The sequence below is a fragment of the Lelliottia sp. SL45 genome, from assembly GCF_026672535.1.
GTDB classification, from domain to species: Bacteria; Pseudomonadota; Gammaproteobacteria; order Enterobacterales; family Enterobacteriaceae; genus Enterobacter; species Enterobacter nimipressuralis.
On the sequence record NZ_JAPPRH010000003.1, the window covers coordinates 2506704 to 2622046 of the forward strand.

At 56.8% G+C, this 115343-nt stretch carries 98 protein-coding genes, 7 tRNA genes and 3 pseudogenes; 70 read left to right on the plus strand and 38 right to left on the minus strand.

From position 1 onward, the window contains the following. Positions 1-83: 83 nt before the first annotated feature. From chiQ to nagE, 4 genes are all read right to left on the minus strand, one after another. Positions 84-413, minus strand: coding sequence for a ChiQ/YbfN family lipoprotein (chiQ, locus tag OVA10_RS18320; RefSeq protein ID WP_181827923.1), 330 nt, complete (start codon positions 411-413; stop codon positions 84-86). Between the two features lie 46 nt (positions 414-459). Further along, complete coding sequence (chiP, locus tag OVA10_RS18325; protein WP_268196570.1) at positions 460-1857, minus strand: chitoporin ChiP; 1398 nt, start codon at positions 1855-1857, stop codon at positions 460-462. A gap of 441 nt (positions 1858-2298) precedes the next feature. Beyond that, positions 2299-3966, minus strand: a complete 1668-nt coding sequence (gene glnS / locus OVA10_RS18330) for a glutamine--tRNA ligase (RefSeq protein ID WP_268196571.1) — start codon at positions 3964-3966, stop codon at positions 2299-2301. Between the two features lie 179 nt (positions 3967-4145). Continuing rightward, positions 4146-6164: an N-acetylglucosamine-specific PTS transporter subunit IIBC gene (gene nagE / locus OVA10_RS18335; protein ID WP_102104164.1), complete on the minus strand. Its 2019-nt coding sequence runs from the start codon at positions 6162-6164 to the stop codon at positions 4146-4148. Between the two features lie 331 nt (positions 6165-6495). Here nagE and nagB point away from each other — a divergent pair, with 331 nt between their 5' ends. From nagB to OVA10_RS18395, 12 genes are all read left to right on the plus strand, one after another. After that, entirely contained in the window at positions 6496-7296 is an 801-nt protein-coding gene (gene nagB, locus OVA10_RS18340) for a glucosamine-6-phosphate deaminase (protein WP_100777205.1), read from the plus strand. A 55-nt stretch (positions 7297-7351) separates the two neighbouring features. Further along, entirely contained in the window at positions 7352-8500 is a 1149-nt protein-coding gene (nagA, locus tag OVA10_RS18345; protein ID WP_268196572.1) for an N-acetylglucosamine-6-phosphate deacetylase, read from the plus strand. A gap of 8 nt (positions 8501-8508) precedes the next feature. Beyond that, entirely contained in the window at positions 8509-9729 is a 1221-nt protein-coding gene (nagC, locus tag OVA10_RS18350; protein WP_100777207.1) for a DNA-binding transcriptional regulator NagC, read from the plus strand. Positions 9730-9776: 47 nt separating this feature from the next. Continuing rightward, entirely contained in the window at positions 9777-10529 is a 753-nt protein-coding gene (locus tag OVA10_RS18355; protein ID WP_268196573.1) for an HAD-IIA family hydrolase, read from the plus strand. A 250-nt stretch (positions 10530-10779) separates the two neighbouring features. Continuing rightward, complete coding sequence (asnB, locus tag OVA10_RS18360; protein WP_268196574.1) at positions 10780-12444, plus strand: asparagine synthase B; 1665 nt, start codon at positions 10780-10782, stop codon at positions 12442-12444. 224 nt (positions 12445-12668) lie between these two features. Next, a tRNA-Met gene (locus OVA10_RS18365) sits at positions 12669-12745 on the plus strand. Between the two features lie 9 nt (positions 12746-12754). Continuing rightward, positions 12755-12839 (plus strand) — tRNA-Leu (locus OVA10_RS18370). Positions 12840-12862: 23 nt separating this feature from the next. Further along, a tRNA-Gln gene (locus OVA10_RS18375) sits at positions 12863-12937 on the plus strand. 32 nt (positions 12938-12969) lie between these two features. Beyond that, a tRNA-Gln gene (locus OVA10_RS18380) sits at positions 12970-13044 on the plus strand. Between the two features lie 16 nt (positions 13045-13060). Further along, positions 13061-13137: transfer RNA gene (locus OVA10_RS18385), tRNA-Met, on the plus strand. Between the two features lie 44 nt (positions 13138-13181). Continuing rightward, positions 13182-13256 (plus strand) — tRNA-Gln (locus tag OVA10_RS18390). Positions 13257-13299: 43 nt separating this feature from the next. Continuing rightward, positions 13300-13374 (plus strand) — tRNA-Gln (locus OVA10_RS18395). 93 nt (positions 13375-13467) lie between these two features. Here the strand turns inward: OVA10_RS18395 and ubiF are convergent. Continuing rightward, positions 13468-14643, minus strand: a complete 1176-nt coding sequence (gene ubiF / locus OVA10_RS18400) for a 3-demethoxyubiquinol 3-hydroxylase (RefSeq protein WP_268196575.1) — start codon at positions 14641-14643, stop codon at positions 13468-13470. Positions 14644-14779: 136 nt separating this feature from the next. On the opposite strand from ubiF, the gene miaB reads away from it, so the two are divergent. The 10 genes from miaB to rihA all read left to right on the plus strand — a co-directional run bounded on the left by miaB (position 14780) and on the right by rihA (position 25071). Next, a complete protein-coding gene (miaB, locus tag OVA10_RS18405; RefSeq protein ID WP_100777211.1) occupies positions 14780-16204 on the plus strand; it encodes a tRNA (N6-isopentenyl adenosine(37)-C2)-methylthiotransferase MiaB in 1425 nt (474 codons plus the stop codon). A gap of 172 nt (positions 16205-16376) precedes the next feature. Continuing rightward, positions 16377-17423, plus strand: coding sequence for a PhoH family protein (locus tag OVA10_RS18410; protein ID WP_181827485.1), 1047 nt, complete (start codon positions 16377-16379; stop codon positions 17421-17423). Then, entirely contained in the window at positions 17420-17887 is a 468-nt protein-coding gene (gene ybeY / locus OVA10_RS18415; protein WP_100777213.1) for an rRNA maturation RNase YbeY, read from the plus strand. Before OVA10_RS18410 ends, ybeY begins: the two co-directional genes overlap by 4 nt. A 101-nt stretch (positions 17888-17988) precedes the next feature. Continuing rightward, positions 17989-18867 (plus strand): CNNM family magnesium/cobalt transport protein CorC, encoded by an 879-nt coding sequence (gene corC / locus OVA10_RS18420; protein ID WP_100777214.1) that lies wholly within the window; start codon positions 17989-17991, stop codon positions 18865-18867. Positions 18868-18872: 5 nt separating this feature from the next. Continuing rightward, positions 18873-20411 (plus strand): apolipoprotein N-acyltransferase, encoded by a 1539-nt coding sequence (gene lnt / locus OVA10_RS18425; RefSeq protein WP_100777215.1) that lies wholly within the window; start codon positions 18873-18875, stop codon positions 20409-20411. 401 nt (positions 20412-20812) lie between these two features. Beyond that, the gene (locus OVA10_RS18430) at positions 20813-21718 is read left to right on the plus strand and encodes an amino acid ABC transporter substrate-binding protein (protein WP_142503628.1); all 906 of its coding nucleotides are present in this window, start codon (positions 20813-20815) and stop codon (positions 21716-21718) included. Between the two features lie 157 nt (positions 21719-21875). Continuing rightward, a complete protein-coding gene (locus OVA10_RS18435; protein WP_102104168.1) occupies positions 21876-22616 on the plus strand; it encodes an amino acid ABC transporter permease in 741 nt (246 codons plus the stop codon). After that, positions 22616-23293: a glutamate/aspartate ABC transporter permease GltK gene (gltK, locus tag OVA10_RS18440; RefSeq protein ID WP_100777217.1), complete on the plus strand. Its 678-nt coding sequence runs from the start codon at positions 22616-22618 to the stop codon at positions 23291-23293. The genes OVA10_RS18435 and gltK overlap by 1 nt, the downstream gene beginning before the upstream one ends. Further along, a complete protein-coding gene (locus tag OVA10_RS18445; RefSeq protein WP_107704044.1) occupies positions 23290-24015 on the plus strand; it encodes an amino acid ABC transporter ATP-binding protein in 726 nt (241 codons plus the stop codon). Before gltK ends, OVA10_RS18445 begins: the two co-directional genes overlap by 4 nt. 120 nt (positions 24016-24135) lie before the next feature. Beyond that, positions 24136-25071, plus strand: a complete 936-nt coding sequence (rihA, locus tag OVA10_RS18450) for a pyrimidine-specific ribonucleoside hydrolase RihA (protein ID WP_268196576.1) — start codon at positions 24136-24138, stop codon at positions 25069-25071. Positions 25072-25150: 79 nt separating this feature from the next. Here the strand turns inward: rihA and OVA10_RS18455 are convergent, their stop codons facing one another. Then, a complete protein-coding gene (locus OVA10_RS18455; protein ID WP_100777220.1) occupies positions 25151-25633 on the minus strand; it encodes a zinc ribbon-containing protein in 483 nt (160 codons plus the stop codon). Positions 25634-25806: 173 nt separating this feature from the next. Here OVA10_RS18455 and OVA10_RS18460 point away from each other — a divergent pair, with 173 nt between their 5' ends. After that, positions 25807-25971 carry a YnfU family zinc-binding protein gene (locus OVA10_RS18460; RefSeq protein ID WP_164971751.1) on the plus strand — a complete coding sequence of 55 codons (165 nt, stop codon included), beginning with the start codon at positions 25807-25809 and terminating at the stop codon, positions 25969-25971. A 157-nt stretch (positions 25972-26128) separates the two neighbouring features. After that, a complete protein-coding gene (locus OVA10_RS18465; RefSeq protein ID WP_268196577.1) occupies positions 26129-34705 on the plus strand; it encodes a GH36-type glycosyl hydrolase domain-containing protein in 8577 nt (2858 codons plus the stop codon). An 18-nt stretch (positions 34706-34723) separates the two neighbouring features. On the opposite strand, the gene OVA10_RS18470 is transcribed toward OVA10_RS18465, so the two are convergent. Beyond that, positions 34724-34957, minus strand: coding sequence for a hypothetical protein (locus OVA10_RS18470; protein WP_100777222.1), 234 nt, complete (start codon positions 34955-34957; stop codon positions 34724-34726). A gap of 145 nt (positions 34958-35102) precedes the next feature. Here OVA10_RS18470 and OVA10_RS26185 point away from each other — a divergent pair, with 145 nt between their 5' ends. From OVA10_RS26185 to lipA, 16 genes are all read left to right on the plus strand, one after another. Next, positions 35103-35279 carry a YnfU family zinc-binding protein gene (locus OVA10_RS26185; RefSeq protein WP_215628780.1) on the plus strand — a complete coding sequence of 59 codons (177 nt, stop codon included), beginning with the start codon at positions 35103-35105 and terminating at the stop codon, positions 35277-35279. A gap of 20 nt (positions 35280-35299) precedes the next feature. Next, on the plus strand, positions 35300-35575 hold the full coding sequence (locus OVA10_RS18475; RefSeq protein ID WP_184957396.1) for a hypothetical protein: 276 nt from the start codon (positions 35300-35302) through the stop codon (positions 35573-35575). Between the two features lie 275 nt (positions 35576-35850). Further along, a complete protein-coding gene (gene leuS / locus OVA10_RS18480; protein WP_268196578.1) occupies positions 35851-38433 on the plus strand; it encodes a leucine--tRNA ligase in 2583 nt (860 codons plus the stop codon). A 14-nt stretch (positions 38434-38447) separates the two neighbouring features. Beyond that, positions 38448-39017: an LPS assembly lipoprotein LptE gene (gene lptE, locus OVA10_RS18485; RefSeq protein WP_102104171.1), complete on the plus strand. Its 570-nt coding sequence runs from the start codon at positions 38448-38450 to the stop codon at positions 39015-39017. Continuing rightward, entirely contained in the window at positions 39017-40048 is a 1032-nt protein-coding gene (holA, locus tag OVA10_RS18490; protein WP_129034476.1) for a DNA polymerase III subunit delta, read from the plus strand. Before lptE ends, holA begins: the two co-directional genes overlap by 1 nt. After that, entirely contained in the window at positions 40041-40706 is a 666-nt protein-coding gene (nadD, locus tag OVA10_RS18495) for a nicotinate-nucleotide adenylyltransferase (protein ID WP_268196579.1), read from the plus strand. Before holA ends, nadD begins: the two co-directional genes overlap by 8 nt. Positions 40707-40974: 268 nt before the next feature. Then, positions 40975-41292 carry a ribosome silencing factor gene (gene rsfS, locus OVA10_RS18500; RefSeq protein ID WP_100777226.1) on the plus strand — a complete coding sequence of 106 codons (318 nt, stop codon included), beginning with the start codon at positions 40975-40977 and terminating at the stop codon, positions 41290-41292. A gap of 3 nt (positions 41293-41295) precedes the next feature. Continuing rightward, positions 41296-41763, plus strand: a complete 468-nt coding sequence (rlmH, locus tag OVA10_RS18505) for a 23S rRNA (pseudouridine(1915)-N(3))-methyltransferase RlmH (RefSeq protein ID WP_123429271.1) — start codon at positions 41296-41298, stop codon at positions 41761-41763. A 28-nt stretch (positions 41764-41791) separates the two neighbouring features. After that, a complete protein-coding gene (gene mrdA, locus OVA10_RS18510) occupies positions 41792-43693 on the plus strand; it encodes a peptidoglycan DD-transpeptidase MrdA (RefSeq protein WP_100777227.1) in 1902 nt (633 codons plus the stop codon). 2 nt (positions 43694-43695) lie between these two features. Continuing rightward, the gene (mrdB, locus tag OVA10_RS18515) at positions 43696-44808 is read left to right on the plus strand and encodes a peptidoglycan glycosyltransferase MrdB (RefSeq protein WP_100777228.1); all 1113 of its coding nucleotides are present in this window, start codon (positions 43696-43698) and stop codon (positions 44806-44808) included. 16 nt (positions 44809-44824) lie between these two features. Continuing rightward, positions 44825-45925, plus strand: coding sequence for an endolytic peptidoglycan transglycosylase RlpA (gene rlpA / locus OVA10_RS18520; RefSeq protein ID WP_107704047.1), 1101 nt, complete (start codon positions 44825-44827; stop codon positions 45923-45925). Between the two features lie 139 nt (positions 45926-46064). Further along, positions 46065-47276, plus strand: coding sequence for a D-alanyl-D-alanine carboxypeptidase DacA (gene dacA / locus OVA10_RS18525; protein ID WP_095281215.1), 1212 nt, complete (start codon positions 46065-46067; stop codon positions 47274-47276). A 108-nt stretch (positions 47277-47384) separates the two neighbouring features. Then, entirely contained in the window at positions 47385-47648 is a 264-nt protein-coding gene (gene ybeD, locus OVA10_RS18530; protein ID WP_095281214.1) for a DUF493 family protein YbeD, read from the plus strand. Positions 47649-47745: 97 nt separating this feature from the next. Continuing rightward, positions 47746-48387: a lipoyl(octanoyl) transferase LipB gene (gene lipB, locus OVA10_RS18535; RefSeq protein WP_123429272.1), complete on the plus strand. Its 642-nt coding sequence runs from the start codon at positions 47746-47748 to the stop codon at positions 48385-48387. Positions 48388-48686: 299 nt separating this feature from the next. Then, entirely contained in the window at positions 48687-49640 is a 954-nt protein-coding gene (locus OVA10_RS18540) for a YbeF family transcriptional regulator (protein ID WP_102104175.1), read from the plus strand. Between the two features lie 206 nt (positions 49641-49846). Then, on the plus strand, positions 49847-50812 hold the full coding sequence (lipA, locus tag OVA10_RS18545; protein ID WP_102104176.1) for a lipoyl synthase: 966 nt from the start codon (positions 49847-49849) through the stop codon (positions 50810-50812). Between the two features lie 81 nt (positions 50813-50893). Here the strand turns inward: lipA and tatE are convergent, their stop codons facing one another. Both tatE and OVA10_RS18555 read right to left on the minus strand, forming a co-directional pair. Beyond that, the gene (tatE, locus tag OVA10_RS18550) at positions 50894-51097 is read right to left on the minus strand and encodes a twin-arginine translocase subunit TatE (RefSeq protein ID WP_100777233.1); all 204 of its coding nucleotides are present in this window, start codon (positions 51095-51097) and stop codon (positions 50894-50896) included. Between the two features lie 127 nt (positions 51098-51224). Then, positions 51225-52013 carry a deaminated glutathione amidase gene (locus tag OVA10_RS18555; protein WP_268196580.1) on the minus strand — a complete coding sequence of 263 codons (789 nt, stop codon included), beginning with the start codon at positions 52011-52013 and terminating at the stop codon, positions 51225-51227. Between the two features lie 66 nt (positions 52014-52079). On the opposite strand from OVA10_RS18555, the gene crcB reads away from it, so the two are divergent. Further along, positions 52080-52463, plus strand: coding sequence for a fluoride efflux transporter CrcB (crcB, locus tag OVA10_RS18560; RefSeq protein WP_100777235.1), 384 nt, complete (start codon positions 52080-52082; stop codon positions 52461-52463). 223 nt (positions 52464-52686) lie between these two features. On the opposite strand, the gene cspE is transcribed toward crcB, so the two are convergent. The 7 genes from cspE to OVA10_RS18595 all read right to left on the minus strand — a co-directional run bounded on the left by cspE (position 52687) and on the right by OVA10_RS18595 (position 60165). Further along, positions 52687-52896, minus strand: coding sequence for a transcription antiterminator/RNA stability regulator CspE (gene cspE / locus OVA10_RS18565; RefSeq protein ID WP_000034826.1), 210 nt, complete (start codon positions 52894-52896; stop codon positions 52687-52689). A 190-nt stretch (positions 52897-53086) separates the two neighbouring features. After that, the gene (gene pagP, locus OVA10_RS18570) at positions 53087-53632 is read right to left on the minus strand and encodes a lipid IV(A) palmitoyltransferase PagP (protein WP_268196911.1); all 546 of its coding nucleotides are present in this window, start codon (positions 53630-53632) and stop codon (positions 53087-53089) included. A gap of 193 nt (positions 53633-53825) precedes the next feature. After that, positions 53826-56930 carry an efflux RND transporter permease subunit gene (locus tag OVA10_RS18575; RefSeq protein WP_268196581.1) on the minus strand — a complete coding sequence of 1035 codons (3105 nt, stop codon included), beginning with the start codon at positions 56928-56930 and terminating at the stop codon, positions 53826-53828. Continuing rightward, positions 56927-58132, minus strand: coding sequence for an efflux RND transporter periplasmic adaptor subunit (locus OVA10_RS18580; protein WP_268196582.1), 1206 nt, complete (start codon positions 58130-58132; stop codon positions 56927-56929). The genes OVA10_RS18575 and OVA10_RS18580 overlap by 4 nt, the downstream gene beginning before the upstream one ends. Further along, positions 58129-59385 carry a TolC family protein gene (locus tag OVA10_RS18585; RefSeq protein WP_268196583.1) on the minus strand — a complete coding sequence of 419 codons (1257 nt, stop codon included), beginning with the start codon at positions 59383-59385 and terminating at the stop codon, positions 58129-58131. Before OVA10_RS18585 ends, OVA10_RS18580 begins: the two co-directional genes overlap by 4 nt. Before the next feature lie 11 nt (positions 59386-59396). Next, entirely contained in the window at positions 59397-59708 is a 312-nt protein-coding gene (locus tag OVA10_RS18590) for a copper-binding protein (protein WP_123429279.1), read from the minus strand. A gap of 55 nt (positions 59709-59763) precedes the next feature. Then, entirely contained in the window at positions 59764-60165 is a 402-nt protein-coding gene (locus OVA10_RS18595) for a hypothetical protein (RefSeq protein ID WP_100777240.1), read from the minus strand. Between the two features lie 341 nt (positions 60166-60506). Here OVA10_RS18595 and dcuC point away from each other — a divergent pair, with 341 nt between their 5' ends. The 7 genes from dcuC (at position 60507) to ptsP (ending at position 69264) form a co-directional block, all read left to right on the plus strand. Continuing rightward, positions 60507-61880, plus strand: a complete 1374-nt coding sequence (gene dcuC / locus OVA10_RS18600; protein WP_102104185.1) for an anaerobic C4-dicarboxylate transporter DcuC — start codon at positions 60507-60509, stop codon at positions 61878-61880. 142 nt (positions 61881-62022) lie between these two features. Beyond that, entirely contained in the window at positions 62023-62832 is an 810-nt protein-coding gene (gene rna, locus OVA10_RS18605; protein ID WP_268196584.1) for a ribonuclease I, read from the plus strand. Between the two features lie 173 nt (positions 62833-63005). Next, on the plus strand, positions 63006-63332 hold the full coding sequence (locus OVA10_RS18610; RefSeq protein WP_102104187.1) for a PTS fructose transporter subunit IIB: 327 nt from the start codon (positions 63006-63008) through the stop codon (positions 63330-63332). A 24-nt stretch (positions 63333-63356) separates the two neighbouring features. Beyond that, on the plus strand, positions 63357-64607 hold the full coding sequence (locus OVA10_RS18615) for a PTS fructose transporter subunit IIC (RefSeq protein WP_107704056.1): 1251 nt from the start codon (positions 63357-63359) through the stop codon (positions 64605-64607). 12 nt (positions 64608-64619) lie between these two features. Beyond that, a complete protein-coding gene (gene ypdF, locus OVA10_RS18620) occupies positions 64620-65705 on the plus strand; it encodes an aminopeptidase (RefSeq protein ID WP_268196585.1) in 1086 nt (361 codons plus the stop codon). Then, positions 65705-66745 (plus strand): aminopeptidase, encoded by a 1041-nt coding sequence (gene ypdE, locus OVA10_RS18625; RefSeq protein ID WP_248859819.1) that lies wholly within the window; start codon positions 65705-65707, stop codon positions 66743-66745. Before ypdF ends, ypdE begins: the two co-directional genes overlap by 1 nt. 23 nt (positions 66746-66768) lie before the next feature. After that, a complete protein-coding gene (gene ptsP, locus OVA10_RS18630) occupies positions 66769-69264 on the plus strand; it encodes a phosphoenolpyruvate--protein phosphotransferase (protein ID WP_268196586.1) in 2496 nt (831 codons plus the stop codon). 3 nt (positions 69265-69267) lie between these two features. On the opposite strand, the gene OVA10_RS18635 is transcribed toward ptsP, so the two are convergent. Both OVA10_RS18635 and OVA10_RS18640 read right to left on the minus strand, forming a co-directional pair. Continuing rightward, positions 69268-70122 (minus strand): helix-turn-helix transcriptional regulator, encoded by an 855-nt coding sequence (locus tag OVA10_RS18635; RefSeq protein ID WP_268196587.1) that lies wholly within the window; start codon positions 70120-70122, stop codon positions 69268-69270. Between the two features lies 1 nt (position 70123). After that, positions 70124-70744: a flavin reductase family protein gene (locus OVA10_RS18640; RefSeq protein ID WP_268196588.1), complete on the minus strand. Its 621-nt coding sequence runs from the start codon at positions 70742-70744 to the stop codon at positions 70124-70126. Between the two features lie 243 nt (positions 70745-70987). Between OVA10_RS18640 and rnk the strand changes: the two genes are divergently transcribed. The 3 genes from rnk (at position 70988) to uspG (ending at position 72188) form a co-directional block, all read left to right on the plus strand. Continuing rightward, positions 70988-71398 carry a nucleoside diphosphate kinase regulator gene (gene rnk, locus OVA10_RS18645; protein WP_100777244.1) on the plus strand — a complete coding sequence of 137 codons (411 nt, stop codon included), beginning with the start codon at positions 70988-70990 and terminating at the stop codon, positions 71396-71398. 138 nt (positions 71399-71536) lie between these two features. Continuing rightward, a complete protein-coding gene (yldA, locus tag OVA10_RS26065) occupies positions 71537-71626 on the plus strand; it encodes a small membrane protein YldA (protein ID WP_276528585.1) in 90 nt (29 codons plus the stop codon). A gap of 133 nt (positions 71627-71759) precedes the next feature. After that, positions 71760-72188: a universal stress protein UspG gene (gene uspG / locus OVA10_RS18650; protein WP_100777245.1), complete on the plus strand. Its 429-nt coding sequence runs from the start codon at positions 71760-71762 to the stop codon at positions 72186-72188. 67 nt (positions 72189-72255) lie between these two features. On the opposite strand, the gene ahpF is transcribed toward uspG, so the two are convergent. Together ahpF and ahpC are read right to left on the minus strand one after the other, a co-directional pair. Further along, positions 72256-73821 carry an alkyl hydroperoxide reductase subunit F gene (gene ahpF / locus OVA10_RS18655; RefSeq protein WP_100777246.1) on the minus strand — a complete coding sequence of 522 codons (1566 nt, stop codon included), beginning with the start codon at positions 73819-73821 and terminating at the stop codon, positions 72256-72258. 217 nt (positions 73822-74038) lie between these two features. Continuing rightward, positions 74039-74602 (minus strand): alkyl hydroperoxide reductase subunit C, encoded by a 564-nt coding sequence (gene ahpC / locus OVA10_RS18660; RefSeq protein WP_100777247.1) that lies wholly within the window; start codon positions 74600-74602, stop codon positions 74039-74041. Positions 74603-75303: 701 nt separating this feature from the next. Here ahpC and OVA10_RS18665 point away from each other — a divergent pair. Further along, positions 75304-76527: a phosphoadenosine phosphosulfate reductase gene (locus OVA10_RS18665; protein WP_102104194.1), complete on the plus strand. Its 1224-nt coding sequence runs from the start codon at positions 75304-75306 to the stop codon at positions 76525-76527. Continuing rightward, entirely contained in the window at positions 76512-77138 is a 627-nt protein-coding gene (locus OVA10_RS18670) for an IbrB-like domain-containing protein (protein WP_268196589.1), read from the plus strand. The genes OVA10_RS18665 and OVA10_RS18670 overlap by 16 nt, the downstream gene beginning before the upstream one ends. Here the strand turns inward: OVA10_RS18670 and OVA10_RS18675 are convergent, their stop codons facing one another. Further along, the gene (locus OVA10_RS18675) at positions 77139-78299 is read right to left on the minus strand and encodes a pyridoxal phosphate-dependent aminotransferase (RefSeq protein WP_268196590.1); all 1161 of its coding nucleotides are present in this window, start codon (positions 78297-78299) and stop codon (positions 77139-77141) included. A 121-nt stretch (positions 78300-78420) separates the two neighbouring features. On the opposite strand from OVA10_RS18675, the gene OVA10_RS18680 reads away from it, so the two are divergent. The 3 genes from OVA10_RS18680 to OVA10_RS18690 are packed head-to-tail and all read left to right on the plus strand — an operon-like array spanning position 78421 to position 80260. Next, on the plus strand, positions 78421-79035 hold the full coding sequence (locus OVA10_RS18680) for a methylthioribulose 1-phosphate dehydratase (protein ID WP_123429292.1): 615 nt from the start codon (positions 78421-78423) through the stop codon (positions 79033-79035). Next, positions 79032-79721, plus strand: a complete 690-nt coding sequence (mtnC, locus tag OVA10_RS18685) for an acireductone synthase (RefSeq protein WP_102104197.1) — start codon at positions 79032-79034, stop codon at positions 79719-79721. The genes OVA10_RS18680 and mtnC overlap by 4 nt, the downstream gene beginning before the upstream one ends. Then, on the plus strand, positions 79718-80260 hold the full coding sequence (locus OVA10_RS18690) for a 1,2-dihydroxy-3-keto-5-methylthiopentene dioxygenase (RefSeq protein ID WP_100777253.1): 543 nt from the start codon (positions 79718-79720) through the stop codon (positions 80258-80260). The genes mtnC and OVA10_RS18690 overlap by 4 nt, the downstream gene beginning before the upstream one ends. A 191-nt stretch (positions 80261-80451) precedes the next feature. Here the strand turns inward: OVA10_RS18690 and mtnA are convergent, their stop codons facing one another. Next, positions 80452-81468 (minus strand): S-methyl-5-thioribose-1-phosphate isomerase, encoded by a 1017-nt coding sequence (mtnA, locus tag OVA10_RS18695; RefSeq protein ID WP_181827468.1) that lies wholly within the window; start codon positions 81466-81468, stop codon positions 80452-80454. Between the two features lie 105 nt (positions 81469-81573). Between mtnA and mtnK the strand changes: the two genes are divergently transcribed. After that, positions 81574-82773, plus strand: a complete 1200-nt coding sequence (gene mtnK / locus OVA10_RS18700) for an S-methyl-5-thioribose kinase (RefSeq protein WP_100777255.1) — start codon at positions 81574-81576, stop codon at positions 82771-82773. Positions 82774-82822: 49 nt separating this feature from the next. Here the strand turns inward: mtnK and OVA10_RS18705 are convergent, their stop codons facing one another. The 4 genes from OVA10_RS18705 to OVA10_RS18720 form a co-directional block, all read right to left on the minus strand. After that, positions 82823-84067 (minus strand): LVIVD repeat-containing protein, encoded by a 1245-nt coding sequence (locus tag OVA10_RS18705; RefSeq protein WP_181827467.1) that lies wholly within the window; start codon positions 84065-84067, stop codon positions 82823-82825. An 83-nt stretch (positions 84068-84150) separates the two neighbouring features. After that, on the minus strand, positions 84151-85215 hold the full coding sequence (locus tag OVA10_RS18710) for a sugar ABC transporter substrate-binding protein (RefSeq protein ID WP_100777257.1): 1065 nt from the start codon (positions 85213-85215) through the stop codon (positions 84151-84153). Positions 85216-85235: 20 nt separating this feature from the next. Continuing rightward, a complete protein-coding gene (locus OVA10_RS18715) occupies positions 85236-86231 on the minus strand; it encodes an ABC transporter permease (protein WP_149044983.1) in 996 nt (331 codons plus the stop codon). Continuing rightward, the gene (locus OVA10_RS18720) at positions 86228-87730 is read right to left on the minus strand and encodes a sugar ABC transporter ATP-binding protein (protein ID WP_100777259.1); all 1503 of its coding nucleotides are present in this window, start codon (positions 87728-87730) and stop codon (positions 86228-86230) included. The genes OVA10_RS18715 and OVA10_RS18720 overlap by 4 nt, the downstream gene beginning before the upstream one ends. Positions 87731-87892: 162 nt before the next feature. On the opposite strand from OVA10_RS18720, the gene OVA10_RS18725 reads away from it, so the two are divergent. The 4 genes from OVA10_RS18725 to OVA10_RS18740 all read left to right on the plus strand — a co-directional run bounded on the left by OVA10_RS18725 (position 87893) and on the right by OVA10_RS18740 (position 90665). Beyond that, positions 87893-88981 (plus strand): oxidoreductase, encoded by a 1089-nt coding sequence (locus tag OVA10_RS18725; RefSeq protein WP_268196591.1) that lies wholly within the window; start codon positions 87893-87895, stop codon positions 88979-88981. Positions 88982-89038: 57 nt separating this feature from the next. After that, entirely contained in the window at positions 89039-89782 is a 744-nt protein-coding gene (locus OVA10_RS18730; RefSeq protein ID WP_100777261.1) for an SDR family NAD(P)-dependent oxidoreductase, read from the plus strand. A 189-nt stretch (positions 89783-89971) separates the two neighbouring features. Next, positions 89972-90286 carry a type II toxin-antitoxin system RelE family toxin gene (locus OVA10_RS18735; RefSeq protein WP_326493399.1) on the plus strand — a complete coding sequence of 105 codons (315 nt, stop codon included), beginning with the start codon at positions 89972-89974 and terminating at the stop codon, positions 90284-90286. Next, on the plus strand, positions 90261-90665 hold the full coding sequence (locus OVA10_RS18740; RefSeq protein WP_268196592.1) for a helix-turn-helix domain-containing protein: 405 nt from the start codon (positions 90261-90263) through the stop codon (positions 90663-90665). Before OVA10_RS18735 ends, OVA10_RS18740 begins: the two co-directional genes overlap by 26 nt. Here OVA10_RS18740 and OVA10_RS18745 read toward each other — a convergent pair. Together OVA10_RS18745 and cstA are read right to left on the minus strand one after the other, a co-directional pair. Further along, positions 90662-90859: a YbdD/YjiX family protein gene (locus tag OVA10_RS18745; protein ID WP_100777263.1), complete on the minus strand. Its 198-nt coding sequence runs from the start codon at positions 90857-90859 to the stop codon at positions 90662-90664. The two genes, OVA10_RS18740 and OVA10_RS18745, sit on opposite strands and share 4 nt — an antisense overlap. Positions 90860-90924: 65 nt before the next feature. Further along, positions 90925-93030 carry a pyruvate/proton symporter CstA gene (cstA, locus tag OVA10_RS18750; protein ID WP_181827465.1) on the minus strand — a complete coding sequence of 702 codons (2106 nt, stop codon included), beginning with the start codon at positions 93028-93030 and terminating at the stop codon, positions 90925-90927. A gap of 291 nt (positions 93031-93321) precedes the next feature. Between cstA and OVA10_RS18755 the strand changes: the two genes are divergently transcribed. The 3 genes from OVA10_RS18755 to OVA10_RS18765 are packed head-to-tail and all read left to right on the plus strand — an operon-like array spanning position 93322 to position 95631. Then, entirely contained in the window at positions 93322-94044 is a 723-nt protein-coding gene (locus tag OVA10_RS18755; RefSeq protein WP_100777265.1) for a nucleoside recognition domain-containing protein, read from the plus strand. Next, positions 94041-94505, plus strand: coding sequence for a YjiG family protein (locus tag OVA10_RS18760; RefSeq protein ID WP_100777266.1), 465 nt, complete (start codon positions 94041-94043; stop codon positions 94503-94505). Before OVA10_RS18755 ends, OVA10_RS18760 begins: the two co-directional genes overlap by 4 nt. A gap of 13 nt (positions 94506-94518) precedes the next feature. After that, entirely contained in the window at positions 94519-95631 is a 1113-nt protein-coding gene (locus OVA10_RS18765; protein WP_123429301.1) for a M20 family metallopeptidase, read from the plus strand. 53 nt (positions 95632-95684) lie between these two features. Here the strand turns inward: OVA10_RS18765 and entH are convergent, their stop codons facing one another. The 5 genes from entH to entC are packed head-to-tail and all read right to left on the minus strand — an operon-like array spanning position 95685 to position 100514. Beyond that, positions 95685-96098 (minus strand): proofreading thioesterase EntH, encoded by a 414-nt coding sequence (gene entH / locus OVA10_RS18770; protein WP_268196593.1) that lies wholly within the window; start codon positions 96096-96098, stop codon positions 95685-95687. Beyond that, a complete protein-coding gene (entA, locus tag OVA10_RS18775) occupies positions 96099-96854 on the minus strand; it encodes a 2,3-dihydro-2,3-dihydroxybenzoate dehydrogenase EntA (protein WP_268196594.1) in 756 nt (251 codons plus the stop codon). Beyond that, positions 96854-97708: an isochorismatase gene (locus OVA10_RS18780; RefSeq protein ID WP_231276295.1), complete on the minus strand. Its 855-nt coding sequence runs from the start codon at positions 97706-97708 to the stop codon at positions 96854-96856. Before OVA10_RS18780 ends, entA begins: the two co-directional genes overlap by 1 nt. Positions 97709-97718: 10 nt before the next feature. Next, a complete protein-coding gene (gene entE / locus OVA10_RS18785) occupies positions 97719-99329 on the minus strand; it encodes a (2,3-dihydroxybenzoyl)adenylate synthase EntE (protein ID WP_268196595.1) in 1611 nt (536 codons plus the stop codon). Between the two features lie 9 nt (positions 99330-99338). Further along, positions 99339-100514 (minus strand): isochorismate synthase EntC, encoded by a 1176-nt coding sequence (entC, locus tag OVA10_RS18790; protein WP_181827463.1) that lies wholly within the window; start codon positions 100512-100514, stop codon positions 99339-99341. A 189-nt stretch (positions 100515-100703) separates the two neighbouring features. Between entC and fepB the strand changes: the two genes are divergently transcribed. Beyond that, positions 100704-101663 carry a Fe2+-enterobactin ABC transporter substrate-binding protein gene (gene fepB, locus OVA10_RS18795; protein ID WP_268196596.1) on the plus strand — a complete coding sequence of 320 codons (960 nt, stop codon included), beginning with the start codon at positions 100704-100706 and terminating at the stop codon, positions 101661-101663. A 49-nt stretch (positions 101664-101712) separates the two neighbouring features. On the opposite strand, the gene entS is transcribed toward fepB, so the two are convergent. Beyond that, complete coding sequence (entS, locus tag OVA10_RS18800; RefSeq protein ID WP_268196597.1) at positions 101713-102957, minus strand: enterobactin transporter EntS; 1245 nt, start codon at positions 102955-102957, stop codon at positions 101713-101715. Between the two features lie 111 nt (positions 102958-103068). Here entS and fepD point away from each other — a divergent pair. The 3 genes and pseudogenes from fepD to fepC all read left to right on the plus strand — a co-directional run bounded on the left by fepD (position 103069) and on the right by fepC (position 105860). Beyond that, a pseudogene (gene fepD, locus OVA10_RS18805) lies at positions 103069-104074 on the plus strand (Fe(3+)-siderophore ABC transporter permease). Then, positions 104074-105063 carry an iron-enterobactin ABC transporter permease gene (gene fepG, locus OVA10_RS18810; RefSeq protein ID WP_268196913.1) on the plus strand — a complete coding sequence of 330 codons (990 nt, stop codon included), beginning with the start codon at positions 104074-104076 and terminating at the stop codon, positions 105061-105063. Before fepD ends, fepG begins: the two are co-directional and overlap by 1 nt. Continuing rightward, the gene (fepC, locus tag OVA10_RS18815) at positions 105060-105860 is read left to right on the plus strand and encodes an iron-enterobactin ABC transporter ATP-binding protein (RefSeq protein WP_268196598.1); all 801 of its coding nucleotides are present in this window, start codon (positions 105060-105062) and stop codon (positions 105858-105860) included. The genes fepG and fepC overlap by 4 nt, the downstream gene beginning before the upstream one ends. A 48-nt stretch (positions 105861-105908) precedes the next feature. On the opposite strand, the gene entF is transcribed toward fepC, so the two are convergent. The 3 genes and pseudogenes from entF to fes all read right to left on the minus strand — a co-directional run. Beyond that, complete coding sequence (entF, locus tag OVA10_RS18820) at positions 105909-109784, minus strand: enterobactin non-ribosomal peptide synthetase EntF (RefSeq protein ID WP_268196599.1); 3876 nt, start codon at positions 109782-109784, stop codon at positions 105909-105911. Continuing rightward, the gene (locus OVA10_RS18825) at positions 109781-109993 is read right to left on the minus strand and encodes an MbtH family protein (protein ID WP_100777279.1); all 213 of its coding nucleotides are present in this window, start codon (positions 109991-109993) and stop codon (positions 109781-109783) included. Before OVA10_RS18825 ends, entF begins: the two co-directional genes overlap by 4 nt. 36 nt (positions 109994-110029) lie before the next feature. Then, a pseudogene (fes, locus tag OVA10_RS18830) lies at positions 110030-111241 on the minus strand (enterochelin esterase); the annotation flags it as partial. Positions 111242-111491: 250 nt separating this feature from the next. Here fes and OVA10_RS18835 point away from each other — a divergent pair. Further along, positions 111492-113745, plus strand: a pseudogene (locus OVA10_RS18835) (TonB-dependent siderophore receptor). Positions 113746-113797: 52 nt separating this feature from the next. After that, complete coding sequence (gene entD / locus OVA10_RS18840; protein WP_268196601.1) at positions 113798-114454, plus strand: enterobactin synthase subunit EntD; 657 nt, start codon at positions 113798-113800, stop codon at positions 114452-114454. 88 nt (positions 114455-114542) lie between these two features. Here the strand turns inward: entD and OVA10_RS18845 are convergent, their stop codons facing one another. Continuing rightward, positions 114543-115265, minus strand: coding sequence for a GNAT family N-acetyltransferase (locus OVA10_RS18845; protein WP_268196602.1), 723 nt, complete (start codon positions 115263-115265; stop codon positions 114543-114545). Positions 115266-115343: the final 78 nt, after the last annotated feature.

Genomic DNA, 115343 nt, shown 5'->3' on the forward strand with positions numbered 1-115343 from the left:
ACCTGACGGTTGGCTTTTTTTTGCCTGCAATAAATTCAAAAACGCCCGGCAAGCTTTCGCGGCCGGGCGCTGAATACAACGAATTACTGTGCGTTGTTACTGCGAATCTCTTTCCAGATCTGATCGCAACGTTTTGCAACTTCCTGATCGTTACCGGTTTTACGCGCCTGAATGCAGGCCTGGTAATCCATCACGCGGATGTTTTCCTGCGTCGCGAACTGCTCATGGACTTTCTCTTTCTTCAGCACCGTCAGTACGCTCTGACAGGCTTCGATTTTTTCCGGCGAGCCTTCAGCGGTGTTAATGCAGGTGCTGTAAGCCTCTTTCAGGCGAGAATCTTCTTTCTGTGCCTGAGGTTGTGCACAGGCGGTCAGCCCTGCGGCCAGCACAGCAACGAATGCGATTTTCTTCAACATGTCGGTCTCCATTCCGGCGGGAGTGATCCCGCCAGATCGTTCATCAGAAGATGGTGAAAGGTGCGATAACCATGAATTTCACGTCACGCTCATCCTGGAAGATGTTGCCGTAACCGCCCGAGTAGCTCGGAATATCGGAGTGGTTGTCGTATTGCGTGAAGTGCAGTTTGAACATGGTGCCTTTGGCGCGACCATCCTGCAGGGTGTACATCGCATCCAGGCTGTATGAAGACTCTTTCAGACGATAGTTTGGATCGTAGTAAGCATCTGGCGTCGCCATGTCAGCTGGCTTCGCGTCCCATGCGTAGGCGTAAGATGCGCCCACCGCCCAGCCCGGCAGATTCCAGTTTTTAAGGTCATACATCGCGCCGAAGAAGAGCGCTTTTTCGCCGTCGGCGTTGAAGTCAGAACGGTTATCCCACCAGATATCCAGACGACCGTTAGACGAGGCGTACGTTGGCGTCATACGCTGCAGGAAGTAGCCCTGCTGCCCTTCCGCTTTAACGTAAGTTCCTTCGAGGCGCAAATCTACCTGACCAATTTTATAGCCGAAGGTCAGTGCCTGCAGCCATGCGGTGCCGTCATACAGATCGTTTACGCCGCCATCGCTGACTTTGTCGCGCGTACCGTAGAACTGATAGCTGGTGGTCAGCGGGCCGCCAACGATATCGAATTTGTAGCTGGCTTTGGCGAAGTACTGATCGACGTAGCCTTCTGCCTGACCGAATGCCGCTTCCAGTACCAGATCATTTTTGAAGTCATATTTCGCGCCGAGTGAGTGCAGATATTCCACCCGCGTCTTTTTATCGTTCTGGTAGAACTTGTCCATCTCGATGTGCCACGGCGCTTTGTACTCGTTGGTCCACATATACGAGAAGCTCAACGCACCAGCGTCGCCGTAATCAAAGTTCGCCCCGGCTTCTGCGCCCTGGTAAGTACCCGGCATGAAGCTCCAGTGCGGTGCTAACAGAGTCTGGCCGGTTGGCTGAATATAACCGCCGCGCGCCCATACCGGACCGTATTTAAATTTGGCCGCCGCTTTATACAGGCTGATACCGCTCTTATCGCCCGACCAGTCTTCTTTGTAAGCTTTATTACTGGAGGAGAATGCGATTTCGTTCGGGTGTGCGCTATCGCCGTTTTCCGCCATTTCAATGGCAGTAAACGCGGCAATATCCAGGCCAAACATATCAGCGACATAACCGGACTGGAAATCCAGGTTGGCGTTCCAGGTGGAGTGAGAAAGGTTTGTTTTATATTTGTCTTCGGTGACGTCTTTACGGTCACGTTCACGTTGCCAGTAATAGATACCGCCCGTGAGCGTTGAATCATCAATAAAGCCTGCTGCCTGAGCCTGCGGAGCCGCGATAAATCCCGACACTGCTGTCACACCGGCGATAGCCAGCGCCAGCGCACTACGTTTGCCACTGAACGTACGCATAGATTGTTCCTCTTTGACGAATAAAAGCGCCTTAAACGGCGAAAAATCTAAAAGACCAAATGGTCAGGGGTAGTCTGTAATACCCTCGAATTAACTACCGCCTTTAGACTATTTTTCGCGACGCGAATTATCAATGCTTTTCAGTGGGCAAAATGCAGGATTATGACGAAGTGCACATAATTGGTAGTGATTTGAAACATATCACTCGGGACAAGGCTTAATCAGAAAAAAATGGTTAAATTCAGTAGGTAATGATAATTGATAGCGCTTACATACTTTAATTTCGCTTATTTCACGTTACGCGAAACTTTAGTAAAAAAAATAAGTAGCAGCTCATTGACGTGTAATTTTAATGTTAAAAATAGACGCGAAAAGTAAAAGCATGATCGATAAGCAAAAAAAACGCCGCGTTATGCGGCGTTTGTCTCTCATTGACCAGGCTTACTCGCCAATCTTGGCCCAGGTGTCACGCAAACCGACGGTACGGTTAAATACCAGTTTGGTAGCGGTTGCATAACGGCTGTCGAGGCAGAAGTAACCTTCACGCTCGAACTGATATGCTTTGCCTGCTTCGGCCGTTTTCAGGGAAGGTTCTGCATAGCCCTGTTTGATGACCAATGATTCCTGGTTGATGGTCGCCAGGAAATCCTCTGCTGCGCCTGGATTAGGAACGCTGAACAGACGATCGTAAAGACGAATTTCAACCGGCAGTGCGTGTGCCGCGCTGACCCAGTGAATGACGCCCTTCACTTTGCGTCCGTCCGCCGGATCCTTGCTCAGGGTCTCGGCGTCGTAAGTGCAGAAGATGGTCGTGATGTTGCCTTCCGCGTCTTTTTCTACGCGCTCAGCTTTGATTACGTACGCGTTGCGCAGGCGAACTTCTTTGCCCAGCACCAGACGTTTGTACTGCTTGTTCGCTTCTTCACGGAAGTCGGCGCGATCGATCCAGATCTCCGCGCTGAACGGCACTTCACGGCTGCCCATTTCCGGCTTGCTCGGATGGTTAGGCATAGTGACCTGCTCGCTTTCACCCTGCGGGTAGTTTTCGATGACCAGTTTAACAGGATCGATAACCGCCATTGCGCGCGGGGCGTTTTCGTTCAGATCTTCGCGAATACAGGACTCCAGAGAGGCCATCTCAATGGTGTTGTCCTGCTTGGTCACGCCGATACGTTTGATGAACTCGCGAATAGAGGCCGCCGTGTAGCCGCGACGACGCAGACCGGAGATGGTCGGCATACGCGGGTCATCCCAGCCTTCAACGTGCTTGTCGGTCACCAGCAGGTTCAGCTTACGCTTGGACATCACGGAGTATTCCAGATTCAGACGAGAGAACTCGTACTGACGCGGATGCACAGGAATGGTTATGTTATCCAGCACCCAGTCGTACAAGCGACGGTTGTCCTGGAATTCCAGCGTACACAGAGAGTGCGTAATGCCTTCCAGCGCATCGCTGATGCAGTGGGTGAAGTCGTACATCGGGTAGATGCACCACTTGTTGCCGGTCTGGTGGTGTTCGGCAAATTTAATGCGATACAGCACCGGATCGCGCATCACGATGAACGGAGACGCCATATCGATTTTCGCACGCAGACAGGCTTTACCTTCCTCGAAGCCACCGGCACGCATTTTTTCGAACAGTGCGAGGTTCTCTTCGACGCTGCGATCGCGGAACGGGCTGTTTTTGCCCGGCGCAGTCAGCGAGCCACGGTATTCGCGGATTTCATCTGCAGACAGCTCATCTACGTAGGCCAGGCCTTTGTTGATCAGTTCAATCGCGTAGGCGTGCAGTTGATCAAAATAGTCCGAGGAGTAGCAGATATCGCCAGACCAGCTGAAGCCTAACCATTGCACGTCGTTCTTAATGGACTCAACGTATTCGATGTCTTCTTTTACCGGGTTGGTGTCATCGAAACGCAGGTTGCACTGGCCCTGGTAATCTTGCGCAATGCCGAAGTTCAGACAGATAGATTTCGCATGCCCAATATGCAGGTAGCCGTTTGGCTCCGGCGGGAAACGGGTATGAACTGTGGTGTGCTTACCACTGGCCAGATCTTCATCGATGATCTGGCGAATAAAGTTACTCGGGCGGGCTTCAGCCTCACTCATCGTGGATTCCTCAAAGCGTAAACAACGTATAACGGCATATGATCTTATAAGCAGGACGTAGTGACAACCTTTAGTTATGCAAAAAACGGCTTTGAAGTGAATATTGGGGAGGATTGCTGCAAAAAAAAGCGGCGGAGGATATCCCCCGCCGCTTAAGGCATGACTCTACTCAGGAGCGATTACTTGCCTTTAATCTCATACAGTGGCGTTTGACCGGCCACAACCTGACCTTTCGCCTGGAGAACCAGACCGCTAAAGTCGTCGATATTGCTGCAAACAACCGGGCTGATCATGGAGCGTGCATTGGCGTTCAGGAAGTCCAGATCCATTTCCAGAATCGGCTGACCTGCCACCACTTCGGCACCCTCTTCGACCAGACGCGTGAAGCCTTTACCGCCCAGAGCAACGGTGTCGATACCCATGTGGACCACGATCTCAGCGCCTTTCTCGGTTTCGAGGCAGAACGCATGGTTCGTGTTGAAGATTTTCACGATGGTGCCGGCTGCTGGAGAGACCACGGTTTTTTCCGTTGGCTTCACGGCTACGCCGTCACCGACAGCTTTGCTGGCGAACGCTTCATCAGGAACCTGCTCCAGGGCAACCACTTCACCGGTGACTGGTGAAACCAGCGCGGCGATGGTGGTGGCATTAGGAACAGCCTGCGGTTTAGCAGCAGCGGGGGCAGCGGCGACAGGTGCAGCTTCAGAAGCGGCTACCGGGCCAGTGGTTTTCATGGCATTAGCGATTTTTTCTGCCACGAAGCCCACGATAATCTGCACGCTGGTTTTGTTCAGACGAATCACACCGGATGCGCCGAGACGTTTTGCCAGTGCTTCGTTAACCAGAGAAGAATCTTTGACGCTGAGGCGCAGACGCGTGATACAGGCGTCGATACCGGTCAGGTTGTCAGAACCGCCCACAGCGGCGATGTACTGACGCGCCAGACCTGCAACATCCTGCTCTTTGTCACCGCTCACATTCACGTCCTGACCATCTGCTTCGCTACCGGCAACAGCCAGTTCGCGACCCGGAGTCATCAGGTTGAATTTGGTGATAGTGAAGCGGAACACCACGTAGTAAATCACAAAGAACACCAGACCCTGAGGGATCAGCATCCACCAGTGCGTGGCCAGCGGGTTACGGGAAGAGAGAACCATATCCACCAGACCCGCACTGAAGCCGAAGCCTGCAATCCAGTGCATTGATGCGGCGATGAATACGGAGATACCGGTCAGCACTGCGTGGATCACGTACAGAACCGGTGCCACGAACATGAAGGAGAATTCCAGCGGCTCGGTGATACCTGTGAAGAAGGCCGCGAATGCGCCCGCCATCATGATACCCAGAACTTTTGCTTTGTTCTCTGGACGTGCGCAGTGGTAGATGGCCAGCGCTGCACCCGGCAGACCGAACATCATAATCGGGAAGAAGCCCGCCTGGTAACGACCGGTGATACCGACAACCGCTTTACCTGCTTCGATGGACTGTGCGCCGCCGAGGAAGTTAGGGATATCGTTAATACCTGCAACGTCAAACCAGAACACAGAGTTCAGCGCGTGGTGCAGACCGACCGGAATCAGCAGACGGTTGAAGAACGCGTAGATACCCGCCCCTGCAGAGCCGAGTTTCTGGATGTGTTCACCGAAGTTCACCAGACCGTCGAAGATCACCGGCCAGACGTACATCAGAATGAACGCCACGGCGATCATCACGAAGGAGGTCAGAATCGGCACCAGACGACGACCGCTGAAGAACGACAGCGCCTTCGGCAGCTCAACGCCGCTGAAGCGGTTGTACAGTTCCGCAGAGATGATACCCACCAGGATACCGACGAACTGGTTGCTGATCTTACCGAACGCGGCAGGCACCTGGTCCACCGGGATCTTCTGAATCATAGCAACCGCGGCCGGAGAACAGAGTGTGGTCAACACGAGGAAGCCCACAAAACCGGTCAGTGCTGCTGCACCGTCTTTATCTTTGGACATACCATAAGCGACACCAATCGCAAACAGTACAGACATATTGTCGATGATGGCGGAACCGGACTTGATGAACAGCGCCGCAAGCGCGTTATCACCACCCCAGCTAACCGGGTCAATCCAGTAACCCACACCCATCAGAATTGCTGCCGCCGGCAGCGTGGCGACCGGCACCATCAGTGCGCGGCCAACCTTTTGTAAATAACCTAGAATACTCACTTGTGCTTCCCCCTATGAGACCCCGTTTAAGGCACGTTCTCAGCTGTTTTTTATTGTGTCACTAACTTATCAATACAGTTGATGAATCACTGGCATTCTGAGTGTGTGAAAAATTAATTCGTATCGCAAATTAAATGCATACTTTTTGTGAGTTTTGTCACCAAATATCGTTATTAACCCTCCCTTTTGCTGGCTAACAGTGAAAACTTATTTTATCATTCAAAAAATCAAGTCGGATTGCCCCCTGCCTCGCGTGATCCAGGTTACGCTTATTTCAGGTCAAGGCGCGCCATCCGCCCACTTTTTTTAACTTTAACTTTAGAGGTGAACAATGAGACTGATTCCCCTGGCGACTGCTGAACAAGTCGGTAAATGGGCTGCACGCCATATCGTTAACCGCATCAACGCGTTCAAACCTACTGCCGATCGTCCTTTCGTTCTGGGTCTGCCAACCGGTGGCACACCACTGACCGCGTATAAAGCTCTGGTCGAAATGCATAAATCAGGCCAGGTTAGCTTCAAACATGTTGTCACCTTCAACATGGACGAATACGTCGGCCTGCCGAAGGAGCACCCGGAGAGCTACCATAGCTTCATGCACCGTAATTTCTTTGATCACGTTGATATCCCAGCTGAAAATATTAACCTGCTGAATGGCAACGCGCCTGATATTGACGCAGAATGCCGCCAGTACGAAGAAAAAATCCGCTCTTACGGCAAAATCAACCTGTTCATGGGCGGCGTGGGCAACGACGGTCACATCGCGTTCAACGAACCGGCCTCTTCTCTGGCGTCTCGCACCCGTATTAAAACCCTGACCCATGACACCCGCGTGGCAAACTCTCGCTTCTTTGATGGCGACGTAAGCCAGGTGCCAAAATACGCCCTGACCGTTGGCGTGGGCACCCTGCTGGATGCCGAAGAAGTGATGATTCTGGTGCTGGGTAATGTGAAAGCGCAGGCCCTGCAAGCTGCCGTTGAAGGCAACGTTAACCACATGTGGACCATCAGCTGCCTGCAGTTGCATCCGAAAGCCGTTGTGGTGTGCGATGAACCGTCTACCATGGAACTGAAAGTGAAGACGCTGAAATACTTCAACGAGTTAGAAGCTGAAAACATTAAAGGTCTGTAATTGATGAGCCGCCTCTTCCCTGAGAGGCGGTCGATTTTTTAAACCGGGGGTCGTTATGTACGCTTTAACCCACGGTCGGATTTATACCGGCCATGAAATTCTGGATGACCATGCGATTGTTATCGCCAATGGCCTGATTGAACGTGTCTGCCCACAGGCTGAATTACCGCCAGAGATCGAACAGCGCTCACTCAATGGAGCAATCATCTCCCCCGGTTTTATCGACGTCCAGCTTAACGGCTGCGGCGGCGTGCAGTTCAATGACACGCCAGAGGCGGTCACGGTTGAAACGCTGGAGATCATGCAGAAAGCCAATGAGAAATCAGGCTGCACCAGCTATCTGCCAACGCTGATTACTTCCGATGACACGCTGATGAAGCAAGGTATCCGCGTGATGCGTGAATACCTGGCGAAATACCCGCATCAGGCGCTGGGTCTGCACCTTGAAGGTCCCTGGCTGAACATTGTGAAGAAAGGCACCCACAACCCGAATTACGTGCGCAAGCCAGACCCCGAGCTGGTCGACTTCATGTGCGCTAATGCCGATGTGATCACCAAAGTCACGCTGGCACCGGAAATGACCGGGCCGGATGTGATCAGCAAACTGGCGGCGGCAGGCATCGTCGTCTCTGCGGGTCACTCCAATGCGACACTCGCCGAAGCGAAAACCGGTTTCCGCGCAGGTATAACCTTTGCGACCCACCTTTATAATGCCATGCCGTACATTACGGGCCGCGAACCTGGGCTGGTCGGTGCGATTCTTGATGAGCCGGACGTTTACTGTGGCATTATTGCTGATGGCCTGCATGTGGATTACACCAACATCCGCAACGCGAAACGCCTGAAAGGCGATAAGCTGTGCCTGGTCACCGATGCTACCGCACCGGCAGGGGCAAATATTGAACAGTTCATTTTTGCTGGTAAAACAATATACTACCGCAACGGACTGTGCGTAGATGAGAACGGAACGCTGAGCGGCTCTGCGCTGACGATGATCGAAGGGGTTCGTAACCTCGTTGAACATTGCAGCATTGCGCTGGATGAAGTGCTGCGTATGGCAACACTCTACCCGGCTCGCGCGATCGGCGTGGACGAACAGCTGGGCGGTATCGCACCGGGCATGGTGGCTAACCTCACCGCCTTCACGCGCGATTATAAAATTATTAAGACCATCGTTAATGGTAACGAGGTCGTCACTGAGTAAGTAAAAGTATGACATCTGGCGGACAAGCTCAAATTGGTAATGTTGACCTCGTTAAACAACTCAACAGTGCGGCTGTTTATCGCCTGATTGACCAGCATGGTCCAATCTCGCGTATTCAGATCGCCGAACAGAGCCAGCTTGCCCCCGCCAGTGTGACCAAAATCACGCGTCAGCTGATTGAGCGCGGATTGATCAAAGAAGTTGATCAGCAGGCCTCCACCGGGGGCCGCCGCGCCATCTCCATCATTACCGAAACCCGCAATTTCCACGCCATCGGCGTGCGTCTTGGCCGTCACGACACTACGCTCACCCTGTACGATCTGAGCAGCAAAGTGGTGGCGGAAGAGCACTATCCCCTGCCCGAACGAACTCAGGAGACGCTGGAACACGCGCTGCTGAATACCATCGCGCAGTTTATTGACAGCTGCCAGCGTAAAATCCGCGAGCTGATCGCCATTTCAGTGATCCTGCCAGGCCTGGTCGACCCGGAGAGCGGCGTGATTCGCTATATGCCCCATATCCCGGTCGAAAACTGGGGGCTGGTCGGCGCGCTGGAAAAACGTTTCAACGTCACCTGTTATGTCGGCCACGATATCCGCAGCCTGGCGCTGGCAGAGCACTACTTTGGTGCGAGTCAGGATTGCGAAGACTCTATTCTGGTGCGCGTACACCGCGGTACCGGGGCCGGGATCATCTCCAACGGCCGCATTTTTATTGGCCGTAACGGCAACGTCGGTGAGATTGGCCATATTCAGGTCGATCCCCTCGGCGAGCGCTGCCACTGCGGTAATTTCGGTTGTCTGGAAACAGTCGCGGCCAATGCAGCGATTGAACACCGGGTGCGTCATCTGCTTGAACAGGGCTACCAGAGCCGTATCACCCTGGACGATTGCAAGATCAACACTATCTGCAAAGCGGCCAACAAAGGCGATGCCCTTGCCTGCGAAGTGATTGAGCAGGTCGGCCGCCATCTGGGTAAAACCATCGCTATTGCTATCAACCTGTTCAATCCGCAAAAAGTGGTGATTGCCGGTGAAATTACCGAAGCGGAAAAAGTGCTGCTTCCGGCCATCGAAGGCTGCATCAATACTCAGGCGCTGAAAGCCTTCCGCCAGAACCTGCCCGTCGTGCGCTCGACGCTCGATCACCGCTCCGCCATTGGTGCTTTTGCGCTGGTGAAACGCGCCATGCTTAACGGTCTGCTGCTCCAGCGTTTGCTGGAAAGCTAACAGCCCTTTATAGTTACGCCTTCTTTTTTTGAGATGCCAGGTAGTCCATGACCATTCAGAATGTGATTTGTGATATTGACGGCGTGCTGATGCACGATAACGTTGCGGTGCCCGGTGCCGCTGAGTTTCTGAACCGTATTCTGGAAAAGGGAATGCCGCTGGTTCTGCTGACTAACTATCCGTCGCAGACCGGCCAGGATCTGGCCAACCGCTTCGCCACCGCCGGTGTCGACGTGCCGGACAGCCTGTTTTACACCTCCGCCATGGCGACCGCCGACTTCCTGAAACGTCAGGAAGGAAAAAAGGCTTACGTGGTCGGGGAAGGCGCGCTGATCCATGAGCTATACAAAGCCGGATTCACCATCACCGATGTCAACCCGGATTTCGTCATCGTGGGTGAGACCCGCTCATTTAACTGGGAAATGATGCACAAAGCCGCCTATTTTGTGGCAACAGGCGCGCGCTTTATTGCCACCAACCCGGATACCCACGGGCGCGGATATTACCCGGCGTGCGGCGCGCTCTGCGCGGGCATCGAGAAAATCTCTGGCCGTAAACCTTTCGTGGTAGGCAAACCTAGCCCATGGATTGTGCGCGCGGCGCTCAACAAAATGCAGGCCCACTCCGAGCAAACGGTGATTGTCGGCGATAACCTGCGTACAGATATTCTGGCTGGGTTCCAGGCCGGGCTTGAAACGATCCTTGTGCTCTCGGGCGTCTCCACCCTGGATGACATTGACGCTATGCCGTTCAGGCCGAGCTGGATTTACCCGTCGGTTGCTGAAATCGACGTTATATGACGAAAAACCACGCCGCTGAGCGTGGTTTCTCATTTTCAGGCCTTAAAAACGCAACGCCATCTAATAAAAAACGCAATCCTTTGCATAATCATCAATAAATCTGCTCACGGCATACTCTTTTTTCAACATTCAGCAATGACTGTTGCGTTATTTGCGTTTTCGCCCGTAAAAGTCTTGCGCGCACACCGTGTTTTGCGGCATTTTCATAAGCAAGCAACATCACACTGCAACAGGGTTAACGGAGAAGGTTATGTGTTCAATTTTTGGCGTACTGGATATCAAGACTGACGCGGGCGAACTGCGTAAAAAAGCACTGGAGCTTTCTCGCCTGATGCGTCACCGCGGCCCGGACTGGTCCGGCGTGTACGCAAGCGATAAAGCAATTCTGGCTCACGAACGTCTGTCGATTGTTGATGTCAACGCTGGTGCCCAGCCGCTGTATAACGAGAAAAAAACTCACGCGCTGGCCGTTAACGGTGAAATCTACAACCATCAGGCGCTGCGCGCGGAATACGGCGATCGCTACGCGTTCCAGACGGGTTCCGACTGCGAAGTCATCCTTGCCCTGTATCAGGAAAAAGGACCCGAATTCCTGGACGATCTGCAGGGCATGTTTGCCTTCGCCCTGTACGACAGCGAAAAAGACGCCTATCTGATTGGCCGCGACCACATCGGTATTATCCCGCTGTATATGGGTCACGACGAACACGGCAACTTCTACGTCGCCTCTGAAATGAAAGCCCTGGTCCCGGTTTGCCGCACCATTAAAGAGTTCCCGGCAGGCAGCTACCTGTGGAGCAAAGACGGCGAAATCCGTCAGTATTACCAGCGCGACTGGTTCGATTTCGACGCGGTGAAAGATAACGTCACCGACAAAAACGCGCTGCGTCAGGCGCTGGAAGATTCGGTAAAAAGCCACCTGATGTCAGACGTGCCTTACGGCGTGCTGCTTTCTGGCGGTCTGGACTCCTCCGTGATCTCCGCGATCACCAAAAAGTTCGCTGCGCGCCGCGTGGAAGACGGAGAACGTTCTGAAGCCTGGTGGCCGCAGCTGCACTCCTTCGCCGTAGGCCTGGAAGGTGCACCGGATCTGAAAGCCGCGCAGGAAGTGGCAAACCATCTGGGTACCGTGCACCATGAAATTCACTTCACCGTGCAGGAAGGTCTGGATGCGATCCGCGACGTGATTTATCACATCGAAACCTACGACGTGACCACCATTCGCGCATCCACCCCGATGTACCTGATGTCGCGCAAAATCAAAGCGATGGGCATTAAAATGGTGCTGTCGGGCGAAGGGTCTGACGAAGTGTTTGGCGGTTATCTGTACTTCCACAAAGCGCCTAACGCCAAAGAGTTGCACGAAGAGACGGTGCGTAAACTGCAGGCGCTGCATATGTTTGACTGCGCACGCGCTAACAAAGCGATGTCCGCCTGGGGCGTGGAGGCCCGCGTGCCGTTCCTCGATAAATCGTTCCTCGACGTGGCCATGCGCATCAACCCGCAGGATAAAATGTGCGGCAACGGTAAAATGGAGAAACATATCCTGCGTGAATGTTTCGAATCTTACCTGCCGGCAAGCGTCGCATGGCGTCAGAAAGAACAGTTCTCCGACGGCGTGGGCTACAGCTGGATCGACACCCTGAAAGAGGTGGCGGCGAAGCAGGTTTCCGATCAACAACTGGACACCGCCAGCTTCCGCTTCCCGTACAACACGCCTGGCTCGAAAGAAGCGTATCTGTACCGTGAAATCTTCGAAGAACTTTTCCCGGTCGCAAGCGCGGCAGAATGTGTGCCTGGCGGCCCGTCAGTGGCCTGCTCTTCAGCGAAAGCCATCGAATGGGATGAATCGTTCAAATCCATGAACGATCCATCAGGACGCGCGGTAGGGGTTCACCAGTCGGCCTATAAGTAATCGCCAGAATCGTACTCAGGCCCTTCGGGGCCTTTTTTATGCCTCGCGTTTTGCTGAACAAAAACGATTAATAACCAATAATTGCCGATTATTCGGCCACGCTGTTCGCAACCTAACCAAACAGTCACAATCCGGCCATTTTCGTTGAAAAAGGTATTGACGCTGCAAAGCTCTATACGCATAATGCGCCCCGCAACGCCGATAAGGTAACGCGAAAAAAAGATGGCTACGTAGCTCAGTTGGTTAGAGCACATCACTCATAATGATGGGGTCACAGGTTCGAATCCCGTCGTAGCCACCATCTTTTTTTGCGGGAGTGGCGAAATTGGTAGACGCACCAGATTTAGGTTCTGGCGCCGCAAGGTGTGCGAGTTCAAGTCTCGCCTCCCGCACCATTTCCAGTTCCGCGTTGCACGGATGGGGTATCGCCAAGCGGTAAGGCACCGGTTTTTGATACCGGCATTCCCTGGTTCGAATCCAGGTACCCCAGCCATCTTCTTCGATTTAGCGGTTCTCCGCGGTTATTGGGGTATCGCCAAGCGGTAAGGCACCGGTTTTTGATACCGGCATTCCCTGGTTCGAATCCAGGTACCCCAGCCATCGAAGAAAGCAGTCTGGCTACGTAGCTCAGTTGGTTAGAGCACATCACTCATAATGATGGGGTCACAGGTTCGAATCCCGTCGTAGCCACCAAATTAGGAATTTATCGATTATTTCGATAAACTAGAAAAAATTGTTGGGGTATCGCCAAGCGGTAAGGCTCTGGTTTCTGATACCAGCATTCCGAGGTTCGAATCCTCGTACCCCAGCCAATTTCAAAAGTCGTTAGATTGTTGTTTGTCTAACGCACCCTGTTGGGGTATCGCCAAGCGGTAAGGCTCTGGTTTCTGATACCAGCATTCCGAGGTTCGAATCCTCGTACCCCAGCCACTTAATAGCAAAAAAGCCCGCTCTGCGGGCTTTTTTGTTTTTGTGCTCTGGAGATATCCCCCTCCCTCACAACAACGAGGGAGGAGACAGAACCTACAGACCTAACGCGTACTTCAATGCCTGACGCTTCAATCCGCCCGCACGCTCGGCCGCCATCAGACCCACATTGCGCAGAATCCGCACCGGGCCGAGATCGTTGCTGAATCCCGCATAAAACAGATCCATCCCCGACTGCATCAAAAAGTTATCCGCCATGCGACGCGTCTGGTAGCGCTTCAGCACAGCCGCACTCGACCAGGGTTCCGCATAGTCACGCGCGCTGCTCATCACCGATAACAACGCTTCGACGTCACGATATCCCAGGTTAACACCCTGCCCGGCCAGCGGATGAATGGTATGCGCGGCATCCCCCACCAGCGCCAGCCCTTCTTGCGCATATTGCAGGGCGTGGCGACGGGTTAACGGGAATCCCCCCGCCGCCACCGGCGTCACCGCGCCGAGACGCGCCGGGAAGTGTTTTTCGATTTCGCACTGCAGCTGATCCATCGACAAACTTTGCAGCTGACGAATGCGCGCCGGCGTGTCGTACCACACCAGCGACGCCCAGTGTCCAAAGAGCGGTAAAAAGGCATGCGGACCGTTGGGGGTAAAGTGCTGCCAGGTACTGTCGCCCGGCTCATTTTCACATTTAACGGTAATCAGCATACAAGATTGCTGATACTGCCAGGCGTGAATACCAATCCCGGCCATCTGACGCACCTGTGAATTCGCACCGTCGGCCCCCACGACCAGCTTCACGGCCAGTTCATCGCCGTTAGCCAGCTCCAGCAAATAACCGCCCTCATGGCGATGCAGCGCTTTCAGAGAATCCGGAACGTGCAGCGTCACGTTCTCATGTGCCTCCAGCGCCTGCCACAGGGCTAGCTGCAGAACGTTATTCTCCACCATGTAGCCCAGCAGCGGCAGCTTCAGTTCAGCGGCGTCAAAGGTCACATGCGCGGTTTCCCACTCCCACGTCTCCAGTCGACGATACGGATGGGCGCGCATCGCAAGGATCGCCTCCCACACGCCCAGCCCGCGCAGCAGATCGACCGACGCGGCGCTGATCGCCGAGATCCGCACGTCCGGCTGCTGAGCCTCGTCAAATTCGGGGGGCGCGGCCTGCTCGATCACCGTTACCTGAAATCCCTGTTGTGCCAGTCCCAGCGCCAGTGCGCCGCCGACCATCCCGCCGCCGACCACGGCGATTTCGGTTTTCTGGAGTGTCATGGTCAATAATCCTTTGAAGAGAATCCCTTAAGTTTACCGGATTTTTTCTCCCTTGAGGCAGCCAACCTTCATACTGGTCACAACCCCACCAAAGCATTACAATACGCGGCTTGCAATCCTGAGCCTGAGCAAGTCGATGACTAAAAAACTCCATATAAAAACCTGGGGCTGTCAGATGAATGAATACGATTCATCGAAGATGGCCGATCTGCTGAATGCCACCCACGGGTATCAACTGACTGAAGTGGCAGAAGAAGCCGATGTGCTGTTGCTTAACACCTGCTCAATCCGTGAAAAAGCGCAGGAAAAAGTCTTCCACCTGTTAGGTCGCTGGAAACTCCTCAAAAAGAAAAATCCGGACCTGATTATCGGCGTCGGCGGCTGCGTGGCCTCACAAGAGGGCAAACTGATCCGTCAACGCGCCCATTACGTCGATATTGTGTTTGGCCCGCAAACTCTTCATCGCCTGCCGGAGATGATTAACTCAGTGCGCGGCGATCGCAGCCCGGTGGTTGACGTCAGTTTCCCTGAAATCGAGAAATTTGATCGTCTGCCGGAGCCGCGTGCCGATGGCCCAAGCGCCTACGTCTCCATCATGGAAGGCTGCAACAAATACTGCACCTACTGCGTCGTGCCTTATACGCGCGGTGAAGAGGTCAGCCGCCCTTGCGACGATATTCTGTTTGAAGTGGCCCAGCTGGCGGCTCAGGGCGTGCGTGAAGTGAACCTGCTCGGCCAGAACGTGAACGCCTGGCGTGGCGCAAACTACGACGGCTCCACCGGCACCTTCGCCGAGCTGCTGCGTCTGGTTGCCGCCATTGACGGTATCGACCGCGTGCGTTTCACCACTAGCCATCCGATCGAATTTACCGATGACATCATTGATGTCTATCGCGATACGCCAGAGCTGGTGAGCTTCCTGCACCTGCCGGTTCAGTGCGGCTCTGACCGCGTGCTGAACCTGATGGGCCGCACGCATACGGTGCTGGAGTACAAAGCCATCATCCGCAAGCTGCGTGAAGCGCGCCCGGATATCCAGATTAGCTCCGACTTTATCGTCGGCTTCCCTGGCGAAACCACCGACGACTTCGCGCGTACTATGAAGCTGATTGGCGAAGTCAATTTCGACACCAGCTTTAGCTTTATCTTCTCTGCCCGTCCGGGCACGCCAGCCGCCGATATGGTGGACGATGTACCGGAAGAGGAGAAAAAACAGCGTCTCTATATTCTGCAGGAGCGTATCAACCAGCAGGTCAACGCCTGGAGCCGCCGTATGCTCGGCACCACGCAGCGTATTCTGGTGGAAGGCACGTCGCGTAAGAGCCTGATGCAGCTCTCTGGGCGTACCGAGAACAACCGCGTGGTGAACTTCGAAGGCACTCCGGACATGATCGGTAAGTTTGTCGATATCGAAATCCAGGAAGTGCTCACCAACTCCATGCGCGGCAAACTGGTGCGCACGGAAGCGGAAATGGGCCTGCGCGTCGCCGAAACGCCAGCGTCTGTTATTGCCCGCACGCGTAAAGAAAACGATTTGGGTGTCGGTGTTTACCAGCCTTAATCCATTCAGGCCTGTCGCTCTGGCAGGCCTTGTATTTCCCCTCTGCGTCCCCAATATGCAACCATAAGCTTGCGCCTTTAAACTGTGGCGTGAATAATTTCGTAAAGACGACTCGTCTGTAAGTCAGTTCGGCACGTTGCTCTCTGACCCTACACACATTAAGAGGAACAGTTTGAATACAGAAACGCGTGAACTTACCCTGGAGCCAGCAGACAACGCTCGCCTGCTGAGCCTGTGCGGGCCGTTTGATGACAACATCAAACAACTGGAGCGACGTCTGGGTATCGAAATCAATCGTCGCGATAATCACTTCAAACTCACCGGACGCGCCATCTGCGTCAACGCCGCTGCGGACATTCTGCGCAGCCTGTATGTCGATACCGCCCCGATGCGCGGCGAAACTCAGGATATCGAGCCTGAGCACATCCACCTCGCCATTAAAGAAGCGCGAGTGCTGGAGCAGAGCGCGGAAAGCGTGCCGGACTACGGCAAGGCCATCAATATCAAAACCAAGCGTGGCGTCATCAAGCCGCGTACGCCAAACCAGGCGCAGTACATCGCCAATATTCTCGACCATGACATCACCTTCGGCGTCGGCCCGGCGGGGACGGGTAAAACTTATCTGGCCGTTGCCGCCGCCGTCGATGCACTGGAGCGTCAGGATATTCGTCGTATCCTGCTGACGCGCCCGGCGGTTGAAGCCGGTGAGAAACTGGGCTTCCTGCCCGGCGATCTGAGCCAGAAAGTAGACCCGTATCTGCGCCCGCTGTATGACGCCCTGTTTGAAATGCTCGGCTTCGAGAAAGTGGAAAAACTGATCGAGCGTAACGTCATCGAAGTCGCCCCGCTCGCCTATATGCGCGGCCGTACGCTGAACGATGCGTTTATCATTCTCGATGAGAGCCAGAACACCACCATCGAACAGATGAAGATGTTCCTGACCCGTATCGGCTTCAACTCGAAAGCGGTTATTACCGGCGATATCACCCAGATCGACCTGCCGCGCAGCACCAAATCCGGTCTGCGTCACGCCATCGAAGTGCTGGCGGAAGTGGACGAAATTAGCTTCAACTTCTTCAACAGCGAAGACGTGGTGCGCCATCCGGTGGTCGCCCGCATCGTCAACGCCTATGAAGCGTGGGAAGAAGCAGAACAAAAACGTAAAGCAGAACAGGCCGCGGAACGAAAACGCGAAGCCCAGGAGCATGAGAATAAATGAGTCAGGTGATCCTCGATTTACAGCTAGCCTGTGAAGACAATTCCGGTTTGCCGGAAGAGCGTCAGTTTCAAACATGGCTGGATGCGGTGATCCCGCAGTTTCAGGAAGAGTCAGAAGTCACGATTCGCCTGGTCGACGAAGCGGAGAGCCACGAGCTGAACCTGACCTATCGCGGGAAAGATAAGCCGACCAACGTGCTCTCTTTCCCGTTTGAAGCGCCGCCGGGCATCGAAATGCCGCTGCTTGGCGACCTGATCATCTGCCGCCAGGTGGTAGAACAGGAAGCCAAAGAGCAGCAAAAGCCGCTCGACGCTCACTGGGCGCATATGGTTATCCACGGCAGTCTGCATCTGCTGGGTTATGATCATATTGAAGACGAAGAAGCGGAAGAGATGGAATCCCTCGAGACAGAGATAATGCTTGCTCTGGGCTATGAGGATCCGTACATTGCCGAGAAAGAATAGTCAGTTAAGCATCAGGCTTTATTGACCGATCAGGCCGCCGCATATGGACCTTTCCTGCGGCGGCGCGCATTAAACTCACAAGAGAACCCTTAACAAACGCCATGAGCGACGACAATTCACACAGTAGCGACACGACAACCAGTAAGAAGGGATTTTTCTCCCTCATTCTGAGCCAGCTGTTCCACGGCGAACCGAAAAACCGTGATGAACTCCTGGAGCTGATTCGTGATTCCGGGCAGAACGATCTTATCGACGAAGATACGCGCGAAATGCTCGAAGGGGTCATGGACATCGCCGACCAGCGCGTTCGCGATATTATGATCCCCCGCTCGCAGATGATTACCCTGAAACGCAACCAGACTCTGGACGAGTGCCTCGATGTGATCATCGAATCGGCCCACTCGCGTTTCCCGGTGATCAGCGAAGACAAAGATCACATTGAAGGGATTCTGATGGCCAAGGATCTGCTGCCGTTTATGCGCAGCGATGCCGAAGCTTTCAGCATGGAAAAAGTGTTACGCCAGGCGGTGGTGGTCCCGGAAAGCAAGCGCGTTGACCGCATGCTGAAAGAGTTCCGCTCCCAGCGCTACCACATGGCGATTGTTATCGATGAATTTGGCGGTGTTTCCGGCCTTGTGACTATCGAAGATATTCTCGAACTGATCGTCGGTGAAATCGAAGATGAGTACGACGAAGAAGACGATATCGAATTCCGTCAGCTGAGCCGCCATACCTGGACCGTGCGCGCGCTGGCCTCCATTGAAGAGTTTAACGACACCTTTGGCACCCACTTCAGCGATGAAGAGGTGGATACCATTGGCGGGCTGGTGATGCAGGCCTTTGGCCATCTCCCGGCGCGCGGCGAGTCCGTTGACATCGATGGTTACCAGTTCAAGGTCGCTATGGCCGACAGCCGACGTATTATTCAGGTTCACGTCAGAATGCCGGACGACTCCCCGGTGCCAAAACTGGAAGATTAATGTAAATGGCATTTGCCCCACTGCTTGAACGCCAGCGCGTCCGTTTGCTGCTGGCGCTGTTGCTCGGAGCCAGCGGAACGCTGGCTTTTTCTCCTTATGACATCTGGCCTGCCGCCCTCCTCTCACTGATGGGGCTGCAAGGGCTGACGCTGAATCGCCGCCCGATTCAGGCTGCGGCCATCGGCTACTTCTGGGGTCTGGGCCTGTTTGGCTCCGGCATTAACTGGGTTTACGTCAGTATCGCGCAGTTCGGCGGTATGCCTGGCCCGGTTAACGTCTTCCTGGTGGTGCTCCTGGCGGCGTATCTCTCGCTGTATACCGGTCTCTTCGCGGGGATTTTGTCGCGCCTGTGGCCGAAAACCAGCTGGCTGCGCGTGGCGATTGCGGCACCTGTGGTCTGGCAAATCACCGAGTTTTTACGCGGCTGGGTGCTGACCGGCTTCCCGTGGCTGCAGTTTGGCTACAGCCAGATCGATGGCCCGCTAAAAGGCCTGGCGCCGGTGATGGGCGTGGAGGCGATCAACTTCCTGCTGATGGTGGTGAGTGGTCTGCTGGTACTGGCCCTGGTGCAGCGCAACTGGAAACCGCTGGTCGCGGCAGTGGTGCTGTTTGCCCTTCCCTTCCCGCTGCGCTTTATCCAGTGGTTCACTCTGGAACCCGCGCGCGCAACTCAGGTGTCGATGGTGCAGGGCAATATTCCGCAGTCGCTGAAGTGGGATGAGAACCAGCTGATTAATACGCTGAAAATCTATCTCGATGCGACGCAGAAAGAGATGGGCAAATCTGACCTGATTATCTGGCCGGAGTCTGCGATTCCCGACCTGGAGATCAACCAGCAGCGTTTCCTGAGCATGATGGACGATCTGCTGCGCGCGAAGAACAGCACGCTGATCACCGGGATTGTCGACGCGCGGCTGAACAAACAGAACCGTTACGACACCTACAACACGATTATCACGCTCGGCAAAGACAACCCGTACAGCTACGAATCGGCGAATCGTTACAACAAAAACCACCTGGTGCCGTTTGGTGAGTTTGTCCCGCTGGAAACGATTCTGCGTCCGCTGGCGCCGTTCTTCGATCTGCCAATGTCGTCCTTCAGCCGTGGGCCTTATGTCCAGCCGCAGCTTCATGCGCATGGCCTGGCGCTGACCCCGGCGATCTGTTACGAAATCATCCTTGGCGAACAGGTGCGCGATAACTTCCGTCCCGATACGGATTATCTGTTGACCATCTCCAACGATGCCTGGTTTGGCAAGTCGATTGGCCCGTGGCAGCACTTCCAGATGGCGCGCATGCGTTCCCTGGAGCTGGCCCGTCCGCTGCTGCGCAGCACCAATAACGGCATTACCGCCGTGATTGGTCCGCAGGGTGAAATCCAGGCGATGATCCCGCAATTCACACGTGCCGTGCTGACAACCACCGTCACGCCAACCTCCGGCCTCACGCCGTATGCTCGCACCGGCAACTGGCCGCTGTGGATCCTGACGGTACTGTTTGGTTTTGGCGCTGTGTTAATGAGTTTGCGTCAGCGTCGTAAGTAATCCCCCCAGCGCCCGGCGGCATTTCGCTTGCCGGGCCTTCATTCCTCATTCCCAGGCCAGGTCTGGCACAACACATCTGATACCCGGCAAATCCCCCCGACTCCCATTTCTGGCACGCCTATTGCTTTGTTAAATCACAAATTCAGTGGTTTGGCTTAACGTGCAACGTTGGCGCACCACCGCAGTTCATCGGTAGCACCGAAACGGTGCAGGCAGATATTTTTGCCTCTGAATGGTGCGGCGCGCTTCGCAAAAATAAACAATAACGCAGCAAAATCTTTACATTAAGCCAGACTAAATGTTAACAAGCTTGCATAACACTGCACTCGCATCGCGCGAGATATAACAACATCACAATGGGTATCAATGCGTCATTGGCGCAGATAATAAAGGAGTTGGGTATGCAATTACGTAAACTGGCCACAGCAATGCTGGTAATGGGGATGTCCGCAGGCGTCGTTCACGCTGAAGACGCTCCGGCTGCCGGGAGCACTCTCGACAAGATTGCCAAAAATGGCGTGATCGTGGTCGGCCACCGTGAATCTTCCGTCCCGTTCTCATACTACGACAACACGCAAAAAGTCGTAGGCTACTCTCAGGACTACTCCAACGCGATCGTAGAAGCGGTCAAGAAAAAGCTCAACAAACCTGACCTGCAGGTGAAGCTGATTCCAATTACGTCGCAAAACCGTATTCCTCTGCTGCAAAACGGCACCTTCGATTTTGAGTGTGGTTCCACCACCAACAACCTCGAACGTCAGAAACAAGCGGCCTTCTCCGACACCATCTTCGTGGTCGGTACGCGTCTGCTGACCAAAAAAGGCGGCGAGATTAAAGACTTCGCAGACCTGAAAGGCAAAGCGGTTGTTGTGACTTCCGGTACCACCTCTGAAGTGCTGCTGCACAAGCTCAACGACGAGAAAAAACTGGATATGCGCATCATCAGCGCGAAAGACCACGGTGACTCTTTCCGTACGCTGGAGAGCGGCCGCGCGGTGGCATTCATGATGGATGACGCGCTGCTGGCGGGCGAACGTGCAAAAGCGAAGAAACCAGACAACTGGGACATCGTCGGCACGGCGCAGTCGAAAGAGGCATACGGCTGTATGCTGCGTAAAGACGACGCAAGCTTCAAAAAGCTGATCGATGACACCATCGCTCAGGTTCAGACCTCCGGCGAAGCGGAAAAATGGTTCGATAAGTGGTTCAAGAACCCGATTCCACCAAAAAATCTCAACATGAACTTTGAACTGTCTGACGACATGAAAGCCCTGTTCAAAGAACCAAACGACAAAGCACTTAACTAATTAGAACCATTAAGGGGCGGGATCTCCTGCCCTCTCGATTGTCGGGAAGCGCGGACAGACTATACGTTGAGAGGTCGTTCCCCACTCAGCGCGAACATTGAGCTTCTCACCAATCTTCGAGGGTAGCGCTGCTACCCTTTTTTTTCTGGAGTTTATTATGTCAATAGACTGGAACTGGGGCATTTTTCTGCAACAAGCCCCGTTCGGCAACACCACCTATCTTGGCTGGCTGTGGAGCGGCTTTCAGGTCACCGTTGCGTTATCGATAACGGCCTGGATAATCGCTTTCCTGGTCGGTTCCCTGTTCGGTATTTTACGTACCGTTCCGAACCGTTTTCTCTCTTCCCTGGGTACCCTGTACGTCGAACTGTTCCGTAACGTTCCGCTCATCGTGCAGTTCTTTACCTGGTATCTGGTTGTACCTGAACTGCTGCCGGAAAATCTCGGCATGTGGTTTAAATCTGAGCTGGACCCGAATATTCAGTTCTTTGTCTCCTCGATGCTCTGCCTTGGCCTGTTCACCGCTGCGCGCGTGTGCGAGCAGGTGCGTGCTGCGATTCAGTCGCTGCCGCGCGGGCAAAAGAACGCCGCACTGGCGATGGGCCTGACGCTGCCGCAAAGCTACCGCTACGTGCTGCTGCCAAACGCTTACCGCGTAATCGTTCCGCCGATGACCTCCGAGATGATGAACCTGGTGAAAAACTCGGCCATCGCCTCCACCATTGGTCTGGTCGATATGGCGGCGCAGGCGGGCAAGCTGCTGGATTACTCCGCCCACGCGTGGGAATCTTTCACCGCCATTACCGTGGCCTATGTGCTGATTAACGCTTTCATCATGCTGGTGATGAACCTGGTTGAACGTAAAACTCGCCTGCCGGGCAATCTGGGGGGCAAATAATGTACGAGTTTGACTGGAGTTCCATTGTTCCCGCCATGCCCTATCTGCTCGACGGGCTGGTTATTACCTTAAAAATCACCGCCATTGCGATCGTGGTTGGTATTGTCTGGGGCACGATTTTGGCGGTCATGCGCCTGTCGAGCTTCAAGCCTTTCGCCTGGTTCGCTACCGCCTACGTCAACGTCTTCCGCTCCATTCCGCTGGTGATGGTGCTGCTGTGGTTTTATCTGATCGTCCCCGGCCTGCTGCAAAACGTGCTAGGGCTGTCGCCGAAAACCGATATCCGCCTGATCTCTGCCATGGTCGCGTTCTCAATGTTTGAGGCGGCGTACTATTCGGAAATTATTCGCGCGGGTATTCAGAGCATCTCTCGCGGACAATCGAGCGCGGCGCTGGCGCTGGGGATGACCCACTGGCAGTCCATGAAGCTCATTATTCTGCCGCAGGCGTTTCGCGCCATGGTCCCGCTGCTGCTGACGCAGGGCATCGTTCTTTTCCAGGATACCTCGCTTGTGTATGTGCTGAGCCTCGCGGACTTCTTCCGTACGGCCTCCACTATCGGCGAACGCGACGGTACGCAGGTTGAGATGATCCTGTTCGCAGGTGCGGTTTATTTTGCAATTAGTTTAAGCGCGTCGCTGTTGGTTACCTGGCTGAAGAAAAGGACAGTCTCATGATTTCCCTGAAAAATGTTTCTAAATGGTATGGGCACTTTCAGGTGCTGACCGACTGCTCCACCGAAGTGAAAAAAGGCGAAGTGGTTGTGGTATGCGGGCCGTCTGGCTCCGGTAAATCGACGTTGATTAAAACCGTCAACGGCCTGGAACCGGTGCAGAAAGGCGAGATTGTCGTCGATGGCACGAAGGTCAACGACAAAAATACCAACCTGGCGAAACTGCGTTCCCACGTCGGGATGGTGTTCCAGCACTTTGAGCTGTTCCCGCACCTGTCGATTATCGAGAACCTGACGCTGGCGCAGGTAAAAGTGCTGAAACGCGACAAAAAAGCGGCGCGTGATAAAGGCTTAAAACTGCTGGAACGCGTGGGGCTGTCGGCTCACGCCGATAAGTTCCCGGCCCAGCTCTCCGGTGGTCAGCAACAGCGTGTGGCGATTGCGCGCGCGCTGTGCATGGATCCTATCGCCATGCTGTTTGATGAACCGACCTCCGCGCTTGATCCCGAAATGATCAACGAAGTGCTGGATGTGATGGTGGAGCTGGCGCACGAAGGGATGACCATGATGGTGGTGACCCACGAGATGGGCTTTGCCCGTAAAGTGGCCAACCGCGTGATCTTTATGGACGAAGGGAAAATTGTCGAAGATTCGCCGAAAGAGGACTTCTTCGCAAATCCGCAATCCGATCGCGCCAAAGATTTCCTCGCCAAAATCCTGCACTGATCAACCGGGTGCGCAATCTTCGGATTGCGCACCACTTCACGCTTTAGGTCTCTTCTTCTCGTCTGCTTCATCTTGCGGCGTTAACCTTGTCACAAAATAACGCCAAAAATGGAGCACCCTATGCCACTGCCGATCATTCTCGATTGCGATCCTGGTCATGATGACGCTATCGCGCTTGTCCTTGCCCTCGCCTCACCGGAATTAGCCCTCAAAGCCGTCACCTCCTCCGCCGGTAACCAGACCCCGGACAAAACCCTGCGCAATGTGTTACGCATGCTGACCCTGCTCAATCGCATGGATATCCCGGTGGCGGGCGGCGCGGTGAAACCGCTGATGCGCGATCTGATCATCGCCGATAACGTTCACGGCGAGAGCGGGCTGGACGGCCCGGCGCTGCCGGAACCTGGCTTTGAACCGCAACACTGCACGGGGGTTGAGCTGATGGCGAACGTGCTGCGAGACAGCGACGAGCCGGTGACGCTTGTGGCGACAGGCCCGCAAACCAACGTGGCACTGCTGCTCAACAGCCATCCGGAACTGCACGCAAAAATCGCGCGGATTGTGATCATGGGTGGAGCGATGGGGCTGGGGAACTGGACGCCCGCGGCAGAGTTCAACATCTTCGTCGATCCGGAAGCCGCAGAAATTGTCTTCCAGTCGGGCATCCCGATTGTGATGGCCGGTCTGGATGTCACCCACCGGGCGCAGATCATGGCAGAGGATATCGCGCGTTTTCGCGCAATTGGCAATCCTGTTGCCACCACGGTCGCTGAGCTACTCGACTTCTTTATGGAATACCACAAAACCGAGAAATGGGGCTTCCAGGGCGCGCCGCTGCACGATCCGTGCACCATCGCCTGGCTGCTGAAACCGGAGATTTTCACGACCGTTGATCGTTGGGTAGGAGTTGAAACCCAGGGGAAATACACTCAGGGCATGACGGTGGTGGATTATTATTTCCTGACGGGCAATACGCCGAATACCACGCTGATGGTGGATATCAACCGGGAAGCGTTTGTCGATTTGCTGGCCGAGAGACTGAAGTTTTACGCCTAATCAGTGCGCCGGGCGGCGCTGCGCTTTTCCGGCCTACGGTTTTGCAGGCCCGGTAAACGTCGCGCCACCGGCGTTGAGGTTACGGCTCGAAAGGCCGTCTCTGGAACTGGTCATGGCCGCATTTCGGGCAGCGCGGCAGAACGTCCGGGGTATACACCGCCAGATGGAAATGGCAGTTTTCACAGACCAGGTTGCCCAGCCCAACTACCTCGCCGCTGTGATACACACCGTGATGGTTCAGATCCTGAAACACTTCGCGCCACTCCAGCTGGGTTTTATCGGTGATATCTGCCAGCTCCTGCCACAGACTCTCTTTAATCACCCGCATAAATACGCTGTCGGTAACGTCGTTTTGACTCTCTTCGTAGCTTCGCGCGAACTCCTCAAGGTCGCGGCGCACGGCTCGCGTCACCTCTTCCACTTCGGTGCGCGTCAACTCACCCGTCTGTACAACCCGAACACGCGCCTGCTCGACAAGAGCATCAATATCACGTTCGCCGTTACGCAGGCGCTCCGTCAGTGTGGCAACCAGTTCGCGGTAAAATTGAGCAACCTTGTTCATCCTTTCGCCTCCCGGGTAAGTAACTGTCTCTAATAATAGACCTTATTTTGCCGCTGCTTTGTCAGGTCGACCACAGACCGGGTAAATTCCTGCAAAGGCGTGATGCGATACCGTGCACAGTATTTGAACAGTTCGTGCTAGGATGAAGCTCATTCATTGAAAGGTTAATCATCATGTCTCTTCTCGATTACGCAATGAAGCTTATCGGTGGCGCATCAACCACCACCGTGACTTGCCCGCACTGCGGCCTCAAGTCCTCCCACCCGACCTCCAAAATTCGTCTCAAACAGGCCATGCTGTGCCCCGGCTGTAAAGCCCTGTTTGTTGCTCCACGCTGATTGCACGCGCGCCCTTTGGCGCAACATCGGTGTTCTATACTGAAGTAAGAGTCCAGCAGCTGTTAAATCCAAGATGCCCCACACCCATCCTGAGAGAACGTTTCTGATCTGATTTCACAACTGCTCCTGCGCGTTCATGTCGCACCAGAGCAACCCTATGAAAATGAGCCTTAAATCGTGGCGGAGTCGTTCCCGTTCACTTCCGCCTGTCAACGTCTCTGCCCTGAAGGGGCACGAGCCTGTGCCGGAAAATAGTCTGCAGGCCGAGCTTTTTTCGACGGTGCAGATGGCGCGCTACGGTCAAAAACTGGCGCGTTCCCACAAGCTGTCGCCCGACAAACTACCCTATTACCTGCTCAAACGCCTCGATGATAACGAGGCAGTCATTACGCAAAACTGCTACGACCTCAATGCCGGTAAAAAAGCGACGATAATGCCCGCCGGTGAGTGGCTGCTCGACAACTACTACCTGATTGAGGAGCAGATCCGCATCGTGCGCCAGCATCTGCCGAAGAATTTCGGCAAAGGGCTTCCAGCGCTGGCCTCCCCTCATGACTGCCCGCGAATTTACGCCATTGCCGCCGAGGCGATTGCCCATGGCGACGGGCGCTGGGACGCCACCAGCCTCACCAGCTATATCAGCGCCTATCAGCAGGAAACGCCGCTGACGCTGGGCGAAGTCTGGGCACTGCCCGGCATGCTCCGCCTGGCGCTGATCGAGAATCTGCGGCGGGTCAGTATCGACGTGGTTAAAGCCCAGCAGGAGCGCAATCTGGCGGATAGCTGGGTCACCCGCATTTTCGAATGTGCGGAGAACACGCCCGCCGATCTGATCATGGTGATCGCCGATCTGGCGCGCTCCAGCCCACCGCTGACCAGCGCGTTTGTCGCCGAGCTGGTGCGCCGCCTGCAGGGACGCGGCAATATGCTGGCGTTACCGCTGACCTGGGTCGAACAGCGTCTGGCGGAACAGGGTGTCACCACCGATACACTGATCCACCGCTTCAACCAGCAGTTAGCCGCCAGCCAGCTGTCCGTGAGCAATAGCATCGCGGGCTTGCGTTTGCTGAGTGAAACCAACTGGGCGGATTTTGCCGAGGCCATGAGCGTCGTCGAGCAGACGTTGCGCCAGGACCCGGCAGGCATTTACCCGCTGATGCACTTCGATACGCGCGATCACTATCGTCACGTCATTGAGGTTCTGGCGCGAGACAGCCGCTTTAGCGAGCCGGAAGTTGCCCGCCGCGTGCTGGCGCTTGCCAGCGAAAATGCGCCCGAGACCCCCGGCGCCCATATTGGCTATTACCTGAAGGGTGAAGGCCGCCAGCAGCTGGAGATCCTGCTTACGGCAGATGCGTCACGGCTGATTCGCCTGCGGCACAGCTTCAACCAGATCCCGCTGATGTCATGGCTCGGCAGCCTGAGCCTGTTGACCACTGCCGCGACGGCTGAAATCCTGCATCGCACGGCGCAGCAGGGGATGGGCTGGCTGCTGATCCTCCTCGCACTGCCGCTGATAATTGTGCTCAGCCAGCTTGCCAGCGACCTGCTGAGTGAAGCGACGACCCGTTTTCGTACGCCGCGCCCGCTGCCGCGCATGGACTTTTCCAGCGGTATTCCGCCGGAGTCTGCCACGATGGTGGTCATTCCCTGCCTGCTCACCAGCGCCGACGGAATCAGCAAGCTTATCACCCGTCTGGAAGTGTGTTGGCTCGGCAATCAGAGCGATCATCTCTGTTTCGCGCTCCTGACCGATTTTGCCGATTCAGCAGAGGAATATTCACCGCAAAACAGTGCCCTGCTCGACCAGGCGATGTCACACGTTCAGGATCTCAACCGCCGCTATCCGGCCAGCCGCCCGCTGTTTTATCTGCTTCACCGGAACCCAGAATGGAACCCACAGCAGGGCGTGTGGATGGGTTATGAACGCAAACGGGGAAAACTGGCGCTGCTGAACAGCTGGTTACGCCATCCCGATAAACAGTTTTCCAGCGTCGCCGATCTGCCAGCCCACCAGCGACCGGAGCCGATCAAATACGTGATCACGCTCGACAGCGACACTCTTCTGCCGCGCGATACCGCCCATAAGCTGGCCGCAACCATGGCCCATCCACTCAACCGGCCAGAGTATGACGCCGCGCGCCAGCGGGTGGTCAAAGGCTACGGCATTCTGCAACCGGGCATGGCGGAAGAGATGCCCCGCAACGGGCAAGGGCGCTATGCCGCCATGTGCAGCAGCATTGCGGGGAATAACCCCTATTCAATGATGTCTTCCGATATCTATCAGGATCTTTTCAACGAAGGATCTTTCGTCGGGAAAGGGATTTACGACGTCGATATTTTTGTGCAGGCCACGCACAACACCTGCCCGGAAAACCTGGTGCTCAGCCACGATTTGCTGGAAGGGTGTTATGCCCGCTCGGGGCTGTTAAGCGAAGTGCTGCTCTATGAGCAGTACCCGAATAACTATCTTTCAGATGTCGCGCGTCGCACCCGTTGGATCCGCGGCGACTGGCAACTGCTGAACTGGCTCAAACCGCGCGTCAGAAAAGCTGATGGCACGCGCGATAAAAACCCGCTGTCCGCCCTGTCGTACTGGAAATTATTCGACAACCTGCGCCGTAGCCTGGTCGCCCCATCCCTGTTGACGCTGCTGTTTTGCACTCTGCTGTGGGTGCCGAATCCCCTGTACTGGCTGGGCGTGCTGGCGCTGGTGTGGCTCTTGCCCACCGGGCTGGCGGTCGCCTGGGATCTGATCAATAAACCTGCCCGGCGCCATACTGTGCAGCATCTGCTGCTGGTCGCCTCCGGCGCCCTGAAGCGGCTTTCCCGCATCGGGCTGACTGTGGCAACGCTGCCTCATGAGGCCGGGTATTCACTGTATGCCATTGCCGTCACGTTCTGGCGTCTGGGATTCAGCCACCGCAACCTGAGCCAGTGGGCCAGCTTCAGCCCAGACGACAATGTGGCAAAAACCTCACCGCTCCGCTTTTATCGCGCGATGTGGATGAATGTCGCCTGCGGCGTGGCTCTCAACGTCCTGACCGCCCATATTGCGCCGATGTTTTCCTTTATCGCGCTGCCCTTAAGCCTGCTGTGGTGCCTGACACCGCTGCTGCTGAGCTGGATGAGCCGCCAGCCTGCGCGCCGGACATTTTCTCCCAACAAGGAACAGAAGCTGCTGCTGCGCCAGACGAGCCGCGAAATCTGGGCCTTTTTTGAAACCTTTGCCACCGCGAAAGAAAACGGGCTGCCGCCGGATAACTATCAGGAGATCCCCCACCCTGTGATTGCCCATCGAACGTCGCCGACCAATATTGGCCTTTCGTTGATGGCAAACCTGACGGCGTGGGATTTTGGCTATCTGCCGATTGGCGAGGTGTTGCAGCGCGTGACGCTGACCCTGGACACGCTGGATAAAATGGAGCATTTCCGTGGGCATTTGTATAACTGGTACGACACCCAGACCCTCGCGCCCCTTAGCCCGCGCTATGTATCCAGCGTCGACAGCGGCAATATGGCTGGCCACCTGCTGACCCTGCGCGAAGGGCTGACCGCCATGCGAAATCAGCCCGTGTTAAACTGCACGCAGGTGCTGGCCGGGCTGAACGATACCCTGGGGATCCTTGAAAAACACTGGGGACAGCACGCCCCGACTGGGCTGCGGCTGTTGCGTAAACACTGTCTGAACGCTAACGCCCTGTCTCCGGCGCAGGTTTATCTCGAACTGAAGCAGATGCGTACCCAAAGTAACCATTTGACGGCGCTGTGCCATCAGGATGACAAACTTGTTCTGCGCTGGATCGAGCATTTGCAGCGCCAGCTGGTGCAGCTGTGCCATGAATGGTCGCATCTGCTGGGCTGGTTAACGCCCGCCTATGACTCCCCGACGCTGCCGTCTTTGAGCGAGCTTGCTCAGGCGACGCACCGCGGTGAAGGCACGCCCTCCACCTCGGCGATTACCCTGGCACGCATGCGCCTGAATATCATTACCGAGCTGGAACAGCGGCTGAACGAGCATGCGCGGATGGATTTCACGTTCCTCTACAGCGAAGTGACCAGCCTGCTCAGCATCGGCTACAACTGCGACAGCAATATGCTGGATAAAAGTCACTACGATCTCCTGCCCTCCGAAATTCGCCTGACCAGTTTTCTCGCCATCGCCACTAACCAGCTGCCGCAGAAGAGCTGGTACGCGCTCGGACGGCTGTTTACCACCATTGAGAACGAAACCGCACTGATGTCCTGGAGCGGTTCAATGTTTGAATATCTGATGCCGAATCTGGTGATGCCCACCTGGCCCGGCAGCCTGCTGGACGAGATGAGCCAGTCGGCGGTAATGCGCCAGATCCATTGGGGAAAAGAGCGCGGCGTCCCCTGGGGTGTGTCGGAGTCGGGCTATCACGCCTTTGATGTGCAGCAGAACTATCAGTATCAGGCCTTTGGCGTGCCGGGTCTCGGCCTGCGTCGTGGGCTGGCGGACGATATGGTCGTTGCCCCTTACGCCACGCTGCTGGCGCTGATGATTGCGCCGCAAAAAGCCTGTGACAACCTGCTCCGTCTGGAAAAAAACGGCGCGCGCGGGGAGTTCGGTTTTTATGAAGCGCTGGATTACACCCCGTCGCGTCTCGCCTCTGGACAGTTGTACGCGGTGGTGCAGTCATGGATGGCGCACCATCAGGGGATGGCGTTTCAGGCGCTGGCGCACGTCCTGCTGGATGCGCCGATGGCCGACCGGTTTATGGCCAGCACCGCCTTCCAGTCTGCCAGCCTGCTGTTGCAGGAACGAGTACCGGACGCGGTCGATCTCTACAGCCCGCGTCGTCATTTTGAGTCTCACGAAGGACGCGTTAAACCGGTGCACTACGAGCCGAGGATTTTCACTACGCCGGACAACCTGATCCCTGAAGTTCAGCTGCTCTCAAACAGTCATTACCATCTGATGATGACCCACACTGGCGGCAGTTACAGCCGCTGGAACGATCTGGCCCTCACCCGCTGGCGCAGCGATACCACCCGCGATAACTGGGGTGCGTTCTGCTATATCCGCGATCTGCAGTCGGGTGAAATCTGGAGCAATACCTGGCAGCCGATGGGCGATGCGGACAGCGGCGACGAAGTGATCTTTACCGATGCGGGCGCGGAATTCCGGCGCACGCTCGGCTCCCTGAATGTGAAAACTCAGGTGGTTGTGTCGCCGGAAGATGATATCGAACTGCGCCGCGTAACGCTGCTGCACCGTGGTCGCCAGCCGCGCACCATCGAGCTGACAACCTACGCCGAAGTGGTGCTGGCACCGGCGAACAGCGATCTGGCACATCCGTCGTTCAGCAAACTGTTTATCCAGACTGAACTGGTGCCCGCTCAGAACGCCATTCTGTGCCACCGACGTCCACGTGCGCCGGATGAAAAAAGTCCCTGGCTGTTTCACATGATGGTGGTACAGGGCAGCAGTCAACCTCGCGCCTCGTTTGAAACCGACCGCGCGGCGTTTCTTGGCCGCGGCAGGCATCCGGCAGATGCGCAGGCAATCGGACAAAGCGGGCCGCTCAGTAACTCCTCTGGCTCGGTGCTGGACCCGGTGCTGGCCATTCGCCAGTCGATCACCCTGCAACCCGGCCAGCCGGTCACCGTCGATATCCTGTATGGCGTGAGCGAAAATCGCCAGCAGAGCCTGACGCTGCTGGAAAAATATCGCGATCATCCGATCGCCGACCGCGTCTTTGAGCTTGCCTGGTCGCACAGCCTGGTGGTGTTGCGCCAGATTAACGCCAACGAAGATGACGCCGCCCTGTTTAACCGGCTCGCCGGTGCGATTCTGTATCCGTGCCAGGAGTTGCGCGCCGACAGCCAGACCCTCAGCCGCAACCGACGCGGTCAGTCGGGCCTGTGGGGCTGGGCGATTTCCGGCGATCTGCCGATTGTGCTGCTCAGCATCAGCAGCGAAGAGAGCATTCTGTCGATTACCACCCTGATTCAGGCGCACCGTTACTGGCGGCTGAAAGGGCTGGCGGTGGATCTGGTGATCCTGAATGAAAGCCCCGGCGGTTATCAGCAAGCGCTGCAAAATCAGATTATGGATCTGATTTATGCCGGGTCAGAAGCGAGCCTGCTGGATAAATCGGGCGGGATTTTTGTCCGTAACGGCGAACATCTCTCCACCGAGGACAAACTGCTGCTGATGAGTGTTGCTCACCTGTATCTCGACGATCGTGCAGGCGGGTTGAACGAACAGCTGGATCAACGCATTCATAGCCTTAAAACCGTGCCTGCGCCCTTTATTGCGCACGGCGGGTCGGGTGTTATTCAGCATATTCCCTGGACGCCGGATACGGGGCAACTGCTGCATTTCAACGGCCACGGCGGTTTTTCTCAGGATGGCCGCGAGTACCAGATTGTCCTTCGGGAAAATGCCCCGACGCCCGCCCCCTGGTCGAATGTGCTGGCCAATGCCCGTTTCGGCAGTGTGCTGTCGGAGGCCGGGCAAGCCTACAGTTGGTATGAAAATGCCCATGAATATCGCATCACGCCATGGGAAAACGATCCCGTCAGCGACCCTGGCGGAGAGGTGTTTTACCTGCGCGACGAAGAGAGCGGCGCGTGCTGGTCGCCGACCACCTTGCCCCTTCGAGGTGAAGGGGATTACCTCTCTCGCCACGGGTTCGGCTATAGCGTCTTTGGCCACCGGGAGAGCGGCATCGACAGCGAGCTGACGGTGCTGGTCGCCGAGCATGAGCCGGTCAAACTGGCGATCCTCACGCTCAGCAACAACTCCGGGCGGACACGAAAACTCTCCGTCACCGGATACGTGGCCTGGACGCTGGGTGAATCACGCTCGCAGTCGGCCCACCATATTGTGACCCATGCGGCCAGCGTCAACGGCGGCTGCGGCGTAATGGCGAACAACTTTTACGGCGGCAACGGCAGCGGCCGTACGGCATTTTTCGCCGTCAGCGGTGCCCACTGCTCCCTGACGGGCGATCGACGCGAGTTTCTGGGTCGCAACGGCTCCCTGCACGATCCGCTGGCGATGCGCTTGCAAAGACTGTCGGATAAAACCGGAGCCGGGCTGGACCCTTGCGGTGCGGTGCAATCGGCTACCACGGTGATCGACGGCGATCACAAGACCTTTATTTTTGTGCTGGGAGTGGGCGACGATCCGGCGCAAGCGCAGACGCTACTCAATCGCTATCTCAACGAAGAGGCCGCCCGCGAGGAGCTGAACAACGTTCACCGTTACTGGCACAGCGTGCTCGATAACATCGTGGTTAACACCCCGGACAGCGCCGTCAACCTGCTGACCAACGGCTGGCTGCTGTATCAAACGGTGGCCTGTCGTCTGATGGCGCGCAGCGGGTACTATCAGTCCGGCGGCGCATTTGGTTTCCGCGATCAGCTCCAGGATACGCTGGCCCTGAGCCACGCCGCGCCTGAGCGCCTGCGGGACCAGATTGTGCTCTGCGCTTCCCGGCAGTTTATCGAGGGCGACGTGCAACACTGGTGGCATCCACCACACGGCAACGGCGTGCGCACGCGCTGCTCGGACGATTATCTCTGGCTGCCGCTGGCGGTTTGTCACTATGTCGAGACTACCGGGGATAACGGCGTGCTTGAGCAACAGATTCCTTATCTGGAAGGCCGTCTGCTTCAGCCCGGCGAAGAGTCAGTGTACGACACGCCGATAGTGAGCGCCGTCGAAGAGACGCTGTGGCAGCACTGCGTGAAAGCCCTGCGCCATGGTTTGCAGTTCGGGCAACACGGTCTGCCGCTGATGGGCGCGGGCGACTGGAATGACGGCATGAACCGGGTCGGGATCGAGGGGAAAGGGGAAAGCGTCTGGCTTGGGTTCTTCCTGTACGACATTTTGCAGCGCTTCGCGGATCTGGCTGAACAGCGTCAGGACGGGACGATAGCGGAACTGTGCCGCACCCAGGCGTCACGTTTGCAGAAAAACCTGGAGGCTTCCGGCTGGGACGGAGAGTGGTATCGTCGCGGCTATTTTGACGGCGGCGAACCGCTGGGGTCGAAAGCCTCTCAGGACTGCCGGATAGATGCCATCGCCCAAAGCTGGTCGGTGCTCTCCGGAGCCGCCGATCCGGTGCGCAGCGCGCGGGCGATGCAATCGCTGGATAAGCTGCTGGTGGATAACGACGCCGGGCTTATCAAACTGCTGACGCCACCGTTCGATGGCCACGGCCCGAATCCGGGCTACATTCAGGGCTATCTGCCCGGCGTGCGGGAAAACGGCGGGCAGTATACCCACGGTGCGATCTGGGCGGTGATGGCCTTTGCCCGAATGGGCAATACGGTGCGGGCGTGGCAGCTGTGGTCGATGATCAATCCTATTAACCACGCTTTAACGGCCGATGACGTTGAACGGTATAAAACCGAGCCTTACGTCATGAGTGCTGACGTCTACAGCGTCGCGCCGCATAGCGGACGTGGGGGCTGGAGCTGGTATACCGGTTCAGCGGGATGGGCCTATCGCCTGCTCACAGAGGAGTTGCTGGGGATAAAACGCTACGGTGAAACGTTTGTCGTACATGCGCAGTTACCGCATGACTGGCCGTCACTCAACATGACGTATCAGCATGGGAATAGTCAGTATCACATTACGGTTTCGCGCGGTGGTGAAGCCTACCAGGTACGACTTGATGGGGTTATGCTGCCTGATGACCGCATTCCGCTGATGAAGGATGGGCAATCTCATACGGTTGAGATTGTTCAGAATTAATTTCTAAAAACAGGCGCATTAACACCTGCCGTTAATGCGCTGATTATCACGGAGGACATCAATTGCCGTTTGCATCGCAATTTTATTATCCCGCTTTTTTTGCTGCGCTTGCATCACTTGCAAATATTCAAGCAACGTTCGGGTATTGATCGGCCTTCCCTGCTTACCAACAGCCAGGACGGCTTCGCCTAAAATAATTTTGACGGGTGGTAATTGTGCGGGGTACCAGTCGAGGGTGTCTTCTGATTTCATTATAAAATTCTCACGGAAGGGTATTATATCATAAATCCTGTCTGAATTCCCGGTCCCCTTTTACGCCATGAATGCGCGAAAACATTACCCGTAAACGTCAGCATAAAAGCGTATAATTAATAACCACCCTCAAGAGTATTCATTTATGTCCTATACCAGTGGCCTTCGGGAATTTAAGGAGCGGCCCGTACACGTGGCCTGCCCGGTCTGTTCCCACAGGGCCGATCAAAAAGCGGGGAAGATGCGAAAGGATGCAGTGCTTGAATGCCCCTCATGCGGATTACTTTTCCGCCCCTCCGAATGCTGGTGCATTGGAGGATAACCTTAACCGAGGCCATCATCATGAAAACCAGGAAAGCTGTTTTTATTGAAGGTCATATTGTTGCTAATCGACGGCTTGGCGAAACCTGCCAGCCTTTTTGTATTCACAGCGTCATGTTCAGTAATGGAAAATATGCCATTGTGCGCGCTGAGTCCGGGATCTGCTTTAACCCCGGAGAAATTATTCAACGCTACGATTGCGAATGGTTTTTCCACGAGCAGAAAATTCATCTACTGCCTTTTCAGTACATTAAAGAAAACGAATCCCTGCGGCAATTATCTGAATATGAAACCTGATACCCCCTCACACCGGGTTACTGTCAGTTATATTGTCAACGCCAGTGACGCTCGCTATATGAATAATAAAACGCGCGCCGAGCCTGCTGCCTAAAAATGGATGCCCCTCGCTTTTGGCCGGACGAACCGGTCGCCAGGGCCACATCCCGTGACGTTAACGCATTTGCGTGAAAGGCTGTTTTGACGCAGGCGTTTGGGCTATGCTATGCGGATCTGAAATACCACATCCATTGGCTACGTTTGTAGCTGTATTGAGAACAGGACCACTGGCTGCCATGCAAGAGCAATACCGCCCGGAAGAGATAGAATCAAAAGTCCAGCAACACTGGGACGAGAAGCGTACCTTTGAAGTCACTGAAGACGAGAGCAAAGAGAAGTATTACTGCCTGTCGATGCTTCCCTATCCTTCTGGTCGACTACACATGGGCCACGTGCGTAACTACACCATCGGTGATGTGATTGCACGCTACCAGCGTATGCTGGGCAAAAACGTGCTGCAGCCCATCGGCTGGGATGCGTTTGGTCTGCCAGCCGAAGGCGCGGCCGTCAAAAACAACACAGCCCCTGCGCCGTGGACTTACGACAACATCGCCTACATGAAAAACCAGCTCAAAATGCTGGGCTTTGGCTACGACTGGAGCCGCGAGCTGGCGACCTGCACCCCGGAGTACTACCGCTGGGAGCAAAAATTCTTCACCGAGCTGTATAAAAAAGGCCTGGTGTACAAGAAAACTTCTGCCGTTAACTGGTGCCCGAACGACCAGACCGTTCTCGCGAACGAACAGGTTATCGACGGCTGCTGCTGGCGCTGCGACACCAAAGTTGAGCGTAAAGAGATCCCTCAGTGGTTTATCAAAATCACCGCTTACGCCGACGAACTGTTGCGCGACCTGGATACTCTGGATCACTGGCCAGATACCGTTAAAACCATGCAGCGCAACTGGATTGGCCGTTCTGAAGGCGTCGAAATCACCTTTGACGTGCAGAACAGCGATCAAAAACTGACGGTTTACACCACGCGCCCTGACACCTTTATGGGGTCTACCTACCTGGCCGTGGCTGCCGGTCACCCGCTGGCACAGCAGGCGGCGGCGACCAATCCTGAACTGGCTGCTTTCATCGACGAATGCCGCAACACCAAAGTGGCCGAAGCCGAAATGGCGACCATGGAGAAACGTGGCGTCGCGACGGGCTTTAACGCCATTCATCCGCTGACCGGTGAAGCAATCCCGGTCTGGGCGGCTAACTTCGTGCTGATGGAATACGGCACCGGTGCCGTGATGGCGGTGCCAGGCCACGATCAGCGCGATTACGAATTTGCGACCAAATACGGCCTGACTATTAAGCCGGTAATCCTGGCCGCCGACGGTTCTGAACCGGATCTGTCCGAGCAGGCGCTGACTGAAAAAGGCACTCTGTTCAACTCCGGCGAATTTAGCGGCCTGAGCTTCGAAGAGGGCTTCAACGCTATCGCTGACAAACTGGCTGCGCTGGGCGTGGGCGAGCGTAAAGTGAACTATCGTCTGCGCGACTGGGGTGTTTCTCGTCAGCGTTACTGGGGCGCACCGATTCCTATGGTGACTCTGGAAGACGGTACGGTAATCCCAACGCCTGAAGATCAGCTGCCGGTGATCCTGCCGGAAGATGTGGTGATGGATGGGATCAGCAGCCCAATCAAAGCCGATCCTGAGTGGGCAAAAACCACCGTCAACGGCCAGCCTGCCCTGCGTGAAACCGACACCTTCGATACCTTTATGGAATCGTCCTGGTACTACGCGCGCTACACTTGCCCGCAGTATCAGGAAGGGATGCTGGACGCCAAAGCGGCCAACTACTGGCTGCCGGTAGACATCTACATCGGCGGTATCGAACACGCCATCATGCACCTGCTCTACTTCCGCTTCTTCCACAAACTGATGCGCGATGCGGGCCTGGTGAACTCTGATGAGCCAGCCAAACAGCTGCTGTGTCAGGGTATGGTTCTGGCAGATGCGTTCTACTATCTCGGCGAAAACGGCGAGCGTAACTGGGTTTCCCCGGTTGACGCCATCGTTGAGCGCGACGAGAAAGGCCGTATCGTGAAAGCCAAAGACGCGGCAGGCCATGAGCTGGTGTATACCGGCATGAGCAAAATGTCGAAGTCCAAAAACAACGGCATCGACCCGCAGGTCATGGTAGAGCGCTACGGCGCGGATACCGTGCGTCTGTTCATGATGTTTGCGTCTCCGGCGGATATGACTCTGGAGTGGCAGGAATCCGGCGTTGAAGGCGCGAACCGCTTCCTGAAACGCGTCTGGAAACTGGTTTACGAGCACACCTCTCAGGGTGAGGCTCCGGCACTGAATGTGGCAGCACTGAGCGAAGATCAGCAGGCGCTGCGTCGTGATGTTCACAAAACTATCGCAAAAGTGACCGATGATATTGGTCGTCGTCAGACCTTCAATACCGCAATTGCGGCTATTATGGAACTGATGAACAAGCTGGCGAGAGCCCCGCAGGAAGGCGAGCAGGATCGTGCCTTGATGCGTGAAGCGCTTCTGGCTATCGTTCGCATGCTGAACCCGTTCACGCCTCACGCCAGCTTTACCCTGTGGCAGGAGCTGAAAGGTGAAGGCGATATCGATAACGCACCGTGGCCGGTTGCTGATGAAGCCGCTATGGTTGAGAACACCACGCTGGTGGTGATTCAGGTTAACGGTAAAGTGCGCGGTAAAATTACTGTTGCCGTCGATGCAACGGAAGAACAGGTTCGTGAACGCGCAGGCCAGGAACATCTGGTTGCGAAGTACCTTGATGGCGTTACCGTACGTAAAGTGATCTATGTACCGGGTAAACTGCTGAATCTGGTCGTTGGCTAAGCGCGGGAGGAAACGTGCGACAACTGGCAACAATACTCTTATCTCTGGCGGTGCTTGTCACCGCAGGTTGTGGCTGGCATCTGCGCAATACCACGGCAGTGCCGCCTCAGATGAAAACGATGATCTTCGATTCCGGGGATCCAAATGGCCCATTGAGCCGCGCCATTCGTAACCAGCTGCGTCTTAACGGCGTTGAGCTGATCGAAAAAGGCACATTGCGTCAGGATGTTCCATCGTTCCGTGTATTGAGCTCCGTGCTGAGCAAAGACACGGCGTCCATCTTCCAGGATGGCCGTACGGCGGAATACCAGATGGTGATGTCGGTGAGTGCTGCCGTGCTGGTGCCGGGTAAAGACATTTATCCGATCAGTACCAAAGTCTACCGTTCGTTCTTTGATAACCCACAAACTGCGCTGGCAAAAGATGCCGAGCAGCAAATTATCATCAACGAAATGTACGACAAGGCGGCGGAACAGCTGATCCGTAAACTGCCAAGCATTCAGATGGCGTCAAAAGACACCAGCACGGAACACTCTGTGCCACTGGATACCACGCCGCAAGTTACCGGAACGCTGGGTAACTAATGGTTCGGTTGTATCCTGAACAACTCCGCGCGCAGCTCAATGAAGGGCTGCGCGCGGCGTATCTGCTCCTCGGAAATGATCCCCTTTTACTTCAGGAAAGCCAGGATGCCGTGCGCCAGGTCGCCGCGTCTCAGGGCTTCGATGAACATCACGCTTTCCAGATAGACAACAGCACCGACTGGCAGACACTCTTTTCCCTATGCCAGGCGATGAGCCTGTTTGCCTCGCGCCAGACGATTTTGGTCCAGCTGCCGGAAAATGGCCCGAATGCGGCGATTAACGAACAGCTCACCACGCTGGTCAGCCTGCTGCACAACGATTTACTGCTGATTGTTCGCGGGAATAAACTCACCAAAGCGCAGGAAAATGCGGCCTGGTTTACCCAGCTCGCGGCCCATTCTGTGCAGGTGACCTGCCAAACCCCTGAACAGGCGCAGCTGCCGAAGTGGGTGGCAGTCCGGGCGAAGCAGCTCAATTTGCAGCTGGATGACGCGGCCAATCAGCTGCTGTGCTATTGCTATGAAGGCAATCTGCTGGCGCTGGCGCAGGCGCTGGATCGCCTGTCACTGCTGTGGCCGGACGGCAAACTGACGTTACCGCGCGTTGAACAGGCGGTGAACGATGCGGCGCACTTTACCCCTTTCCACTGGGTCGATGCGTTGCTGGCGGCCAAGAGCAAACGCGCACTGCACATTTTGCAGCAGCTGCGGCTCGAAGGCAGTGAGCCGGTGATTTTGCTGCGCACGCTGCAGCGTGAACTGTTATTGCTCAACACCCTGAAACGCCAGTCGGCCAACATGCCGCTGCGCGCCCTGTTCGATAAACATCGCGTCTGGCAAAACCGCCGCGCCATGACCACCGAGGCAGTTAATCGCCTCAGCGCCGAGCAGCTTCGTCAGGCGGTGCATCTGCTGACACGCGCCGAACTGACGCTGAAGCAGGATTACGGTCAGTCGGTCTGGGCGGAGCTGGAAAGTCTTTCCCTTCTGCTGTGCCATAAGGCGCTGGCAGACGTCTTTATTGATGGTTGATATGAGTTCTTTACAGGCGTTGTATGGCGGCACCTTCGACCCGGTCCATTATGGGCATCTGAAGCCGGTCGAAATTCTGGCGAATCTGATTGGCCTGCAGCGCGTGATCATCATGCCGAATAATGTTCCCCCGCACCGCCCGCAGCCTGAAGCGACCAGTGAACAGCGTAAAGAGATGCTGGCGCTGGCCATCGCCGATAAGCCGCTGTTTCAACTTGATGAGCGCGAACTGCGCCGGGATACGCCGTCATATACTTCGCAAACGTTGCAGGAGTGGCGCGCTGAGCGCGGCCCGACGCAACCGCTGGGATTTATCATCGGTCAGGACTCTTTGCTCAATTTCCCCTCCTGGCATCAATATGAAACCATTCTGCAAAACAGCCATCTTATCGTCTGCCGCCGTCCAGGTTATGCGCTGACCATGAAGGAAGAGCAGCATCAGGCCTGGCTGGACACCCATCTGACGAACGATGTGGAAGATCTGCATACCCTGCCTGCCGGTAAAATTTATCTGGCCGAGACGCCGTGGTTTGATATCTCCGCCACCCTGATTCGCGAACGGCTTCAGCAGGATTTATCCTGCGACGATATGCTGCCCGCGCCAGTGCTCAACTATATCCATCAACACGGGTTGTATCAGAAAAGCGCAGATGAATGAGGGGAAGCGCGAAAATTCGCGTTATTCACCGCCGCGCCATTGACAGCCCTCTTCAGGCTGATATCCTCCGCAGCCTGACTTCCTGCCAGTCGTTGCCAAATAGAAATTGTTTTACAAAAATGGCGATGCATTGTCAGGCCGGGGATGGGATGATACCCGCCTTTAAAAGTCCGTCAGGTGACATTTGTCCCGACACAGCCGCCAGTTAAGGTATACTGCCAGGCTATCCATTTAATCGTTGCTCAACTTCACTCACCAGGGGGAAAACTTGCAGGGTAAAGAACTCCAGGATTTTGTTATCGACAAAATTGATGACCTGAAAGGTCAGGACATCATCACTATCGACGTTCAAGGTAAATCCAGTATCACCGACTGCATGATCATTTGCACCGGCACATCCACACGTCATGTTGCTTCTATTGCCGATCATGTGGTTCAGGAATCGCGTGCAGCTGGCCTGATGCCGCTGGGCGTAGAAGGCGAAGCCATTGCTGACTGGGTTGTTGTGGACCTTGGCGATGTGATCGTCCACGTCATGCAGGAAGAGAGCCGTCGTCTGTATGAGCTGGAAAAACTCTGGGGTTAATGCGTGAAGTTGCAACTGGTAGCCGTCGGCACGAAAATGCCGGACTGGGTACAGACGGGTTTTACTGAATATCTGCGCCGTTTTCCCAAAGACATGCCGTTCGAACTGGTGGAGATCCCAGCAGGAAAGCGCGGCAAGAACGCGGATATCAAACGTATTCTCGAAAAAGAGGGTGAGTTAATGCTGGCAGCGGCTGGCAAGAACCGCATTGTAACCCTCGATATCCCAGGCAAACCCTGGGATACGCCGCAGCTGGCGCTCGAACTGGAGCGCTGGAAGCAGGATGGCCGCGACGTCAGTCTGTTGATTGGTGGTCCGGAAGGGTTGTCCCCCGCCTGCAAAGCGGCCGCAGAACAAAGTTGGTCCCTCTCCGCGCTGACGCTGCCCCACCCGCTTGTTCGGGTGCTGGTCGCAGAAAGCCTCTATCGCGCGTGGAGCATTACTACCAACCACCCTTATCACCGTGAGTAATGATTGACCAGGGCAAATTAAGCAGCGGATGAAACTACAGAATTCTTTTCGCGACTATTCGGCTGAGTCCGCGCTGTTTGTGCGCCGGGCGCTGGTCGCTTTTACCGGGATTTTGCTGCTGTCTGGCGTACTCGTCGCCAACCTCTACAATCTGCAAATCGTCCGCTTCACCGATTATCAAACGCGCTCTAACGAAAACCGCATCAAGCTGGTGCCCATCGCACCGAGTCGCGGCATTATCTACGACCGTAACGGCACGCCGCTGGCGTTAAACCGCACCATCTACCAAATCGAGATGATGCCGGAAAAAGTCGATAACGTGCAGGACACGCTGGATGCGCTGAAAGGCGTGGTCGACCTCACGGATGACGATATCGCCGCCTTCAAAAAAGAGCGTTCGCGTTCGCACCGCTTTACCTCCATCGCCGTGAAAACCAATCTGACGGAAGTCCAGGTCGCCCGCTTTGCGGTGAACCAGTACCGCTTCCCCGGCGTTGAGGTCAAAGGCTATAAGCGTCGATTCTACCCCTACGGCTCCGCGCTGACTCACGTCATTGGCTACGTTTCCAAAATTAACGATAAAGACGTCGATCGTCTCGACAAAGACGGCAAACTGGCAAACTACGCCGCTACCCATGATATCGGTAAGCTTGGCATTGAGCGCTTCTACGAAGACGTGCTGCATGGACAAACGGGCTACGAAGAGGTTGAAGTGAACAACCGTGGCCGCGTGATCCGCCAGCTAAAAGAGGTGCCGCCGCAAGCCGGTCACGACGTCTATCTGACGCTGGATCTTAAGCTCCAGCAGTATATCGAAACCCTGCTGGCAGGCAGCCGTGCGGCGGTGGTGGTCACCGATCCGCGTACCGGCGGCATTCTGGCGCTGGTATCTATGCCAAGCTACGATCCGAACCTGTTTGTCGATGGCATCTCCAGCAAAGACTATTCCGGTCTGTTGAACGATCCGAACACTCCGCTGGTGAACCGCGCCACCCAGGGCGTCTATCCGCCAGCATCCACGGTTAAACCGTATGTTGCCGTCTCCGCCCTGAGCGCAGGCGTAATCAACCGCAATACCAGCCTGTTTGACCCCGGCTGGTGGCAGCTGCCCGGCTCAGAAAAACGCTATCGTGACTGGAAAAAATGGGGCCACGGCCACCTGAATGTCACCAAATCCCTGGAAGAGTCGGCGGATACCTTCTTCTATCAGGTCGCCTACGACATGGGGATTGACCGCCTCTCGGAGTGGATGAGCAAATTTGGCTACGGCCACTACACGGGCGTGGATCTCTCGGAAGAGCGTTCAGGCAACATGCCAACCCGCGAGTGGAAGCTGAAACGCTTTAAAAAGCCGTGGTATCAGGGCGACACCATTCCGGTCGGTATCGGCCAGGGTTACTGGACCGCCACGCCAATCCAGATGAACAAAGCCATGATGATCCTCATCAACGACGGCGTGGTGAAAGTACCGCACCTGCTGATGAGCACCGTCGAAGATGGCAAACAGGTTCCATGGTCGCAGCCCCATGAAGCACCGGTGGGTGATATCCACTCCGGCTTCTGGGAAATCGCCAAAGACGGGATGTACGGCGTCGCCAACCGTCCAAACGGCACCGCGCATAAGTATTTTGCGGGCGCACCGTATAAAGTGGCGGCGAAATCCGGTACCGCACAGGTCTTCGGCCTGAAAGCCAACGAAACCTATAATGCGCATAAAATCGCTGAACGTCTGCGCGACCATAAACTCATGACCGCATTTGCGCCTTATGATAAGCCGCAGGTGGCGGTAGCGATTATTCTCGAAAACGGCGGCGCTGGTCCGGCGGTAGGTACGATTATGCGCCAGATCCTCGACCACATTATGCTGGGCGACAACAACACCGACCTGCCGGCTGAAACCCCAGCCGCCTCTGCGGCGGAGGACCAATAATCATGACGGATAATCCAAATAAGAAATCGCTGTGGGACAAAATCCACATCGACCCGGCCATGCTGCTGATCCTGCTGGCATTGCTGACCTACAGCGCCCTCGTTATCTGGAGCGCCAGCGGCCAGGATATTGGCATGATGGAGCGCAAGATTGGCCAGATCGCGATGGGTCTGGTGATCATGGTGGTGATGGCGCAAATCCCGCCGCGCGTCTATGAAGGCTGGGCGCCCTACCTCTATTTTATCTGTATTATTTTGCTGATCGCCGTGGATGCATTCGGGGCGATTTCGAAAGGTGCGCAGCGCTGGCTCGATCTCGGGATTGTGCGTTTCCAGCCCTCCGAGATTGCGAAAATCGCCGTTCCGCTGATGGTCGCACGCTTTATCAACCGTGACGTCTGTCCGCCCTCGCTGAAAAATACCGCCATTGCGCTGGTGCTGATCTTCCTGCCGACCCTGCTGGTTGCGGCGCAGCCCGATCTGGGAACGTCGATTCTGGTGGCGCTGTCCGGCCTGTTCGTGCTGTTCCTGTCCGGCTTGAGCTGGCGATTAATCGGCATTGCGGTGGTGCTGGTGGCCGCCTTTATCCCGATACTTTGGTTCTTCCTGATGCATGACTATCAACGTCAGCGCGTCATGATGTTGCTCGATCCGGAAACCGATCCGCTGGGCGCGGGCTATCATATTATTCAGTCTAAGATTGCAATTGGCTCGGGTGGTTTGCGCGGTAAAGGCTGGCTGCACGGAACACAGTCACAGCTGGAGTTCTTGCCGGAACGCCATACGGACTTTATTTTCGCCGTTCTGGCGGAAGAGCTTGGCCTGGTCGGTATTTTGATTTTGCTGGCCCTGTACCTCCTGCTGATCATGCGTGGACTGTGGATCGCCGCGCGCGCGCAGACCACCTTCGGTCGCGTCATGGCAGGCGGTTTGATGCTGATTTTATTCGTTTATGTCTTCGTAAATATTGGTATGGTGAGTGGGATTCTGCCGGTTGTAGGCGTGCCGTTACCGCTGGTGAGTTACGGAGGCTCGGCACTGATCGTGTTGATGGCCGGGTTTGGGATAGTGATGTCTATCCATACCCACAGAAAAATGTTGTCCAAAAGCGTATAAAAATAAGGGGATCGCCATGCGTAAGCAGTGGCTGGGTATCTGCATCGCAGCAAGTTTACTTGCAGCTTGTTCAAGTGATGATGGTCAGCAACAGGCAACCATCGCGCCGCCGCAGCCTGCGGTCTGTAACGGTCCGGTGGTTGAAATCAGTGGCGCGGACCCAATTTATGAGCCGCTGAACGCGGGCGCCAATCAGAATTACGAACGCGACGGCAAGAGCTATAAGATTGTTCAGGACCCGTCCCGCTTCAGTCAGGCCGGTTTTGCCGCCATCTATGACGCGGAGCCAGGCAGCAACCTGACTGCCTCTGGCGAGACCTTCGACCCGGCGCAGATCACTGCCGCGCACCCGACGCTGCCCATCCCAAGCTATGTGCGCGTCACCAACCTGGCGAATGGCCGCATGATTGTGGTGCGCATTAACGACCGTGGCCCTTACGGTAACGATCGCGTGATTTCGCTCTCCCGCGCGGCAGCGGATCGTCTGAATACCTCCAACAATACTAAAGTCCGCATCGATCCGATTATCGTGGCCCAGGACGGCACGCTGTCTGGCCCTGGGACAGTATGTACCACCGTCGCCAAACAGACCTATGCCCTGCCCGCTCGTCCGGATTTGAACGGTGGAATGGGGAGCGCCTCTTCCCTGCCGCAAGACACCACGCCACCGGATAATGTGCGCGCCATCAGCAACGATACGCTGAAAAGTGACGACTCCACCGGTGCACCGGTGAGCAGCAGCGGTTTCCTGGGCGCAGCGACACCGCTGGCCTCCGGCGTGCTGGAAGGCAGTGAGCCAACGCCAGCCCCCGTTGCGGCCACACCTGTCACTCAGCCAGCGCCCGTGACCGCGCCTGCCGCGGTGACGCCGCCAGCGGCGACCTCTGCCAGCGGCAATTTTGTGGTTCAGGTCGGTGCGGTAAGCGATCAAGCGCGTGCGCAGCAGTATCAGCAGCAGCTGAGCCAGAAATTTGGCGTACCTGGTCGCGTTGAACAAAACGGTGCCGTCTGGCGTATCCAGATGGGGCCGTTTGCCAGCAAATCGCAGGCCGCGTCGTTGCAGCAGCGTCTGCAAAACGAAGCGCAGTTACAGTCGTTTATCGCTGTTGCGAAGTAATGAATCGGCGGTATCCGAATTGTCAGTTTGTGTAACCAACGTTCACAATCTCATGCTGAAAGTCGGATGCCTGCCTGTATAGCATTTGCTATAGTAAGGCACTTTTTTTAATTCCATCACGGATGTCGTAGTTCTGACCATGAAGACCACTCTCTCCGCTCGATTCTTGCAGCGCATGGCGCTGACCACGGCCCTTTGCGCAGCCGCTCTCTCAGCCGCTCACGCCGATGACCTGAATATCAAGACCATGATCCCTGGCGTTCCGCAAATTGACGCGGAATCCTACATCCTGATCGACTACAACTCCGGCAAAGTGCTGGCAGAACAGAACGCTGATTCGCGCCGTGACCCTGCGAGCCTGACCAAAATGATGACCAGCTACGTCATCGGCCAGGCGATGAAAGCGGGTAAATTCAAAGAGACTGACCTGGTCACCGTGGGTAACGATGCCTGGGCGACCGGTAACCCGGTGTTTAAAGGCTCTTCCCTGATGTTCCTGAAACCGGGGATGCAGGTGCCCGTTTCTCAGCTGATCCGTGGCATTAACCTGCAGTCCGGTAACGACGCCTGTGTGGCCATGGCCGATTTCGCCGCCGGTAGCCAGGACGCCTTTGTTGGCCTGATGAACAGCTACGTTTCCGCGCTGGGCCTGAAAAACAGCCACTTCCAGACCGTACATGGCCTGGACGCAGATGGTCAGTACAGCTCCGCACGTGATATGGCGCTGATTGGCCAGGCGCTGATTCGTGACGTGCCGAACGAATACACCATCTATAAAGAAAAAGAGTTCACCTTTAACGGTATCCGCCAGACCAACCGTAACGGTCTGCTGTGGGATAACAGCCTGAACGTCGACGGCATCAAAACCGGTCATACGGATAAAGCGGGCTACAACCTGGTGGCCTCCGCGACTGAAGGCCAGATGCGTCTGATCTCTGCGGTAATGGGCGGTCGTACCTTTAAAGGCCGTGAGACGGAAAGTAAAAAACTGCTGACCTGGGGCTTCCGTTTCTTCGAAACCGTGAATCCACTGAAAGCCGGTAAAGAGTTTGCGTCAGAGCCAGTGTGGTTTGGCGACAACGACCGCGCATCCCTGGGCGTAGATAAAGATCTGTACCTGACCATTCCTCGTGGTCGCATGAAAGACCTGAAAGCCAGCTACGTGCTGAACACCAGCGAACTTCACGCGCCGCTGCAGAAGAACCAGGTGGTGGGAACCATTAACTTCCAGCTCGACGGTAAAACCATCGATCAGCGTCCGCTGGTGGTGCTGGATGAAATTCCTGAAGGCAATTTCTTCGGCAAAATCATTGATTACATTAAATTGATGTTCCATCACTGGTTTGGTTAAAAATTGAACACTTGAAAGTGTGATTTTGATCCCCATATACTAGGTATCCTGATAACTCCCACCCGCACGTGGGAGTTATTATTTTTTTGATGTAATGCCGGAGCTGACATGAAAACCAAACTTAACGAACTGCTTGAATTCCCTACCCCGTTTACTTACAAAGTAATGGGTCAGGCGTTGCCGGAGCTGGTTGACCAGGTGGTTGAAGTGGTACAGCGCCATGCGCCGGGTGACTACTCTCCGACGGTAAAACCAAGCAGCAAGGGCAACTACCACTCGGTTTCCATCACCATTACTGCCACGCATATTGAGCAGGTCGAAACCCTGTACGAAGAGCTCGGCAATATCGAAATCGTCCGTATGGTGCTGTAGTCCCCTCGTGGTTACCCGCTTTGCCGGGTAACCCGCTCCCCTCTCTGTGATATACTCCCCACACCCTTTTCTCGCTACCTCCCCCGGAGTTGCTGTTTTGTATCAGGATAAAATTCTTGTCCGCCATCTCGGGCTGCAACCTTATGAGCCTGTCTCTCAGGCTATGCATGATTTCACTGACTCACGCGATGACAACACGCCCGATGAGATCTGGCTGGTTGAGCACCTGCCGGTTTTCACCCAGGGGCAGGCGGGTAAAGCGGAGCATGTACTGGTTCCCGGTGATATCCCGGTTATTCAAAGCGATCGCGGCGGGCAAGTGACCTACCACGGACCAGGTCAGCAAGTGATGTATGTCCTGCTGAATCTGAAACGCCGCAAACTCGGGGTACGCGAACTGGTCACGCTGCTGGAGCAAACCGTAGTGGATACGCTGGCAGAATACGGCATCGATGCCCATCCGCGTGCCGATGCGCCGGGGGTGTATGTCGGGGAGATGAAGATCTGTTCGCTCGGGTTGCGCATCCGCAAGGGCTGCTCATTCCACGGCCTTGCGCTCAATATCAATATGGATCTTTCGCCTTTCCTGCGCATCAATCCGTGTGGTTATGCGGGAATGGAAATGACCCAAATGCACCAATGGGTAGAAAATGTCACCCCAGATATTATTCGCCCGACGCTGGTAAGTAATCTTTTAGCGCTGCTAAACAATCCACCACACGAATATATTCCCGCTTAATATATTATACATGATGGTCCATTTATTTTATGGACCTTCGCGTATTTACCGCATTTACGCTTTACAATAATCCATAGTTTCTATATTTTCGAAGCGCTTGAGCAGGTTCACATATTTTGCTGCGTTTAATTTCAGTACGTGAATACCACCTTGCGAACTGGCCTTCATTTGATTGAAAATTACACAGTTAGTTGATTTCCCTAAACAATTGACATCCACAAAATACTTTACCAATCACTACAAGCACAATATATAAATTCAACTATCATTCATATTGTGAATGAATACGGAGTGACAGCGTGGATTATAATAATTTACCGGCTAAACGACTGAATGAGCCAGGCGGTCAGGACAAGCCGCAAGTTTTTAGGACTTTACGTAATATTGACCTCAATTTATTGACGATCTTTGAGGCCGTATATGTCCATAAGGGTATCGTTAATGCTGCGAAAATTCTTAATCTCACCCCCTCAGCAATTAGCCAGTCAATTCAGAAATTGCGCGCTATATTTCCTGACCCGCTGTTTATTCGTAAAGGCCAGGGTGTCACCCCTACCGCTTACGCCACGCACCTTCACGAGTACATCAGCCAGGGGCTGGAGTCGATTCTCGGTGCACTGGATCTCACTGGCAGCTATGACAAACAACGCACCATTACGATAGGCACGTCGCCTTCCGTCGGCGCGATGGTCTTGCCGATTATCTATCAGGCGGTTAAGCGTGAAGCCCCTCAGCTGATGCTGCGCAATATTCCGGTTAACGACACGGAAACCCAGCTCGCACAGTTCCAGACTGACCTGATTATCGACAGCAATGCTTTTGGCGCACGATCGCTGGCCCACAGCGTGCTTTACGCCGACGGGCTGCTGCTGGTATGTCGCAAAAATCATCCGGCCCTCAGCCAGACGGCAACGGCTGAAAATCTGCGTGAATATGAGTACGCCCTGTTCATGAATGACGGGCACAACCTGAATCAGCTGCACCAGCGCGTTAACGAACTGTTCCCGGATCGCCTGGTGAACTTCAGCAGTTACAATATGTTTACGATTGCGGCGCTGGTGGGCAACAGCGACATGATCACCATTATGCCTTCGCGCCTTTATACCCTGCTGCGCCAGTGCTGGCCGCTGGAACAGATCCCCTACGCGCCGCTAAATGCAGAATCTATTGAGATTGCGCTGCATTACAATAAACTGAGCCTGCGCGACCCGGTTCTGGAAAACGTGATTAACATTATCCGTCAGGCGTTTTAAAGCCCCTTCCAGCGCAAGCCCCTGCCCCGCAGGGGACAAAGGGCACAAAACAACAACTATTTTACAATTTGGCGACCTCACAGGCTGCTTTATCGCCCTTATCAATGATATACTGCCTGTCGTTCGTTCAAAAATAGTTGATAAATACAACATTCCCTTGAATTGAAACGCTTTCCCTCGAATTTCGCAACTGGAACACGCACGCTATGAGTAAACCCATTGTGATGGAACGCGGTGTTAAGTACCGCGACGCCGATAAAATGGCCCTTATCCCGGTTAAAAACGTGGTTACGGAGCGCGAAGCGCTGTTAAGAAAACCGGAATGGATGAAAATCAAACTTCCGGCTGACTCGTCACGCATTCAGGGTATCAAAGCGGCGATGCGTAAGAACGGCCTTCACTCTGTCTGTGAAGAAGCGTCTTGCCCGAACCTTGCGGAATGTTTCAACCACGGTACGGCCACCTTCATGATTCTGGGCGCGATTTGCACCCGTCGCTGCCCGTTCTGCGACGTGGCACACGGTCGCCCGGTCGCCCCTGACGCCAACGAGCCACTGAAGCTGGCCCAGACCATTGCCGACATGGCATTGCGTTACGTGGTGATTACCTCCGTTGACCGTGACGATCTCCGCGACGGCGGTGCGCAGCACTTTGCAGATTGCATCACCGCCATCCGTGAGAAAAGCCCGAACATTAAGATTGAAACGCTGGTGCCCGATTTCCGTGGTCGTATGGATCGCGCGCTGGATATTCTCACCGCCACGCCACCGGATGTGTTCAACCACAACCTGGAAAACGTGCCGCGCGTTTACCGTCAGGTGCGTCCGGGCGCAGACTACAACTGGTCACTGAAGCTGCTGGAACGCTTTAAAGAAGCACATCCGCACATTCCAACCAAATCTGGTTTGATGGTCGGTCTGGGTGAAACTAACGCTGAAATTATCGAAGTGATGCGCGATCTGCGCCGCCATGGCGTGACGATGCTGACCCTGGGCCAGTATCTGCAGCCTAGCCGTCATCACCTGCCGGTACAGCGCTACGTCAGCCCGGATGAGTTCGATGAAATGAAAGCCGAAGCGATGGCGATGGGCTTTACCCACGCGGCTTGTGGTCCATTCGTTCGCTCTTCCTACCATGCGGATATGCAGGCGAAAGGCGAAGAAGTGAAGTAATGATTTATTACACTTCACCCATAAAAAAACCGGCTATTACGCCGGTTTTTTTCTTTCCAGAGAACTGGAAGGACAGTGCCATTACTCTTTGTGCGACAGCTTCTCAGCCGGGACGTCGCCCTCTGCCGTTTTCTTAGCAGTGGTGTCGTCATCGTTCATCGCTTTTTTGAAGCCTTTAATGGCTGTACCCAGGTCTCCGCCCAGAGTACGTAACTTCTTGGTACCAAACAGCAGGACGACCAGCGCCGCAACCACCAGCAGTTTAGTAATACTAATCTCACCCATAGATACCTTCTTCACTTAAAACAGGCTGCAAACAGCGCCAGAAAACCTGATGTTATTAACGGACATTCGACGCGCGCACACAATAGCAATCTGTAACAAGGTGAATCAAGCTTTGATGAAAAAAACATCACATTAATTGCGGTGGCGCAAACCGTCGGTTGGTCAGAACCGGTAATTGCCGCCGCGCCTGCGCGATTCGCTCAGAAGAGATCTCGGCCATAAATAGGCCTGGCGCTTCACCCGCTGCCGCAATCGTCACGCCCAGGGGATCAACAATCCGGCTCTGGCCGATATTCTTATTACCGCACTCTCCGGCGGCAACGATGTAGCAGGTGGTGTCCAGCGCGCGTGCGGTTAATAACGTCGCCCAGTGATGCTCTTTGAGCGGCCCTCTGACCCACGCGGCGGGCAGCACTAAGACTTCCGCCCCGGCCAGCGCCAGGTTCAGCGCCATCTCCGGGAAGCGTAAATCGTAGCAGGTCATCAGCCCCAGCTTGATGCCCTCGACGTCTATCAGCGGTGGGATCTGGCTGCCGGGATCAACCAGGCGGGATTCCTGAACAGTAAACGCATCATAGAGATGGAGCTTGGCGTAATCCGCGATGATTTTCCCCTCGCGCAGTACGACCAGGGTATTGGCTGCCCTGCCCTCGGTCGTCGGGACATGCACCGTCAGCACTGTGGTGAGCTGGTTGCGCTGGCTCTCATCCAGCAGCAGCTGTAAAAAGCCGCCGTCCAGGGGCTGGGCCGACTTCACCGAAAGGTCCGGGTCCTGATCATGACGTGCCAGAAGCGCCTCCGGGAGAACCAGCAGCGCGGCTCCCTGGCGCGCCGCTTGTGCCATCAGTGCGACACATTGACGGGCGTTTTCCTCCCAGAATGGGCTAACCGCGAACTGTCCAACCGCAACATACATATTTTCCCCCTGCTTCACTTAGCGATACACTCAATACTTTGACTCATTCAATAGCAGGAATTGACAGTGTTACAACTCCTTTTAGCCGTATTTATTGGCGGCGGCACGGGCAGCGTTGCGCGATGGTTTCTCAGCATGCGCTTTAACCCCATGCATCAGGCCATTCCGATGGGTACACTCACCGCGAACCTGATCGGCGCGTTTATCATTGGTATGGGATTAGCGTGGTTTAACCGCATGACGCACATCGATCCGATGTGGAAATTATTGATCACCACCGGTTTTTGCGGCGGGTTAACGACCTTTTCCACCTTCTCGGCTGAAGTGGTATTTCTGCTCCAGGACGGGCGTTTTGGCTGGGCACTGACAAACATTGCCGTCAACATGCTCGGCTCGTTTGCGATGACCGCGCTCGCATTTTGGTTATTTTCTGCCGCCAGCGCGCATTAATCACTGGCATATTAATGTTAGCTTAATTTTTCTCTGTCACGCTTGTCGATAAATCGACCAGGGGTGATGAGATGAAAGAAAAAGTGATGAGCGCAGGCATGATGTTACTGAGCGTACTTATCGTCGCCAGCTTTCTGAAAATGTATCTGTTTTAGCTCTAAAAAAAGCACAAAAAAAACCCGCTCAATGAGCGGGTTTTGGAGTTCTTGCTGAACGGCTCGAATTACAGAGCAGTTACGTTAGCAGCAGAAGGACCTTTGGCACCGTTAGTGATTTCGAACTCAACGCGCTGGCCTTCAGCCAGGGTTTTGAAACCATTAGTCTGGATTGCAGAGAAGTGTACGAACACGTCTTTGCTGCCATCTTCCGGAGTAATGAAACCGAATCCTTTGGACTCATTAAACCACTTAACGTTACCTTTAATCTTAGACATCAAAATTACCTTTACATGAAAAATGGACACAAATGCTGTGTCGGGTATCAGTACAACAATTGTGGGCCGTTTTGTCCAGCGGTTCTTTGTTAAAAAGTGACAAAAGTCGCGTTAATTTTATCGACTGGCTGTTTGTGCTTTACGATTCAAAAAGCGTGCATTTTTCAGCCAATCGACAGGTTTTTTTCAGTTAAAACTGGAAGCGCATCCAGGCGAAGTAAACGTTCCCGTTGTTGTAGGTACCCGGAATATAGGTCATCTGGAATGTGGCCGGACCGTAGCCGATAGACGCCAGCGGCAGCAGCACGGGTATCGGGATGTATTTCCAGTTATCACGCGCCGTAAAGCCCGCCGTGTACCCCAGGCCCATGTGGAAATTGTCATCCGCCAGCGGACGCCAGGTCTTCTCCCAACCGTAACCACCAATCGGCTCCCATTTGTTATAGGAGTCTTTAAACGCCATCAGGTACAGGCCGTGCCAGTTGCCTTTAGCATCCCAGCGGGATTGGCCAAAACCAGCACCCCACGGGCGTTCGTTGTAACGATCCGTTTTCTCTTTGTCGTAGGCAAAACGGGCGTGCCAGGTGATTGCCGGAACATACAGGTCATAATGCTCAGGTTCGTTCCAGGTCTGCGCTACGTTGTCGGTGAAGGTTGAGAACCATCCTTTATCCGCCGCTTTCTCATCTGCCATCGCCGACGCCGATAAGGTGAGCTGAGCAAAAACAAACAACATAACCAGGAAAATATTATTTCTTATCGTCACAATGAAATTACCATTTTTCGTATTCGGGGCGATTTTAACAAATATTAATTAAATGAAGACTGAATAACATCGCCCTTAATCCGAATTATTTACTTTCAAAAGTGGGAATATTCCTGGTGAATAACAACAAAACGCCCCGAAATAATCGGGGCGCAAAGATTAATTAACGCTCATGTAACAATTTATACAAAGCAGGAATAACCAGCATGGATAATAAGGGTGCTGTGACCATACCGCCGATCATTGGTGCCGCAATGCGCTGCATCACCTCAGATCCGCTTCCGCCGCCCCACATGATGGGCAGCAAGCCCGCCATGATCGTGGCAACCGTCATCACTTTTGGCCGCACGCGCAGCACTGCACCTTCATGAATCGCACGCATCAGTTGCGTGTTTCCCCCCTCAGGATATTTATCCAGAGCCTGATTGAGATACAGCACCATAATAACGCCGAATTCCGCAGCCACCCCGGCGAGGGCTATAAATCCGACAGCACCCGCGACGGAAAGATTATATCCCAGCAGCCACAACAGCCATACGCCGCCTATAAGTGCAAACGGCAAAGTCCCCATTATTAATAAGACATCCGCGATTCGCTTAAACGTCAGCCACAACAAAATAAAGATAATCATCAACGTAACCGGAAGCACCAGTTTCAGTTTTTCCGTGGCGCGTTCCAGATATTCAAATTGCCCGGACCACGACAGAGAAACACCCTGCGGCAATGTGACCTGTTCGGCGACGCGCTGCTGCATCTCTTCAACAGCGGACTTCAAATCCCGCCCGCGCAGGTCGACATAAATCCAGTTTGAGAGCCGTGCGTTCTCGCTTTTCAGCATCGGCGGCCCTTCTGTGACCTGGATATCCGCCAGTTCTCCCAGCGCGATCTGGCTGCCGTTTGCCGTCACTACTGGCAGAACCCGCAGCTTATCGACGTTATCCCTAAGATCGCGGGGATAGCGCACGTTGATGGGATAGCGCTCGCGTCCCTGAATCACCTCTCCGATGTTGTCGCCGCCCACCAGCGTCGAGACCATACTCTGCAGCTCATCGACGGAGACACCGTAGCGCGCCGCTTTTTGCCGGTCGATACGAATATCGACATAGCGCCCGCCCGCCAGCCGCTCCGCCAGCGCAGACGTCACGCCCGGCACCTGCTTCACAATCGACTCAATTTGCCCGGCGACGCGTTCGATATCGGCAATATTGTTGCCGTTCACCTTAATCCCCACCGGACTCTTGATCCCCGTCGCCAGCATGTCCAGACGGTTACGAATCGGCGGCACCCAGACGTTGGCAATACCAGGGACCGAAACGGTTTTATCCAGCTCCTCCACCAGTTTTTCAGGCGTCATGCCGGGCCGCCACTGGTCGCGCGGCTTAAAGTGGATCGTGGTCTCAATCATCGTCAGCGGCGCCGGGTCCGTTGCCGTGTCCGCCCGTCCGGCTTTACCAAACACGCTCGCAACTTCCGGAACGCTCTTGATCAACCGATCCGTTTGCTGCAACAGACGACTGGCCTCGCGCGCCGAAATGCCCGGCAGCGTCGACGGCATATACAGCAGATCCCCCTCATTGAGCGGCGGCATAAACTCGCTGCCCAGCCGACTGAGTGGCCACAGCGTCGCCAGTAAAAGCGCCAGCGCCAGCGCCAGGGTTGTTTTGGGAAAGCGCAGAACGTTATCGAGCAGCGGCTCATACAGCCGAATCAAGAAGCGGTTTATTGGGTTGGCCTTTTCATCCGGGATTTTGCCGCGAATGAAATAGCCCATCAGCACCGGAACCAGCGTAATCCCAAGCCCTGCCGCCACCGCCATCGACCAGGTTTTGGTAAAAGCCAGCGGCGAAAACATGCGGCCCTCCTGCGCTTCAAGGGAAAAGACCGGAATGAACGACAGCGTAATAATCAGCAGGCTGCAAAACAGCGCCGGTCCCACTTCGACCGCTGCCCGCTCGGCCAGATGCCAGTAATCGCCGGAGGTAGGCTCCTGATCCGGATGATCGTGTCGCCACTGCTCCAGCACTTTGTGCATGTTTTCAATCATCACAATCGCCGCATCGACCATCGCGCCAATCGCAATCGCAATCCCTCCCAGCGACATAATATTGGCGTTGATGCCCTGGTAGTGCATCACCACGAACGCCCCCAAAATCCCTAAGGGTAACGAGACGATTGCCACCAGCGCCGAGCGGAAATGGAAGAGGAATAACGCGCACACCAGCACCACGACCGCAAACTCTTCCAGCAGTTTATGGGTCAGGGTTTTGACCGACTCTTCAATCAGCGTTGAGCGATCGTAAACCGGCACTATCTCCACCCCTTCCGGCAGCGTTTTTTGCAGCGCCTGGAGTTTATCTTTCACCGCATGAATAGTTTCCAGCGCATTTTGCCCGTAGCGCATCACCACCACGCCGCCCGCCACTTCGCCTTCACCGTTCAACTCCGCCACTCCGCGACGGATTTCAGGCCCGTAGCTCACCGTCGCGATATCGCTGAGCAGCACCGGTTTGCCGTCACGCGACGTGAGCACCACATTGCGGAAATCGTCCAGCGAGCGCAGATAACCGGTGGTGCGCACCATGTATTCCGCCTCCCCCATCTCCAGCAGCGCGCCGCCGCTCTCCTTATTCGCCGCCTGAATGGCACTCACCAGCTGACCGTGAGTGATATTCAGCGCACGCATTTTTTCGGGCGACGCCACTATTTGATACTGACGCACCATGCCGCCGATGCTGGCGACTTCCGAGACGTTCGGCACGGTTTTAAGCTCAAACTTTAAGGTCCAGTCCTGCAGCGCCCGCAAATCGGCGAGGCTGTGCTTGCCGGTGCGGTCAATCAGCGCATATTCATAAATCCAGCCGACCCCTGTCGCATCCGGCCCAAGAGAGACTTTCACCCCCGCCGGGAATTGCGACTGCACCTGGCTCAGATACTCCAGCACCCTTGAGCGCGCCCAGTACAGATCGGTGCCATCTTCGAACAGCACATAGACATAGGCATCGCCAAACATTGAAAAACCGCGCACGGTTTTGGCCCCCGGCACGGAGAGCATCGAAGTGGTGAGCGGCCAGGTCACCTGATCCTCAATGACCTGCGGCGCTTTGCCTGGATAGCTGGCTTTGACGATCACCTGCACGTCCGAGAGATCCGGCAGTGCGTCCAGCGGCGCGCGCTGGACCGCCCACCAGCCCCAGCCAGCCATGATCGCGGCTGCGAGGATCACCAGCAGCCGGTTGCGTAATGAAGCACGAATGACGGCGGCGATCATGGCGTCACCTCCGGCAGCGAGCTGCGCAGGCTCGCTTCCGAGTCGATCAGGAATTGCCCGGAGGTCACCACGATATCGCCCTCCTGCACGCCGGAGGTGATTTCGGTCCAGCCTTCAGCCGTCATTCCCGTTGTCACCTTAACCGGGCGGAAATAGCCATCGCCCGTTGCCAGCAAAACACGCTGCGATTCACCGCTGTTAATCACCGCCTCTTCCGGGACAGCAATCACCGCAGCGCCGCGCGTTTGCTCTGCGCGAGAAACATTCAGGAACATACCCGGTTTCAGTTTATTGCCTGGGTTTTCCAGTACGATTCGCGCCTGAAGCGTGCGCGTGGTCGCTTCCATTTGTGGCAACAGTTCGCTGACGGTGCCGTGAAAACGCTCGCCCGGCCAGCTTTCGGACGTGGCACTCATTTCGCTGCCGACCGTCAGGGATTGCGCCTGGGTTTGCGGATAATCCACAACCAGCCAGACCGTATCCAGCGCGGCGATCTCAAATAATGGCGCGGTGGCCGCCACCTGCGCCCCTTCCCGCGCGTCCAGCTTGACGACATACCCGGCGCGGTCGGCGCGCAGGGTTAATCGGTTTTGCGGTTTCCCGCTGCGCTCGACGGCGCGAATAGTCTCTTCCGGCATAAACTGCAGCGCCAGCCGCTCCCGCGCCGCGCGGGTGAGCGTCGCGTCCCCGAGCTGACGTACGGCCAGATACTCCTGCTGCGCCGTTGTCCACTGGGGAACCCAGATCTCTGCCAGCGGTTCACCGGCTTTGACCTGCTGCTGCTGCGCACGCACGTAGAGTTTTGCGATCACGCCCGCTGCGGGTGCCGGATAAATTGTCAGGCTGCGTTCATTAGTCGAGACCGTCGCATAGGCCGAGAAAGGCTGCGCCAGCGCGCGCTTCTGCGCTTTGCCCGTTTTCATCCCGAGGTTTTGCTGCTGCTCGTCATTGATCCCCACGCCCGTCGCCGCTTTCTCTTCGTCGGCGTAACGCGGCACCAGATCCATATCCATGAAAGGCGATTTCCCGGGCTTATCGAAACGCTGGCCCGGCATCATCGGGTCGTACCAGTAGAGCACTTTGCGCTCGGCCGGTTTTGCCTCGTCGGGAGCGGCATGCATCGTGCGCTGCCCCGCGTAATAGCCGCCGCCCGCAGCCAGCAGAACGGCCAGTGCGGTTGCGCTTAACGTCAGTATTTTCATTGTGTGGTGTCCTGCGGGATCAGCCATTGAATTGCCGCCCAGGTCCGCGCCATCTCGCGCTCAGCCTGGTTGGCAGCCAGTTCGGTGTCGAGCACGCTGCGACGTGCCTCAAGGAGCGCCGGGAGTTCCGACTGCCCGGAACGGTACTGTGCGGCCAGCACCGCCAGCCGTTGATGCTGGAGCGGCAGGAGGTCATCGCGCTGGCGCTGCCACAGGGTCTGCGCGGCCTGGTATTGCGCCACCAGCGACTGCACCTGCGCGACATGCTCACGCTGAATCAACGTCAGCTGATCCACGGCCTGCATCGAGCGCGACACCTCAGCGGCATAGTCCTTGTCCTGTCGGCGCGACTGGAACAGCGGCAGATCGACGGTAAACATCACGCCCGCCATATCGTCATACCCTTCGGCGCGATGAGCGTAGAACACCTCCACATCGACGTCGGGGATCGCCGCTATCGCCGACTGGGCCGAGCGGGCTTTTGCCGTTACCGATTCGCGCTGCGCGGCTTCCACTTCCGGATGACGGACAATCGCCTCCTCCAGCGTCTTTTCGTCGGCAGGTAAACGTTGATAGCGCGGCAGCGGGCCTTGCACATCGGTAATGGCTTGCCCGGTGAGCTGGAACAGGCGGCTTTGCGCCAGCTGAACATCCCGGCTCGCGAGCGTCACTTTGTCGCGCATCGCGCTCAGGGTCATCTGCAGCGAGAGCACGCTGTCGGGCGATGCACTTCCTGCGCCGACGCTGGCCTTTTGTACGCCCTGCTGACGCTCGGTTTCATTCACCAGATTTTTGGCGGTCGCGAGTGCCTGCTTTGATAACGCAAGATCGAGCCACGCCTGCGCCGTATCACGCTGGAGCGCGGCGCGAATGGCCTCGGACTTCGCCTCCACACCCCGCGCCTGGGCCTGTAACGTTTGCGATTTACGCTCCCGCTTTTCCGCACTCACGTAGCTTTGCATGATGCCAATACGCTGCATCGTCATCCCTTCGCGGGTAAACCGCTGGTCATTACTCCCCTGCACCGGCACGTTTTCGATGCCGAATTTGAGTTTAGGGTCGGGCAGCTGAGTGGCGGAATCCGCCATCATATCCAGCGCCTGCGCTTCGTTGCGGCTGGCAGAAAGCTCCGCAGAATAGCGCTGGGCTTCGGTCAGGGTTTGCGCGAGCGTCCAGGACTGGGCCTGAACCGCTGGGCTTAAAAAGCCGAGCAGCACCCCACCGAGCCACAGGCTCAGTGTCTGATATTTCATGGTCACCTCCCTTAGCGCAGCGGCGTCAGGGAGATAATCTGGAAGCCATCACCCGCGCGTTCGAGCGTAAAGGTGACGCGATCGCCGGACTTCAGCGAAGCGGTATCCACATTTTTCGCCAGCACAAACGGCATGGTCATCGCGGGCCACTGCAGTTCAGGAATGGCCTGATGCTGGAGGATGATTTGGGGTGGCGCGATCTGCTGAACCACGCCCTGGCCTTGCCAGTGTTGGGCAGCAGGTGACGGATCGGTGGCCTGAACGGAAAGAGAGATAAGGGAGAACAGCACGCCCGTAAGCGCAGAGACAAAAATTGCACGCATGATAAAACTCCTGTTAATCGTAAAAGAAAAATAAATTCAACGAATTAACAGAGAGCTATTCCCGGAACCGGCAAAAACGGATCGTTGCCGGCGGCCCCGCTGCGGGAGGGGTGAGTGACCATGCGGACGGCGAAACGTCGCTGCATGAAGGGGTGTTTAAGGTGATGGTCATGGTCGCAGGAAGCGCGACCACTTGCGTCTGCCCGGGATCTTTTTGCGCCTGATCCGGAACGCAGTGTTTTTCACACAGAGGCGAAATGTTGCTGAGCTCGTGATGAAGCGGCGTGGTCATCATGTCCATATGCTGGATCATGGCGCTTTCGCCGCGCGGGCTCAGGGAGCAATCATGGGACGCAACCGCGACCTGGCTCTGAATCAGCAGCCAGCCGAACGCGAACAAAAACATCAGCAGATGTTTTTTCAGAAAGCGCAGGCGGTAACTCCAGCTGGCATGCATATTCGCGTCGTCGGGTGGCAAAAGGAAGCCGAGTATAAGAACAGCGCGTGTTGAAATTAAAGCTATTTTAAATAGTTTTACGTTCTTAATCCTTTCACGGATAAAACCCTCTAAATATCACAACAATTAATTATCATTTTAATGACATATAATAATCATAGCTGCGGTCAATAGTGTGGTGACACAAATGACGTAGTGGTGGCAAAATATCGTTGATGGCCGTTTTAGTAGTCATTTTATTGATTTTAGTCAGCAAGAACTGCCCATTTATTCGGCACATTTCAACACTTCATTTTTTTGATTTTCCGTGCTCTCTGGGGAGCGCACGTACAGGGGAAACCATGCTTACCGTTATCGAACTCCTCATCGGAGTGGTCGTCATTGTCGGCGTTGCGCGCTACATCATTAAAGGCTATTCCGCCACCGGGGTATTATTCGTCGGCGGTTTAACGCTGCTTATTATTAGTGCGCTAATGGGCCACCAGGTGTTACCGGCCAGCGAAACCAGCACCGGTTATACCGCCACCGATATTGTGGAATATATTAAAATTCTGCTGATGAGCCGCGGTGGCGATCTCGGCATGATGATTATGATGCTGTGTGGTTTCGCCGCGTATATGACCCATATCGGCGCCAATGATATGGTTGTCAAACTGGCCTCAAAGCCGCTGCAATATATTAACTCCCCCTACATTCTGATGATTGCCGCCTATTTCGTGGCGTGCCTGATGTCGCTGGCGGTCTCCTCCGCTACCGGTCTCGGCGTTCTGCTGATGGCGACGCTGTTCCCGGTGATGGTGAACGTGGGTATCAGCCGCGGTGCCGCGGCAGCGATTTGCGCCTCCCCTGCCGCGATTATCCTCTCCCCAACGTCCGGTGACGTGGTATTGGCTGCAAAAGCCGCCGAAATGCCGCTGATTGATTTCGCCTTTAAAACCACTCTGCCGATCTCTATCGCCGCCATTATCGGTATGGCGGTTGCGCACTATTTCTGGCAGAAGTATCTCGATAAAAAAGAAAACATCAGCCACGAGATGCTGGACGTGAGTGAAATCACCACCACCGCGCCATCGTTCTACGCCATTCTGCCGTTCACGCCAATCATTGGCGTACTGATTTTCGACGGCAAATGGGGTCCACAGCTGCACATTATTACCATTCTGGTGATCTGCATGCTGCTGGCGGCGGTGCTGGAATTCGTTCGCGGCTTTAATACTCAGAAAGTGTTCTCCGGCCTGGAAGTAGCGTATCGCGGGATGGCTGACGCCTTTGCGGGCGTGGTGATGCTGCTGGTCGCGGCGGGCGTTTTCGCCCAGGGCCTGAGCACTATCGGCTTTATCCAGAGCCTGATCTCCATCGCCACCTCCTTCGGCTCTGCCAGCATTATTCTGATGCTGGTGCTGGTTGTCCTGACGATGCTGGCCGCCATGACGACCGGCTCAGGTAACGCCCCGTTCTATGCGTTCGTCGAGATGATTCCAAAACTGGCTCACTCGTCCGGTATCAACCCGGCCTACCTTTCGATTCCGATGCTGCAGGCCTCCAACCTGGGCCGTACTATCTCCCCGGTTTCCGGTGTGGTGGTTGCGGTCGCCGGTATGGCCAAAATCTCCCCGTTCGAAGTGGTGAAACGCACCTCTGTTCCGGTGCTGGTCGGCCTGGTCATTGTGATTATCGCAACAGAAATCCTGGTGCCGGGTACGGTCGCGGGATAAAAGAATGGGCCTGGTGGCGCTACGCTAGCCAGGCCGGCCTTACCCTCAGCCCGCATCGCCGGGCACAAAAAGCGCCTGCGGGCGCTTTTTGTGCTTTAATAAGTTCCTGGAATTAATTTCCCTTTAATCATCAGGAATTCAAATGTTCAGGAAGGATATCGTTCTCCGGTTCAGTGCAACCGCCCTTGCCCTGTGCGCCTTCTCAGCACATGCCGCGCCGCTTCAGGCCACACAGTATGCCGATTTTGATCGCTATGTCCTTGCCCTCTCCTGGCAGACCGGTTTTTGCCAGAGCATGCACGACCGCAACCGCAATGAGCCTGACGAGTGCCGCCTGCAAAAAGAGAGCACAACCAAAACGGATTTTCTGACGGTTCACGGCCTGTGGCCGAGCCTGCCCAAATCTATCGCCTCGCGCGGGGTGGACGATCGCCGCTGGATGCGATTTGGCTGCGCCACTCGCCCCGTCCCCAACATGCCAGAAGCCAGAGCCAGCCGTAAATGCGCCGCTGCCGAAACCGGGCTTTCCTTCGAAGCCGCCGCAAAACTTAACGGCGAAATGCCTGGCGCGGGCGGAGAGTCCTGTCTGGAACGCTATGAATACGCCAAGCACGGCGTCTGCTTTGGGTTCGATCCTGACGCCTATTTTGGCACCATGGTGCGCATGAATCAGGAGGTGAAAAGCAGCGCGCTGGGGAAATTCCTTGCTGATCACTACGGCAAAACGGTTTTTCGCCGCGATTTTGACGAGGCCGTCGCCAAAAGCTGGGGCAAAGAATCCGTTAAAGCCGTCAAGCTGACCTGCAACAATAACCCGGCGTATCTCACCGAACTGCAGCTTTCACTCAAAGCCGCGACCATCAACGCGCCGCTCTCATCGGCGTCGTTTGCGCCCCAGCCGCACCCTGGCAACTGCGGCAAGCAGTTTGTCATTGATAAAGTCGGCTACTGATCCTCTGCCGGGGGCACCCGCCCCCGGCGTTTCATCCTTTTCCCTTATAGGACGATAAGCGTCACACTTCTGATCTCACGCCTCATCTCTCCAGCTAATGCATTATTTATCCGGTAAACAACCCTGAAACCTCCCCGCCATAATCGCGGTGTCATCTACAGGAGAATGTTCACATGGCTAAAAAACTGATTGCGTTGTGCGCCTGCCCGATGGGTCTGGCACATACCTTTATGGCGGCTCAGGCGCTGGAAGAGGCCGCGGTAGAAGCTGGCTACGAAGTCAAAATTGAAACCCAGGGGGCGGATGGCATCCAGAACCGCTTAACGCCACAGGATATCGCCGGGGCGGACATTATTATTCATGCCATCGCGATCACCCCGGAAGACAACGAACGCTTTGAAACGCGGGACGTGTACGAAATTACCCTTCAGGACGCCATTAAAAACGCGGCGGGAACCCTGAAAGAAATCGAAGAAATGATTGCTGCAGAACAACAATAATCCTCCACTTCAGGGGTCCTGGTTATGGCAATTAAAAAACGCAGTGCGGTTCGGTCGGACGGTCACGAAGGCGATACCCTCGCACTCACCCCCGCGCCCGCCGCAACGGGCAATACCTTCTGGAAAGAACTTCCACAGCACATTATGTCGGGAATTTCCCGCATGGTACCTACGCTGATCATGGGTGGGGTGATCCTCGCCATTTCTCAGCTTATCGCCTATGTCTGGCTGGAGATCCCGCCGGACACCGGCATTCTGGATGCGCTGAACTCCGGCCACTTCACAGGTTTTAATCTGTCGGTGCTGAAGTTTGGTTACCTGACGGAATCCTTCGGCGGGCTGCTGTTCAGCTTCGCGATCCCGATGTTTTCTGCCTTTGTCGCCAACTCTATCGGCGGCAAGCTGGCCTTCCCGGCCGGTTTTATCGGCGGGCTGGTCTCCACCCAACCGACGCTGGTGCTAAATTTCGACCCGGAAAAACTCACCTGGCTTGCCACCAAACCTGTGCCTTCTACCTTTATTGGCGCGTTGATCATCGCTATTGCGGCGGGCTATCTGGTCAAATGGCTTAATAACAAAATTAACCTTCCTCAGTATCTGCTGGCGTTTAAAAGCACCTTTCTGATTCCGATCCTCTCCGCGCTGTTTGTGATGCTGGCGATGTATTACGTCATTACGCCTGTTGGCGGCTGGCTGAACGCAGGCATGCGCACGCTGTTGCTGGCCGCAGGCGAGTCTGGCTCGATGATGTACGCCATCGGCATGGCGGCGGCGACCGCCATTGATCTCGGTGGGCCGATCAACAAAGCGGCGGGATTTGTCGGGCTTGGGCTAACCACCGATCACGTATTACCGATCACCTCCCGCGCCGTTGCGATTGTTATCCCGCCAATTGGTCTAGGGCTGGCGACGTTAATCGACCATCGTCTGACCGGCAAACGTCTGTTTAGCCCGCAGCTTTACCCGCAGGGAAAAACGGCAATGTTTCTGGCGTTCATGGGTATTAGCGAAGGGGCAATCCCCTTCCTGCTGGAAAACCCGCTCGCCACGCTACCGGCCTATATGGTGGGCGCAATTGCCGGAGCGATGACGGCAACGGCGCTCGGTGCCGTGCAGTGGTTCCCGGAATCCGCTATCTGGGCATGGCCGCTGGTTACCAACCTGGGAGCCTACATGCTCAGCATTCTGGTTGGCGCGACGATCACCGCCCTGCTGGTGGTGCTGATACGTAACAACATGCATAAGCGCGGAAAACTGTCCGTCGATACGCTGTAACGAGGTCATGAGATGGAATTACTGACAAGGCTGCGCGCCTGGCTTGCAGCAGAAAATCTGGACGGCGTGCTGATCTCCTCGCGCCAGAACAAGCAGCCGCATCTGGGTATTTCAACCGGTTCCGGTTTTGTTCTGATAACAGATAAAAGCGCGCATATCCTGACGGATTTTCGCTATTACAGCGACATCGCCTCCCGTGTGAGCGGCTATCACCTGCACCTGCTGGATGCAGAAAACCCGCTCACCAGGGTAGTGAACCGGCTGATTGCCCGCGAAGGGATCGCCACACTGGGTTTTGAAGGCGAACAGGTCAGCTGGCAGACCGGAACCCACTGGCGCAATACGCTGGATGCGAAGCTTTGCAGTATCTCCCTCGACGTCTTACGGCAGATCAAAACCGCTGAGGAGATCGCCTCGATTCGCGCGGCCTGCCGGATTGCCGATAGCGCGGCGCAGCATATTCGTCGCGTGATTCAGCCCGGCATGCGCGAGCGCGAGGTGGCAGCGGAACTGGAATGGTTTATGAAGCAACAGGGGGCAGATAAACCCTCCTTCGATACCATCGTCGCCAGCGGAACGCGCGGCGCGCTGCCGCATGGTAAGGCCTCCGACAAAGTGATAAACGCAGGAGAGATGGTCACTCTCGATTTTGGCGCCCAACACCAGGGATATTGTTCGGACATGACGAGGACATTCCTTGTCGCCGGACACGGCCAGAAGCCTGAGGACCATCCTCTCTATTGCGTGTATCAGACGGTGCTTGAGGCACAGCTCGCCGCCATCGCCACCATTCGCCCCGGCGTCGCCTGTCACCAGGTTGATACTGCAGCCAGAACGATTATCGAACGCGCAGGGTACGGCCCGCAGTTTGGTCATAATACCGGGCACGCGGTTGGTATCGATGTGCATGAGAATCCGAGATTCTCTCCCACCGACACGACCCTGCTTCAGCCCGGTATGCTGCTGACCGTTGAGCCGGGGATCTACCTTGACGGCCTGGGCGGGGTGCGGATTGAAGATGTGGTACTGGTGACGCCCACTGGCGCTGAGGTTCTCTACACCATGGACAAAACGCTACTGACAACAGGGGAACGTTAATGGACACAGAACTTCTGCGCAAACTGAGTGAGGCCGATGCCATCGCCGCCTCTGAACAAGAGGTGCGCGATATCCTGCTGGCTGAAGCGCAACGTTACGCGAAAGAGGTCCGGTTTGACGGGCTAGGCTCGGTGCTCATTCGCGTCAACCGCAGCGACGGGCCGAAGGTGATGGTGTGCGCCCATATGGATGAAGTCGGTTTTATCGTGCGCTCCGTGACAAAAGAGGGGGCCATCGAGGTGTTGCCTGTCGGCAATGTCCGCATGATGGCCCGCACTCTGCAGCCTGTCAGAATCACTACGCGCGACGGGCGGAAAATCCCCGGATTACTGGACGGCGAGACGAAAGGCGAGACGGTAGAGAATTTGCGCGTTGATATCGGGGCGACCTGCGCCGACGAGGTGCTGACGGCAGGCATTGATGCGGGCGATCGGGTGACTTTCGACACCCTTTTTCAGCCCCTTCCTCACGGCCGGGTGATGGGCAAAGCGTTTGACGACCGTCTCGGCTGCTATCTGCTGATTACCCTTTTGCGTGAACTGCACGCTATACCGCTGGACTGTGAGCTGTGGCTGGTTGCCAGCTCAAGCGAGGAGGTCGGGCTGCGCGGCGGGCAGACGGCAAGCAGGGTCGTGAATCCTGACCTCGCCCTGGTGCTTGACACCGCCTGCTGGTCCAAAAACTTCGACTACAGCTCTGCAAATCACCGTCAGACGGGGGCCGGACCCATGCTGGTGCTGTATGACAAATCACACATTGCCCCGCCGAAGCTCACCGCTTTCGTTGAGGAGGTGGCTCTGGCTCAGGGCATCGCGCTGCAAAAAGATATGTTCAGCAACGGCGGCACCGACGCAGGCGCAATCCATCTTTGCGGAACCGGCGTCCCGGCGGTGGTACTCGGGCCGCCCACCCGGCACGGTCATTGTGCCGCATCCATTGCTGACATCCAGGATATTGACCATACCCACCAGCTGCTGGTTGCCCTGCTGGCTCGTCTGAATCGTGAGACCGTGGATCATCTGACGGACTTCAGATGCTGATCTCACGTTGAACGGAGGTAAACATGTTATCGATTGAATTTTGTTGTCCGTTGCCAAACGGCCTGCACGCTCGCCCGGCCTGGGCGCTGAAAGAGCAGTGCAGCGCATGGCGCAGCGACATCCGCTTTATCAACAAGCGCCTGAACACCCACGCGGATGCCAAAAGCTCGCTTGCGCTTATCAGTACCGGTACGCTCTTTAACGACAGCTGTGTGCTTGAAATCAACGGTAGCGACGAAGAGCAGGCCAGACGCGTGCTGGAGCATTACCTCAATGTCGCGTTTATCGATAGCGACAGCATCCCGTCGGGCGATGCGCCTCATATCGCGCATCCCCTACCCCGCTCGCTGGTGCGGCTCAATCCCCATTTACGCGAGGCCATTACGCTTGCCAGCGGCATTGGCTCGGGCACGCTTCGCCGCTTGCAAAGCGATAACCTCGAGCGCTACCGCCAGCGTCCGGCAAGCCCGGAAGATATCACGCGGCTGGAGCACAGCCTGGCGACCCTCGCTGAACAGCTCAACCAGCGCCTGCGCGGGCTTGACGGCGAGAGTAAAACCATCATCAGTGCCCATCTGTCACTTATTCAGGATGACGAGTTTGGTGCGAATATCCGTCGTCTGATTGTCGAAGAACGCCTGAGCCTGGCGAATGCCATCATTCGCAATATGGAGCAGATCTGCGACAAACTCTCGCTTTCCGCCAGTGACTATCTTCGCGAGCGGGTCAGCGATATCCGCGACATCAGCGAACAACTGCTGAGTATTACCTGGCCTGAGCTTCAGCAAACAACCTCCTTTACCCTCGAGACGCCGACCATTCTGGCGGCAGAAGACCTCACGCCCAGCCAGTTTTTAAGCCTCGACACCCGCCAGCTTAAAGGGATGATCCTGGAGAAAACCGGGCGCACCTCGCACACCCTGATTCTGGCGCGAGCGGCATCAGTGCCGGTGATGAGCGGGATCACGGTGGCATCGCTGGCTGCGGATATCGGCAAAGAGGTGATTCTGGACGGCGTGTGCAGCGTGCTGGTGGTAGCCCCTGACGAGGCCGTCAGCCAGTACTACAGCGTGGCGCAGCGCCTCGCCGACAAACGTCATCATCAGCAGATCAAAGACGCCGGGCTTCCCGCAGTGACGCGGGATAATGTCCCGGTGGCGATCGCCGCCAATATCGGCAGTGCGCTGGAGGCACCCGGCGCATTTGCCAATGGCGCGCAGGGCGTAGGACTGTTTCGCACAGAAATGCTGTATATGGATCGCGACGCCGCCCCGGACGAGCAGGAGCAGTTTGAAGCCTACCAGCAGGTGCTATTGTCTGCCGAAGGCAAGCCGGTCATCTTCCGCACCATGGATATCGGCGGGGATAAGCAGATCCCCTGGCTCAATATTCCGCCAGAGGAGAACCCATTTCTCGGCTACCGCGCGGTGCGTATTTACCCTGAGTTTGTCGACCTTTTTCGTACGCAGCTGCGCGCCATTTTGCGGGCCGGTGCGAGCGGTAACGCCCTGCTGATGATCCCCATGGTGCACAGCCTCGATCAGATTTTATGGGTGAAACAGGAGTTGCGAAACGTGCAGGAAGCCCTGAAAGCACAAGGGCTACGCCATACACACAACCTGCCGCTGGGCATTATGGTCGAGGTGCCTTCGGTCTGCTATATCATCGATCACTTCTGCGATGAGGTGGATTTTTTCAGCATCGGGTCGAATGATATGACCCAGTATCTCTACGCGGTGGATCGCAACAACCCGCGCGTGTCGCCGCTCTATAATCCGATCACGCCTTCATTTTTACGCATGGTGCGCCAGATCGTTACCACCGCCCACCGCCACGGAAAATGGGTGGGAATTTGCGGAGAACTCGCCGGAGAACGCCGCTATCTTCCACTGCTTTTGGGGCTGGGGATTGATGAGTTCAGTATGAGCGGCCCACGCATTCCGCCGGTAAAAGCGCAGCTACGCCAGCTTGAGAGCGGTGCCTGCCAGGCGCTGGCCGACAGTGCCTGCGAATGCCGCAGCGCCGAGGAGATAGAGACGCTGCTCGCCGAATTTACACCGCAAGAGCCGGCCCGCCCGCTGCTGGCGCTTGAGAATATCGTGGTGAACGAACCGCTCGCGTCAAAGGAGCAGGTTCTGCAGTTTCTGTGCGGCAATTTGGCTATTCAAGGGCGCATGGAGAATCCGCTGGAGCTGGAAGAAGATCTCTGGCAGCGCGAAGAAATTGTGACCACCGCCGTGGGCTTCGGCGTGGCCATTCCGCATACCAAATCCCAGTGGATACGCCACTCCAGCATTAGCATCGCACGCCTGCAAAAGCCCATCGACTGGGAGTCAGATATGGGCGACGTTGAGCTGGTGATTATGCTGACGCTCGGCGCGCAGGAAGGGATAAACCATGTAAAAGTGTTCTCTCAACTGGCGCGAAAACTGGTGAACAAAGCATTCCGCGAGTCTTTGTTTGCGGCAAATACCCCTCAGCAGATCCTCGATTTGCTCAATGCTGAACTCAGCTTCTGACCGCTACTGAAAACGTGCGCGGTACTCACCCGGCGTCAGGCCAAACTGGCGCCGGAACAGTCGACAAAAATAGTCGCTGTCGGGGTAGCCGCAGCGTTTCGCCACCTCGCCCACGGGCAGGTGGTACTTTTGTAAAATCGTACGCGCTTTTGCCATCCGCACCCAGCGCACATAATCGACAAAACTCATGGTTCCATGCTGCGAAAACAGGCGGGAGAGATGATTAGGGGTGATGGTAAACAGCGCGGCGACGCTCTCACGCGCTACCGGCCCGGCATAATTTTCCTGTACCCAGTTGCAGATGCTCTGATAGAGAAAATCCCCGCGCGATAAACCCGCCTCTGGCCTCGTGGACACCACCTTCCGGCACCAGTGCAATACGCTCAGCGTCAGGGGCTGAATAATGGCCTGGTCCTGCGGCGAGGCGCTCAGATGAGTCAGCGCCATCAGCATCGCCGTGCGCTCACCCCGCTCCGGATGCGACAACTCTATTTTTCGCTGCGGATACCCGGTCTGCCCGCTACGGGAGTCGTGAAACGCCAGACCGAGCCAGGAAGGGGCAAAGACAATACTCAGCAGCATGACCGGCTTTTCAAACGTCGACATCGTCACGGCACGGGCGGGAAGAAACAGCATCTCCCCCTGCCCAATCAGCTTTTGCTCCGCGATAAGCCGGTTCTCGTATTCACCACGCAGCACCACCTCCAGCCGTGGCCACTCAATACTCACACTGCCCGCAGGCAGCGTGGCAGGTCGATGCGCGAACCAGACGCGGCCCAACTGCTGCGGATTGAGTACCAAACCGCTCAACAGGTCGGCAAAAAACTGCTGGTCGGCGGGCAAGGGGCGTTCAGACATACTATCCCCTGCGCGCATCCGGGCGCACCAGATCCAGGCGGTGGTCTTCGCTTATCGAATAGTAAGCCGTTGGGCCTCCCGCTCGCAGAATCGGGTTGGCCTTCGCGGTCTGGAAGATGCCCTCTTCCAGCAGCGACTCGGCGATATGGATCCCGACAACTTCCCCCAGTACCAGCCAGCTATCGATCGCCGTTCCATCTGCGCCGGTCAACTGAATACATTGCGACAGCCTGCACTCAAAGTTCACCGGACTTTCCGCCACGCGCGGCACCTTGACCAGCGCGCTATCGGCTTTTGTCAGCCCGGAAAAGGCAAATTCGTCTTCTCCGTGAGGAAGACTGGCCGAAGTTTCGTTCATCGCCTCTGCGAGCTCACGTGTGGCAAGGTTCCAGACAAACTCTTTTGTCTCGACGATATTTCGCACGCTGTCCTTCCAGCCGCTGCTGGCAAACCCAATAATGGGCGGACGATAATTAAAACAATTAAAGAAACTGTAGGGTGCGAGATTGGTTTGCCCCGAGGCATTCTGTGAGGCAATCCAGCCGATGGGCCGAGGGCCAATAATGGCGTTCAGAGGATCGTGCGGTAAACCATGTCCCTGCGAAGGCTGATAAAAGTACATTACGCTCTCCGGTGAGTAGTCAGAACCTCATTATGCCGCGGGATTTGGCCCGGTACAGCAGCCTCGATGAAATCATTCCGATCATAAAATTCATCTGCGCAACGAATGTGACATTGATCACTTCAAAGTTGCGTGCACAGCCAGTATCATCAGAACAGATAAAACCCTCGCTGCCAGACGGCGAGGGTTTTCTTTTGGATTGGTTTCTGCGGTACACGCAGCATTAACGACATGGAGTAATAAATGTCCAGACCCACAATTATCATTAATGAACTCGACGCAGAACGTATCGACCGCCTTCTGGAAAAACCAGAGTTTGCTTCACTGCCGGTTGCCGACGCCCTGAACGCGGAGCTGGACCGGGCACAGATGTGTACCCCGGAAACCATGCCGCATGACGTCGTGACGATGAACAGCCAGGTAAAATTCCGCGATCTGACCACCGGCGATGAGCGCACGCGCACCCTGGTCTATCCTGCGCAGATGACCGACAGCAGCACGCAACTTTCCGTTCTCGCCCCCGTCGGCGCCGCGCTGCTGGGCCTGCGTACCGGCGACACCATTCACTGGGAGTTACCGGGCGGCGCCTCCGCGCATCTGGAAGTGCTGGAACTGCTCTACCAGCCAGAAGCGGCCGGCGATTACCTTCGTTAATCTCATCTGAATAGCGCATAACCGCGTTTCCCAGAGGATGCACCCGCATCCTCTTTCCGTAAAATCACCTTTATTTCCTATAGAAGCCAAAATTATCTTCATCCAGGCTTAATCCGTTTCAACGGCCCAGGGTCTTCTATGGATGAGATAGAAGTCATTTCTCTTATCTATTTAATTTTACTGGCGATTATCGTCACGGCCGTGCTATATCTTGAGCGTCACTGGTAGCCTTACCCCCGCCTCAACTCCGCAAAGAAACGTCAAATAACGCCACGATATGAAAAGTGTCTGACAGATATCAGAAAACCATATTATTTTGTGATTGAATGAATCGAGCGTTTATAAACAAGGAGAAACGGGTATGTACCAGACAATTATTATGCCGGTTGATGTTTTCGAAATGGAACTGAGCGACAAAGCCGTCCGCCATGCTGAGTTTCTGGCGCAGCAGGATGGCGTGATTCACCTCTTGCACGTCCTGCCCGGTTCGGCCAGCCTGAGCCTGCACCGCTTTGCAGCCGATGTTCGCCGCTTTGAAGAGCATCTTCAGCACGAAGCCGAAGCGCGGCTGCAAACCATGGTCGGCCATTTCACCCTCGATCCGTCACGGATTAAAACCCACGTGCGTTTCGGCAGCGTTCGCGATGCGGTCAATGAAATGGCGAACGAACTGAAAGCCGATGTGGTGGTGATCGGCTCGCGTAATCCGTCCATCAGCACCCACCTGCTCGGCTCGAATGCCTCAAGCGTGATTCGCCACACCCATATTCCGGTGATGGTCGTTCGCTAACGCCCAAAAGAAAAACCCCGCTTGCGCGGGGTTTTGTCTGATGCAGGTGGTGCCTTACTTTCTTTTATTATGCTGTTTTGGTGCGAATCAGATAATCAAACGAGCTTAATGACGCTTTCGCCCCTTCGCCGGTGGCGATGATAATCTGTTTGTACGGCACCGTCGTGCAGTCGCCTGCCGCAAAGACACCCTTCACGCTGGTTTCACACTTGGCGTCGATGATGATTTCGCCCATACGGTTACGCTCAACGGAGCCTTCCAGCCAGGTGGTGTTTGGCAACAGACCAATCTGGACGAAAATCCCTGACAGCGGCACGCTGTGCACATCGCCGCTGACGCGGTCGCGATACTCGAGGCCCGTCACTTTGCTGCCATCGCCTTTCACTTCCGTCGTCTGCGCGTTCAGCACGATATCGACGTTCTTCAGGCTGCGCACTTTATCCTGCAGCACCTGATCGGCTTTCATTTCCGGGGCAAATTCCAGCAGGGTAACGTGTTCCACAATACCCGCCAGATCGATAGCCGCTTCAACGCCGGAGTTACCGCCGCCAATCACCGCCACGCGTTTACCTTTAAACAGCGGGCCGTCGCAGTGCGGGCAGTAGGTCACGCCTTTGGTGCGATACTGATCTTCGCCAGGGACGTTCATGTTGCGCCATTTCGCGCCGGTGGCGATGATCACGCTGCGCGCTTTCAGCACCGCGCCGGAAGCCGTTTCAATCTGGTGTAAGCCACCTTCCTGCGCTGCCGGAACCAGTTTGCTGGCACTTTGGCTATCAATCACATCCACTTCATAATCGCTAACGTGCGCTTTCAGGGCACCCGCCAGCTTTTGACCTTCGGTTTTCGGGACCGAGATGTAGTTTTCGATGTCGACGGTGTCGAGCACCTGGCCACCGAAACGCTCACCCATCAGGCCGGTACGAATGCCTTTACGGGCAGAATACACCGCCGCCGCCGCACCCGCCGGGCCGGAACCGACAATCAGCACGTCGTAAACATCGCGTTTATTCAGCTCTTCCGCCGCACGTTTTTCGGCACCAGTATCAATTTTGGCGACGATTTCCGTCAGCGTCATACGCCCCTGGCCGAACTCCTGACCATTAACGAATACCGCCGGAACCCCCATCACGTTGCGATCGGTGATTTCGTTCTGGAATACGCCGCCGTCGATGGCCGTATGTTTGATGCGTGGGTTAAGCACTGCCATCAGGTTCAGCGCCTGTACTACGTCCGGGCAGTTATGGCACGAGAGCGAGTAATAGGTTTCAAATTCAAAATCGCCGTCGATGTTGCTGATTTGCTCCAGCAGAGACTGTGCCTCTTTCGACGGATGTCCACCGGTCCACAGCAGCGCCAGTACCAGGGAGGTAAATTCGTGCCCCAGCGGAGAACCGGCAAAGCGCGGCCCCTTGTCAGAACCTGGGTTAGTAATCAGGAATGACGGCTTGCGTACCGCGAGGCTGTTATCTTCTTTAAAGGTCACTTTTGGTGACAGTTCGGCGATTTCCGCCAGCAGTTCCTTGATTTCTGCCGATTTAGCGCCGTCATCCAGCGTGGCAATCAGCTCAACAGGTTTGGTCAGTTTCTCAAGGTAGGCCTTGAGCTGGGTTTTCATGTTGGTGTCGAGCATCGTTAATCTCCTGCTTTACGTTTCCTCATGTAAACCGCCTCTTAGCTGGCGGCCTTCGCGCCCCGGTCACTTATTCCTGGGATTCGCTTAGCGCCGCCGCGATGCGACTTACATGAGATAACGTAAAAATTTCAAAAAAGCGGGTGCCACAATGCACCCGCCAATCGTCGTCAATTTCCTATGGATTTCGCGCCTGAGCGTGAAAAAGAGGGAAATCTTAGATTTTGCCAACCAGGTCCAGAGATGGAGCCAGCGTCGCTTCGCCTTCTTTCCATTTAGCCGGGCACACTTCACCTGGGTGAGACGCCACGTACTGTGCTGCTTTGATTTTACGCAGCAGGTCAGATGCATCACGGCCGATACCTTCAGCGGTAACTTCGATAGCCTGGATAATGCCCTGCGGGTCAACGACGAAGGTGGCGCGGTCAGCCAGGCCTTCATCTTCACGCATGTTGTCGAAGTTACGGGTCAGGGCGCCAGTCGGGTCGCCGATCATCGCGTATTTGATTTTCGCGATGGTTTCAGAGCTGCCATGCCATGCTTTGTGAGTGAAGTGGGTGTCGGTAGAAACAGAGTAAACGTCCACGCCCAGTTTCTGCAGTTCGTCGTAATGATCCGCTACGTCGCCCAGTTCGGTCGGGCAAACGAAGGTGAAATCTGCCGGATAGAAGAAGAACACGCTCCAGCGACCTTCGGTATCTTTCTCGGTCACTTCGACGAATTCACCGTTTTTGAACGCCTGGTTTTTGAAAGGTTTAATTTTAGTGTTAATCAAAGACATCTGTACTTCCTCCGTGTTTTCGTTGAGATGTAAGGTAACGAACTTTGACTGATGGGGCTAATGCGTTTGCCGTATCAAATCAATCAGTCATACCTTACAACCCGAACCGACAACGTTGTGAATGGTGTTGGGTAGCCCAAAAGTAAAAAGGCCGCCCCAACGGGCGGCCCTGATACCTGAATTCCCCGTAGGTACCTTCAGTGCCAGCCGGAGCTGGCGTTGCGTTGCGCTCTACAGAACCTGAGTCAGGTCGTAACAGCGGTATCGATTACACCACCCGCGCAGGCATTGAGCAATCCACGACCGGGTCATTCCTGTCTATGGCTGTGATAGGTTTTTCCGAATAACGATGTTGACGGCCCTTCTCCCCTCTATTCTTGCGAGGAATAAAATTGCGCTTGATGCTAAATTTACCCATTAAAAAATACAAAATAATTATTAACACACCGCAATTCATGCAGCCCAATTATTATTAATAGTCAGAAATATTTTCATGGATGTATTTTATTTAAAGCATATTGTGAAACATAATATTTCAATCAGCATAAAACCGAGTGCTATCACAAAACACCAGGGCACTATCCAATCAAATTTTATTTAAGGACAACTTTCTTTTTACATGCAGGGGAATTGCTTTATTATCACCACGTCATTCCCGACGAAGTAATGATATGGCAAAAAAAGTCATAAAGAGATTGATTATGTCCATCTATAAATATCCTCTTAAACTGAATGTTCTCGACGCCGCAATAGAGAGAATCGACTGGACGCTCGAAAACTTATCAAAAGTCTGCGTCTCTTTTTCCGGTGGAAAAGATTCCACCATTATGTTGCATCTTACGGCGCAGCGGGCGCGTAAACAGAAGCGGAAAATTAGCGTTCTGTTTATCGACTGGGAGGCGCAATTTACTTACACCATCGAACATGTCGAGAACATGCGGGCGCACTATTCCGACGTCATCGATCACTTTTACTGGGTGGCACTGCCCCTCACCACGCAAAACTCCCTGTCACAATTTCAGCCTGAGTGGCAGTGCTGGGAGCCGGGCACCGACTGGGTCCGCCAGCCGCCGGAAGACGCGATTACCGATCCCCACTATTTCGATTTCTATCAGCAAGGGATGACCTTCGAATCGTTCGTCAGAGCCTTTTCCGACTGGTATGCGCAAAAACGCCCTGCCGCGGTGCTGATCGGCATTCGCGCCGACGAGTCCTATAACCGCTTTCTGAGTATCGCCAGCGCGCGCAAACAGCGGTTCGCGGACGACAAACCCTGGACCACCTTCGCCCCCGGCGGCCACGCCTGGTACATGTATCCCATCTACGACTGGAAAACCGCCGATATCTGGACCTGGTTTGCCAAAACCGGCTGCAGCTATAACCCCCTGTACAACCTGATGTACCAGGCGGGCGTCCCCCTTCGCTATATGCGCATTTGCGAACCCTTTGGCCCGGAGCAGCGCCAGGGCTTATGGCTCTACCATGTGCTGGAGCCGGAGCGCTGGGCGGCGATGTGCGAGCGGGTCAGCGGGGTGCGAAGCGGAGGCATTTACGCGGGTCATGACAACCATTTTTACGGCCATCGTAAAATTCTCAAACCCGATCATCTTTGCTGGCAGGAATATGCCCTGTTATTACTCGACAGTATGCCTGTCGCCACGGCGGAACATTATCGCAACAAAATCGCCGTCTATTTGCACTGGTATCAAAAACAGGGCATGGAAAATATACCGGACACTCAGGACGCGGATATTGGCTCAAAAGACATTCCCTCCTGGCGGCGAATTTGTAAGGTGCTTCTTAATAATGATTATTGGTGTCGGGCGTTATCATTTAGCCCAAATAAACCTAAGCATTACCAACGCTACAGTGACCGAATGAAAACCAAACGCCAGCAGTGGGGAATTTTATGCAACAACGATTAATTAACGATATGGAGCACTATCTGCAATCGCTTTCTGAAGAGAAGAAAATAGAGGCCATCAACGCGTTTCGTCAGGCGATTCACCAGTTCAGCCCCTTTCACGAACAGCCCGTCGACTGCGTACTGTGGATTAAACAAGAAGAGATCAGCGCTAACGACTACAACCCCAATACCGTGGCCCCGCCCGAAAAACGCCTGCTCAGCAAATCGCTGGAGCTGGATGGGTTTACGCAGCCGATCCTGGTCACTGAAAACGGCCCGCACAATTACGAGATCGTGGACGGATTCCATCGGCGTGAGCTTGGCAGCCAGCGGGCGGCGTTAAAACGGCAGTTGAAAGGCTATCTGCCCGTCACCTGCCTGCGTAAAGAACGGCAGGACAAGTTCGACCGGATGGCCGCCACCATTCGTCACAACCGTGCGCGCGGGCGCCATCAAATCCACTCAATGTCGGAGATTGTCCGGGAACTGGTATTGCTCGGCTGGGACAATGAGAAAATCGGGCTGGAGCTTGGGATGGACAGCGACGAAGTGCTGCGCCTGAAACAGATCAACGGCCTGCTGGAATTGTTTGCAGACCGTCGTTATTCAGACGCCTGGACCGTTAAATAATCACAGCGCGTTCAGGCGCTCGGCCGCCGCTAACAGCGTCGATTCCTGCTTCGCAAAACAGAGACGAATCAGTTTATGCGGGAAGGGGTCGGCGCAAAATACCGACAGCGGTATCGCGGCGACGCCCGCCTCTTTGGTCAGCCACTGGCAAAAACTGACGTCGTCCAGATCGGAAATCGCGCTGTAATCCGCCAGCAGGAAGTAAGTCCCTTCGCACGGCAGAATTTCCAGCCGGCTGTTGCTCAGCGCATTCACAAACCGATCCCGTCGCGCGCGATAAAACGCCGGTAATTCACGATAGTGCTCCGGTTCGGCGCGCAGCATATCCGCCAGCGCCAGCTGCGCAGGGGTGTTTACGGCAAACGTCAGATACTGATGCACCTTACGCAACTCGGCGCTGATCGCCGCAGGTGCGACGCAATAGCCCACTTTCCAGCCGGTCATGTGATAGGTTTTACCAAACGATGACACCGCGATGGCGCGTTCGCGAAGCTGCGGATGGGTGAGCACGCTGGCGTGCCCCTCGTCTGCAAAACAGATGTGCTCGTAGACTTCGTCGCTCAGCACATAGATTTCACGTTCAGCAATCGCCTGCCACAGCGCCGCGAAATCCGCTTTGCGCCAGACGGTCGCCGACGGGTTGTGCGGCGTATTAAGGATTACCAGACGGGTTTTCTCACTCAGCAGCGCGGCGAAAGCCTGCCAGTCGGGGCGAAAATGCGGCGGCTGAAGCGCAACACGTTTGACCACGCCGCCGGAGAGTTCAATGGCTGGCGCGTAGCTGTCGTAGCTCGGATCGAAGCAAATCACCTCATCACCGGTACGCACCAGCGCGGTAATCGCCGCATACAGCGCCTCTGTCGCCCCCGCCGTCACCGTCACTTCACTGTTGGCGTCCGGCTTGTAGCCATACAGTTCAGCCGTTTTATCGGCAATCGCTTCCCGCAGCGGCTGCGCGCCCGTCATCGGCGCATACTGATTGGCCCCTTGCGCCACGTGGTGCGCCAGGCGCTCCTGCAGATAGGTCGGGCCGTCAAAGTCAGGGAATCCCTGCGAAAGGTTGATGGCGTTATGGGCCTGGGCCAGCGCGCTCATCTGCGTAAAGATGGTGGTACCGAGATTAGGAAGTTTGCTTTGCGGAATCAACGGGTTATCGCTCATTGTGTCGTGCCTGCATGTAATACTTATGTTGCTGCCACTATAACACGATGTTAGTCTTTGGCAATCAAGACGCTTAGACGTCTAAATCATATAATTATTCCTGCCGAGAGGGTAAAGGAAAATGACAGAGCACCTGCAACTCACACAACTCGTCGACGCCTGCCGCTGGATTGGCGCCAAAGGCTGGGCCCCCGCGACGGGCGGGAACATGTCCGTGCGACAGGACGACACGCTGTGCTGGCTGAGCGAATCCGGCAAAGACAAGGGCAGCCTGACAACGGATGATTTCCTGCAAGTGGAGATCGCCACCAACCGCGCGCCGGCCGGGCGAAAACCGTCGGCGGAAACGGGCCTGCACACGCTGATTTATCGCCTGTTTCCACAGGCCAACGCGGTGCTGCACGTGCATACGGTCAATGCCACCGTGCTGTCGCGCCTGACCAAAACGGCTGAGCTGCGCATCAGCGGTTTTGAGATGCAAAAATCCCTCAGCGGGCAGACCACCCATCTGGATACCCTCGTTATTCCGGTGTTCGACAACGACCAGGATATTGACGCCCTCGCCTCGCGAATCGCCCATTACGCACAGGAAACCCCACTTAATTATGGTTTTCTTCTGCGCGGTCATGGCTTAACCTGCTGGGGACGCGATGTGGCCGAAGCCCGCCGTCACCTTGAAGGCCTTGAATTCTTATTTGAATGCGAAATGCGTTTACGACAACTGGAGAGATTATGATTCGCGCGATTGTGACGGATATTGAAGGGACCACCAGCGATATTCGTTTTGTCCACAATGTGCTATTCCCCTATGCGCGCGAGCGGCTGGCGGCGTTTGTCACCGCCCAGCAGTACGCCGAACCGGTGAAATCCATTCTGGACAATCTGCGTGATGAAATTGCCAGCCCCCACGCCAGCATCAGCGAGCTTATCGACACCCTGTTTACGTTTATGGATGAAGACAGGAAATCCACCGCCCTGAAGGCCCTGCAAGGGATTATCTGGCAGGACGGATACGTCAACGGCGATTTCACGGGCCATCTCTACCCGGACGTTTTGCCTGCGCTGGAAAAATGGAAAGCGCAAGGCATTGATCTCTATGTTTATTCCTCTGGCTCTGTCGCAGCGCAGAAACTGTTATTTGGCTACAGCGACGAAGGTGATATTACTCATCTGTTCAGCGGTTATTTCGATACCCACGTGGGCGCGAAGCGTGATGTGCAGTCCTACACCACCATCGCCGCGCAGATCGGCGCCGCCCCGTCGCAAATCCTGTTCCTCTCGGACATTCACCAGGAGCTGGACGCCGCTGAGCAGGCAGGTTTTCGTACCCTGCAGTTGATTCGCGGTGATGACGATGGCGCGAGCCACCACCATCAGGTACACCAATTCGACGAGATTAATCCGGAGCAGATCCCTTCATGAGCGCTTTGACCATTTATTCCGACACCGATACCCGCGCCCCACTGTGGCACAGCACCGATGCCCGTGATATCGCTGAAAAGCTCAACGCCCGCGGCGTGCGTTTTGAACGCTGGGAAGCCGACCGCGATTTAGGCCGCGATCCCGCACCGGAAACGGTGATTAATGCGTATCAGCACGCGATCGATAAACTGGTGGCGGAGAAAGGCTATCAGAGCTGGGATGTCATCAGCCTGCGCGCGGATAACCCGCAGAAAGAGGCGCTGCGCGCGAAGTTTCTCAACGAACATACTCACGGCGAAGATGAAGTGCGTTTCTTTGTCGAGGGTGCCGGGCTGTTTTGTCTGCACATCGAAGACCAGGTGTACCAGGTGCTGTGCGAGAAAAATGACCTCATCTCCGTACCCGCCGGCACGCCGCACTGGTTTGATATGGGTTCCGAACCCAACTTCACCGCGATCCGCATTTTCGATAACCCGGAAGGATGGATTGCGCAGTTCACGGGAAGTGAAATCGCGGATGGCTATCCGCGACTGGCTTAAGCGCATTGCCGGGCGGCGCGAACGCTGTCCCGGCTTTTACAGCGGTAGTTGCCTTCAGCGCTTCAGTCCGTTCGCATCAACAACCAGCTCATCCAGCACGATGCCCCATCCTTCACCCGTTCGAGCGTTAAAGCAGGATCACGGGTCACGTTTCTTTCCTCCCAAGGGGATGCCCTAAAGGATAACCGCACTCAGGCGAATTCCCCTTTTGCCACCGCTTCCGGCCACACCACGCCCGTATCCAGCACCCACCCGCTGATCAGCGCCGCAGGCGTTACGTCAAACGCCGGGTTGTAGACTTTCGCCTCTTCCGGCGCCCACTGCACCGCGCCAAAACTCCCGGCAACACCCGTTACTTCGCTGGCCGCGCGCTGCTCGATAGGGATGGCATCACCGTTCGGACAGTTCGGGTCCAGCGTGGTTTGCGGTGCTGCGACATAAAAGGGAATACCGTGGAATTTCGCCAGTACCGCCAGAGAGTAAGTGCCGATTTTGTTCGCCACATCGCCGTTGGCGGCTATGCGATCCGCCCCGACCCACACTGCGTCCACCTGCCCTTTCGCCATCAGGCTAGCGGCCATGGAGTCGGTGATCAGCTGATACGGTACGCCTAGCTCGCCCAGTTCCCAGGCGGTAAGTCTGCCGCCCTGCAACAGCGGGCGCGTTTCATCCACCCAGACATTAGCGATTTTTCCCTGCTGATGGGCAACCGCAATAACCCCCAGCGCCGTACCGACGCCCGCAGTCGCCAGGCCACCGGTATTGCAATGGGTCAGCAGACGGCTTCCAGGTTTCACCAGTTCGCTTCCGGCGCGAGCGATGGCGTCGCAAAGCTGCTTATCCTCATCGATCAGCCGCAGGGCCTCAGCGCTCAGCGCAGGGACAAAATCCTCCTGCCACAGCGCCTGCTTCATGCGATCGAGATTGTTCATCAGGTTCACGGCTGTTGGGCGTGACGCCCGCAGGGTGTCGAGGGCTAGCGCCAGCTCGTCTCGGCTTTTCCCTGCCTCGGCCAGCAGCGCCAGCAAAAGGCTCGCAGACAGCCCAATCAGCGGCGCGCCGCGTACTCTGAGCGCGTGAATGTGGCCGACCAGCGCCTCTACCGTGGAGGCATCCAGCCAGCGTTTCTCCTGCGGAAGCGCCTGTTGGTCGAGAATAAATAGCTGATTACCCGCCACCCGCAGGCTTGTCGTCTGTAATGTCTGCATGTCGTTAATTCTCTGTTGCGTTGTTGTATCACATTGTGTCAGGATAAAATTCAGATGTATAGACGTCTAAATGTCTTTATTACCAGAACTGATGAGGAACAGGCAATGTCGCAATACCGTACCTTTACCGCCCAGGATGCCGTGGAATATGCAAAGCAGTTCGGCGGCCTTGATGACCCATCATCGCTGGTGGAGGCGCAGGAAGTGGGCGACGGCAACCTCAATCTGGTATTTAAAATTTTCGATGCCGACGGCGTCAGCCGTATCATCGTCAAGCAGGCGCTGCCTTACGTGCGCTGCGTGGGTGAGTCCTGGCCACTGACGCTGGATCGCGCCCGCCTCGAAGCGCAAACCCTGGTCGAGCACTACCAGCACAGCCCGCAGCACACGGTCAAAATCCACCATTACGACCCGGAGCTGGCGGTGATGGTGATGGAAGATCTCTCCAGCCATAAAATCTGGCGCGGCGAGCTGATTAGCGGCGTCTGGTACCCGCAGGCTTCGCGTCAGCTGGGTGAATATCTCGCTCACACCCTGTTCCACACCAGCGATTTTTACCTCCATCCGCACGTCAAAAAGGCGCAGGTGGCGAAGTACATCAACCCGGAAATGTGTGAGATCACCGAGGATCTGTTCTTTAACGATCCGTACCAGATCCACGAGCGCAATAACTATCCGGCGGCGCTGGAAGCGGACGTGGCCGCCCTGCGCAGTGACGATCGGCTGAAAATTGCCGTCGCCTCGCTCAAGCACCGTTTCTTCTCGCAGGCCGAAGCGCTTCTGCACGGCGATATTCACAGCGGCTCGATTTTTGTCGCAGAGGGCAGCCTGAAGGCGATTGACGCCGAGTTCGGCTATTACGGGCCGATCGGTTTTGATATCGGCACCGCCATCGGCAATCTGCTGCTGAACTTCTGCGGTCTGCCGGGCCATCTGGGTATTCGCGATGCCGCTGCCGCCCGCGAGCAGCGTCTGACGGATATTCAGGAGCTGTGGAACACCTTCGCGGAACGTTTCCAGGCGCTGGCACGTGAAAAAACCCGCGATGCGGCCCTGAGCGTGCCGGGCTATGCGTCAGAATTTCTGAAAAAGGTCTGGACCGATGCCATCGGTTTCTGCGGCACCGAGCTGATTCGCCGAAGCGTTGGGCTGTCGCACGTGGCGGATATCGACACCATTGCGGACGAAGCAATGCGCCACGAGTGCCTGCGCCACGCCATTACGCTCGGCAGAGCGTTGATTGTGATTGCCGACCGAATCGACAGCGCCGAAGAACTCGTGGCGCGTGTTCGCCAGTACAGCTGATTCCGTAACCCTTGCCGGGTGGCGATGTCGCCTGCCCGGCCTGTCACACTTATCCCAGATACTCAATCACCGACAGCCCGCCGTTGTAATCCGTGCTGTAGATAATCCCCTGCGCATCCACAAACACGTCGCATGACTGAATCACCTGCGGGCGATGAGGGCGTGTGTCCATCATCTTCTCCGGCGCGGCCGGAACCAGCGCGCCGGTTTCCACCGGGCGGTACGGATTCGAAATGTCGTACGCGCGCACGCCTGCATTCTGATAGGTGGCGAAAATCAGCGTCGAGCTGATAAAACTCCCTGGCCGGTTTTCGTGCAGATTGTGCGGCCCGAAGTGCGCCCCTTTCGCCACGTAATCCGTCTCTTCCGGCTGCGGGAAGGTCGAGATACTGACCGGGTTCGACGGCTCGCGGATATCAAACAGCCAGATCAGCTTTTCACCGTCCTCCTGGTTATCGAGCACCGCTTCGTCCAGCACCACCAGCAGGTCCCGGTCGGGCAGCGGCAGCGCGGTATGCGTTCCACCGCCAAATGGCGGGCTCCAGTTGCGATGGCTAATCAGCTTCGGCTGGGTTCTATCCTTCACATCCAGCAGGGTCAGCCCGCCATCGCGCCAGCTGCCGTAGGCGGTATCGCCCGCGATGATCGCATGATGCAGCGCGTAGCGTTTGCCCTCCGGCCAGCCCGGTTGTTCGCCTGCCGCCTGATTCATCCCCGGCAGCCACCAGCGGCCTGCCACTTCCGGTTTGCGCGGATCGGCAAGATCGATAGTCAGGAAAATGTAGTCGGTAAAGCCATCGATCAGCGCCGAGACATACGCCCAGCGCCCGCCGACGTACCAGATGCGATGAATGCCGATCCCGTCGAGGGACAAGAAGCTGATTTCACGCGGTTTGTCCGGCGTGGAGATATCAAAAATTCGCAGCCCCGCGCTCCAGCCTTTGTCCTGCACGTCGCTGACGGTCTGCCCTACCTGGCGGGTGTAGTAGACCTTTTCATCGGCAAAACGGGCGTCGGCAAACAGATCGCGGGCGTTGATGACCAGTAACAGATCGTCATGGGCCTGGAGATGCACATTCCAGGTGCCGGGCGGCGCAGCCACGTAGCCCGCCGCTTTGGGATTTTTCGGGTCACGTACGTCGACAATGGAAAAGCCCTGCGACACCATATGCCCGATGTAGGCAAAGCCGCGATGGACCATCAGCTGAACGCCGTCCGGGCGACCGCCCTGATCGCTGTGACCGATGAGCCGCATATTGCGGCTGTATTCCGGTGTAGGTAATTGAGAGGACATATCCGTTCCTTTTGCCGGATGGCGCTACACCTTCTCCGGCCTACAGAACGTAGGCCCGGTTAGCGCAGCGCCACCGGGCAATATTATTTGCTCTTCGCTTCCAGGGTCGCAAACCACGGCGCGACGAAATCTTCGGTCTGGCCCCAGCCCGGAATGATTTTCCCGAGTGATGCCACATTGACCGCACCCGGCTGGGCCGCCAGCAGCGCCTGCGGAATTGCCGCCGCTTTAAAGTCGTAGGTCGCTGGCGTGGTTTCACCTGCGATTTTATTGGCGATCAGGCGCACGTTAGTGGCACCAATCAGTTTCGGGTCAACCGCCACGCTCACTTTCCACGGGCTGCCGGATTCACGCATCAGTTGCAGATCCTGGTTCGAAATATCGATGCTGTAGAGTTTGATCTCGGTGCGACCATTCTCTTTCAGCGCTTTGTAAGCGCCCTGGCTGAAGGCATCCCAGGTTCCCCAGATCGCATCGATTTGGCCTTTCGGGTATTTCGCCAGCACCGCGCCCACTTTGTTCGCCGTATCGCCCTGCACGTCAGAGGAGACCGCGCCAATTGACTCCAGCTCTTTGATGCCCGGATACTCTTTTTGCAGCGCCTGGTACGCCGCCTGACGACGCTCCATCGGCGGGAAACCCGCGACCCACAGCTTAATGATATTGGCTTTGCCGTTGAAATCTTTCGCCAGCTGGCCGAAGGAGAGATTCGTCAGGGAGGCATCATCCTGCTGGGTGACGGTCACGCCCGGAATCTCACCGTTGACGGCCGTATCAAACACCGCCACTTTGATCCCGGCATCCACGGCCTTTTTCACCAGCGCCGTGGAGTAGGGATCGCGGCCCTGGGAGAGAATAATCCCGTCATATTTCTGGCTGATGGCCTGGTTGACGAAATCCTGGAATTTGGCGTCATCGCCGTTGCTTAAAAAGGTGCTGACTTTAAAGCCGAGCTTTTTCCCTTCCTGAATCGCGCCCGAGACAAACTGCGTGGTGTTGTCGTCGGAGCCAAGGTTGCGGATCACCGCGATACGAATCGGACCGTCATGATTGGCAATCGCCGCTGGAACGGGGGCCGGGGTGGCCGCGTAACCCGGTAACGCGGTCAGTAACCCCAGCGCCACCAAAGAGAGTGCTATTTTTTTCATTCTGTTATCCCATTGTGTTGTTAACGTTTTTGTATGTAGGTAATCGCCAGTGCCACTGCCAGCACCAGCCCTTTTATAATGTCCATGGCGTAATACGGAACCGAGAGCATCACCAGCCCGTTCGACAGCACGCCTAAAATCACCGCCCCCACCAGAGTTCCCAGTGCGTTGGGTTTACCGGAACCCGCCAGCGAGAAGCCAATCCACGCCGCGGCTACCGCGTCCATCAGATAACCGCCGCCCGCATTGACCTGAGAAGATCCAATGCGTGACGCCAGCAAAATGCCGCCTAACCCGGCCAGCAGAGAGGCAATCACATACGCCGCCACTTTGTAGCGCGTGGTACGAATTCCAGACAGACGCGCCGCTTCCGGGTTTCCGCCGATGGCGTACATGCGTCGTCCGTGGGTGGTCAGGGAGAGACCCAGCTGCGCCAGCACCGTCACCACCAGCATGATGATCACAATGGTCGGCACCTGGCCGAGCAGCCCGAACGCTGCCGGAATGGTCCCTTCAGCCATGTCACCGCTCGGCAGTACCATGTTTTCGGTAATCGATCCGCCGTAGCTGTAGGTCATCGCCACGCCCTGAATCACAAACAGACTGGCGAGGGTCGCCAGCATGTCCGGAATCCGCAGAATGACAATCAGGAAGGCGTTAAACAGCCCGACCAGCGTACAGAGCGCCAGGGTGATCAGAATCGACTCGGTGGTGCCGTAGCCGTGCCAGACGAAGAGTGAAATCACCAGCGCATTGGCCAGCGACGCCGTCGAGCCTACGGAGAGATCAAACCCGCCGACGGTCAGGGAGATCGACACCCCGATGGCAATCACCGTCACAATGGCGATGGAACGTAAAATATTGATGATGTTAAAAGGATCGAGGAAGTTGTCCGATGCGATGCCAAAAATCGCCACCAGCGCGACAACGGTCAGCAACATGCCCCATTTGTAGAGAAAATCGAAAAACTGCTGACGGCCCGACGCCGTCGCATTCACTGAAAGGGCCTTGCTCACGACGCCGTACCTCCGGTTGAATAATAAAGTAATGTCTCTTCGCGGGCCTGTGCCCCGGCGACTTCCGCCACGATGCGCCCGTCCCACAGCACGCAGATGCGATCACATAATCCCACCAGCTCGGCGAATTCGCCGGAGGCATAAATCACCCCTTTGCCTTCGCGCGCCAGACCATCAATCAGCTGGAACAGATCGGTTTTGGCCTTCACGTCCACGCCTTTGGTCGGCTCGTCAAAAATCAGTACGCTGGCGTTGCCGCGCAGCCATTTGCCAATCGCCACTTTCTGCTGATTGCCGCCTGACAGACGACGTAGAACCTGCCCCGGCCCCCGCGCACGAATACCGACGCGGGCGATCACCTCCTCAGCCCAGCGCCACGCCTGACGATGCCCAAACAGGCTCCAGCGCGAGAAGCTGTGATCTGCGCTAACGGCCAGATTCATGCTCACCGGCTCATCGATAAAAATGCCCTCTTTGCGCCGCTCTTCCGGCACCAGCGCCAGCCCGCGCAATACAGAATCCGCCGGATCGCGCGGCTGCCACGGCTGATGGTTCAGCTCTGCGCGATCGACGCGGCTTTTCGAGGCGCCAAACAGCGCTTTGCACAGCTCGGTTTTCCCCGCCCCGGCAAGCCCGGCAATGCCAAGAATTTCGCCCTTGCGCAGGTGCAGGGAGATATCTTTCAGCAGCGCTTCGTCGTGCAGCCCTTCCACGCGCAGCAAGGTTTCGTCACTGTGCGGCGGTCGCGCAGGCGGATAGATGTCGCTCAGTTCATGGCCGAGCATCTTCTCGACGATGTCTTCACCGGAGAGTGACGCCATCGGCCCGGACTCAATCAGCTTGCCGTCGCGCAGCACCGTTAAGGTGTCGCAAATGGCTTTCAGCTCATGAATGCGATGGGAGATAAACACCACGCCGATCCCCTGCTGTTGCAGGCGTCGGACCACCGCGAACAGGCGCTCGCTTTCGTGCGCGTCCAGCGGTGCGGTCGGCTCATCCAGAATCAGAAAACGGCAGTGATGCGACAATGCCCGCGCCAGCAGAATTTGCTGCTTTTCGGCGAGGGTGCAGCTATCGATGGAACGACGGACATTAAGGGAGATATCCAGCTGCGCCAGGGCCTGCTGCGCCTGCTCGCGAATCGCGCGCCAGCGGTAGCGATGGCCCGGCTGCGCCAGATTATCGAGCATAATGTTTTCGGCGATACTGAGGCCCGGGATCAGCGCCACGTCCACCTCCTGCTGCACCAGGTGAATGCCCAGCCGTTTGGCGTCCAGCGGTTCACGAATGGCCACCGGCTGATTGTTAATGCTGATTTCGCCCTCGTAGTGGTCATGCGTGCCGCAGAGTACCGCCATCAGCGTCGATTTCCCCGCCCCGTTGGCCCCCGTCAGCGCATGGACAGAACCGCCCGTCAGGGTGAAATCCACGCGCGACAGCGCCTGAAAGCCGGAAAAGGCCAGGCTGATACCGCGCATCTCAAGGCGACTGGAACCCATCCGCTGTCATTCCTTCTTATTTAATATTTTGATTTATGGAATTTTTCACAGCTCGGGTTGACTGGCAATGATAGAAAAGGCATAAGATAAAGCTAAATATTATTAGCCATCCGGATGTCCAGACATAACATCGGGTTAGCGCTTCGCAAAAAGGACACCCTCATGAGTCACACTGATATTCGCGTCGTACCCGGCCCGGCAAACTACTTCTCCCACAACGGCAGCCTTGCGCGCCTGAGCGATTTCTTCACCCCGGAACAGCTGTCCCGCGCGGTGTGGATTTACGGTGAACGCGCCATCGAAGGCGCCCGCCCGTTCCTGCCTGACAGCTTCCACGCCGCAGGCGCGAAGCATCTGCTGTTTAAAGGCCACTGCAGCGAGCGCGATGTCACCCATCTGGTGAATGACGCGGGTGATGACGTCAGCGTGGTGATCGGCGTGGGCGGCGGCGCAGTGATGGACACGGTCAAAGCCGTGGCGCGTCGTCTGGGTGTGCCGTTCGTCGGCATTCCGACTATCGCCGCCACCTGCGCGGCCTGGACGCCGCTGTCCGTGTGGTACAACGATGCCGGTCAGGCGCTTCAGTTTGAGATTTTCGATGACGCCAACTTCCTGGTGCTGGTCGAGCCACAGATCATCCTCAACGCCCCAGCGGAATACCTGCTGGCGGGTATCGGCGACACGCTGGCGAAATGGTACGAAGCGGTGGTGCTGGCACCGAAACCGGAAGCGCTGCCTCTGACAGTGCGGCTTGGCATTAACGGCGCGCTGGCGATCCGCGACGTGCTGCTGGAGAGCAGCGAGCAGGCGCTGGCCGATCAGGCGCGCGGCGAACAAACCCAGGCGTTTCGCGATGTGGTCGACGCCATTATCGCCGGTGGCGGGATGGTTGGCGGGCTGGGCGAGCGCTATACCCGCGTGGCGGCTGCACATGCGGTGCATAACGGTTTAACGGTTCTGCCGCAGACCGAAAAATTCCTCCACGGCACCAAAGTGGCCTACGGCATTCTGGTGCAGAGCGCCCTGCTCGGTCAGGACGATGTTCTCGCGCAGTTAATTGCGTCGTATCAGCGTTTTCATCTGCCAACGACCCTTCGCGAACTGGAGGTGGATATTAACAACCGCGCTGAACTGGATAAGGTGATCGCCCATACGCTGCGCCCGGTGGAGTCGATTCACTCCTTGCCGGTGACACTTACGCCCGAGTCGCTTTACGCCGCATTGGTGAAGGTGGAAAACCTCAGCCGCTAATCGCTTCGACCGTCTATACCTAATGATGATTCTCACCACTCTCGCAACGAGGTCATCATGCAGATCGATTTAACGGGTAAGAAGGCGCTGGTTACTGGCGCCAGTCGTGGTTTGGGCCGTGCCATCGCGCTATCCCTGGCTCAGGCCGGGGCCGACGTGGTTATTACGTATGAAAAATCCGCCGATAAAGCTCAGGCCGTCGCCGCAGAGATAGCGGCGCTGGGGCGCAACAGCGAAGCCATTCAGGCAGACAGCGCCAGCGCAGAGGCCATTCAGGATGCCGTTACGCAGGCGGCACGCACGCTCGGTGGGCTGGATATTCTGGTCAATAACGCCGGGATTGCGCGCGGCGGTCCGCTGGAGTCCATGACGCTTGCGGACATTGATGCCCTTATCAACGTCAACATTCGCGGCGTGGTGATCGCCACCCAGGCCGCGCTGGTCCATCTGTCTGACGGCGGTCGCATCATTAATATCGGCAGCTGTCTCGCCAACCGCGTCGCCCAGCCAGGCATTGCGGTCTATTCCATGACGAAATCGGCGCTTAACTCCCTGACCCGAGGTCTGGCCCGCGATCTGGGACCGCGCGGCATCACCGTCAATCTGGTCCATCCCGGCCCTACCAACAGCGACATGAACCCGGAAGATGGCGAGCAGGCCGACTCTCAGCGCCAGCTGATCGCCATCGGTCATTACGGCCAGCCGGAAGATATCGCGGCGGCGGTCACCTTCCTGGCAAGCCCAGCGGCAGGGCAAATCTCCGGCACCGGTCTGGATGTGGATGGCGGCCTCAATGCCTGAGACTTTTTTGCCGCCCTGATGCCAGGTTTTTTGCACGCCTCTGTCGCCTGACGGAGGCGCTTGCGAGGGGCCTCGCGGCCTTCCATTTTCCCTCTTTCATCAGCAAATTCTGAGCCTTACAGTGCCCATAAGAAATTCGGAAATTGTCTAATAGTCTTATTATTTCCTTATAAAAACTGTGGGTGTAAAGTGCGTAGATTCAAATCGATTTGTTGGTCAAAAAACGCAGAAAGAGAGCTCGCCAGGATTGAACCTCATGCGAAGAAACGCATTCTTCATAAGTTCTCTGAATTCAATGATCGATCGGCTCCCCCTCCGGACATCAGAAAATTAACGATTCCGGAAAATCACTACCGCCTGAGAGGCGGCAATTACAGGATTGTTTTCACCATAAGAGGTGATGCGTATGACGAGTGCCTGGTCATATCTGTTAAACGCAGAACCTCAACCACTTATCTGCATGAGGAGATTGTGCCCTATGGCTGTTCAGCTAATTCAGGATGATGAAGGAACAACGCAGTTTGTGGTGATCCCCTGGCATGAATATTCGCGCATGTGTTTACAGCTGTCGGAAAACGATGACGAGAGGGATAGCGATCTGGAAGATATCGAGTGTGAGCACGATACCTATGATGATGTCGAGATACCGGGTGATGTCTGCGACGTGATGCATAAAGAAAATGTCAGTCTGCAGGCTGCATGGCGTATTTTGCGCGGCTTATCTCAACAGGACGTTGCCGACAAACTGGGCATCAGTCAGTCTGCCGTTTCACAGCTCGAGGCGATCGACTCACGCCCGCAAAAGCGCACGCGTGAAAAACTTGCGGCCATTTATGGCTGCACGCAGGAACAGATCAGTCTGTATCACCCGAAAGAGGGTTAACAGCACTTCGCCCCACCTTTGCTGCCGTAACGGGCGTCCTGACGATCGCGGAAAAACTCCTCGTAGGTCATTGGCGTCTGGTCCGGATGAGTGACCCGCATATGCTCGACATAGTTGTCATAGTCCGGCACGCCGATCATCATTTTGGCCGCCTGGCCGAGGTATTTCCCTGCTTTGGATAAGGTATCGAACATGATTCGGTTCCCGGAGTGGTGAAAATAGCAGGCCGGGTGAGCGCAAGCGCCACCCGGCATGATGATTAATGTGCCCCTTTTGCCTGAACCACAATCTCATCCAGATTTTCTGGCATCGGCTCGTATGGCGTCTCTTTCGCGGTCGGCTTGTCTTCTTTCAGTGCCGCCAGCGCGGTCTTCAGAGAGTACAACGCCAGCACCACAACCACCACCATAAAGAAGATTGTCAGCCCGGCATCCAGACGGTTGTTAAACACCAGCTGTGACAGCTGCGACTCCGTATACTGCGCCGGGATCTTGCCGCTGTCGATCATCGCCTGGAATTTATTGGCGATCGCGAGGAAGCCGACTTTGTTGTCCGGGCTAAACGCTTTCTGCCAGCCTGCGGTGAGCGTACAGATCAGCAGCCACGCCGTTGGCAGCAGCGCCACCCACGCGTAACGCTGACGCTTCATTTTGAACAGCACCACCGCGCAGAGCATCAGCGCCATGCCTGCCAGCATCTGGTTAGCGATACCGAACAGCGGCCACAGGGTATTGATCCCGCCGAGCGGATCGACGACCCCCTGATGGAGGAAGTAACCCCACGCCAGCACGCACAGCGCCGTTGCCAGCAGGTTGGCGGGCAGCGAATCCGTGCGTTTGAGGTTCGGCGAAATAACCCCCAGCAGATCCTGCAGCATAAAGCGCGCCGCGCGCGTCCCCGCATCCACCGCCGTCAGAATAAACAGCGCCTCGAACAGAATGGCGAAGTGATACCAGAACGACACATCCATCAGCCCGCCGAGCGCGCCGTGCAGAATATAGGCCATCCCCACCGCCAGCGTCGGCGCACCACCCGCACGGGAGATAATCGACTGTTCCCCCACTTCGTTAGCGATATGGGTCAGGGTTTCCGGCGTAATCGCAAAGCCCCAGCCGCTCACTACCTGCGCCGCAGAGGCTACCACGTCAACGGTTCCGGCCGGCGCCAGCACCGCCATCGGGCTGTTCATCGCAAAGTACACGCCCGGATCGATAATGCAGGCAGAGACCAGCGCCATAATCGCGACGAAGGACTCCATCAGCATACCGCCGTAGCCAATCAGGCAGGCCTGATTTTCATTGGCCAGCATCTTCGGCGTGGTGCCAGATGCGATCAGGGCATGGAAGCCCGAAACGGCACCACAGGCGATAGTGATAAACAGGAACGGGAACAGGTTACCGGTCCAGACCGGGCCGGTACCGTCGATAAATTTGGTCAGCGCCGGCATCGTCAGGGTCGGGCGCATGATCAGAATCCCGATCGCCAGCCCTACGATAGTACCGATTTTGAGGAAGGTGGAGAGGTAATCGCGCGGGGCCAGCAGCAGCCAGACCGGCAGAACCGCCGCCACAAAACCGTAGCCCACCAGCATCCAGGTCAGCTGCACGCCAGTAAAGTCAAAGTACGGCGCCCAGATCGGGCTTTCCGCCACCCAGCCGCCGGAGATAATCGCGAAGACCAGGAAGAACAGGCCAATCACCGACACTTCACCAATGCGCCCAGGGCGGATATAGCGAATGTAGATCCCCATGAAAATCGCCAGCGGGATGGTAAAGGCCACGGTGTACGTTCCCCACGGGCTGTGGGTCAGGGCTTTCACCACGATCATCGCCAGCACCGCCAGAATGATCACCATGATCATAAAGGTGGCGATCAGGGCGATCACCCCTGCCGTTGCGCCCATCTCCTCTTTCACCAGCTCACCGAGCGAGCGCCCGTCGCGGCGGGTCGAGACGAACAGCACCATAAAATCCTGCACCGCACCGGCCAGCACCACGCCCGCGAGGATCCAGATCATCCCAGGGAGATAGCCCATCTGCGCCGCCAGCACCGGCCCGACGAGCGGCCCGGCTCCGGCAATCGCCGCAAAATGGTGGCCGAACAGCACTTTTTTATCCGTCGGGACGTAGTCCAGCCCGTCGTTATGACGAACCGCAGGTGTCATGCGCGTGCCATCTACCGCCAACACTTTGTCAGCAATAAAGCGCCCGTAAAAACGATACGCGATCAGATAAATGCAGACGGAAGCGACGACAATCCATAGCGCATTGATCTGTTCACCACGGTTGAGGGCGATATAGCCCAGAGCAAATGCGCCCACAACGGAGAGCACTGCCCAGATGAGGTATTTCCCTGAGTTATTCATAGTTGTTGTCCGTTAGCGTGAAACAGTGAGATGTTACATTTTGTTTCTAGATCACTGCTTAAAATTTAACAACTCTGAAACGCAATAATGTGTGGTCAAACCAGATATTTACGCCACAGTGTTAAGCGGATCACTTTCGTGCCTTCCGCGTGCGTTTTCCTCTCTCCTCCCCCGTCACATTTTTGGTTTTTTCCTGGCAAAGCCCCCTGTCGAAATGATTTGAATCATCTTATCTGAGCAAATAATCAACAAAATACCCTTGTGTATTCGCACGTTAACAAGGAAAAGGATATGAAAAGTTCAATACCTCAGGACTATAAGGTAGGGCCCGGCGCCTATTTTGCGCTGGCTTTCGCCGCCGTTTTCTTCTCCGGCCTGTTAGGGGGAAAAGAGTGGTACGGCGTGTTTGATTTCACCACGCTCAACGGGGCTTTCGGCAAAGTGGTCAGCAAAGCCAGCCTCGAAGACGGCACTCTGACCACGGCGACCAGTGCCTTTCGCGGTACCGGCGGCAGCGGCGCGATGGACGGGTTTCTGTTTGCGCTGGGGCTGATTCCGGCGGTGATGTTCGCACTCGGCATGATCAACGTGCTGGAACATTACGGCGCGCTGCGGGCGGCGCGTAAACTGCTGACGCCTCTGCTGCGCCCGCTGATTGGCATTCCGGGCACCACCGGACTGGCGCTGATCGGCAGCCTGCAAAGCACCGATGTCGGCGCGTCGCTCACCCGTAATCTCGCCGATGAAGGGCAAATCAGCGAAAACGAGAAAGACGTCTTTGCGATGTTCCAGTTCTCGGCGGGGGCGATGATCACCAACTTCTTCTCCTCCGGCGCCATTTTGTTCACCCTGATCGCGATAGACGGCACCGCCGCCGTCCCGACCTCCATCGGCACCTGTGTCGCCGTGATGTTCATCATGAAAATCGTCGGCGCCAACATCCTGCGCCTGATCCTCTTACTCACCGGTAACAAAGCCGCCGTGGCCCAACAGGCAGAAGGAGAAGCCTCATGAGTGCACCGCAATCCAATCCCGTCATTACCGATGTTTTTGTCGAGGGCGCGCGTAAAGGCTGGAGCATCGCCACCAGCAGTACCCTGCCGAACGTGGTGATGGCTTTTATCATCATCAAAGCGCTGGAGATCACCGGCGCACTCAAAGGGCTGGGGATGATTTTCGCCCCGCTGATGGGGCTGTTCGGCCTGCCGGGTGAAGCGGCCGCAGTGCTGATTGGCGGCTGGATGTCGATGGGCGGCGGTATTGGTGTCGCTATCGGCTTGTTTGATAAAGGCATTCTGAGCGGCGAACATCTGGCAATTCTCGCCCCGGCCATCTATCTGATGGGTTCTCAGGTCCAGTATCTGGGCCGCATTCTTGGCGTGATCGGAACCCGCGCCAAACGCATTCCTCTGATGATTGCCATTTCGGTCATCAACGCCTTCTTAGCCATGCTGCTGATGCGCATTATTCTCTGAACAGGACGGAACCATGAATCTTGACCATTACATCAACGAACTGAAAACCCTGGTGAATGTAGACTGCGGGACCCAGACTCTGGCAGGCGTTGCCACCGTTGCCGGCATTATGGAATCACTGTGGCAGCAGGAGGGCTGGCACACCGAGCGGGTGAATCTTGGCGAGCAGGTCGGCCCCGGCGTGCTGGTCTGCAATAAACCCGACGCAGAAAAGCTGGATGTCCTGCTGGTGGGCCATCTGGATACGGTCTTTGCGCCGGGCACCGTCGCGGAGCGCCCGATGAGCGAGGATGATACCCGTCTGTACGGGCCGGGCGTCTCGGACATGAAAAGCGGGTTACTCAATATTCTGTGGGCGATGCGCGAACTGGATGCCGCCGACAAAGCGCGCCTTTCTATTGCCGTGGCGATGAATCCGGACGAAGAGACCGGCTCAGTTTACTCTCACGAATGGATCGGCGGGCTGGCCAAGCGCGCCCGCTGCGTGCTGGTGTGCGAAGCCGCCCGCGCCGACGGTTCACTGGTGAAAGCCCGTAAAGGGATGGCCGGATATCATCTGACGTTTAGCGGCGTGGCGGCGCACGCGGGGAACGATCCGGAGAAAGGCCGTTCGGCGATCACCGCCCTCGCTAACAGCGTTATCGCCATCAATGCCCTGGCAGACTGGGATCGCGGCACCACCCTCAACGTCGGGGTGATCAACGGCGGTAGCGCGGCAAACGTGGTGGCGGACAGCGCCGTCGCGGAGCTTGATGTGCGTTTCTGGGAAAATGATGAAGACACTCGTGTGCATCGCGCGCTCACCGCCCTGTGCGAAAACGGTTTTCTGAAGGGAGTGACGACCACGCTTACCCGCGTTAATCACAAGCCTGCGATGGCGGCCAGCGAAGCGACTCAGGCGCTGATGCAGCAGGTGGAAAAGGCTGGCAAAGAGGAAGGAATCGACATCACCTGGCAGGCCGTGGGCGGAGGCAGCGATGCCAACCATACGGCAGCGCTCGGCATTCCGACTCTCGACGGCTTCGGGCCGATCGGCGCCGGTTTCCATAGCCCTGCCGAGTGGCTGGATAAAGCCTCGATTGAGCCACGCATTCGCCTGTTAAAGCGGGTGGTTTCAATGCTGTAAGACGAAGATTGCCCGGTGGCTGTACGCTTACCGGGCAATCCCACGCAACCAAATTACCCGAGCACCATCGTACTTAGCCGGCAGGTACAGCAGCGCCGCCCCTGCTCGTCAAAGATCGCGATCTCCCAGCTTTGGTTCTGACGCCCCAGGTGCAGCGGCTGACACACACCGCGCACTTTTCCCTGTGAAACGGCACGATGATGGGTGGCGTTCAGCTCCGTACCCACCACGTTTTGCCCGTCGCGGGTCATCAGAAAACCGGCTATTGAACCGAGTGTCTCCGCCAGCGCTGCCGAAGCCCCGCCGTGCAGCAGACCAAACGGCTGATGCGTTCGCGCATCGACCGGCATTTCCGCTTCCAGCGTGTCGTCACCAATACGCGTGTAAACCATCCCGAGGTGCGCCACCATGGTGTTGTGACTGGTGGCGTTCAGCTCTTCGAGGGACAAATGACGTTTCCAGATCATCTACGCCCCCAGGGTTGAGCCGCCGTCCACCACGATATCCTGCAGCGTGATGTGGCTGGCCAGATCCGAGGCGAGGAACAGAATGGTATTGGCAATTTCATGGGGACGCGCGATTTTACCCAGCGGAATGCCAAGCTTAAATTGCTCGCCAAATCCACGAATGCGCTGCTGCTCGGCGTCGTCGCTCACCCACAATGTGCGCTGCATGTCCGTATCCGTCGAACCAGGCGAGACAATATTGCAGCGCACGCCGCTGCCCGCCAGCTCCAGCCCGACCGTCAGGGCCAGGCTTTTAAGCGCCGCTTTCGACGCGCCATACGCGCTCATGCCGATGCGCGGCGTATGCGCAGCGTCAGAGGCGACCGTCACAATCGTCCCGCCCTGCTGACGGCGGAACTGGCCCATCGTCTGCTGGAACAGATTGAACGCCCCACCGACGTTAACCGCAAAAGTCTGCTGCCAGTCGTCCTGCGAGAGCTGATCCGTCGCCCCCATGCGCAAAATCCCTGCCGCGTTAACCAGCACGTCGAGGCGATCGATGGTCGCCAGCACGCGCCCGCAAACCTCGTTCACCTCGGTAGCATCCGCCACGTTCAGCACTTCAGTGGCAAACGGGTAATCCTGCTCAGGGAACGCGAGATCAAAGCCCATCACCCGCGCCCCCGCCTCCACAAAGGCCTGCGCGGTGGCGTACCCGATGCCTTTTCCGGCCCCCGTCACCCAGACGGTTTTGCCGGTAAAATCGAATCCGGCCATCACTTCACCTCGCGGGAAAGCAGCGCCCACCAGGCATCAATAGTCGGATTTTTCGCCAGCATCACGAAGTCGATATCGCCATGCACTTTCCGCCAGCGAGCCGCGAGAGCCATCATGCGCACGGAGTCCAGACCGTAATCGATCAGGTTCTCGTCATCCATCGGCTCGTCGGATTCATCAAGCAGCGGCAGCACGACGGCGCGCAGGGCCGCTTTGCTTGCCGGCACGGACGGCAACAGTTCGTCAGTCATCACCACGCGACCGGTTCGGCCCGCCACGTATTTGAGGGACATCAGGTGCTCTTCGCGGCTGAAATCGGCCAGTGCGTCAGCGATAAAGAACGGTTTGATATCGCGCATGAAAGCGTCGGTCGCGGTCGTCATACAGCCGATGTGCGCGTACACACCGGTGATCAACAACTGATTGCGGCCCGTCTCTTTGAGCATCTGTTCCAGCGGCGAGCGGTGGAACGCGCTGTAGCGCCATTTCACCAGCACCGTATCGGCTTCGTCCGGAGTAAGCGCCGCGACAATACGCTGCTGCTCTGGTGAACGGGTCAGGCCCGGTCCCCACATGTCGTTCAGCAGGGCGCGATCTTCATCGCTCTGCTCTTTCGGCTGCGCGGTGTAGTAGACCGGAATGTTATGCTTTTTGCAGTAATCGCGCAGTTGGGCGATGTTCGCCACCACTTGCTCCATCATCGGGCAGTTATCGCCCCAGAAGTTGAGGAAATATTCCTGCATATCGTGGATCAGCAGCGCCGCGCGCTCCGGCTCAAACGCCCAGCTCACTTTGTTGTCTGGCAGATCGGCCGCCGTTGGCAGCGCATAACCGGTTAATTTTGGAATTGCCATTTTTAACTCCTCAGCCCTGGGCGCGTTCGGCCAGCCACAGGCGCAATTGTTTCTTGTCCACTTTTCCTACCGGCGTCAGCGGCAGCGCATCTACGCTCTCGACACGATCCGGCAGCTTGAAATCCGCCACGCCCTGCTCACGCAGGAAACGCCGCACCTCCACCGCCCGCAGCGGGGTTTTCACCACCAGATACGCACAGCTTTTCTCGCCGAGCAGGCTGTCTTCCATGCTGACAAGCGCCGCATGAATGACCGCGTCGTGGCGCAGAAGCAGGTTTTCGATCTCTTCGGCGGCAATCTTCTCGCCCCCGCGGTTGATCTGATCTTTTTCGCGCCCCTGAACGGTGATGTAACCCTGTTCATCGATGGCGATCAGATCGCCGGAGCAGTAAAAGCCGTCGGCGTTAAAGGCGCTGGCGTTGTGCTCCGGGCTGTTGAAATAGCCACGGAACGTGTACGGCCCGCGCGTCATCAGACGTCCCACTTCGCCGCATGGCAGAGGATTGCCCTGTTCATCGGCCACCCACACTTCATCGTCCGGACACATCGGACGGCCCTGGGTGTTCATGATTTTTTCCGGGGAATCGTCGAGCGCCGTGTAGTTCACCAGCCCTTCCGCCATGCCAAACACCTGCTGCAGCTGGCAGCCGATTTCCGCCGGAATACGTGCGGCAAGGGTCGCAGACAAACGCGCCCCGCCCACCTGCAGCAGCGCCAGCGAGGCGAGCTGTGCATTGCCCGCCCCTTCGGCAATCGCCTGCAGCCACAGGCTGACCGACGGTGGCACCAGCGAGGTGACGTTAATCTGATGTTTTTCGATCAGCGGGAAGCAGAGCGTGGCGCTCGGATCGGTGGCCAGCACCACGCAGCCACCCGCGAGGAACACGCCAAGGGAACCAGGGGAACTCATGGCGTAGTTATGCGCGGCAGGCAGCGCGTTCAGATAGCGCGTCTGGCTGTTGATGGCGCAAATCTCGTTGCTGCGACGAATGCTGTAGTAGTAATCGTTGTGCGTGCGCGGGATGAGCTTCGGCGTGCCGGTACTGCCGCCGGAGAGCTGGAAAAAGGCCACTTCGTCAACCGGAGTTGGGCTGGCGATAAAGTTATCGGCCGGGCGCGCAATCGCGGCTTCCAGCGCATGTTCGCCCGTATCGCCGCGCAGCAACACCACGCGCACGGAGCGGTGCTGGTCGACAAAGGTATTCAGGAATTCATCGCCCGCGAACAGCGCGTGCTGGCGATCGGCAATCAGTAAAGCCGGTTCAATCTGCGCGGCGTAGGCGTTCAGTTCGCTGCGCTGATGGCTGAACAGGGCATTTACGGGCGCAACGCCCACCTGCAGCAGCGCGAAGAAGGTGACGTAAAACTCGGCGACATTGCCGAGCTGCACCAGCGCCGTTTCACCGCGTTTCACGCCCTGCGCCTGCAACGCGGAGGCGAGATTGTTGACGGCCTGATGGAACTGGCGGTAAGTGTACTGACGCTCGCCGTCGATAATTGCCGTCGCCTCGCTCCCGGCGTGGCGGGTCAAAATATCGGTCAGAGGCAGATCCTGCCAGTAGCCTTTTTCGCGGTAGCGCCGGGCAAAATCTTCGGGCCAGCGGGTAAAGGGAATGCTCATGATGGTTCCTCAGTGCAGACCAAAAACGTTCAGCATGGTGGAGAGTTTCACCCCGGTTTCGCGCCACTCACCGACCGGTGAAGAGGCCGGGACAATGCCCGCGCCCGCGAACAGGCGAACAGAATTCTGATGAATGCGCGCGCAGCGGATCGTCACCACCCACTCGCCGTTACCTTCGCTGTCGCACCAGCCGACGATGCCGCCAAACAGTTCGCGATCGAACGGCTCCAGCTCCGCGATCAGTTGTTTCGCCGCCTGATGCGGGAAACCGCTCAGGGCGGGTGTCGGGTGCAGCAGGCAGGCCAGCGTCAGGGCGTTTTCGTTGTCGTGCGCTTCGCCCTCCACCGGCGTCGCCAGATGCCAGAGCGTCGGCGTCGTCACCAGCTGTGGCGAAGAGGGCATGGTCAGATGATGGCTGCGTTTTTCGAGCACGGTTTTCATCGCCTGCGTGACCAGGTCATGCTCGTGGCGATCTTTTTCCGAGGCCAGCAGCTTGTTACCGGCTTCGCGATCCAGCATGTCGTCCGGCTGACGACGCGCGGAACCGGCCAGCGGCAGCGAACTAAAATGCGCCCCCTCTTTGCGCAGCAGCAGCTCCGGGCTTGCGCCCAGCAGCACGCCGCCGTCTTCGAGCGGCACGTGGAAGTTAAAACTCGCCGGGTTTTGTGCGATCAGGCGCTCGAGCAGCGCCCCGCTGTCAATCTTCTGGTCAGCGGCGATATCAATCAGGCGCGACAGCACCACTTTATTGACCTGCGGCGTAGCAGTGAGCGCAGCGGCGCGGGCCACCATCTCTTCAAAAACGGGCTGAGGGGGGATTTCGGTGCGTCGGGTGACGGACAGCTCCTGCGCCCCTGGGAGATAGCGCGCGGATTTTTGTCGCGCCGGGCGGGAAAAGGTCTGCCAGTTTTGCGGAATAAACAGTGACGACGGTTTGCGGGTATCGAACGGAATAGCGCCGACCATAATCGGATGGCTTATTCCGCTGTCTTTGGCATGCTGAAACGCCTGCGCCAGCTTTTGCTGGAAGGCACCTGCCGGATCGTCGCCGCCAGCGGCGGATTCAGAAAAACGGGCAAAACAGCCTGACGTGGTAAAACTGCGATAAGGCGACATAAAGAAAAAGCTGTCTGATTGCAGCGTGGTCGCGGTGTGCTGAACTTCCTCAGCCAATGACGTATCCATATCATCCTCCTTAAAAATGATAAACGCAGTACGAATAATTATCATTTATATTTTCGATGGCTAACCTAATAGCAGAGCGCGACGGTGTCAACCGCCGACAGCGCATCTTGTGCGACTATCGCTTGCATCCCTTCGGCGCATTCATGAAAATGAGAAGCATTAACCTCAACAAAAACAGGATGCCGCTTTGTGAAACTCCCTGCCGTTTGTCGTCAAACCCTGCTTTTCGCAGGACTTTTTGTTTTAGGACTAACCTCAGCCACCGCCGCCGACTGGCCGCGTCAGGTGAGCGACAGCCACGGTACGCACACCCTCGAAAGCAAACCGACCCGCATTGTTTCCACCAGCGTGACCCTCACCGGCTCGCTGCTGGCGATTGACGCGCCGGTCATTGCCAGCGGTGCCACCACCCCTAACAACCGCGTGGCGGATGCGCAGGGCTTTATGCGTCAGTGGGGCGATATCGCCAAAGCACGCAAACTCTCTCGCCTCTATATCGGCGAACCGAGCGCAGAAGCCGTGGCCGCACAAATGCCGGATCTGATCCTGATCAGCGCCACCGGCGGCGATTCAGCCCTCGCACTGTACGATCAGCTTTCCGCCATCGCGCCGACACTGGTGATTAACTACGACGATAAAAGCTGGCAGGAACTGCTGACGCAGCTCGGCACGATCACCGGGCAGGAAAAGCAGGCTGCCGCCCGCATCGCGGAATTCGACACGCAGCTGGCGCAGGTGAAACAGAAAATGAAGCTGCCGCCACAGCCGGTAAACGCCATCGTCTACACCGCCGCTGCGCACAGCGCGAACCTGTGGACCACCGAATCAGCGCAGGGGAAATTCCTGCAGCAGCTCGGCTTCCAGCTGGCTGAGCTGCCTGCCGGGCTACACACGTCCAAAAGCCAGGGCCAACGCCAAGATATTATCCAGCTGGGCGGTGAAAACCTGGCGACGGGTCTGAACGGAGAAGGGTTGTTCTTGTTTGCGGGCGATCAGAAAGATGTGGATGCGATTTACGCTAACCCGCTGCTGGCCCATCTGCCGGCGGTGCAAAACAAACGCGTCTGGGCGCTCGGCACGGAGACCTTCCGCCTGGATTACTACAGTGCGATGCTGGTGTTGCAGCGTTTAGAGGCGTTATTCAAATAGCAAAGACGGTTGTGCCCGGTGGCGGTTGCGCCTGACCGGGCACTGCATTTTATCCTTCTTCAATCACAACGGGTTCCTGACGGAACCGGCGTAACTCAGCCAGCGTCATCAATAAAATCACCCCGACGATGGCCAACACAAAACCGCTGCTGCTCGCCGACGCCACCGGGGTCATAATCACCCCCAGCCCGCCTAAAATCGCCGCGCCAATTGCATCACCCGTCACGTTCTGCGCGGTCCACAGGCCGTTGTTCCGCCCGAGCATGCCTTCCGGCGTCTGGGTCTGAATCAGGGTGTATTGCAGCAAAGAACTCACCGCACTCAGCCAGCCAAACAGCGCCAGACACACCACGCCCAGCGCCCAGAATGGCATCAGGCTAAAGAAAGCGATGGCGATAAACGAGGCCAGCGTCGCCGACAACATGATCAGCCCAGGCCGCGCGCTGTGCGCCAGATTGCCGCTGGTCAGGGCGCCAAACGCCGCACCGAGCGGGATCGCCGCGTACAGCAGGCCAATCTGCGAGGCGCTCATCTGCCACTCTATCGCCAGCGCCGGATAAAGCACGCGCACCGCGCTCGCCATCGTCAGCAGCCCGCCGAGGAGCGCAATCCCGCCAATCAGCGGATTGCTGAACAGAAAACGGATCGCCGCCATCAGCGATTTTAACGGGTGTTCGCGCGGCTGCGGCGGAGGGGGCAACAGCGGCAGACGCAGCAAGGTGAGCGTGGTGATAAAGGTCCCCGCCGCCGCCAGCCCGTAGTTCCAGGCAACATTCCCGGTCGCCAGCAGCAGGCCGCCGACCATCGGCGAAATCACCGAACCCAGACGCACGGTGAGCATCGTAATCGCCCCGGCCTGCATCAGATTTTCACGCCCAACCAGCGCCGGCGTCGCCGCCAGCAGTGCCGTCACGCCCAGCGAGGCAAAGAATCCATCCCACAGTCCTAACGCGTAAATAGCGATAAGCGACGGCTCCGGCAGCAAGGCGTTCAGGCACAGCCCGACGAAGCCCACGCCGCAGGTGCCGCGCGCCAGCAGGATCAGTTTTTTACGCTCGTAGCGGTCCGCCAGCACGCCGCCGACCATCAGGCCGATAAACATTGCGCTGCCCGTTAATGTGACGGAAAGCCCGACCAGCCAGCTGGAGTGAGTCATGGCCTGGATCTGCACCGGAACGGCGACGCCAAGCAGGCCAAGGGATAAAATGGAGATAAAACGGGCGATAAACACGGCGCGAAACGCCGGATGCGTTTTCAGCAGGCTGAGGTTGAGCAGCCAGGATTTTTGATTCATGACAAGGCCTTGTGGTCTAACTTTCTACCAATTCCATGGCCGCACATGCTAACATAGCCAAATAAGATAGATAACGATAATTACTATCATTATCAAATCATGGATGTTGCTATGTCGTCTTCCTCTTTGACGGTGCGCGCCGCTGCCGTGCCCGTTTTATTGTTGTTACTCATTCTTGCTGTTGCACTCAGCCTGCTGGTTGGCGCGAAACCGCTGCCCGCATCCACGATCGTCGATGCTCTGTCCGGTACCTGCCAACGCGCAGACTGCATTATTGTGCTGGACGCCCGTCTGCCGCGCACCCTTGCCGGGCTGCTGGCCGGTGCGGCGCTTGGCCTCGCCGGTGCGCTGATGCAAACCCTGACCCGCAATCCCCTCGCCGACCCCGGCATTCTCGGCGTTAACGCCGGTGCCAGTTTTGCTATCGTCCTCGGCGCGGCGCTGTTTGGTTTTTCCTCCCCCGGCGAACAACTGCTGATGGCCTTCTGCGGTGCCCTCGCCGCGTCCTTGCTGGTGGCCTTTACCGGCAGCCAGGGCGGCGGCCAGCTTAGCCCGGTCCGTCTGACGCTGGCGGGCGTGGCGCTCGGCGCGATACTCGAAGGTCTGTCCAGCGGCATCGCCCTGCTCAACCCGGACGTCTGGGATCAGCTGCGCTTCTGGCAGGCCGGTTCGCTGGATATTCGCACGCTACAAACTCTGAAAGTGGTGACCCTGCCGGTGCTGATCGCCGCCGCCATCGCGCTCTTCTCCAGCCGGGCGCTGAACAGCCTGAGTCTCGGAACAGACACCGCCACCGCTCTCGGCAGCCGCGTGGCGCGTACGCAGCTGCTCGGTTTACTGGCGATCACCGTGCTGTGCGGCAGCGCAACGGCGGTCGTCGGCCCAATTGCTTTTATTGGCCTGATGATGCCGCACATGGCGCGCTGGATTGTCGGGTCCGATCACCGCTGGTTGCTGCCGGTCACACTGCTCGCCACGCCGACGCTGCTGCTGTTTTGCCGATATTCTGGGCCGCGTGCTGGTACCGGGCGAACTGCGCGTCTCGGTGGTCAGCGCCTTTATCGGCGCGCCGGTGCTGATTTTCCTGGTTCGACGCCAGCGCGGAGGTGCCCTGTGATGGCCCCGTCCCGACGTTTAGTTTTCTCCTGCCTGCTGCTGGTGGCCGCCAGCCTGCTGATTGCCGTCTGGAGTCTGCGCAGCGGCGCGGTGCCCCTCGATTTCAGCCAGGTGTTAAACGCCCTCACCGGCAGCGCACCGCGCAATATCACCATGGTGGTGACGGAGTGGCGTCTGCCGCGCGTGATGATGGCGATTCTGGTCGGCGCCGCGCTGGGTGTGAGCGGCGCAATTTTCCAGTCTCTGCTGCGTAACCCGCTCGGCAGCCCGGACGTGATGGGCTTCAACACCGGGGCGTGGAGCGGCGTGCTGGTGGCGATGGTGCTATTTGGCCAGCATCTGACGGCGATTGCGTTCGCGGCGATGGCGGGCGGTATACTCACCTCGCTGCTGGTCTGGGCGCTCGCCTGGCGCAACGGCATCGAAACCTTCCGCCTGATCATTATCGGCATCGGCATTCGCGCCATGCTGATGGCCTTCAACACCTGGCTGTTGCTGCACGCCTCGCTGGAAACGTCCCTCTCTGCGGGGCTGTGGAACGCCGGCTCGCTCAACGGCCTGACGTGGGCCAAAACCCTGCCCGCCACGCCGATTATCGCCCTGATGTTTATCTATGCCTGGCTGCTGGTGCGCAGAATGCGGCTGCTGGAGATGGGCGATGACAGCGCCTGTGCGCTGGGCGTCAGCGTGGAGCGTTCGCGCCTGACGCTGATGCTGGTCGCCGTGGTATTAACCGCCGCCTCCACCGCCATCGCGGGCCCGATTTCGTTTATTGCCCTGGTCGCTCCGCACATTGCGCGACGCATCAGCGGCACCGCGCGCTGGGGCGTAACCCAGGCAGCCCTGTGCGGCGCATTACTTTTACTGGCCGCCGATCTCTGCGCTCAGCAGCTGTTTATGCCTTATCAACTTCCGGTGGGGGTGGTGACCGTCAGTCTTGGCGGGATTTACCTCATCGTCTTGTTAGTCCAGGAGTCCCGCAAGAAATGAATGCCATCACCTCCCGCTTGCGCGGCGAAAAACTGACCCTCGGCTACGGTAAAAAAATCGTGGTCGACGACCTGAGCGTCTCGATTCCTGACGGCCATTTCACGGCGATTATCGGCCCGAACGGCTGCGGAAAATCGACCCTGCTGCGCACCCTGAGCCGCCTGATGACGCCCCAGCACGGCAGCGTGTTTCTCGACGGCGAGCAGATCCAGAGTTTTGCCAGCAAAGAGGTCGCACGTCGGATTGGTCTGCTGGCGCAAAACGCCACCACGCCGGGGGATATCACGGTGCACGAGCTGGTGGCTCGCGGACGCTATCCGCATCAGCCGCTATTTACCCGCTGGCGCAAAGAGGATGAAGAGGCCGTTGCGCGTGCGATGCAGGCGACAGGCATTACGGATCTGGCGACGCAGAGTGTCGATACGTTGTCCGGCGGCCAGCGGCAGCGCGCGTGGATTGCGATGGTGCTGGCGCAGGAAACCGCGATCATGCTGCTTGACGAGCCGACTACCTGGCTGGATATCAGCCATCAGATTGATCTGCTGGAACTGCTGAGCGATCTGAATCGCACCCAGGGGTATACGCTCGCGGCAGTTTTGCACGACCTCAACCAGGCGTGCCGCTACGCCACGCACCTGATTGCCCTGCGCGACGGGAAGATTGTGGCGCAAGGAGCGCCGAAAGAGATTGTCACGTCGGAGCTTATCGAGCGGATTTACGGCATGCGCTGCATGATTATTGACGATCCGGTGGCGGGTACGCCGCTGGTGGTACCGTTGGGGAAACGCGCGGTCTGACGCCTCTCATTTCTGCCCTCTCCCTGAGAAGAGGGCAGAAACCTGTGCTTACCCTAAAATGCCCTTCAACACCGGCCCAATCTGCTCAAACGCCTGCGGAGAGATAATATCCACGTGGGCGCAATCCTGGCGATAGACCTCCAGCTCACTCACCCACGGGGCCCACGCCTGCTGCGGGTCCATGGTGCGCGTGCGTTCGGCGACAAACAGCGTCGCTTTGCCGTCAAAGCGTGAACTGTGGGCCGTGGTCAGGAGTCGCACCGCATCGGCGTAGTTCCCTTCGATAGCGCTAAACAGCTCGCCGGACGCCTGCCCCTGCTGGGCCGCCATGAACGCTTCGCGCTCGCGTTCGATCTCTGCCAGCACTTCCGGGTCCAGCCCGTTAGCCTCTTTTTCCGCCCAGTTTTGCGTCTCCGGCGGCCAGGTATCCAGCAGGCCGAGGAACGCCACCGCTTCGCCCTGCTCACGCAGACGTGCCGCGATACCCTGTGCAAGCGTTCCGCCGAGCGAGTACCCGAACAGATAGTAGGGTCCCTTCGGCTGCTGGGTGCGTAGCGTCTGCAGATGATGTTCGATCACCGCATCGAGCGTCGCGCCCTGCGCCATCGGGCCATCGGGCCTTGGCGACTGGATACCGGTAATTGACCAGCGCGGGCTGAGGTAGCGCGCCAGCACGCTGAACTGCCAGGCAAAACCAGACGCCGGGTGGAAGCAGAACAGCGTCGGGCCCGTACTTTGGCGCAGCGGAAGGAGGGTTTCGTACCCCAGACGCTGAGCCTGCTCATCGCTGATGGTCGACTCCAGCAGCGTGCTGAGCTGATTAACCGTCGAGGCGACCATAATCTGCCCCGGCGTAACTTTGCGGGAGAACGCACGACTGAGCTGCGCCGCGAGACGCATCGCCAGCAGCGAGTGGCCGCCGAGGGCAAAGAAATCCGCTTCGATATCATTCACTTCGCAGCCGAGCAGCGCGGAGAACGCCTGCGCCACCGCCATTTCAGTGTCCGACTCCGGCGCGCGGCCCGAGGCTTTGCTGGTTAACTCCGGCAGCGGCAGTGCTTTGCGGTCGAGCTTCCCGTTGGCGCTCAGGGGCAGTTCGCTGATTTGCAGCAGCACCACCGGCACCATGTGCGGCGGAAGCTGCGCTTTGAGTGCTTCGAGCAGCGCATCGCGATCCAGCGGCAGGCCGGATTCGGAAACGACGTACCCCACCAGCTGACGCGCATCGCCGCCCGTGGCGGCCGCCTGATTAAAGACACAGGCATGGGCCACCGCCTGCGCCACGTCAGGCAGCGCCTGCATCGCGCGGTCGATTTCACCCAGCTCAATACGCTGGCCGCGAATTTTGAGCTGATCGTCGCTACGCCCCAGGTATTCCACCGCGCCGTTGTCCAGCCAGCGGGCGACATCACCGGTGCGATACATCCGCTCGCCCGGCGCAAAAGGATCGGCGATAAAGCGGCTGGCGGTCAGATCCGGACGGCCCAGATAGCCCTGCGCCAGCTGGATGCCCGTCAGATAGAGATCGCCCGCCACCCCGAACGGCACCGGGCGCATCATGGCGTCCAGAATCCGCAGGCCGGTATTCCACACCGGGAAACCAATCGGCACGCTGTTGCCTGACACCGCCGCCAGCGCGTCGCCAAAGGCCGGATACCAGCTCACGTCCACTGCCGCTTCCGTCGGGCCGTAGAGGTTATGCAGCGGCGCGTGCGTGAGCACTTCCCACTCGCGGCACAGATCTGTCGGCAGCGCTTCACCGCTGCAGAACACCTGCTTTAGACTCGCGCAACAGCGTGCATTTTCCGGCGTTAACGAGGCGACAAATGCCGCCAGCATCGACGGCACAAAGTGCGTGGTGGTCACGCCGTAGTGGGCAAAGAAGTGCTGCATCGCCAGCGGATCGCGGTGGGCGTCCGGTTCGGCCATCACCAGTTTTGCCCCGGCAATAAACGGCCACCAGAACTCCCACACGGAGACGTCAAAGCTGCACGGCGTTTTCTGTGCGACCACATCCTGCGCGTCCAGCGGGTAGTGGTTTTGCATCCAAAGCAGTCGGTTAACGATGGCGGTTTGCCCGACCATCACCCCTTTCGGACGTCCGGTCGAACCGGAGGTGAAAATAATATAGGCGGTCTGTTCCGGCGTGCTCAGATTCAGCGGTTCAGTGCCGCTCGCAGGCAGTAGCGCGTCGTAGCACAGGCTATCAAGGCCCGGCACGTCGCTAAAACGCGGGAGCTGATCGTCGGTGGTGATGAGCAGCGATGGGCGCGCATCTTCCAGCATCATCCGCAGGCGGTCGTCGGGATAACCCGTATCGAGCGGCAGCCAGGCGGCTCCGGCCTCGACAATCCCATGCAGCGCCAGAGTCAGGAACACCGAGCGCGGCAACGCCACCGCCACGCTGTCACCGGGTTTAACCCCGCGTTCACGCAGCAGCGTCGCCAGCGCGATGACCTGCTCGCGCATCTGACGATAGCTCAGCGCATGGTGGCCATCCGCCAGCGCCGGGGCGTCCGGCGTTTTACGCGCCTGTTCTGCCACCAGCGCACTCAGGGTGGTCGCCTTGAGCATCACGCCGGTGTCGTTGATCTGCGCCAGCTGCTGATACTCCGCTTCCGAGACGGTTTCCGCCTCGCCGCAGCCGAGTGCCGGATTGGCGGCAAACTGCGCCAGCAGCGCATTCAGGCGCGCCACGTGGCGGGTGAGCGTTGCGTTGTCATAGCGCTGTTTGTTCGCCAGAATTTCAATGCTCAAACCGCCCTGCTCGTCCGGGAATAGCGCCAGTTCGAGATCGTTTACCGGGCCGGTCGCCAGCGTGTGGGTGACGGCCTCAACGCCATCAATATCCAGCTGATAATCAAAGACCTTCACGTTCAGCACCGGGCCAAACAGGGCTTCGTCTCCTGCGGCACGACCGCTGTCGCGCACAATCTGCTCGGCGTCGTAACGCTGATGGCGACGCATCTTTTTCAGCTGATTCGCCAGACGCAGGGCCAGCTCCGGCAACGTGTCCTGCGGGTTAATGTTGACCGCCATCGGCAGCACGTTCAGCACCGGGCCGGTGGCGGTGAGCGCCGCCGATCCCATGCGACGCATAAAGATAAAGCCCGCCGCGTAGTCCATGCGTCCGGTTAAACGCCCGAGCCACAGGGCCACCAGCGCGAGGGCCAGATCCGTGCGCTGCACCTGCGGGCATGAGGCCGTCAGTTGGCTAAACGCGCGACGATCGGCGACCAGCTTCAGGCGTAAAATATCGGTCGTGGCAGCACGTCCCGGCAGCGGCACGGGGGAGAGCGAAACGGGCGGCGGTAGCTGTTTACGCTGCTCGGCCCAGAATGCGCCGTCGCGCTGAAAAGCGTCGCTGTCGCGATAGCGCTGATACTCTTCCACCACCTCGGCAAAAGGTGTGAACGGCGTGGGCGGCGTCGGCTCGCCTTTCGACCAGGCTGCGTAAATGGCGGCGATCTGGCGGGTAATCGCCGGGAAACTGAAGCCATCAACCACTAAGTGGTGATAGCGCTGATACCAATACCAGCGGTGATTATCGACCTGAATCAGGCACTGAAACGCCAGCGGCTGGCCGCTCTCGACGCGCAGGTTTTGCTGAAGATCGGCCTCCATCAGCGCCACGGCGGCGGCATGGGGATCGGCGCTGTCGCGCAGATCGACCCGTTGCGGCTCGGAGAACGTCATGGCGTCATCGATCCACTGCCACACTTCGCCGTTGTCTTCGCTAAAGCGCGTGCGCAGCGTGTCGGCCTGCATCATGCCTTCGACAATCGCTTTCGCCAGCAGCGGCGCGTTAATTTCGCCGTTGAGTTCAACGTAGTGCGCCACGCTCCAGGCATTAGGCAGCGTGGAGAGCTGTTCTGCCATCCAGATACCCGGCTGGGCGGCCACGAGAGGAAGATGCGTGCTCATACGTTCTCCTCGGCAAAAAAGGACGGGATCAGCGTCTGCCAGTTTTCTGCCAGCCAGTGCTGGCAGGCCTCCTGGGATTGCGGGGCACACACTTCACGCCAGCCCGCAGGCTGTGCGCACTGCGCGGGCCACAGGCTGTACTGACCGTTTTCGTTTTGCAACACAGAGAACTGCCCTTGCGGATTGTCGAAGGGATTACTGAATTCCATACCAAACTCCTGTCGAAAAAAATCGCCTGCCTGGCGTTAGTGAATGAGTGGCTGCCAGAGAGTAATAAGCCCCTGCGTCAGCCCGCCACGCCAGCAAAGCGCATCATGTCCGCCGTCAACCTGACGCCAGAAAATCGACTGCTGTGTGTGTTGTAGTTGGGCGTAAATGGCCTGATTGGCCCGGAAAATCAGCGGCTCGCGCTGGCCCGCCTCAAGAACGATGCGAAGGTTTTGCGCGGATTTTTCACCCGCTTTGAGTTGTTCGATAAGCAGCCCGTCCTGCTGCGCGCCGCGATGCGGCCACCAGTAGGAACCCGACTGGCTGAGCACGCAGCCAAAACGCTGCGGCCAGTTAAGCCCGGCGTACAGAGAGGACAGGCCACCAAAGCTTTGCCCGGCGACGACCGTGTGGTCAGCTCGCGCGCTGAACGGCGCGATGGCGTGAATCTGCGGGAGTAATTCTTCCTGCACCGCCAGCCAGAAATCGGGGTTGCAGGGCAGCTCGCGGCTGCGATGGGCGGTATCGATCACATCAATGAGCACGTAGACCGCAGGAGGCAGTTGCCCCTCGTTTGTGAGCGCCGTCAGGGCAGGCCAGACGGGCATGCTTTCAGCCCAAAACTGGCCGTCGAGGAGAATTGCCAGCGGGCGCTCGGCTGCGCGCTCCTCGCCCGTGGTGAAGATCCACACCCGGCGCGAATTCCCCAGACGCGGGCTGTGCCACTGAATGCAGTGCGGTGCAGAATACGGCGTTTCGGGATGATTCCAGCCTGGCTGAACGGGCGCATTCGGCATCTCCAGCGCCGACACCGGATGGCCGCGTCCGCCGCGCCAGCTCTGGGCATTCAGCGGATCGGCAATCGCGTTTGGCAGCAGTTTGCGCCAGCCCTCACGCAGCGCCATGCGATCGGGCGCGTCGGCGGTGAAGACGGTTTGGTCGAAGTCCTGGACGTTTTCGGAGGGAATAAAACAGTAGCTGCCGCGCCATTCAGGGCTGAATTCCCCCTGCCACTGCCAGACGTCGGTGTCGGGAAGGCGCGTGAGCGACTGGGGACGCGCATTTTGATGGTGATCCGTGACGCCGGTGATGTAGATCCACACCCGCTGCACCGTCGAGGTGAGTTGCGTTCCGCCGGGATCCCGCCACCAGAAAGTGACACGATAATTATCCCCTTCGCGGACCGCTTCCGGCCCTTTTTTTGACTGCCACCAGGCATCACTTCCCGTTGTTAGCGCCGTCACCCGTTTAACCTCATGTTTTTCGCGTCTTTTTTGTTACATGACAAAAATTATTGATAATATTATTGATAACTATTTGCATTTGCAATAGCGTAGTGCCCGCGCTGTGGGAAGCGCGCTCATAAAATAACCATGCCACGCATTGTGTGCGCTCGAGGACAGGGCTGCTTACGCAACGTGCCGGTGATAATTCATGCCGCCTCCTCTCCCGTTAGGGAATGGAGCCAAGGGGACGCGGCAACGAAAAGCAGGACGTACAATGAATAAGAAGATTCACTCCCTGGCCTTGCTGGTCAATCTGGGGATTTACGGCGTGGCCATGCCAGCCATGGCAGACGACAAAACCACCAGCAGTGCCGCGCACGAAGATACTATGGTGATCACCGCCGCCGAGCAAAACCTGCAGGCGCCGGGCGTTTCAACCATCACGGCTGATGAAATTCGTAAAAATCCTCCCGCTCGCGACGTGGCCGAAATCATTCGTACCATGCCGGGCGTAAACCTGACCGGTAACTCCACCAGCGGTCAGCGCGGTAACAACCGCCAGATTGATATTCGTGGCATGGGCCCGGAAAACACCCTGATTCTGATCGACGGCAAACCCGTCACCAGCCGTAACTCCATCCGTCTCGGCTGGCGCGGCGAGCGTGATACGCGCGGCGACACCGGCTGGGTACCGCCTGAGATGATTGAGCGCATCGAAGTCATTCGTGGCCCGGCAGCCGCGCGCTACGGTAACGGCGCAGCGGGCGGCGTGGTGAACATCATCACCAAGAAATTCGACAACCAGTGGCATGGTTCGTGGAACACCTACCTGAACGCGCCGGAGCATAAAGACGAAGGCTCCACCAAGCGCACCAACTTCAGCCTGAGCGGCCCGCTGGGCGGCGATTTCAGCTTCCGTATGTTCGGTAATCTGGACAAAACCCAGGCCGATGCATGGGATATCAACCAGGGCCATCAGTCCGACCGTACCGGAATGTATGCCGATACCCTGCCGGCCGGTCGTGAAGGCGTGGAAAACAAAGATATCAACGGCGTGGTGCGCTGGGACTTCGCGCCAATGCAGTCTCTGGAATTTGAAGCGGGCTACAGCCGCCAGAATAACCTCTACGCGGGCGATACCCAGAACACCAACAATGACAACAGCTCGAACGGGCTGGTGAAGAAGAATTACGGCAAAGAGACCAACCGTATTTATCGCCAGAACTGGGCGGTGACCTGGAACGGCGGCTGGGATAACGGCGTGACTACCAGCAACTGGGCGCAATACGAGCACACCCGTAACTCGCGTCTCGGCGAAGGGCTGGCGGGCGGTCTGGAAGGGCTGTTCAACAGCGACAAATTTACCGATACGGATCTGTCCGACGTCACCCTGCACAGCGAAGTTAACCTGCCGTTCGATTTCCTGGTCAACCAGAACCTGACTCTGGGGACCGAGTGGAACCAGCAGCGCATGAAGGATTACGCCTCTAACTCTCAGACCCAGCAGGGCGGCGCGATCCCTGGCATGAGCGACGATCGTAGCCCGTATTCGAAAGCGGAGATCTTCTCCCTGTTCGCCGAAAACAACATGGAGCTGACCGACAGCACCATGCTGACCCCGGCGCTGCGCTTCGATCATCACACTATCGTGGGCAACAACTGGAGCCCGTCCCTGAACCTGTCGCAAGGTCTGGGGGATGATTTCACGCTGAAGATGGGTATCGCCCGGGCGTATAAAGCGCCGAGCCTGTACCAGACCAACCCGAACTACCTGCTCTACAGCAAAGGCCAGGGCTGCTACGCCAGCGGTGACGGCGTCGGCTGTTATATGATGGGTAATGACGATCTGAAAGCCGAAACCAGCATCAACAAAGAAATTGGCCTCGAGTGGAAACGCGACGGCTGGCTGGCGGGTGCGACCTGGTTCCGTAACGACTATCGCGACAAAATCGAAGCGGGCTATGCGCCAATCGGCCAGACCTCTACCGGCAAAGTCTCCACCGATATTTACCAGTGGGAAAACGTGCCGAAAGCCGTCGTAGAAGGGCTGGAAGGCTCCTTAAACGTGCCGGTGACGGATGCGGTCAACTGGACCAACAACATCACCTACATGCTGCAAAGTAAGAACAAAGAGACCGGCGATCGTCTGTCGATCATCCCGGAGTACACGCTGAACTCAACCCTGAGCTGGCAGGTACAGCAGGATGTGTCGGTGCAGTCGACCTTCACCTGGTACGGGCAAGCAGCAGCCGAAGAAATACAACTACAAAGGCCAGCCGGTGAGCGGGTCTGAAAAAGACGAAGTCAGCCCGTACAGCATCGTGGGCCTGAGCGCGACCTGGGACGTGACCAAATACGTCAGCCTGACCGGCGGCGTGGATAACGTCTTCGACAAACGCCAGTGGCGTGCTGGTAATGCCCAGACCACCGGGAATGCCACCACGGGCGCGTACATGTACGGTGCAGGTGCTTACACCTACAACGAACCGGGTCGTACCTGGTACATGAGCGTTAACACCCACTTCTGATAGACTGTAAGCCCTCTTCCATCGAAGGGGGCTTTTTCTATCAGGGGGACCGATGCACACCACACACAGCCTGCTGACACTCGGCGGCGTCTCGCTTCACCGCATCGATTTCGATCCCTCCACCTTTGATCACGCCGATCTGCTCTGGCTGCCTCATCACGCCGCCCTCAGCCACGCCTCTGCCAAACGCAAAGCGGAACACCTCGCCGGACGCATCGCCGCCGTCCAGGCGCTCCAGCCCTTTGGTATCACCACGGTGCCCGGTATCGGCGCGAACGGCGAACCGCTGTGGCCAACCGGTTTTGCGGGCAGTATTTCTCACAGTGGCACCCAGGCGCTGGCGCTGGCGGTGCGCCGCGACAATGCGCTGGTGGGGATTGACTGCGAAGCGCTGATTGCAGAAAAGGAAGCCGTAGAGATTCAGGACGGGATTATCAACGAGCAGGAAAAGCGTGTTCTGCTGAGCGCGGGATATCCGTTTGCCCTCGCCCTGACGCTGGTCTTCAGCGCCAAAGAGAGCCTGTTTAAAGCCCTGTTCCCGCGCGTTAACGCCTTTATGGGTTTTGATAGCGCCTGCGTGACGGCGATGACTCACAGCACGCTCACCCTGTCGCTGGCTCGCCCACTGGCCGGTTTTTCGCACAACCACGCTTTTCACCTTCACTGGTGCCAGCAAAACGTCGGCGTGATAACGCTGCTCTGTGAATAATTCGCCTCAGCGTTAACCCGCCTTCCCTGTTACTTTCAAAACCCGCTATTTATTTCTTCGTTAAATTACATGGAGCCGACCGGGAAGTTTAGCGGGGACTATCCTCCGCAACCCCTTGCCTGAACGCCTCCAGTCGCTGGATCTGGCGCCCTTCGCTGTCGAAGTTCTCCGCCGCCAGCCACGCGCGCAGCTCGGCGTCGCGCTCCGGCCACTCGGTATTAATGATGGAAAGCATATCGCTGTCGCGGTTGCGCCCTTTGCGGATCAGTTTTTGCCGCAGCCGCCCTTCCCAGACAAACCCCAGCCGCTCTGCCGCGCGTCGCGACGCCACATTCATCGAATCGCATTTCCACTCCACGCGGCGGTAGTGATGTTCGAAGGCATTTTTCAGCAGCAGCCAGACCGTTTCCGTTCCCATTGGGGTATTTTTCATCTTACGCGACCAGGTCACGTGGCCGATCTCCACCGACCCCATCAGTCGCTCAATCGCCATATAACTCACCACGCCAACCGCACGCTCTGAACGTAAATCAATGACCGCGTAAGGCACCAGCGCATCGTCCATCACCTTGCCCAACAGCCAGTGCGCGGTGGCGTCGACGCTCTCCGGCTGCGTGCTGGCAAGCCAGGTCCAGTCGCTGTCATCGCCCAGGGCATACGCGTCAAACAGATCCACGGCGTGCCGCGCGGCGTCCAGCGGCTCCAGACGGCAGAATCGCCCGTTCAGCGGCGTGCGACGCAACACCGAGGCACCTTTCCAGTGGGGAACAATATCGTTTACGACTTGACCATGTTGATTAATTTCCGGCACGCCCGCGACTCCCTGATATGTAATGCAATTGTTATATCAGGACAAAAAGCAGGCGAAAAGCCCTGCGTGTAGGAAAGC

What these genes read in the sequence shown, in the direction of transcription:
- ahpC (WP_100777247.1), bottom strand. Translation starts at nt 74,602, where the DNA reads ATGTCTTTGATTAACACTAAAATTAAACCTTTCAAAAACCAGGCGTTC.
- rnk (WP_100777244.1), top strand. Translation starts at nt 70,988, where the DNA reads ATGTCCAGACCCACAATTATCATTAATGAACTCGACGCAGAACGTATC.
- mtnK (WP_100777255.1), top strand. Translation starts at nt 81,574, where the DNA reads ATGTCGCAATACCGTACCTTTACCGCCCAGGATGCCGTGGAATATGCA.
- OVA10_RS18730 (WP_100777261.1), top strand. Translation starts at nt 89,039, where the DNA reads ATGCAGATCGATTTAACGGGTAAGAAGGCGCTGGTTACTGGCGCCAGT.
- OVA10_RS18585 (WP_268196583.1), bottom strand. Translation starts at nt 59,385, where the DNA reads ATGAAATATCAGACACTGAGCCTGTGGCTCGGTGGGGTGCTGCTCGGC.
- OVA10_RS18640 (WP_268196588.1), bottom strand. Translation starts at nt 70,744, where the DNA reads ATGTACTTTTATCAGCCTTCGCAGGGACATGGTTTACCGCACGATCCT.
- chiP (WP_268196570.1), bottom strand. Translation starts at nt 1,857, where the DNA reads ATGCGTACGTTCAGTGGCAAACGTAGTGCGCTGGCGCTGGCTATCGCC.
- ptsP (WP_268196586.1), top strand. Translation starts at nt 66,769, where the DNA reads ATGTTATCGATTGAATTTTGTTGTCCGTTGCCAAACGGCCTGCACGCT.
- OVA10_RS18575 (WP_268196581.1), bottom strand. Translation starts at nt 56,930, where the DNA reads ATGATCGCCGCCGTCATTCGTGCTTCATTACGCAACCGGCTGCTGGTG.
- OVA10_RS18825 (WP_100777279.1), bottom strand. Translation starts at nt 109,993, where the DNA reads ATGGAATTCAGTAATCCCTTCGACAATCCGCAAGGGCAGTTCTCTGTG.
- OVA10_RS18780 (WP_231276295.1), bottom strand. Translation starts at nt 97,708, where the DNA reads ATGGCAATTCCAAAATTAACCGGTTATGCGCTGCCAACGGCGGCCGAT.
- OVA10_RS18590 (WP_123429279.1), bottom strand. Translation starts at nt 59,708, where the DNA reads ATGCGTGCAATTTTTGTCTCTGCGCTTACGGGCGTGCTGTTCTCCCTT.
- OVA10_RS18675 (WP_268196590.1), bottom strand. Translation starts at nt 78,299, where the DNA reads ATGAGCGATAACCCGTTGATTCCGCAAAGCAAACTTCCTAATCTCGGT.
- OVA10_RS18725 (WP_268196591.1), top strand. Translation starts at nt 87,893, where the DNA reads ATGAGTCACACTGATATTCGCGTCGTACCCGGCCCGGCAAACTACTTC.
- entA (WP_268196594.1), bottom strand. Translation starts at nt 96,854, where the DNA reads ATGGCCGGATTCGATTTTACCGGCAAAACCGTCTGGGTGACGGGGGCC.
- dcuC (WP_102104185.1), top strand. Translation starts at nt 60,507, where the DNA reads ATGCTTACCGTTATCGAACTCCTCATCGGAGTGGTCGTCATTGTCGGC.
- ybeY (WP_100777213.1), top strand. Translation starts at nt 17,420, where the DNA reads ATGAGTCAGGTGATCCTCGATTTACAGCTAGCCTGTGAAGACAATTCC.
- OVA10_RS18355 (WP_268196573.1), top strand. Translation starts at nt 9,777, where the DNA reads ATGACCATTCAGAATGTGATTTGTGATATTGACGGCGTGCTGATGCAC.
- ahpF (WP_100777246.1), bottom strand. Translation starts at nt 73,821, where the DNA reads ATGCTCGACACCAACATGAAAACCCAGCTCAAGGCCTACCTTGAGAAA.
- nagC (WP_100777207.1), top strand. Translation starts at nt 8,509, where the DNA reads ATGACATCTGGCGGACAAGCTCAAATTGGTAATGTTGACCTCGTTAAA.
- OVA10_RS18580 (WP_268196582.1), bottom strand. Translation starts at nt 58,132, where the DNA reads ATGAAAATACTGACGTTAAGCGCAACCGCACTGGCCGTTCTGCTGGCT.
- OVA10_RS18740 (WP_268196592.1), top strand. Translation starts at nt 90,261, where the DNA reads ATGGCTGTTCAGCTAATTCAGGATGATGAAGGAACAACGCAGTTTGTG.
- OVA10_RS18475 (WP_184957396.1), top strand. Translation starts at nt 35,300, where the DNA reads ATGAAAACCAGGAAAGCTGTTTTTATTGAAGGTCATATTGTTGCTAAT.
- fepC (WP_268196598.1), top strand. Translation starts at nt 105,060, where the DNA reads ATGAATGCCATCACCTCCCGCTTGCGCGGCGAAAAACTGACCCTCGGC.
- OVA10_RS18745 (WP_100777263.1), bottom strand. Translation starts at nt 90,859, where the DNA reads ATGTTCGATACCTTATCCAAAGCAGGGAAATACCTCGGCCAGGCGGCC.
- entH (WP_268196593.1), bottom strand. Translation starts at nt 96,098, where the DNA reads ATGATCTGGAAACGTCATTTGTCCCTCGAAGAGCTGAACGCCACCAGT.
- mtnA (WP_181827468.1), bottom strand. Translation starts at nt 81,468, where the DNA reads ATGCAGACATTACAGACGACAAGCCTGCGGGTGGCGGGTAATCAGCTA.
- cstA (WP_181827465.1), bottom strand. Translation starts at nt 93,030, where the DNA reads ATGAATAACTCAGGGAAATACCTCATCTGGGCAGTGCTCTCCGTTGTG.
- entC (WP_181827463.1), bottom strand. Translation starts at nt 100,514, where the DNA reads ATGGATACGTCATTGGCTGAGGAAGTTCAGCACACCGCGACCACGCTG.
- OVA10_RS18435 (WP_102104168.1), top strand. Translation starts at nt 21,876, where the DNA reads ATGTCAATAGACTGGAACTGGGGCATTTTTCTGCAACAAGCCCCGTTC.
- mrdB (WP_100777228.1), top strand. Translation starts at nt 43,696, where the DNA reads ATGACGGATAATCCAAATAAGAAATCGCTGTGGGACAAAATCCACATC.
- OVA10_RS18455 (WP_100777220.1), bottom strand. Translation starts at nt 25,633, where the DNA reads ATGAACAAGGTTGCTCAATTTTACCGCGAACTGGTTGCCACACTGACG.
- corC (WP_100777214.1), top strand. Translation starts at nt 17,989, where the DNA reads ATGAGCGACGACAATTCACACAGTAGCGACACGACAACCAGTAAGAAG.
- OVA10_RS18670 (WP_268196589.1), top strand. Translation starts at nt 76,512, where the DNA reads ATGCAACAACGATTAATTAACGATATGGAGCACTATCTGCAATCGCTT.
- nadD (WP_268196579.1), top strand. Translation starts at nt 40,041, where the DNA reads ATGGTTGATATGAGTTCTTTACAGGCGTTGTATGGCGGCACCTTCGAC.
- OVA10_RS18710 (WP_100777257.1), bottom strand. Translation starts at nt 85,215, where the DNA reads ATGAAAAAAATAGCACTCTCTTTGGTGGCGCTGGGGTTACTGACCGCG.
- OVA10_RS18610 (WP_102104187.1), top strand. Translation starts at nt 63,006, where the DNA reads ATGGCTAAAAAACTGATTGCGTTGTGCGCCTGCCCGATGGGTCTGGCA.
- glnS (WP_268196571.1), bottom strand. Translation starts at nt 3,966, where the DNA reads ATGAGTGAGGCTGAAGCCCGCCCGAGTAACTTTATTCGCCAGATCATC.
- OVA10_RS18665 (WP_102104194.1), top strand. Translation starts at nt 75,304, where the DNA reads ATGTCCATCTATAAATATCCTCTTAAACTGAATGTTCTCGACGCCGCA.
- OVA10_RS18680 (WP_123429292.1), top strand. Translation starts at nt 78,421, where the DNA reads ATGACAGAGCACCTGCAACTCACACAACTCGTCGACGCCTGCCGCTGG.
- entS (WP_268196597.1), bottom strand. Translation starts at nt 102,957, where the DNA reads ATGAATCAAAAATCCTGGCTGCTCAACCTCAGCCTGCTGAAAACGCAT.
- uspG (WP_100777245.1), top strand. Translation starts at nt 71,760, where the DNA reads ATGTACCAGACAATTATTATGCCGGTTGATGTTTTCGAAATGGAACTG.
- rlpA (WP_107704047.1), top strand. Translation starts at nt 44,825, where the DNA reads ATGCGTAAGCAGTGGCTGGGTATCTGCATCGCAGCAAGTTTACTTGCA.
- dacA (WP_095281215.1), top strand. Translation starts at nt 46,065, where the DNA reads ATGAAGACCACTCTCTCCGCTCGATTCTTGCAGCGCATGGCGCTGACC.
- yldA (WP_276528585.1), top strand. Translation starts at nt 71,537, where the DNA reads ATGGATGAGATAGAAGTCATTTCTCTTATCTATTTAATTTTACTGGCG.
- holA (WP_129034476.1), top strand. Translation starts at nt 39,017, where the DNA reads ATGGTTCGGTTGTATCCTGAACAACTCCGCGCGCAGCTCAATGAAGGG.
- ybeD (WP_095281214.1), top strand. Translation starts at nt 47,385, where the DNA reads ATGAAAACCAAACTTAACGAACTGCTTGAATTCCCTACCCCGTTTACT.
- nagB (WP_100777205.1), top strand. Translation starts at nt 6,496, where the DNA reads ATGAGACTGATTCCCCTGGCGACTGCTGAACAAGTCGGTAAATGGGCT.
- fepG (WP_268196913.1), top strand. Translation starts at nt 104,074, where the DNA reads ATGGCCCCGTCCCGACGTTTAGTTTTCTCCTGCCTGCTGCTGGTGGCC.
- OVA10_RS18755 (WP_100777265.1), top strand. Translation starts at nt 93,322, where the DNA reads ATGAAAAGTTCAATACCTCAGGACTATAAGGTAGGGCCCGGCGCCTAT.
- OVA10_RS18690 (WP_100777253.1), top strand. Translation starts at nt 79,718, where the DNA reads ATGAGCGCTTTGACCATTTATTCCGACACCGATACCCGCGCCCCACTG.
- entE (WP_268196595.1), bottom strand. Translation starts at nt 99,329, where the DNA reads ATGAGCATTCCCTTTACCCGCTGGCCCGAAGATTTTGCCCGGCGCTAC.
- OVA10_RS26185 (WP_215628780.1), top strand. Translation starts at nt 35,103, where the DNA reads ATGTCCTATACCAGTGGCCTTCGGGAATTTAAGGAGCGGCCCGTACAC.
- miaB (WP_100777211.1), top strand. Translation starts at nt 14,780, where the DNA reads ATGACTAAAAAACTCCATATAAAAACCTGGGGCTGTCAGATGAATGAA.
- OVA10_RS18555 (WP_268196580.1), bottom strand. Translation starts at nt 52,013, where the DNA reads ATGTATGTTGCGGTTGGACAGTTCGCGGTTAGCCCATTCTGGGAGGAA.
- ypdF (WP_268196585.1), top strand. Translation starts at nt 64,620, where the DNA reads ATGGAATTACTGACAAGGCTGCGCGCCTGGCTTGCAGCAGAAAATCTG.
- OVA10_RS18595 (WP_100777240.1), bottom strand. Translation starts at nt 60,165, where the DNA reads ATGCATGCCAGCTGGAGTTACCGCCTGCGCTTTCTGAAAAAACATCTG.
- OVA10_RS18705 (WP_181827467.1), bottom strand. Translation starts at nt 84,067, where the DNA reads ATGTCCTCTCAATTACCTACACCGGAATACAGCCGCAATATGCGGCTC.
- ypdE (WP_248859819.1), top strand. Translation starts at nt 65,705, where the DNA reads ATGGACACAGAACTTCTGCGCAAACTGAGTGAGGCCGATGCCATCGCC.
- mtnC (WP_102104197.1), top strand. Translation starts at nt 79,032, where the DNA reads ATGATTCGCGCGATTGTGACGGATATTGAAGGGACCACCAGCGATATT.
- OVA10_RS18615 (WP_107704056.1), top strand. Translation starts at nt 63,357, where the DNA reads ATGGCAATTAAAAAACGCAGTGCGGTTCGGTCGGACGGTCACGAAGGC.
- cspE (WP_000034826.1), bottom strand. Translation starts at nt 52,896, where the DNA reads ATGTCTAAGATTAAAGGTAACGTTAAGTGGTTTAATGAGTCCAAAGGA.
- gltK (WP_100777217.1), top strand. Translation starts at nt 22,616, where the DNA reads ATGTACGAGTTTGACTGGAGTTCCATTGTTCCCGCCATGCCCTATCTG.
- lipA (WP_102104176.1), top strand. Translation starts at nt 49,847, where the DNA reads ATGAGTAAACCCATTGTGATGGAACGCGGTGTTAAGTACCGCGACGCC.
- OVA10_RS18470 (WP_100777222.1), bottom strand. Translation starts at nt 34,957, where the DNA reads ATGAAATCAGAAGACACCCTCGACTGGTACCCCGCACAATTACCACCC.
- OVA10_RS18430 (WP_142503628.1), top strand. Translation starts at nt 20,813, where the DNA reads ATGCAATTACGTAAACTGGCCACAGCAATGCTGGTAATGGGGATGTCC.
- rihA (WP_268196576.1), top strand. Translation starts at nt 24,136, where the DNA reads ATGCCACTGCCGATCATTCTCGATTGCGATCCTGGTCATGATGACGCT.
- OVA10_RS18635 (WP_268196587.1), bottom strand. Translation starts at nt 70,122, where the DNA reads ATGTCTGAACGCCCCTTGCCCGCCGACCAGCAGTTTTTTGCCGACCTG.
- OVA10_RS18720 (WP_100777259.1), bottom strand. Translation starts at nt 87,730, where the DNA reads ATGGGTTCCAGTCGCCTTGAGATGCGCGGTATCAGCCTGGCCTTTTCC.
- tatE (WP_100777233.1), bottom strand. Translation starts at nt 51,097, where the DNA reads ATGGGTGAGATTAGTATTACTAAACTGCTGGTGGTTGCGGCGCTGGTC.
- OVA10_RS18445 (WP_107704044.1), top strand. Translation starts at nt 23,290, where the DNA reads ATGATTTCCCTGAAAAATGTTTCTAAATGGTATGGGCACTTTCAGGTG.
- OVA10_RS18460 (WP_164971751.1), top strand. Translation starts at nt 25,807, where the DNA reads ATGTCTCTTCTCGATTACGCAATGAAGCTTATCGGTGGCGCATCAACC.
- pagP (WP_268196911.1), bottom strand. Translation starts at nt 53,632, where the DNA reads ATGTTGTTTGTTTTTGCTCAGCTCACCTTATCGGCGTCGGCGATGGCA.
- nagA (WP_268196572.1), top strand. Translation starts at nt 7,352, where the DNA reads ATGTACGCTTTAACCCACGGTCGGATTTATACCGGCCATGAAATTCTG.
- OVA10_RS18760 (WP_100777266.1), top strand. Translation starts at nt 94,041, where the DNA reads ATGAGTGCACCGCAATCCAATCCCGTCATTACCGATGTTTTTGTCGAG.
- entD (WP_268196601.1), top strand. Translation starts at nt 113,798, where the DNA reads ATGCACACCACACACAGCCTGCTGACACTCGGCGGCGTCTCGCTTCAC.
- OVA10_RS18465 (WP_268196577.1), top strand. Translation starts at nt 26,129, where the DNA reads ATGAAAATGAGCCTTAAATCGTGGCGGAGTCGTTCCCGTTCACTTCCG.
- OVA10_RS18765 (WP_123429301.1), top strand. Translation starts at nt 94,519, where the DNA reads ATGAATCTTGACCATTACATCAACGAACTGAAAACCCTGGTGAATGTA.
- rna (WP_268196584.1), top strand. Translation starts at nt 62,023, where the DNA reads ATGTTCAGGAAGGATATCGTTCTCCGGTTCAGTGCAACCGCCCTTGCC.
- leuS (WP_268196578.1), top strand. Translation starts at nt 35,851, where the DNA reads ATGCAAGAGCAATACCGCCCGGAAGAGATAGAATCAAAAGTCCAGCAA.
- entF (WP_268196599.1), bottom strand. Translation starts at nt 109,784, where the DNA reads ATGAGCACGCATCTTCCTCTCGTGGCCGCCCAGCCGGGTATCTGGATG.
- ubiF (WP_268196575.1), bottom strand. Translation starts at nt 14,643, where the DNA reads ATGACACTCCAGAAAACCGAAATCGCCGTGGTCGGCGGCGGGATGGTC.
- asnB (WP_268196574.1), top strand. Translation starts at nt 10,780, where the DNA reads ATGTGTTCAATTTTTGGCGTACTGGATATCAAGACTGACGCGGGCGAA.
- lnt (WP_100777215.1), top strand. Translation starts at nt 18,873, where the DNA reads ATGGCATTTGCCCCACTGCTTGAACGCCAGCGCGTCCGTTTGCTGCTG.
- mrdA (WP_100777227.1), top strand. Translation starts at nt 41,792, where the DNA reads ATGAAACTACAGAATTCTTTTCGCGACTATTCGGCTGAGTCCGCGCTG.